Here is a 109,888-nt window from a genome sequence, read left to right as displayed (position 1 = left end):
AGGAGCGGTCCAGCCGCGAGGGCTGGTTCGGCCATATGGGCCGCATCGACGCGATCCGGCTGCCCTTGCTGGCGCCCGATTTCCGCGAGCGCGAAATCTTCTGCTGCGGCCCCGATCCCTTCATGCGCGCCGTGCGCGGCATGCTAGACGCCGCCGGCTTCGACATGACGAAATACCACCAGGAGAGCTTTGCCGCGCCTGTTGTGGAGGAGATCCCGGCACCGTTCACCTTGCCGGCGGAAGACGGCGCCGCGGTTGTCGTCGAAGCCGCGACGCCGATCCGGTTTTCGCTTTCGGATGTCGAGGCCGAATGCGTCGCCGGCCAGACCGTGCTGCAGACGGCCCGCGCCTCGGGCGTGCGGATTCCCGCCGCCTGCGAGTTCGGCCTCTGCGGAACCTGCAAAGTGAAGAAGGTCGCGGGCGATGTCGAGATGAGCCACAATGGTGGCATCCTCGATCACGAAATCGACGACGGCTTTATCCTCGCCTGCTGCTCGAAGCCGCTTTCGGCGCTCGAAATCGAGGCGTGACCGGCGGGCGATGCCAGGCCTCAGAACGACGGCTACACGAAACCTCTCGAAAGGCCGTGTCAGTTCAAACCCCGTAACGCTCGGTGCGGATGATTTCCGCTGCAACGCCCGCGTCGATCAGGGCTTGGGCGGCAGCCGAAACGAAGGCGTTGGAGCCGCAGACGAAGGCGATATCGGGCGGTCCGGGCAGGTGCGCCATGGATTGCACCATCATGGCAACGTCCACCCGCCGCGAATAATCGGCTGGACGGCGTGCAGCTTCGCGCGTCAGGGTCAGCACCAGGTCGAAGCCGTCCTTGCGGTCATCGAGGGCAACCAGTTCGTCACGAAAGATCACTTCGTCCCAGATCCTCGCTGAAAAGACCAGGGCGACGGGCACGCTCGAATTGCGCTTGGCGCGATGACGGACCATCGACATCAAAGGCACGACGCCCGAACCACCCCCGACCAGCAAGACCGGTCCGCCATCGTCATCGGGCCAGATGAAATGCCCGCCGAGCGGCCCGCGCAGTTCGACCTCGTCGCCAATTGCTGCGACGTCGTGGAAAAAGGGCGAGACCTCGCCATCGTCGAGTTTTTCGATCGCCAGTTCGATCACCCCGCCATCTCCGGGCGCCGAGGCAATGGAATAGGAGCGGCGCGCCTGATAGCCGTCCGGCGCCGTCAGCCTGACGTCTACATGCTGACCGGCAAGATAGGTGAAAGGCCGCGATAGCTGGAAAAAGAAGCTGGTGACACGCGGCGTGCACTTTTCGATACGGACGATCCTGACTGTCTGCCAGGGCGATTGCACTGCCGCTGCGTCGCTCATGGATCGTTCGTGTAGCGCTGCTCGCGCCAAGGGTCGCCATAGATGTGATAGCCGCGCAATTCCCAGAAACCCGGCTCATCGCGCTCGGTGAACTGCAGGCCGTTCAGCCATTTGGCCGATTTCCAGAAATAGAGATGCGGCACCAGCAGCCGCGCCGGGCCGCCATGGTCAGGCGTGATCGGCTTGCCTTCGTAAAGCAGAGCCACCATCGCCTTGCCGGCGGTGAGGTCCTTGGTCGGCACGTTGGTGGAATAGCCGTCGAAGGAATGCGCCAGCGTGAAGGCGGTCGGCGGCTCGATGCCGGCATCGGCGAGGATGTCGTCAACAAGCACGCCTTGCCATGGCGTGTCGAATTTTGTCCATGCGGTCACGCAATGGATGTCGCGCGTCATCTTGGTCAAGGGCAGCGCGTTGAACTCGGCCCAGTTCCATTTCTTGATCGGCCGCGGCCCGTGCTTCAGCGTGAACGACCAGTCCTCGATGCGCACCCGCGGCGTCGGGCCGGCTGACAAGACCGGAAATCCCTGCTCGAGATATTGCCCGGGCGGGATGCGCGCATCGCCGTCGATCGGCGGGCGCCGTCCTGAAGAAAAACCTCGGGTGACCATCGCGGCAATCCCCCCTGCATCAGGCCACTATCGACCTTATGCAATGTTCTCGAAGATGCCGTGGCGGGCAACCGAAATCTTGATGATGGACAACATCGGCGGGCCGGCGTCGCCGAGCCCACCGATCGCTGCCTTCACGTCAGCGCACGGCGTCAGCCATTGGCAAACGGCACCGCGACATAGATCTGGCTGCCGTCGCGCTCGACCAGCAGAAGCACCGACTTGCGGCCGGACTTGCCGGCCTGGGCGATCGCCTGCGTCACTTGCCTGGCCGTTTTCACCGGCGCCTGATTGACGGCAACGATGATGTCGCCGGGCTGGATGCCCGAGGCCGAGGCCGGCTTGTCGGGATTGACGCTTGCGACCAGGGCGCCATGCTGATTGGCCGCCAGGTTCAACTCCTGGCGGACATCAGGGGTGATGTCCATCAGGCCAAGCCCGATTGCCGGGACGCGCGAGCCCTGCTCGGTACTCGGCGCGCCGGATTCGTCGGGCACGGATGCGGTCTTCACATCGTCGCCGTTGCGCCCGACATCGACGGAAACATTCATGGCCTTGCCCTTGCGCCAGATATCCAGCGTCTCCCTGACGCCCGGCGCGACATCGGCGACGGCCCGCGACAGGTCCTTGGGATCCTTCACATCCTGTCCGGCAAAGCTGATGATGACGTCGCCGGTCTCGACGCCGGCCTTGGCAGCCGGCGAGCCTTCATTGACCTGCGAAACCAGCGCACCGCCAGGATGGTCGAGCCCGATGGCGCTGGCCACATCCGGCGTCACCGGCTGTATCTCGACACCGAGGTAGCCGTACTGGATGGAGCCATCCTTCATCAGCTTGGCGACCACCTTCTGGGCCTGGTCCGACGGGATGGCGAAGCCGACGCCGACACTGCCGCCATTGGGTGAATAGATCGCCGTGTTGATGCCGACGACATTGCCGCTGACATCGACCAGCGGACCGCCGGAATTGCCGTGATTGATCGGCGCGTCGATCTGGATGAAGTCGTCGAACGGCCCGCTGTGCAGATCGCGGCCGCGCGCCGAGACAATGCCTGCGGTGACCGTGGTGCCGATGCCGAACGGATTGCCGATCGCCAGCACCTGGTCGCCGGTCATCAGCCTGTCGGAATCGCCCCATTTGACGGTCGGCAAGGGCTTGTCGGATTTGATCTTGAGCACGGCGAGATCGTTCTTGGCATCGCGGCCGACGAGCTTGGCGGGAAGCTCGGTGCCGTCGTCAAGCGTCACCTTGATGGAAGAGGCGCCATCGACCACGTGATTGTTGGTGACGATGGTGCCATCGGCAGCGACGATGAAGCCCGAACCGAGCGCCTCGGCACGTGGAGCCTGCTGCGGCGGGGTTTGTGGGGCGGGCATGCCCTGGTCGCCAAAGAACTGACGGAAATATTCGTCGAACGGTGAGTTGCCGAGAGGCATGCCGTCGTCCGTGCTTTCCGGCTGCGCCTTCATGACGGTGGTAACTGTCACCACCGCGGGCTTGTCGGCTGCCACGATGGGGGCGAACGAGCCGTTGGGTGCCGTGATGCCGGCGACAGGGGTCTGGGTTGTCGGAACGGCGTTGCTCGCACTTTGAGCGAAAGAGATGACAAAGGGAGATATGATTAGCGCAGCGCCCAGCGAGGCCGCGACGCGATGTCTGCGAATGATATCTGACATGGTCGTTTGTCCGGGCGAGAGTTGATCCTGCGCTGTGGCCGCCTCTCTTGGAAACTGGCCATCACGCGTGTCGAGGGTCGCGATTGCCCGTCTCGCCTTGCATGGCAGCCGACCGGATCGACAGCCCTGCATCTAGGGTGCGGATTGGCCCGATTTAGGGTTTTCAGGCGACCTTACGAAGATTTAATTTCCAGACGGCGCCCGGTCACAATGTCGTGGGGTGAGCGGTCAAGTGGTCTTCCCAGCCCACCGGGGCATCAGTCCGTGCCGGTTCGCGCTAGATAGGCCGTTGCAATTTCGTGCATGCGCTTGCCGTCGAAGCTCGGCCCGTGGCCGCCATGGCCGATGCGGATCGGGATGTCGAGCAGCCGCTGCATCGTGCGGCGATAGGCTGTTCGATCGGAGTCCGGCAGGTCGTCGATCAACGTGTCGTCGTAGATGGCGTCGCCGCTGAAGAAAAGGCCATCGGCCTCGTCGAGCAGTGCGATCGAATCCGGCGAATGCCCGGGCAGATGCAGCACGCGAAACCGACGATCGCCGAGATCGACCACGTCGCCCTCGTCAAGGGTCCGCGTCAATGGCGCTGAGGGGATCCTGTAGTCGGCTGCCTTCCAGCCTGGTGCTGGCAGTTTCGAGACGGCACCTTCGAGGTCGTGGAACATGTAGGCATAGGTCGCGGCGTCATCCATGCTGTCGAACTGCGCCGCACTCATCCTTGGCCCGGCCCGCAACGGGAACTCGTGCAGCGAACCGACATGGTCGAGATGGATATGGGTGGCGACGACCAGCAACGGCTTGCTGTCGGACAACTCGATCTCCGGCGCCAGCGGACAGATGCCCATGCCGGTATCGACCAGCAGGTCGACATCGCGTCCGCGCAGATGCCAGATGTTGGCGCGCACGTAGTCATGCACGAACGGCTCGGTCAGCATCGTCGTCTTCTCGTCGACGATGCTCTTACTGAACCACCCCGGCATCAGGCGTGCGCCCGCATCACGTGTGAGCCTGTTCAGACGAACGGCTTCCCGACCTTGTATTTTTCCGGCACCAGCCGCTTGAGATAGGCCATGCCGGCCTCGGACAATTGATTGACATCGGGCTTCATGAAATCGTCGGGCATATGGCGGGTCTTGCCGGCGACGTTCTTCAGCGGCACCTTCTTCAGCACCGTTTTGGCGCCGTCATATTGCAGCGCCACCGAGCCGCCGCCCTGTTCGGCGACGCTGACGGCGAAGGCGCCGGCATCGAATGCCTCCTGCGCGTCGACCGCGCTGATGGCGCCGATATAGCCGCGAGGCATGTAGCCGAGCGCATCGACGCGGGCCCGCTTGCCGGGCAGGCCTTCGGCCAGCGCGCGCTCGAGTGCGGCCGGCAGGTCACTGCCGGACAGCTTGACGTTGCCATGCGCGTCGCGCTCGAGCTTCTCCGGCGGTACCAGACTTTCGACCAGCGCCTTGCCATCGGCGGTGCTGACACCTTCCGACACGGCGACGATACAGCGCTTGTGGCGGTCGAGCGTGGCGCGCACGTCGTCGATGAAGCCGGCCGCCGAGAACGGCCGTTCCGGCACGTAGACGAGGTGTGGCCCGCTGTCGGGGTCGAGTTGCCAGGCCGCGGCCGCAGCAGTGAGGAAGCCGGCGTGCCGGCCCATCACGATGCCGACATAGATGCCGGGCAGAGCGCGGAAATCGAGGTCGACGGACAGGAAGGCGCCAGCCACGAACTCGGCCGCCGAGATGAAGCCCGGCGTGTGATCGTTCTCCTCGAGATCATTGTCGATGGTTTTCGGCGCATGGACAAAAGCGATCGTGCCGCCGGCGGCGTCGGTCAGGATCTGCTGCGTGCCGGACGTGTCGTTACCGCCGATGTAGATGAAGGCGTCGGCGCCGGCCTTCTTCAGCCCGTTGAGGATGACCTCGCAATAGGCGGCGTCCGGCTTGTCGCGCGTCGAGCCAAGGGCCGCACTTGGCGTCCCGGCGATCAGCCGCAGCCGGTCTTCCGGGATGGCGGAGAGGTCGACATAGTTGCCGTCACGAATGCCGCGCACGCCGTGAATGGAGCCCAGCACCTTGGCACCGGGATGCCGCTTGCGGATCTCCAGCGTCGCCCCGACCACTGTCTGGTTGATGACGGCGGTCGGGCCGCCGCCCTGCGCGATAACGAAAGTTCCGGCCATTCCTGACGTCTCCCGAGCGATGAAATTCGCAGGCACATTCGCCTGTCTTTCGCCATCGCGCAACGGGAGAACCAGAGCATGATCCCGAAAAGCATGCCCCCGGCCCGAGGGTGGGAACCGGCTTTCGCCAGAGATCATGCTCGAACAAAAGGAGAAGCGGCCGCGCCGGCGGCCGGCAGGGTCACATGACGACGACCGGATTTTTCTTGGTGACGCGGCTGTAGAGGTCGATGATGTCTTGGTTGATCAGGCGCACGCAGCCCGACGACATCGCCTGGCCGATGCTCCACCATTCGGGCGAACCGTGGATGCGATAGCCGGTGTCCTTGCCGTCCTGATAGATATAGAGCGCCCGGGCGCCAAGCGGGTTGGTGAGGCCGCCGGGCTGGCCGGACTGCCATTTCACCAGCTCCGGCTTGCGGGCAATCATTTCGGGCGGCGGCGTCCAGGTCGGCCATTCCCTGCCGTACTGGATGTTGGCGCGGCCAGACCAGCGGAAGCCGTCCTTGCCGATGCCGACGCCGTAGCGGATGGCATCACCGCCCGGCTGGACGAGATAGAGCATGCGCTCCTGCAGATGGACGACGATGGTGCCGGGCGCCTCGCCGGTCGTGTCGACGACGATCTGGCGGCGGAATTCCGGCTTGACCTTCAGATAGGGCACTTCCGGCACGTTGAAGCCGCCATCGGTCAGCCCCGCATACATCAGGTCGGGGCTGGTGATGTGCTTGTCAACGCTGATGCTCGGCCGGATCGGCACTGAGTTGGTGACCGTGTCGTCGAGATCCAGCACCGGAAGACCGCCGCCCGAGGTCGAGCAGCCGGCAGCGCTGAGCAAAGCCAGCGCCCCTGCACCGGACAGGATGGCGCGACGGGAAAGATGATGATCGGTTTCGATTGCGTCGCCGTTTCGCGGCGGCGTCAGACCTTGCGGCAACTCACGCATATACCCAAACCCTACTCTGTCGGCGGGAAGCACGGTCCGGCCGGATAGAACGCATCTTCATCATTCATGGTTGATAAAGCGTGAAGGCCTTGCATTGCCTGCGTTTGCGCGTCGCCTGGCTGGCGTTCGAGCCGCCGCCCGACCGTCGACCGAAGGGCTGCTGCACAAAAAGGCCTCCATCGGGTCATATTCCCGGCGCCGGCGCTTCCTACCCCTGCAGGCGGCTATCGAGGGGTTCCACGTGCAAGACCTTAAAAACCGACATCAAGCTTTTTGCCGCGGCCATTGCCGCAGCAGCAATCGTTCTCGGTGCCAATGTCCGCCTGGCCGATATCGTGAGCACGCTGAGCGGCGCGAACTGACACCGACCTGCCGTTGGCAAAATTAGGGAAATCGCCCTTTACATTCTCCCGTCGCCAAGGATTTATCCTCTTCTTTACGCTCAAAGGAGACGAGCATGTCCTTCGAAAACTGGGCCGCCTTCGCTGCCGCCTCGACGATCCTTCTCATCATTCCAGGTCCGACCATCCTTCTGGTCGTGTCCTACGCGCTGGGCCAAGGCTGGCGTACCGCTCTGCCTATGGCAGTCGGCGTGGCGCTCGGCGACTTCACCGCGATGACGCTGTCGATGCTGGGCATCGGCGCATTGTTGGCCGCTTCGGCGACCGTCTTCACCGTCCTGAAGCTGATCGGCGCCGGCTATCTGATCTATCTCGGCGTGAAACTGTTTCGCGCCGGCGGCGCGCTGAAAGCCGAACCGCGCACCGACGTGGTGTCCTCCGCTAAGATGATGGCGCATGCCTGGCTGGTCACCGCGCTCAACCCGAAAAGCATCACCTTCTTCGTCGCCTTCCTGCCGCAGTTCCTCGACCGGCATGCCGATTTCTGGACGCAGATGTTGATTTTCGAGACGACCTTCCTGGCGCTCGCCTTCGCCAATGCCTTCGGCTATGCGCTGATCGCGGCGCGCGCACGCAACGTCGTGCGCAATCCCAAGGCGATCCGTATCTTCAACCGCACCGGCGGCACGCTGCTGGTCGGCGCCGGCATCGCCACGGTGGCGATGCGTTCGGGCAATTAGGACAATGGAGAAAATTCGGCTTCACCATTTAACGCTGAAGCCGAGATTGCCCTGGAAAATGCACCGGTTGGCGAGTCCGTGGCCCATGCTTTAGGATCGCTTTGGGCCGAAGGATCGAGGCCTCGTCATGAGCCGATCAAAGGACATTGCATGGCCATCAGGGATGCATTCGACCTGACACTTTCGGGCGCAACGGCGGCGGGGTTCACGCCCTACAGCCAGGCTGTGCGTGAATTGCAATGCTTCATCGGCGATCCCGTCGCCTCCGTCGATCGCGCCATCGCGGAAGATCCCGGCTTCGTCATGGCGCATGTCTTCAAGGGCTACCTCTTCGGCCTGGCCACCGAGCGAGAGGCGACCGCCGTGGCCAAGGCTTGCCATGAGGCGGCGCTGCCGCTTGCCGCGACGACGCGCGAGCGGGCGCATGTCTCGGCCCTTGGTCATCTCGCCAACGGGCGCTGGCACGATGCCGCCGGCGTTCTTGGGGATATCGCCATCGACTTCCCGCTCGACGCTGTGGCGCTGCAAACGGGGCATCAGATCGACTTCTTCACAGGCAATGCGCGCATGCTGCGCGACCGCATCGCCCGCGCCCTGCCATCCTGGCAAAGCGGCATGCCGGGCTACCACGCCATCCTCGGCATGCAGGCCTTCGGACTGGAGGAGATGGGTGACTATGCGCAGGCCGAGAGGCTTGGCCGCACCGCGGTCGACCTGGAGCCGCGCGACGGCTGGGCCCAGCATGCCGTTGCCCATGTCATGGAGATGCAAAGCCGGCAAATGGATGGCATTGCCTGGATGCGGGCCAATCCAGACGCATGGACAAAGGAGAGCTTCCTCAAGGTGCACAATTGGTGGCACCTGGCGCTGTTCCACTTTGACCTCGGCGAGACCGACGAGGTGCTGGCTCTCTATGACGGCCCGATCTACGGCGAGCGATCGACGCTGGCGCTCAACATGGTCGATGCCTCGGCGATCCTGTGGCGGCTCTATCTCGGCGGCGTCGATGCCGGCAACCGCTGGGCAGCGCTCGCCGCCAACTGGGCGCCCAAGGCCGGCGACGGCAATTATGCCTTCAACGATGCCCACGCGATGATGGCCTTTGTCGGCGCCGGGCTCGAAACGCCGGCTCAGACCTTGCTGGAGGCGCAGCGCGAGGCGATGCAGGGCGGCGACGACAATGCGGCCTTCACCCGGGATGTCGGCCATCCGCTGACGCTCGCCATCAAGGCATTCGGTGCCGGTAACTATGCCGAGACTGTTCGCCTGATCCGGCCGATCCGGGCGATCGCCCACCGTTTCGGCGGCAGCCACGCCCAGCGCGACATCATCGACCTGACGCTGATCGAGGCGGCCTTGCGGACCGGTGACGGTGCACTGGCCAGGGCGCTCACGGCGGAACGTTCGACGGCACGACCCGACAGTCCGCTGTCGGCGCTGCTTTCGCGGCGCGCCGCCAATTTGTCAGAGAATTGACCCGAAGCGGATCTTGTCTTAAAAACTGGCCAAGCCAGATTTTTTCGAGATCCGAAAAAATTAAATGGCATGGGAGGAAATCATGTATCTCGGCCTCGATCTCGGGACATCGGGCGTCAAGGCGCTTCTGATCGATGCCGAGCAGACAGTCATCGGCTCCGGTCATGCATCGCTCGACGTATCTCGGCCGCATCCGGGCTGGTCGGAACAGGATCCGTCTCACTGGATACGCGCTTGCGAAGAAGCAATTGCCGAACTGAAGGCTTCCCACCCAAGCCAGCTCGCCGCAGTGAAGGGCATCGGCCTGTCGGGACAGATGCATGGCGCGACCCTGCTCGATGCTGCAGACAAAGTGCTGCGGCCCTGCATCCTGTGGAACGACACGCGCAGCCATGCCGAGGCGGCGGCGCTGGACGCCGACCCGCGCTTCCGCAAGCTGACCGGCAACATCGTCTTTCCCGGCTTCACCGCGCCGAAGCTTGCCTGGGTGAAGAACAACGAGCCCGCAGTCTTCGCCAAGGTCGCAAAAGTGCTGCTTCCCAAGGATTTCTTGCGGCTCTGGCTTTCTGGCGAACACATTTCGGAAATGTCGGATTCGGCCGGTACCTCCTGGCTCGATGTCGGCAAGCGGCACTGGAGTGCTGACCTGCTCGCGGCGACATCGCTCGACGAGAAGCAGATGCCTTCGCTGGTCGAGGGCACTGAGAAGGCCGGAGCGTTGCGCAGCGAACTGGCCTCGAAATGGGGCATGCAGGTTGGCATCCCAATCGCTGGCGGCGCCGGCGACAATGCGGCTTCGGCATGTGGCATGGGCACGGTCGGTCCAGGCCACGCCTTTGTCTCGCTCGGCACATCGGGTGTGCTGTTTGCCGCCAATGCTTCCTATCTGCCCAACCCGGCAAGCGCCGTCCACACCTTCTGCCATGCGCTGCCGAACACCTGGCATCAGATGGGCGTCATCCTGTCGGCGACCGATTCGCTGAACTGGCTGGCGGAGATCACGGGCAAAGGCGCAGGCGAACTGACCGCCGAACTCGGCGATACGCTGAAGGCGCCGAGCGGCGTGTCCTTCCTGCCGTATCTGTCGGGCGAGCGCACGCCCTACAATGATGCTGCCATCCGCGGCGCGTTCACCGGATTGGCGCATGAATCGAGCCGCGTGGTGCTGACGCAGGCCGTGCTCGAAGGCGTCGCCTTTGCCTTCCGCGACAGTCTCGAAGCCTTGGCCACAGCCGGCACGACCTTGACGCGGGTGACGGCGATCGGGGGTGGTTCGCGTTCGCGCTACTGGCTGAAAGCGATCGCCACCGCGCTTGGCCTGCCCGTCGATATTCCCGCCGATGGCGATTTCGGCGCCGCCTTCGGCGCGGCGCGGCTTGGCTTGCTGGCGGCGACGGGTGCCGATCCACTCAGCATCTGCACAGCCCCAAGGACGGATGCCACCATCGAACCGGATGCGGCTCTCGGCGGCGCCTATGCCGATGCCTATCAGCGCTACCGGGCGCTGTATCCGGCGATCAAGGTGGCCACGGCGTGAGTGCGTTCTCGCCCACGCCGCGGCCCGTCAGGACGGCGTTATTGCGCCGGCACCTTGTCGAGAAAGCCGGTGACGCTCTTCAGGCGGCCGTTCTCGATGACGCCGATGTCGGTGCCTTCGATGACGGAAGGAGTGCCCTCCGGGCCGAGATTCCACGAAAAGCGGATCTTGTCGGCAAAACCGTCCGGCGTGCCCTTCAGCGAGAAACGGAAGCCGGCAAAGCGCTGCTGCACGCCGTCGATCAGCGTCGCGACACCCGAATGGCCGTCGCCCTGCATCAGCGGATCACGATAGCTGACGTCCTCGGTGAAGGTCGCCTTGAGCAAGGCTTTCCGGCGGTCAACGTCGCTTTCGTTCCAGGCGCTGATGTAGCCTTCGGCGATCTTGATGAGGTCGGTCATGGTCTGTCTCCTTTGTTTGACGGTTTTGACATGAGCCTTTTCGATCAGCGGAAGAACGAAACCAATTACGCCTGAGGTAATCAGGGGCGAACTATTCGAGAGAGGACAAAGATCATGAGCAGCGGATTTTTCGGCGACATCAAACAGATCAAGTATGAAGGGCCGGATTCGACCAATCCGCTCGCCTACAGGTTCTACAATCCCGACGAGGTGGTGGCCGGCAAGCGGCTGGAAGACCATCTGCGCTTCGCCGTCGCCTACTGGCATTCCTTCGCCTGGCCGGGCGGCGACCCGTTCGGTGGCCAGACCTTCGACCGTCCGTGGTTCCCGAAAGCGGGTGGCGTCGACACGATGGAACTGGCGAAGCTCAAGGCCGATGTCGCCTTCGAGATGTTCTCGCTGCTCGGCGCACCCTATTTCTGCTTCCACGACGCCGACGTGCGGCCGGAGGGCAAGGATTTCTCCGAAAGCGCTGCCCGCCTCGACGAGATCGCGGACTATTTCGCCACCAAGATGAAGCAGACCGGCGTCAAGCTTCTGTGGGGCACGGCGAACCTGTTCTCCAATCGCCGCTTCATGTCGGGCGCCGCCACCAATCCCGATCCGGATGTCTTTGCCTATGCGGCGGCGACGGTGAAAAGCTGCATCGACGTCACCAAGCGGCTGAAGGGCGAGAACTATGTTCTGTGGGGCGGGCGCGAGGGCTACGAGACGCTGCTCAACACCGACCTTGCGCGCGAGCAGGAACAGGCAGGCAGGTTCCTCAGCCTCGTCGTCGACTACAAGCACAAGATAGGTTTCAAGGGCACGATCCTGATCGAGCCAAAGCCGCAGGAGCCGACCAAGCACCAGTACGACTATGATGTCGCGACGGTCTATGGCTTCCTCAAGCGCTTCGGGCTGGAGAAGGAGGTCAAGGTCAACATCGAGCAGGGCCACGCCATCCTGGCCGGCCATTCCTTCGAGCACGAGCTGGCGCTGGCCAATGCGCTCGGTATTTTCGGTTCGATCGACATGAACCGCAACGACTACCAGTCGGGCTGGGATACCGACCAGTTCCCCAACAACGTGCCGGAAATGGCGCTGGCCTATTACCAGGTCCTGCAGGCCGGCGGCTTCAAGACCGGCGGCACCAATTTCGACGCCAAGCTGCGCCGCCAGTCGCTCGACCCCCAGGATCTGCTGATCGGCCACATCGGCGGCATGGATTCGTGCGCGCGCGGCCTGAAAGCCGCGGCTCGCATGGTCGAGGACAAGGCGCTGTCGGCGCCGCTGGCAGAGCGCTACGCCGGCTGGAACACGGCCGAGGGTAAGGCGATGCTGTCGGGCAAGCGCACGCTGGAAGAGATCGCCGAGCGCGTCGTCAAGAAGAAGATCGAGCCGCAGCCAAGGTCCGGCCGCCAGGAACTGCTGGAAAACATCGTCAACCGGTACGTGTGAAGCCTGATCTCTGGACCGACATCCACCACCTCTGGCTGAAAGCAGCCGTGGTCGCCTTCTGCTAGTCACGGATCTTTGTTGGCCTGTGCGAGTTCAAGGTGCCGCGCCGCGAAAAGGCGACGCGGCGGCTGGCAGGAGGAGGAAATGGCAGAGGATCGAATCATCGTGCGCCGGGCGCAGGCAAGCGATATCCCGGCGCTGAAGCAGGTGCTGCAGGAAACATTCGAAGGCACCTGGCTGCCGAACATCACCGAGGAATCGGCGCAGCGCTACGTCGAATCGGATATTGGCGGGCGCTATGTCGACCAGAGCTGGCCGGAATTTGCCGTTGCCGAGATCGATGGCAACGTCGCCGGCCTGATCCATTGGCGCGCGGACTTCATCGAGGCCCTGCACGTCATGGCGTCGCGCCAAGGGCAAGGCGTTGGCCGCAAGCTGCTTTCCCATGCCGAACTGGCGATCGCTGCCGCCGGATTTGCGCAGGCGCGGCTGGAAACCGACACGTTCAACCTGCGCAGCCAGACGCTCTACAAAGCGATCGGCTATGCCGAGAAAGATCGCTACCCCGACGACGAATGGGACAGTGGCTTCACCACCGTGCTGTTCGAGAAGCGGCTGTAGAAGTCTCCGACCTGGCCTAGCCAGACGCAGGAACGGCTTTGCGCAAGGCTGGCTCCGACGACACGGTTTGGCCCTTTCCCGCCCTTCAATGACCTCCCTCTTGCCTTCAAACTGCCGTCACGTATCTCGTATAAGACTGGCTCGTGGCGGGAAGGAAGAAGGAGGCGAACCGATATGCAGAACGAACGTGAAATCGACGCCCTGCTCTCACCTGGCGAGGCCGGATCGATCATCGACCGGCTGATGGCAATGCCGCATCCGAAAGACGGCACGCAGCGCACAAACGAATGGGATCGCGCGGTTGCAGCGCGGCTTGAAACGGTGCTGGCCAAGAGCATGCGCTCGCGCATTGTCCACGAAAACCGCGATGTCGCTTGAAGGTCCCTGTGGTTTGACGAACGAAGCCTGTTTCGTCATCCTTCACCGATGGTACGCGCGGTGCTTCTGGACCTTTTGGGTGTCGTCTACAATGGCGACACCCCGATAGCGGGCGCTGTCTCGGCAATCGATCGCCTGCGCAATGCGGGCTTGCCGCTCCGCTTTGTCAGCAACACTACTCGCTCACCACACAAGGCAATCATCGCGCAACTTACGGCCCTCGGCGTCGAGGTTGGAGAAGCGGAATTACTGACGCCGGCGCGTGCCGCCGTCGAATGGCTGCGCAGGCACGGCCTCACACCGCATCTGCTCGTCCATCCCAACCTGGAGCCTGAGTTTTCCGGACTGGACGGCGCAAATGGTCGGGCCGTCATCGTCGGAGATGCAGGCGAAGCCTTCGATCATGCCAGGCTCAACCGGGCGTTCCGCGAACTGGTGGCCGGCGCCGATTTTGTGGCGCTCGCCACCAATCGCACCTTCAAGGATGCAGACGGTCTGCTCAGCCTCGACACGGGCGCCTTCGTTGCCGCCCTCGAATTCGCCAGTGGCCGAAGCCCTGTCGTGCTCGGCAAGCCGTCACCGGACTTCTTTCTTTCGGCGCTTGCCAATATGAACTGCTCGGCCGCCGATGCGGTCATGGTCGGCGACGATGCCGAGAGCGATGTCGCCGGCGCGCTGCGCGCCGGGCTTGGTGCGGCGCTGCATGTGCGGACAGGCAAGTATCGCCCAAACGACGAAACACGTTTCAATCCGGCGCCCACGGCTGTTGTAGATGACCTCGCCGCCGCGACCGACTGGATACTCACCAACCGCGCCGTACTCTGACTGGCGCCTCGCCAAAAGCTCTCGAAAACGCTCTGGAAAACGCCGCGGCCGACGAAAATCCGGTCCGCCCGGCAATATCGGCCATCGCCACCCGGGTGTCGACCACCAGCCGGCGGGCCGCCCCCAGCCGAAGCCTGAGATAGTAGGCACCCGGCGTCTCGCCGATCGACTTGCGGAAAATGCTTTCCAGGGTTCGTGCCGTCACTCCGGCGCGTTTTGCCACCGCTTCTATGGTCAGCGGCTGGTCGACATGCGATTCCATCAATCGGATGGCTTGCGCCAGTCGTGGATCATAGCCATCGAGCCGGCCGAGCGAGACCAACGGCTGGGCATCGGTGGCCGCGCGTGCCTGGTCGTAGATGAAGACGCTGGCGACATCGAGCGCCACCGCCATGCCAAGGCGCGTGCGAATGAGATGTAGCATCAGGTCGAAGGTCGGCGACGCGCCGCCCGAGGTGAAGACCGGTCCGTCGATGACATAGCGGTCCGGGCGGACATCGACGCCGGGAAAGGCCGACGAAAAATCCTCCATGTCCTCCCAGTGGGTGGTGGCACTGCGCCCTTCCAGCAGGCCGGCGCGCGCCACCAGCCAGGTGCCGGCCTCGACGCCGCCGCAGGCCCGCGCTGCCCGTGCCGCCCGTCGCAAGCCTGAAAGCAGAGCCGACGTTGCGTAGTTCTGGGTGCCGAAGCCGGCGACGACGACAAGCACGTCCGTTGGATCGGCCGCGTCGAAGCGGCCACTGACTGCCACCGGCAGGCCGCACGTGGTGACTGGAGCCTCGCCAGTCACCGAGACCAGCTTGAAATCGAAGAGGGTCTCGCCGGAGATGCGGTTGGCGGCGCGCAAGGGATCGACGGCCGACGCGACGCACATGATGGACGAGCCGGAAAACACCAGCAGCGTGACCTTGAGCGGCAGGCGCTCGGCGCGAAAGATATCGGATTTTTCGCTTTTTATCATATGCCCTTCGTAAAAGGCAAAACAGTTTCCGGCAAGTCAGGCAATGTTGATTGGTTCTTATGCATGTCGGTGTCCCAAGACCGGTTGCCAACTTTGGGCGGCATGCATGGTTGTTTCGATTGGGAGGAGAATTCGATGCCGCTCGCGATGAACCGTGAGGTCTTCATTACCTGTGCCGTGACCGGGTCCGGTGGCTCGCAGGACCGCAGCCCGCATGTGCCGCGCTCGCCCAAGCAGATCGCCGATTCGGCCATCGACGCGGCTAAGGCGGGTGCCGCGATCGTGCATTGCCATGTGCGCGACCCCGAAACAGGCAAACCTCGTCGCGACGTGCATCTCTACCGCGAAGTGACCGAGCGCATCCGCGCCGCAAACGTCGACGTCATCCTGAACCTGACCGCCGGCATGGGCGGCGACATGGTGTTCGGTTCGCCCGAAGCACCGCTGCCTTTGAATGAAAAAGGCACCGACATGGGCGGCGCCACCAACCGCATGGAACATGTGCGCCAGTGCCTGCCGGAAATCTGCACGCTCGACTGCGGCACCATGAATTTCGCCGAGGCCGACTATGTCATGACCAACACGCCCGGCATGCTGCGCGCCATGGGCGGCATGATGACGGCGCTCGGCGTCAAGCCGGAGATTGAGGCCTTCGACACCGGCCATCTGTGGTTCGCGAAGCAGTTGGTCGAAGAGAAGGTTCTCAACCCGGATGCCCTGGTGCAGCTCTGCATGGGCGTTCCGTGGGGTGCGCCTGACGACCTCAACACCTTCATGGCCATGGTCAACAATGTGCCGTCGACCTGGAACTGGTCGGCCTTTGCCATCGGCCGCAACCAGATGGCCTATGTAGCCGCGGCGGTGCTGGCCGGCGGCAATGTCCGCGTCGGGCTCGAAGACAATCTGTGGCTCGACAAGGGCGTGCTGGCGACCAATGCGCAATTGGTCGAGCGCGCCGCCGGCATCATCACCAATCTGGGCGCCAGGATCCTCGGGCCCGAAGAAGTGCGCAAGAAGCTTAATCTGACCAAGCGGGCGCCGATAGCGGCATAGCTCAATCGCTGGGAGGTCGGCATGACTACCGTCAAGTTCACGGCGATGAAGGATGGCGACAGGCAGGACTACGAGTTCCTAAACGCGCATGAGATCGACTATGCGGCGAAGACCGGCGAGCGGCTGCTCGACGCGCTGGTCCAGCTCGATGAAGGCCTGTCGGGCTACAAGATCACCCGGCTCGGCCATTCGCTGCAGGCGGCGACGCGCGCTTGGCGCGACGGCGCCGACACCGACTGGATCGCTTGCGCGTTGCTGCACGACATCGGCGATATCTACGCGCCCTACAATCACGACGAATACGCTGCTTCGATCCTGAAACCCTTCGTGCGCGAGCAATGCACCTGGGTGGTGGAGAAGCACGGCGACTTCCAGCGGCTCTATTACGCCCATCATCTCGGCGGCAATCGCCACACCCGCGACCGCTTTGCTGGCCACGCCTATTTCGACGATTGCGATCAGTTTTGCGAACGCTGGGACCAGTCGAGTTTCGACCCCGACTATGAGACGCTGCCGATCGAATTCTTCCGACCGTTCGTGCTCGAAGTCTTTGCCCGCAAGGCCTATGACCCGTCCGTGATCCGCGCCGGCGAGCGCGTGCCTCTCCTCGATCCCGAAACTGCCACCAAGAGAACCGGAGCCTAAGCATGAGCATCATCAACAAGGCGGCCGCCATCGGCGGCGGTGTCATCGGCGCCGGCTGGGTGGCACGCCTGCTGCTCAACGGCATTGACGTTTCGATCTTCGATCCCGATCCGGAGGCGTCGCGCAAGGTCAGCGAAGTGATGAAGGGTGCGCATCGCGCCTACAAGCAGATGGTGCCCGGCGGCCTGCCGAAAGAGGGCCGGCTGACCTTTGCCAAGACCATCGCCGAGGCGGTGGCCGACGCCGATTTCATCCAGGAAAGCGTGCCGGAACGGCTCGACCTCAAGCACCGCGTGCTGGCCGAGATCGATGCCCACGCACCAGCCAATGCCATTGTCGGTTCTTCGACCTCCGGCATCAAGCCGACCGACATGCAGGTGGCGATGAAGAAGCACCCTGAGCGGTTGGTCGTCGGCCATCCGTTCAACCCGGTCTATCTGCTGCCGCTGGTCGAGATCGTCGGTGGCGAGCAGACCTTTCCCGAAGCAATCGAAGTCGCCAAGGAGATCTACGCCTCGATCGGCATGAAGCCTGTCGTCATCCGCAAGGAAATCGAAGCCTTCGTCGGCGACCGCCTGCTCGAAGCGGCATGGCGCGAGGCGCTGTGGCTGATCAAGGACGGCATCTGCACGGTCGAGGAGCTCGACGACATCATGCGCTATGGCTTCGGCCTGCGCTGGGCGCAGATGGGCATGTTCCAGGTCTATCGCGTCGCCGGCGGCGAGGCCGGCATGCGCCACTTCATGGCGCAGTTCGGTCCCTGCCTCAAGTGGCCGTGGACCAAGCTGATGGACGTGCCGGAGTTCAACGACGAATTGGTCGACCTGATCGCCACGCAATCGGACGACCAGGCGCATGGGCTGTCGATCCGCGAGCTGGAAAAGATCCGCGACGACAATCTGGTCGCGATCATGGACGCACTGTCGAAGCAGAACAAAGGCAAGGGCTGGGGCGCCGGCGCCTTGCACAAGGACTATACCAAGCAGTTGGCCAAACTGGCGGCGAAGAAGCCGACCGGTTCCAAGGCGGCAGAGAAAGCCAAGGCAAGCAAGCCGAAGAAGAAGACCGGCAAGAAGAAGGGTTGACCCCATGGATTTCGGGCTGTCGGAGGAACAGAGGCTCATTGTCGAGACGACGCGTGCCTTCGTCGAGAACGAGCTTTATCCGCATGAGCGCGAGGTCGAGCGCACCGGCGTGCTGCGCCGCGAACTGATCGAGGAGATCAAGGTCAAGGCGATAGAAGCCGGCCTGTACGCCGCCAACATGCCGGCGGATGTCGGTGGCGCCGGGCTCGATACGGTGACCTGGCTGCTTTATGAAAAGGAGCTCGGCCGCGCCAACTATGCCCTGCATTGGACCTGCGTGGCGCGCCCTTCCAACATCCTTTTGGCCGGCACGCCGGAGCAACGCGAAAAATATCTGTTTCCTTGCATCCGCGGCGAGAAATGGGACTGCCTGGCGATGACCGAGCCGGGCGCCGGCTCCGATCTGCGCGGCATGAAGGCGACCGCGGTGCAGGATGGCGACGACTGGGTGCTGAATGGCACCAAGCACTTCATCAGCCATGCCGATCTCGCCGATTTCGCCATCGTCTTCATGGCCTCGGGCGAAGAGGATTCGCCGCGCGGTAGGCGCAAGAAGATCACGGCCTTTTTCGTCGACAAGGGCACCAAGGGCTTTGCCGTGCGCGACGGCTATCGCAACGTCTCGCATCGCGGCTACACCAACGCCATCCTCGAATTCGACGATTGCCGGCTTCCGGCAAGCCAGGTGCTCGGCGAGATCCACAAGGGATTTGACGTCGCCAATTCCTGGCTAGGCGCCACCCGGCTGCAGGTCGGCGCCACCTGCCTCGGCCGCGCCGAGCGGGCGCTTGGCCATGCCGTCGAATATGCCGCGCAGCGCCAGCAGTTCGGCCAGCAGATCGGCAAGTTCCAGGGCGTGTCGTTCAAGCTTGCCGACATGGCGACGGAACTGAAGGCGGCTGACCTGATGGTGTTCGAAGCCGGCTGGAAGTACGATCAGGGCACCGTCACCGATCAGGACATGGCCATGGCCAAACTGAAGGCCACCGAAATGCTTGCTTTCGTCGCCGACGAAGCGATCCAGATCCATGGCGGCATGGGGCTGATGGACGACCTGCCGTTGGAGCGTATCTGGCGAGACGCGCGCGTCGAGCGTATCTGGGAAGGCACGTCCGAGATCCAGCGCCACATCATTTCACGGGCGCTGCTGCGCCCGTTTGGAGCCTGAGCATGATCGCGAAAAGTGGTATCCGGTTTTCTCGGACAAACGATCTCGTTTGTCCCGAGATCATGCTCCAACGAGAAAACCATCATGCATAAACTCGAACGTCTCCTGCGGCCGAAGTCGATCGCCGTCTTCGGCGGTGCGCAGGCTGCCGCCGTCGTCGCGCAATCGATCAAGATGGGCTTTGCCGGCGAGATCTGGCCGGTACACCCGACCAAGGACGAGGTGGCCGGCCGCAAGGCCTATCGTTCGGTGGCCGATCTGCCCGGCGCACCTGACGCCGCCTTTGTCGGTGTCAACCGCCACCTGACCATCGAGGTGGTCAAGGCGCTGGCCGAACGCGGCGCCGGCGGCGCCGTCTGCTTTGCCGCAGGCTTCCTCGAGACCGAGGCCTATGACGACAACGGCGAGCGGCTGCAGGCCGAGCTGGTCTCTGCGGCGGGCCAGATGCCGATCATCGGGCCTAATTGCTATGGCCTGATCAACTATGCCGACGGCGCACTGCTGTGGCCCGACCAGCATGGCGGCATCAGGCTGGCCGAGGGCGGCAAGGGCGTCGCCATCATCACCCAGTCGTCCAACATCGCCATCAACATGACGATGCAGAAGCGCGGCCTGCCGATTGCCTTCCTGATGACGGCCGGCAACCAGGCGCAGACCGGCCTTTCCGAAATGGCGCTTGGCCTGATCGAGGATGAGCGGGTCACGTCGCTCGGCCTGCACATCGAAGCCTTCGATTCGGTCGCCGGCTTTGAACGGCTGGCGGCCCGGGCCCGCGAACTGAAGAAGCCGATCATCGCCATGAAGGTCGGACGTTCCGAACAGGCGCGGCAGGCGACAGTCTCGCACACCGCCTCGCTGGCCGGCTCGGACGCGGCCTCGGGCGCCTTCCTGAGGCGGCTCGGCATTGCCCGCGTCGATTCCATCCCCGCCTTTATCGAGGCGCTGAAGCTGCTGCACGTCACCGGCCCGCTGCCCGGTTATCGTCTGTCGTCGATGAGCTGCTCGGGCGGCGAGGCATCCGTCATGGCCGACAGTGCCGAGGGCCGCTGGGTCAATTTCCCTGAGCTGACCGGTTCGCACCGCGCGCACGTCAAATCGACGCTCGGGCCGCTGGTGGCGGTGGCCAACCCACTCGACTACCACACCTTCATCTGGAACAACGAGCCGGCGATGACCGCCACCTTCACCGCCATGGTGTCGGGCGGCTTCGACCTCAACATGCTGGTGCTGGACTTCCCGCGCCCCGACCGCTGCTCGGACACCGACTGGTGGGCGACGCTGCGCGCCTTCGAATCGGCGCTGAAGACCAACAGGGCGCAAGGCGCCATCGTCTCCTCGCTGCCCGAGAACCTGCCGGAGGAGTACACGGCCGGACTGATGGCGCGTGGCATGGTGCCGTTGTTCGGCATTTCCGAGGCCATGGACGCCGCCCAGGCGGCAGCCTTCATCGGCTGGGCATGGCGCGAGCCACAGGCGCAGCCGATCGACACATCTGCCTCCGGCGCGCCCGGTGGCGACCACATCACGCCCGACGAGGCCGAGGCGAAATCCCGGCTGATCAAGGCCGGCCTGCCAGTGCCCAAGGGCGAACGCGCCGCCAATGCCGTCGAGGCGGTGATCTCGTCGATGGCGCTCGGCTTTCCGGTGGCGCTGAAGGCGCTGGGCGTTACACACAAATCCGAGGTCGGTGCTGTCAGGCTCAACCTCAAGGACGCCGAATCCGTCAGCACGGCAGCGCATGACCTGCTGCCGCTCGGCACCGGCCTCTATGTCGAGCGCATGGTGCGCGACGGCGTCGCCGAACTGATCGTCGGCTTCACCCGCGACCCGATGTTCGGCGCTGTGATGACGCTGGGCACCGGCGGCGTGCTGGTCGAGCTGCTGCGCGACAGCGTCACGCTGATGCTGCCGGCAACCCGCGACGACATCGAGGCCGCGTTGCGCGGCCTCAAACTGTTCCCGCTGCTCGCAGGCTATCGTGGCCGGCCGAAGGCCGACGTCGCCGCGGCCATCGAGGCCATCTCGGGCATTGCCGCCTTCGTGCAACAGAATGCCGGCGAGATCGAGGAACTCGACATCAACCCGCTGATCGTCTGCACGGAGGGCAAGGGCGCCTGGATCGCCGACGCGCTGCTGGTGCTGGGAGACAAGAAGAATGTCTGACGTCATTTCGACCCGCCGCGAAGGCACCATCCTCGAGGTCACGCTCGACCGCCCCAAGGCCAACGCCATCGACCTCAAGACCTCGCGGCTGATGGGCGAAACGTTCAAGGCATTCCGCGACGATCCGGAGTTGCGCGTCGCCATCGTCAAGACCGCCGGCGACAAGTTCTTCTGCGCCGGCTGGGACCTGAAGGCGGCTGCCGGCGGCGATGCGGTCGACGGCGACTATGGCGTCGGCGGATTTGCCGGACTGCAGGAACTGCGCGACCTCAACAAGCCGGTCATGGCCTGCGTCAACGGCATGGCGGTGGGCGGCGGCTTCGAGCTGGCGCTATCGTGCGACCTCATCTACGCCTCCGATCATTCATCTTTCGCACTGCCCGAGATCCGCGCCGGCACGTTGGCTGACGCGGCGACGATCAAACTGCCGAAGCGCATCCCCTATCATGTCGCCATGGACCTTTTGCTCACCGGCCGCTGGATGGATGTCGCGGAGGCGCATCGCTGGGGTCTGGTCAACGAGGTGCTGCCCAAGGAGAAGCTCGAGGACCGCGTCTGGGAGATCGCCCGGCTGCTCGCTGGCGGCCCGCCGCTGGTGTTTGCCGCGATCAAGGAGACGGCGCGGGTGGCGGAGGCGCTCACCTTCCAGGACGCGATGAACAAGGTGACGCGCCGCCAGTTGCCGACGGTCGATGCCCTCTATGGCTCCGAAGACAATATGGAGGGTTTTCGTGCTTTCGCCGAAAAGCGCGAGCCTGTGTGGAAGGGGAAGTAGTGGCGGCCCCATGGCCGACTACAAAGCCCCCATGACCGACTACAAAACCTTCATCGACGCCGAGACCTGGGCCTTCATCGAGCGGACCAATTCCTATTATCCGCCTGACACGATCGACTACACGATCGCGCAGCAGCGCGAGATCTATGACCGCATGTGCCGCGAGTTCTTTGCCGGCTATCCCGAGGGTGTTGCGGTCGAAACCTCTGCCATTGCAACGCCCACCCATGATATCCCGATCCGCATCTACCGGAGCGCGCCGCAGGCAGCGGCGACGGTGCTTTACTTCCATGGCGGCGGCTTCATCCTTGGTGGCCTCGACAGCCATGACGATGTCTGCGCCGAGCTCTGCGCCCGCACCGGCTATGAGGTGGTCTCGGTCGACTACCGGCTGGCGCCGGAGCACGTGCATCCGGCGGCCTTCGACGACGTGATGAGCGCCTTTGAATGGGCCACCGCCAATCGCGAGCATCCCATCGTGCTTTGCGGCGACAGCGCGGGCGGCAATCTTGCCGCTGCCGTCAGCCATGCGACACGCGGCCATCCGCGCAAGCCGGTCGGCCAGGTTCTGATCTATCCCGGACTCGGCGGCGACCGCTCGCGCGGCTCTTATGTGACGCATGCCGAGGCACCGATGCTGACCATGCGCGATCTCGAGTTCTACAAGAACATCCGCACCGGCGGCGTGGATGGGACCGGTGACATCACGCTGTCGCCGCTCGCCGATGGCGACTTCGCCAATCTGCCGCCGACGGTGCTGATCACTGCCGAGTGCGACCCGCTGTCATCAGACGGCGAAGCCTATCGCGACCGCGTCGCCGCCGCCGGCGGACGGGCATATTGGTTCGAGGAACCTGGGCTGGTGCATGGCTATCTGCGAGCCCGGCACACGGTCGGCCGCGCCCGCGCCAGCTTTACGCGGATCGTCGATGCGGTAGCCGCTTTGGGAAGGGACGAATGAGTCCGGTTAGCGCCGTCACACATGCGGCGTATATAATTCAGGTCAAAACCTGCTCTCGAATTCCTATGCGGCCAGCGATTAAGTACTTCCGGGCCGCCGCTCGACGCGGCCGGAACGACAGACTGGCTTCAAACATGAAATCACATTCAGTCTGGCTGACCTCCAGGGTCAGCCGCAGGGTGCCGACGCAACATTTTGTCCTGGCAAACCTCAGAGAACAGGGCGCGATCATCGGCCGGCTCGCCGGCCATCCGATCGCCGAAACGGTCGTCGATGCGAGCGGATCCAGATATCGCTATGCGGGCGTTGCAGCGCGTGACGCCGATGGACGTTTCGATGTCGAAGCGCTGCGGGCTGGCGAATGGATCGTCCAACCGGGCCTGGTCTATGCCGCTGACGGCAAGGCCGCTCCGTCAAAACCGCTGCTGAGCAGGCGCGGCCGCGATCCGTCCTGATTGCATTGCGCTGGATCCGCCCTCGTTCAAAGTCACCATCGCCTTTCGAATCGCCGTCGCGGTTTCGGGACGGACAGCGGTCATTGGCAAGCGGACGTCCGGGCTCAGCCCCAGCGCCAGGTGCAGGGCGTATTTGACCGGCACGGGATTGCTCTCCAGCTCGAGGGCCGCGATGAGTGGCCGCAACCTATGATGGATGGCCCGAGCGGCATGGTGGTCGTCTTGCCGGCAGGCATCATGCATCTCGACGCACAGTCGAGGGGCGACGTTGGAGACCACGGAGATCGTGCCACGCCCGCCCATAGTGTTGAAGCCGAACGACGTGGCGTCGTGACCGGACAGGCAGATGAAGCGGCGCCTCAGCACGGCGGGAAGCGAGGACAGGCGATTCACATCGCCAGTGGCGTCCTTGATGCCGACGATGGTCGGAATCTGCGCCAGGCGCTCGACCGTCTCCAGCGACAGGTCGACACCGGTCCGTGCCGGGACGTTGTAGACGATGATCGGTATCTTGACCTTGCTGGCGATCGCTTCGAAGTGGCGGAAAATCCCCTCCTGGCTCGGCCTGTTGTAGTAGGGCGTGACGATGAGGGCAGCGTCGGCGCCGAAAACCTCGGCGGCTGTCGAAAGAGCAATCGTCGTCTCGGTGCTGTTCGTCCCGGTGCCCGCGATGATCGGCACCTTGCCCGCGGCAATTTTCACGCAGAGCGCGATGATGTCGAGGCGCTCCTCCCACGATAAGGTCGGGGACTCACCGGTGGTGCCGCACGGCACCAGCCCGTTGATCCCTTGTTCGATCTGCCAGCGCAGCAGCGTGGTCAGTTGCTTCAGGTCGACCTCGCCGTCGGTGAATGGCGTTACCAGCGCGGTCATCGCTCCGGTCAGGCGCGTTCGTGCTTGTTCGGGTGTCATGGGAATCAAATTCTCCTTGGTGATTTTTAGGGGACGCCGCCTGTTCGCGGTGCGAAAGAAGCAAAGCCGAGAGCACCGCTGCTGCCAGATCGGTGTGGTCCGCTTCGACTTTGCCGGCGTTGCCCGGCGTCGCTACAGGCGGGGTTTGAATGGTGCAAAACCATCGCTCGCCGATACTGCTGAGCGACGAAACCGCGCGCTCCGGTTTCGACAGGGCGACGAGCAGGAGGACGGCGTCGAGCGTGGCGCCGGCCTCGACCAGGCCGGCAAACCGCCGGCCTTGCCGGGACGATCTGTCGAGCGACAGGCCGCGTGCGGCCTCCCACAGCTGGTGTTCGATCAGCCTGCCTACATGCGGGAGACGATCGAACAATCCGGCCAGATCGGCAGTGTTGGACGTGTCCATGGTCAGACCGTTCCGGAAAGGTGAAAGCAGCCGGAAACAGGATCAGTTGAACAGGGAAAGGCACACGCTTGCCGGGGCGAAGCGTATCGCGCCGGCCTGATGACCGCTTTCCATCGTGGCGAAACGAACAGCCGAGGTCCTGTCGGCGAAAACACCGCCGGTCATGCCTTCTTCGTCGCGCGCGATCCAGTGGCCTTCGCCATCGCGCCCAACCACGAAGCGGTGAAGGGCGTTTCCGTCAGAGGGGATATGAGAACGTTGCATGATAATCTTCTGCCTTGCGATCAGGAAACTTGAGCAGCGATGGTGGCCGCGACCAGCAAGCCGCCGGCGACCAGGAGCCACCATGTCGGAGTGAAGGGCGCGACCAGGCTGCCCGGCCGGCGATTGTTGTTGGCCGCCCGCCTGATTTGCTCGAGCTGCGACGCCGGCAGCGGACGATGGGTGGGCAGATAGAGCCCGTCCGAGAGGAACATCGAAGACTTCCTTCTTTCTTAACTGTCGCCACGAAGTGATGACTGCCTGCAGCGGCTCAAGACCGGCTGCACTCAGAAAGATAAAAGCATCCGCATTTGTATTCGAGGCGGCCGAAAACTGAAAAATATAAAAAAGTCATATGTTTATCGCCTGGGCGTATGTGGCCCCCAAGCAGGAAATCGGACCGCCGCGGCGCTGTTTCACGCCACCGCGGCGGCCGCGGCCCGGCCGGCGCTGCGGCCGGAAAAGATGCAGCCGCCGAGGAACGTGCCTTCAAGCGCGGCATAGCCATGCACACCGCCGCCACCGAAACCTGCGGCCTCGCCAACGGCATAGAGCCCCACCACCGGCTGGCCGTCGGCACCCAGCACGCGGCTGTCGAGATCGGTCTCCAGGCCGCCCAGCGTCTTGCGGGTCAGGATGTTGAGGCGGACCGCGATCAGCGGGCCGTTTGCCGGGTCAAGCATTTTGTGCGGCTTGGCCGTGCGGATCAGCTTGTCGCCAAGGTAAGCACGCGCACCGCGCAACGCGGTGATCTGCATGTCCTTGGAGAACGGATTATCGAGCTGCCGGTCGCGGGCGCGGATCTCGCGTTCGACCTTTGCGAGTTCGAGTAGCGGCTCGCCGCCGGCCAGCGCGTTCATGCGGGCGACCAGCGTCGACAGGTCGGCCTCGACGATGAAATCCTCGCCCTTTTCCATAAACGCCTTGACCGGGCCCGGAATGCCTGACGTGGCGCGGCCGAGGACCTGGCGCCAGCTCTTGCCGGTCAGGTCGGGATTCTGTTCGGAGCCCGACAGTGCGAACTCCTTCTGGATGATCTTCCTGGTCAGGATGAACCAGGAATAGTCGAAGCCGGTGCTCATGATGTGGCTGAGCGTGCCCAGCGTGTCGAAGCCGGGATAGAGCGGCACCGGCAGGCGCTTGCCCCTGGCATCGAGCCACAGGGATGACGGGCCGGGCAGGATGCGGATCGCATGATCGGTCCAGATCGGCGCCCAGTTCTTGATGCCCTCGACATAGTGCCACATGCGGTCGCGGTTGATGATGCTGCCGCCGGCCGTTTCGGTGATCGCCAGCATGCGGCCGTCGACATGGTCGGGCACGCCCGTGATCATGCGCTTGGGTGCCGCGCCCAACCGCTGTGGCCAGTTCTCCCGGACAAGCTGTTGGTTGGCGCCGATGCCGCCGGAGGCAACGATCACCGCTTGCGCATGAAGCTCGAAATCGCCTGATATGTCGCGCGAGCTCTTGTGGCCACGCTCGACGGTGCTTGGCTGCAGGATGTCGCCGCGCACGCCGTCGACGATGGCACCCGTGCGGGTCAATTCGTTGACCCTGTGGCGGAATTTGAAGCGGATCAGCCCACTTTTCTCGGCTTCGCGGACGCGCTGGACGAAGGGTTCGAGCACGCCGGGGCCGGTGCCCCAGGTGACGTGAAAGCGCGGCACCGAATTGCCATGGCCGATGGCATTGCCACCGCCACGCTCGGCCCAACCGACGACGGGAAAGAATTTCAGGCCGCGCTGCGTCAGCCATGAGCGCTTCTCGCCGGCGGCGAAGCCGACATAGGCTTCGGCCCATTTGCGCGGCCAGTAATCTTCCGGGCGGTCGAAAGCGGCGGTACCCAGCCAGTCCTCGAGCGCCAGATCATGCGAGTCGCGGATGCGCATGCGCCGCTGCTCGGGCGAATCGACGAGGAAAAGGCCGCCGAACGACCAGAACGCCTGGCCGCCGAGCGACTGTTCCGGTTCCTGGTCGACGATGACGGTTTTCTTGCCGGCCTCGGCAAGCTCGGCGGCGGCGACCAGCCCGGCGAGGCCGGCGCCGACAATGATCACGTCCGCATCGTCAGCCATCTTTCCCCCTCCCCATTAGCCGGCTAAAGCAATTCCAGGAAATCGTGAAACGGTTTCCTGGAATTGCGTCGAACAAAGGGCTTGGCTAGACGGCCTCCCAACCTTCCTTGCCGCCAGCGCGGAAGATGGCGTCGATGACCTTCTGGTTGAGCACGGATTCTTCCAGCGTGAAGACTCGCTCCTTGCCGCCCTGCGCGGCCCGCGCGAAGGTCTCGACCTCCAGCCGGTACTGTTGGGTGCCGGGAAAGCGGAATACCTGCGCCTCGGTGTGGTTCTGGTTGTGCAGTTCGACGCGGTGATGGTCGTAGAGCCCGGCGTTGAAGGGCGAAAACACCTCGATGAACCCCTCCTCGCCATGGAACACCATGACCTGGCGCGCTGCCATCTGCGTCGACAGGTAGAAGGACAGCTCGAAGTCGCCGAAATCGGCGCGGATCGAGGAATAGATGTCGGTGCCGAATGTCTTGTCGCGCTCTATCGTCGCCTGGACGCGCAACGGCTCCTTGCCAGTGGAAAAGCGCGTCGAGACCGTGGGGTAGACGCCGATGTCGGGCAGCGCGCCGCCGCCGAGATCGAGCTTGTTGCGCATGTTGTTGGGGTCGACATTGTAATAGGAGAAGGCGCCCTGGACGTGGCGCAGGCGGCCGATGGCGCCGCTGGCGATGAGATCGCGCACCTTGATCCATTGCGGGTGGTAGATGACCATGAAGGCCTCGCAGACCAGCACCTTCTTGACATCGCGCAGCTTGATCAGCGGCAGAATGTCCTTGGCGTCGAGCGCCAGCGGCTTTTCGACCAGCACGTGCTTGCCGGCCTCGATCGCCTTGGCCGCCCATTCGACGTGTTGGGAGGTCGGCAGCGGGATGTACACGCCGTCGACCTCGCTGGAGGCGAGCAGGTCCTCATAGGAGCCGAAGGCATGGCGCGCGCCGAAGCGCTCTGCCAGTGCCTTGGCTTTCGATAAATCGCGGCTGGCAATCGCCGACAGAACGCCGTTCTCCGCGTCGACCATTGCCGGCAACAACTGCTCGCGGCCGATCTTGGCCGTCGACAACACACCCCATCGGAACATCAGGCTTCTCCATAGCGATTGCAGGCGACGAGGTTTGCCCGAAATCTCAGGAAAAGCCAATGACCAGGACTGCCTGGATTCAGCCCCGTTTGCCCGTCAGCGTCATGTCGAAGTCGACGATGTTGGAATAGATCGGCGTGCCGACATCCATGCCGTAGCGTGACCTGAGCACCTGGCCGGTGACATGGAATTCTATCGTGCCGGCCTTCAGACCGCCAAGCTCGGCCGTGAACTTTTCCGGGAATGTCTTGCCGCGCGCCGTCAGCCGGCCGCTGACGAGCGCCGTGGTGTCGCTGGTGCGGGTCACGCTGGTCGAGCGGAACTGGATCTCAGGGCTGTCTGCGGCGTCGAACACCGCGTCGGAGCGCAGGAAGGCATCGATGCGGCCCTGGCCGGTGCCGACGCTTTCGGGAAATATGGTGAAATTGACCTGCGAGCGGGCGACGTCGCTGTTGTCGATGCGGATCGAGCCTTTGAAGCGGCCGAAGGCGCCATCGAGGCCGCCGCCACCGACCTTGCCGATGGAAAAGCGGATCGAGGAGTTGGCCGGGCTGATCGCGTAACTGCCGGCGGCATCACCAAGCGCGATTGCCGCTGAAGCCGGCATGGCAAGGCAAACGGCGACCGCCGCAAATCCGAGGATACGCGTGTACATTGAGGTGTTCCTTGTTGTAGGCAGCGCATTTCCTGCGCGCCCTCACAAAATGAACGAATGACCCGGCCGCTCTATTCCGCACCGTCCTCTGACGAAGGCGTGATCATGCGTGTGAGCACGCCATCCCTGAGCTGGAAATGATGACGCAGCGCCGCCGCGACATGCAGCACGACCAGGGCCATGCCGGCATAGGCGAGATACCAATGCGCTGACGCCCAGAAGCTTTCGGCCGCATCCGATTCGGCCAGCGGCAGGTTCGGCATGAGGAAAAGATTGAACGGCAGGCTGGGGATCTCCAGCATCGACACCGACACCAGCGCCCAGCCGGACAAGGGCAGGGCCAGTTGAAACGCGTAGAGCGCAATGTGAGCGAGCGGCGCGGCCCGCCTCTCCAAGGTTCCAACCGAGCGCGGCAGCGCCGGCGCCGCATTGCCGAAGCGCCAGGCGATGCGCAGGATCACCAGTCCGAGCAGCAGAAAGCCGAAGGATTTGTGCAGCTGGATCAGTTCGAAGGCAGTGCGCTGGCTGGTCAGCCGCACCATGATGAAGCCGAGCCCGAACTGGCCGATGAAGATCAGCGCAATCAGCCAGTGAAGAATGATCGCACCCCAGCCATAGCGGGTCGTGCTGTTGGTAATTGATGCCTGCATGGGACGTGAACGAATGCCGGGGCGACTATCTTCCTTCGCTCCACCCTTCCCTTGCTCGCAGCGGCGATTGCGAGACGGGGGTGCGCTCTACGAGACTGCCACCCCGCTTCGTAAAAGCCGCCTTGCGCGCGACCCTCCAGCAAGGGCGAGGGTGAAGTTATCCGCTCACCTTGAAAAAATCGACGAAGGCGCGCAGCGCCGGCCGCATCTGGCGGCGGCTGGGATAGTAGACGAAGAACCCCTCGAAAGGCGGGCACCAGTCCTCCAGCACGCGGATCAGTCGGCCGTCGGCGAGCGGCGTGGCGACATAATCCTCGAAGACGAAGGCGAGCCCGGCGCCATCGACGGCCGCCCGGGCGATCAGATGGTCCTCGTCGAGGACAAGCGGTCCCTGCACGGCCATCTCGATCGCCTCGCCGCCCTTCTCGAACTCCCACCGGTAGAGAATGCCACTGGAGAAGCGGAAGCGGATGCAGCGATGATCGGCAAGGTCGCGCGGATGATGCGGTTTCGGCATGGCCGCGAAATAGGCTGGCGCGCCGACCACCGCGCCGCGAATGTCCGGCCCTATGCGCACGGCGATCATGTCGCGCTGCAGGCTCTCGCCGAGCCGCACACCGGCATCGAAACCGCCCTCGACGACATCGGTGAAGCGGTCCTCGATGACGATCTCCAGCACGATATCGGGATAGGCCGCGGCAAAGGCGCCGAGCCGTGGCGTCAGCACCAGATGCGCTGCCGTGCGCGGCACGCTGAGCCGCAGATTCCCGGCCGGCCGGTCGCGCGACTCGACCGCCGTCTCCAGAGCCAGGTCGATCTCGGAAAGGGCCGGCCGCAGCCGCTCCAAGAGTTGCGCGCCTTCTTCCGTCGGCGCGACGCTGCGGGTGCTGCGCGCCAGCAGCCGCACGCCGAGCCGCGCTTCCAGACTGGAGACCGCATGGCTGACCGCCGATGGCGCGATGGCCAATTCCCTGGCCGCGCCGCGAAAGCTGCCGCATTGGGCAACGGTTGCCAGCACGGCCAGTTGGGAGAGATGCGCTCGGTTCATTGATCTATTTTTTGGAACAGCCCGTGCAAATGAGAGACGATTATCGAACAGAAAGCAAGGCGCTATCTCCTCATGCATGTCGCCCAAGAGTGCGCAGCGGTTTTGGGGCAACGACATGCACAAAACAAAGACTTAAAGCGCGTTGTCGACGCGCTTTAAGCATCACAACAAGGAGACGCGTGATGCAAACCCGCAAGCTTGGAACTGAATTGACCGTCTATCCCGTCGGCCTCGGCTGCATGGGGATGAGCTTTGTCTATGGCGGCCAGCCGGAAGCTGACGCGATCGCCACGTTGCACCGCGCCGTCGACATCGGCGTCAATTTCTTCGACACGGCGGAAGTCTACGGTCCGTACGAGAACGAGATCCTGCTCGGCAAGGCGCTGAAGTCGGTGCGGGACAAGGTGACCATCGCCACCAAATTCGGCTTCAAGATTTTGGAGGAAGGCACCGGCATCGAGCGCATGGCTGGCGTCGACAGCCGCCCCGAGCACGTCAAGGCGGTTGCCGAGGCGTCGCTGAAGCGGCTGGGCACCGAAGTGATCGACCTCTACTACCAGCACCGCGTCGACCCCAATGTGCCGATCGAGGATACGGTCGGCGCCATGGCCGAGTTGGTGCGCGAGGGCAAGGTGCGCGCGCTCGGCCTGTCGGAGGCGAGTGCCGCGACCATCCGCCGGGCGCATGCCGTGCATCCGATATCGGCCGTACAGAGCGAATACTCGCTGTGGAGCCGCGATCCGGAAGACGAGGTGTTCGCCGTCTGCCGCGAGCTTGGCGTCGGCTTTGTCCCCTACAGCCCGCTCGGCCGTGGCCTTTTGACCGGCACCATCGCCAAGCCCGAAGCCTTGGGTGACGACGACTGGCGGCGTGGCCTGCCGCGCTTCCAAGCCGACGCCATGGCGGCCAATGCCGCAGTCATCGCCACGCTGGAAAAGATGGCGGCTGAAAAGGGCGTGACCCCGGCGCAGCTGGCGCTGGCCTGGGTGCTGCACCAGGGCGATTTCATCGTGCCGATCCCCGGCGCGCGAAAAATCCGCCATCTGGAGCAGAACACGGCGGCGGCCGGGATCGAGCTGAGCACGGCCGAGGTGCAAGCCATCGGCGACGCGCTGTCTCCCGACAAGGTTGTCGGCAAACGCTACACCGAGGAGTTATTGGCGCTCGTGAATGGGTGAACGTTGATCTCGGAAACAAGAGGGGCGCTTCGGCGCCCCTTTTTTCGAACCTCGCGCGGTGCAGAAAGTTGCGAGACGGTGGCGCAAAACACCCCCTCTGCCCCGCCGACGTTAGACCTTCTGTACGCCTACCACGGCACGACTGATATTTCCGGCCAATTGGCCTTCGCACGCGCGCCCTTCGTCTCGTGCGTCTGCCGGTTGTCCAAGACCCGGTTCGGCGTGATCCGAAACGAGAAGATATCGTCGAGACCAAACGGCGCCACGAGGTCAAGCTGCCCGGCTGCATCAAAGCGGACCCCAACCGCATGGGTTTTGGAGGCGAAGTGGCGGACCGACTCGCTGGAACTTGTATAGCGCGGGCATGACTGTCCGAACTTCAGGGGATACCACAGGTGTACCCGCGCCTGATTGCGCACCTCGACTGGCAGCATCAGCCCCTCGAAATGCTTTGCCGCCCGCCGAATGACGGCATCCTCGGCTTCATAGGAGAGGTCGCTCTCATCGAAATAGAACAGGTCGACATCCTTGATGCCGTAACCCGACGGTTTGCCCGTCAGCTGGTTCCAGACGGTGTTGTAGAGCGCGCCCGAGACAAGCAGCCAGTTGGGCAGAGCAAGGCGCCGCGCCCGAATCAGCGCCTCACGGATCAGCGGTTCTTGCCACACGATGTCGAGAAACGCCGCGCGTTGTGCCTCGAAGGAAAGTCCGGAATAGCGCAGATGGTCCATCACCGTTTGGAGGGCGATTCGACATACCTCCGCAATCCCTCATTGTGCCGCCATTTGGCGCTTGTACATGACATCCGTCCGGATGACATATTTGCGGCCCGAGAGCACCTCGTCGCCGCGATGTTCGATCGGGTGATAGAAGGCCAGCGCCATGCCTTTCCTGGGTTTAACCACGAGGCTCGTGCCGTCATAGCCCGGCATCTCGCCGCGAAACGAGGTTCCGCCGCCTTCAAATCCATCCGACAGATAGATCATGAAGGTGAACTGGCTGCGCTCTGAGGCATTGCGCTCGAAATAGCCATCATTGTGCCAATCGAACTTCTGGCCCGGACCGTAACGGTAGAACCGGAAACGCTCGTTCAGTCCTGTCAGCCGCCAGTCACCAAGGCCGCGATAGAGCAGTGGGCGCGCCCGCGCGAAGAGCAGGTCCGCAAGGTCCTCGTCGTCGAAGACAACTCGGTCGTTGTTGCGAAGCTCCTTCATGACGCTTGCGCCGCCGGCGCTGTTCACTTTGGCTGCCTCGAAACCGCGCCGTTCGCTGTCAGCGATCAGGTCGGCGCATTCCTGGTCGTCAAGGAAGCCGTCGATCGTCCCGATATGCGTTGCCAGCCAGGAGATGGAGAGCTCGTGAGCCATCATCGCATCCGTTCTAGGTTCTCAGCACGCCACCCGTCTGCTTGCCGACATTCTCGACGATGCGCTTGGCCAAGGCCTCGAAATCCTCGTCGGTCAGCGTCTTTTCGACCGGCTGGATCGACACTTCGATGGCGATCGACTTCTTGCCTTCGCCAAGCGAGGCGCCCTCGAAAATATCGAAGACCGAGACAGCCGTGATCAGCTTCTTGTCGGCGGCGAGGGCTGCGCGGACCAAAGTGCCGGCCTCGATCGTCCTATCGACGACGAAAGCGAAATCGCGCTTGACCGCCTGGAACGCGGACAGCTCCAGCTTCGGCTTGGTTTTGGTCGGCTTGGCCTTCGGCTCGGGCACGGCGTCGACGAACACTTCGAAACCGCAGAGCGGCCCGGAGACATCGAGGCCCTCAAGCGTCTTCGGATGGAACTCGCCGAAGGTTCCGAGCACGGTTTTCGGCCCGAGCTTGATGGTGCCGGAACGACCGGGATGATACCAGTCCGGACCGCCGGCCTCGACCTGCAAGCGGTCGACCGGCGCGCCACAGGCTTCGAGTGCGGCGATCGCATCGGCCTTGGCATCGAACACGCCGACCGCGCCTGAATTGCCGGCCCAATTGCGGCCGGAACCGTCGAGCTTGGCGGTGCCGCGCCGCACGCCGGCGGCCACGCGCCGCTGCTGGTCGGCGCCATCGCCCTCATAGGTGCCCGACACTTCGAACAAAGCGACGTCGCCAATGCCCCTGTCGGCGTTGCGCTGGGCGGCAGCAATCAGCCCCGGCAGCAGCGACGGCCGCATGTCGGACATGTCGGCGGCGATCGGGTTCGCAAGCTTCAGCGCAGTCTGGCCGCCGCCGAACAGTTCGGCGTGCCTGGCCGGAATGAACGACCAGGTGACCGCCTCCATCATGCCGCGCACGGCAAGCGCGCGCTTGGCCGTGCGGGTGCGGACCTGCAGCGTGGTGAGGATCCTGGCATTGACCGCATCATGCGCACTGAGCGGCTGCGGCACGATGTTGTCGACGCCGTGGATGCGCATCACCTCTTCGACCAGGTCGGCCTTGCCATCGACATCCGGGCGCCAGGACGGCACGGCGACGTCGACAACATCGCCCGAGCCCTGCGGCTCGAAGCCGAGGCGCGACAGGATATCGAGGCTTTCCGCCCTTGGCACCTCGATGCCGGTCAGCCGCTTCACTTCCGATAGCGGGAAGGAAACGATCTTGGGTTGGTAGCCGGCATAGCCGGTCACTTCGATCTCGGTCGGCGTGCCGCCGCAGAAATCGAGCACCAGCCTGGTCGCCAGCTCGACGCCGAGCACCATGAATTCGGGATCGACGCCGCGCTCGAAGCGGTAGCGCGCGTCGGTGATGATGCCGAGCGTGCGGCCGGTGCGGGCGGTGGTGATCGGATCCCAAAGGGCCGATTCGATCAGCACGTCTGACGTGTTCTCGTCGCAACCCGAATGCTCGCCGCCCATGATGCCGGCGATCGACTCGACGCCGTCCTCGTCAGATATGACGCACATCTCCGGGGTCAGCGTGTATTCGCGGCCGTCGAGCGCCTGTACCTTTTCGCCATCGCGCGCTCGCCGCACGGTCAGATTGCCGGCAACCTTCTTGGCGTCGAACACATGCAGCGGCCGGCCGCGGTCGAAGGTGACATAGTTGGTGATGTCGACCAGCGCGCTGATCGGCCTCAACCCAATGGCGATCAACCGCTGCTGCAGCCATTTCGGCGATGGGCCATTCTTGACACCGCGCACCAGCCGCAGCGCAAAACCGGGGCAGAGCTCCGGCGCTTCGATCGTCACCTTGACCGGCGTCTCGCCCTTGCCCGGGATCACGTCGATCGCAGCGCTCTTCAACGTGCCAAGCCCGCTCGCCGCCAGGTCCCTGGCGATGCCATAGACGCTGGTCGCGTCCGGCCGGTTGGGCGTCAGGTTGATCTCGATGACCGGATCGTCGAGATGCGCATAGGCAGCAAAGCTGGTGCCGACAGGCGCATCCTCGGGCAGATCGATGATGCCGTTGTGCTCGTCGGAAAGCTGCAGCTCGCGCTCCGAACACATCATGCCATGGCTTTCCACGCCCCTGATCTTGCCGACCGTTAGCGTCACGTCGATGCCGGGCACATAGGCGCCGGGCGCAGCAAAGGCGCCGATCAGGCCCGCGCGGGCGTTCGGCGCGCCGCAGACGACCTGCACGGGCGGCTTGCCGTTGCCGGTATCGACGGTGAGCACGCGCAGCCGGTCGGCATCGGGATGCTGCACCGCCGTCAGCACCTTGGCGATAACGAACGGTTTCAGGCTCGACTTGTCGTCGACATGCTCGACTTCGAGGCCGATCGAGGTCAGCCGCCCGACGATCTCGTCGAGCTTGGCGTCGGTATCGAGGTGGTCCTTGAGCCAGGAGAGGGTGAATTTCATGGGACTGTTCCGTCTGGTCTTTTGACGCTTGTTTTCAGATGTCTCGGCAGATCGTCGGATATATGCAGGAAGGGAAGCTGCTCGCTGACATAGGCATGCAACGTCGGCGGGAAATCAGCCGGCATGTCCATGGCGCCGAGCGTGAAATAGATGACGTCCTCCAGCCGCTCGTCGACATAGGCGATCGGCGAGCCGCAGACGCCGCAGAACGAGCGCGTCACCGGCCCGTTCTCATACATCTTCAGCGCCTTGCCGGTGAACGCCACCTGACCGACCAGGAAGCCGACAAAGGCCGATACCGGCGCGCCGCTCGCCCGCCGGCAATCGCCGCAATGGCAATAGCTGACGTGGTGCGGTTCGGCCGAGGCCTCGAACCGCACGGCGCCGCAGCGGCAGCCGCCGGTGTGGGCGGCTGTCATGCGCTCAAGCCTCCGAACAGCGTCGGCATGTCGAGCGGCCTGAACCCGTAATGCGACAGCCAGCGCACGTCGGCATCGAAGAAGGCGCGCAGGTCCGGCATGCCGTATTTCAGCATGGCGATGCGATCGATGCCCATGCCCCAGGCAAAGCCCTGGTATTCGTCCGGGTCGAGCCCGCCATGGCGCAGCACATTGGGATGCACCATGCCGCAGCCGAGGATCTCCATCCAGTCGGCACCTTCGCCGAAGCGCACTTCGCCGGGCCGCGAACGGTCGCACTGGATGTCGACCTCGAGGCTCGGTTCGGTGAATGGGAAGAAGGACGGCCGGAACCGCATCTTGACCGAGGGCACTTCGAAGAAGGCCTTGCAGAACTCCTCCAGCACCCACTTCATGTTGGCGACATTGGCCGTCTTGTCGATCACCAGCCCCTCGACCTGATGGAACATCGGCGAGTGGGTGGCGTCCGAATCCTGCCGGTAGGTCTTGCCCGGAATGACGATACGGATCGGCGGCTTCTTCGTCTCCATGGTGCGGATCTGCACCGGCGAGGTGTGGGTGCGCAAAAGTTTGCGCTCGCCCTTCTCGTCCGGCTGGAAGAAGAAGGTGTCGTGCATCTCGCGCGCAGGATGGCCTTCGGGGAAATTCAGCGCGGTGAAATTGTAATAGTCGGTCTCGATGTCCGGGCCTTCGGCGATCGAGAAGCCGAGATCGCCGAAGATCGCCGCGATCTCGTCGATGACCTGGCTGATCGGGTGGATGCGGCCGCGCTCGGCCGGCGACTGCCGCACCGGCAGCGTCACGTCGACCTTTTCGGCGGCCAGGCGGGCGGTGATCGCCACATCCTTCAGCTCGGCCCGACGCAGCGAGAGCGCATCGGTGACGCGGTTCTTGAGGCCGTTGATGGCCGGACCCTTCAGTTGGCGCTCCTCGGCGCTCATCGCGCCAAGCGTCTTCAGCATCTCGGAAACCGAGCCCTTCTTGCCTAGCGCCGAAACGCGCACCGCCTCGATCGAGGCCTCGTCAGCGGCCGATGCGATGTCAGCCATCAGGGAATTTTCGAGAGTTTCCATGTCACTCATGTTCCAGACCCGATTAAAGGCATAAGAAAAACCCGCGCCAGCCGTGCCAGCGCGGGTTCCCCAAAATCAGAATTGCGAATGCTTGGGAAGCGCTGGCTTAGGCGACAGCGCTTTCAAAAGCGTTCGGCGTGGTGTTCTTCAGATATTCGAGCGCAACCTTGGCCTTGGCCACAAGTGCGGCGAAAGCCTGCGGCTCATGGATGGCCATGTCCGACAGGATCTTGCGATCGATCTCGATGCCGGCCTTGTTGAGGCCGTCGATGAAGCGGCCATAGGTCAGGCCGTGCTCGTGCGTCGCGGCGTTGATGCGCTGGATCCACAGGGCGCGGAACGAGCGCTTGCGGTTCTTGCGGTCGCGGTAAGCGTACTGCAGCGACTTTTCCACCGCCTGCTTGGCGATGCGGATGGTGTTCTTGCGGCGGCCGTAGAAGCCTTTGGCGGCTTTCAGGACCTTCTTGTGCTTGGCGTGCGAGGTGACGCCTCTCTTTACGCGTGCCATGTCATGATCTCCTTAAAACGTGTCCGGACCGAATGCCTTAGAGGCCGTTCGGCAGAAAATTCTTGATGACCTTCTTGCCATCCGGTTCAGCCAGAACCATCGTGCCGCGGGCATTTCGAATGAACTTGTTGGAACGCTTGATCATGCCGTGACGCTTGCCGGCCGCAGCCGACAGGACTTTACCCGTACCTGTGATCTTGAACCGCTTTTTGGCGGCGGACTTGGTCTTCATCTTGGGCATTTTGCTACTCCGTTTCTATGAGGTCGCTATTCGTGCCTCTGGCACGCAGCACCTCCTGTTTTGTTCGCTTCAGGCCGACCAAAGCCCGAAAAGCAAATGAAACCGCCACGGCATGCCCTGCCGGGCGGTTTTTTTGGAACGCGGTCCTATACGTCAAAGCAGGCGGCTGTGCAACACCCACTGCGCCGCTCGTTGCCGGAACGTTGGGACGCGACGCGCGGCCCTCGATCAGGGGAGCGTGAACCAGACTGGCAGCATGCCCGACTGCTGGGCGCCGTCGATCAGTTCGAAGGCCGGCAGCGCCATCAGGAACACCAGGCCGTCGAGCAGCGTGGTCAACAGCAGGCGCGGCTTGAAGCTGCCCGTGTCACCCTCCTGGTAGAGGGAAAGGTTCGGAAAGAAGCGTGGCACCCGCGCCAGATAGGCCTGATAGGGCGCGCCGAGCGCTTCCTTGAGGAATTTCTCCTCGCGGAGGATGACGATATGGAAGGCACCCGCGCACAGGACAGCAAAGAGAATGATGCCGGAGAACGAACCGATCTGCGCGCCGACGCCGGCCGCGGCCACGGTCGAGAACACATAGAGCGGATTGCGGGTCATCGAATAGGGTCCGCCCGTCACAACTTCGGAAGATTTGCGCCCGCCTATATAGAGCGTCGACCAAAGGCGACCGACGATGCCGAGAAAAATCAGCAGCACGCCGAACATCTCGATCGTCTCATGCATCGCCGTATCGGGCGGGAAGGTCGATTGGCCAAACAGCAGTGCGGCGAACAGCACGACCACGAGAACGGCCAGCACTATCCTGCGCGTTTGCTGGTAGTTACCCAGCCCGTATTTGAGTTCTTTGTCCAAGGGAGGAATCCGATCGTCGAGAAGCCTAATGCATTCGCCCAAAAGTGGCCCCGGTTTTGGGAGGACGACATGCATGAAAACAGAGCCGGCGATCGCAGCTGTGGCCAGGAAGCAGGCGTCCCGCCGATCGCCGGGACGCCCTGTACTACAATTCAGGCGGATTTAGAGCGCTATGACCAGGCCTGACGTCATCGTGATCTCGGTGTGTTGACGTTCAGGTGATGCCGGCCTGCAAACGGCAGCTTCCTGTGCATCCCACCATTTTCGGCTCGGCCTGACTTCAATCTCACTGCACCCTAGCGCGGCGCCAGCACCATCATCATCTGGCGGCCTTCGAGCTTCGGTTCCGCTTCGACCTTGGCAATGGTCGCCACTTCCTCGCGAACCTTGTTCAAAAGCTGCATGCCGAGTTCCATATGCGCCATCTCGCGGCCACGGAAACGCAAAGTTAGCTTGACCTTGTCGCCTTCCTCGAAGAAGCGGCGAACCGCCTTCATCTTGGTCTCGTAGTCATGGCTGTCGATGTTGGGGCGCATCTTGATCTCCTTGATCTCGATGACCTTCTGGTTCTTGCGCGCCTCGGCCGCCTTCTTCTGGTTGGCGTATTTCAACTTGCCGAGATCGAGGATTTTTACGACGGGGGGCACCGCATTGGGCGATATCTCGACGAGATCGAGCCCAGCCTCTTCGGCGAGCAGCAATGCGTCGTTGATTGAAACATCGCCGCGGTTCTGGCCTTCGGCGTCGATAAGCTGGACCCGGGGAACCCGGATGTCACGGTTGGAGCGCGGGCCATCCTTGGTCGGCGCCGCTGCTTTGAAAGGTCTGCGAATGGTCGTGGTCTCCTTGGCCGTTTCGTTCAGGGTTTGCGGATATTGATGCGTGGACGCGCCAATGTGGTAAGCGCGCGGGCGAAGTCAATAGCACAGCATTGACAGGAAATCACCCTGATCACTGCCCTGCACCAAACAAAGAACCATCGCGAGCACTTTTCGCCACGCCACTGGCTGTGCCACAAGACGCCGTGCGCCAAAAGACGGGCGTGAGGAAGAAACCATGACCGACACGCCTCCTGTCTTTCTGGATGTCGACGGATCGAGCATCGCGGTGCGCCATACGACAGGTGCCGCGCCCGGCATCGTCTGGCTCGGCGGCTACAAGTCCGACATGCTGGGCACGAAGGCGCAGACGCTGTCGGACTGGACGGCAAGAGAAGGCCGCGCCTTCCTGCGCCACGACTATTCCGGTCATGGCGAATCCGGTGGCGCCTTTGCGGACGGCACGATTTCGAAATGGCTTTCGCAGAGCCTCGCCGTGTTCCGGCATTTCACCCAGGGCAAGCAGATCCTGGTCGGCTCCTCGATGGGCGCCTGGATTGCGCTGCGCATGGTGCAGGAACTGCGCAAGGCGGGCGACAGCAATGTCGCCGGCCTGGTGCTGCTGGCGCCGGCGCCCGATTTTACCGCTGAGCTGGTCGAGCCGGCGCTGACCAAGGCGCAGAAACGCGCCCTTGCCGAAAAAGGCTTCTTCGAGGAGCCGTCCAATTATTCCGCCGAGCCTTACATCTACACAAGCGCGCTGATCGAGGATGGACGCAACAACCTGGTGATGACAGGCCCGATCGACACGCATTGCCCGGTGCACATATTGCAGGGGCTGGCCGATGCGGACGTGCCGGCAAGCCACGCGCTGAAGCTGGTCAGCCTCCTGCCGGCCGACGACGTGACCCTGTCACTGATCCCCGAGGGCGATCATCGGCTGTCGCGGCCGCAGGATCTCGACATGCTGGTGCGGGCCGTCGGCGCGATGGCGCAGAGGGGAAACTGATGCGCATTTCCATTCCGATATCCGCCTTTGTCGCGGCAATCGTCGGCTTTGGCGGCACACTGGCCATCGTCATCGCCGCTGCCAAGGCGGTCAGCGCGACACAGATCGAGACCGCGAGCTGGGTGACGGCGATCTGCCTGGCGATGGCAATCGAATGCCTGTGGCTGTCCTGGCGCACGAAGATGCCGGTCATCACGGCCTGGTCGACACCGGGCCTGGCGCTGATCGCCGCGTCGAGCAGCTTCTCGATGGGCGAAGCGGTCGGCGCCTTCATCGTCACCGGCATCCTCTTGATCGCCACCGGCCTGTTCGGACCGCTGACACGGCTGATCGCCAGGATCCCGCCGTCGGTGGCATCGGGCATGCTGGCCGGCATCCTCGTCAGCTTCGCCATCAACGCGATTAAGGCCATCCCCGCCGATCCCTGGCTAATCCTGCCGCTGATCGGGGCCTTCTTCGTCATTCGCCTGTTCAATCCGGCGGTGTCGGTGCTGGTGGTGCTGATCGGCGGCGGCCTCGCCGCTTTCTTGACCGGCCGCGTCGGCGGCTTGCCGACACCGGAACTGTCGACGCTGACGCTGATCGCGCCGCACTTCAGCGTCGCCGCGACCATCGGCCTGGCGCTGCCGCTCTACCTCGTCACCATGGCTTCCCAAAACCTGTCCGGCCTCGCCGTGCTGCGCGCCGCCGGCTATCACCCGGAGCCCGGCCCGCTGATCGGCGTCACCGGCCTGTTTTCGCTGCTGTCGGCGCCGTTTGGCGGCTCGACCACCAATCTGGCTGCGATCTCGGCGGCGATCTGCACCGGGCCGGACGTCCACCCCGACCCCGCCGAACGCTGGAAGACCGGCCCATTCTATGCGCTCGCCTATCTTGTCTTCGCCATCTTCGGTGCGTCGCTGGTGGCGATCTTCGCCGTCCTGCCGCAGAGCCTGATCGTGCTGGTGGCGGGTCTCGCGCTGATGGCGCCACTTGCCAACGCCTTGTCGATCGCGCTCAAGGACGAAGGTCACCGCATGGCCGCCACGGTCACCTTCGCCGTCACCGCTTCGGGGCTGACGCTGTTCGGCGTCGGCGCCGCATTCTGGGGCCTGGTCGCCGGCATGGTCGTGCTCTTCCTCGAAGAGTTCAAACTGCGACAATCATTTCAGCCGCTTGTCCGGATTTGGCGGACATTGTCCTGAATCGCCGCCTTTCCCCTTCCCATCCACCGCAACATGCTGCGCCAGGCGGGATAGTCGTCCGAGGTCACCTGCCACGCCCTACGGGCATTCAGCCATTACGGAATGCATAAGCATACCCATTGATGGCTGGAGCGCCGCCAAGATGGGCGTAAAGCACCTTCGACCCTTCGGGGAAATAGCCCTTCCTAACGAGGTCGATCATGCCCTGCATGGATTTTCCCTCGTAGACCGGATCGGTGATCATGCCTTCAAGGCGCGCGCAGAGGCGGATTGCGTCCTTCGTCTCCTGCGAGGGGACACCATAGGCTGGGTAGGCATAGTCCTCGATGAGCACGACGTCGTCCGCATTGAGTTCCTTGTCGAGTTCGACCAAAGCCGCGGTGTTCCTCACGATCTCAAGCACTTGCGCCTTGGTCTGCGTCGGGGTGCCCGATGCGTCGATGCCGATCACCTTGCGCTCGCGACCGTCCTTGGCGAAGCCGACCACCATGCCGGCATGGGTAGAGCCGGTGACGGTGCAGACGACGATGAAGTCGAAGGCAAGGCCGAGTTCCTTCTCCTGCGCGCGCACCTCTTCGGCGAAGCCGACGTAGCCCAGGCCGCCATATTTATGCACCGAAGCCCCGGCCGGAATTGGATAGGGTTTGCCGCCTTTGGCTTTCACATCGGCGATCGCCTGTTCCCAGCTTTCCCTGATTCCGATGTCGAAGCCCTCATCGACCATCTGGACATCGGCGCCCATGATCCGGCTCAAAAGGATGTTGCCGACGCGATCATAGACGGCGTCCTCGTGGGGCACCCAGCTTTCCTGCACGAGGCGGCATTTCATGCCGATCTTCGCCGCCACGGCTGCCACCATGCGCGTATGGTTGGATTGTACGCCGCCGATCGAAACCAGCGTGTCGGCGTTTGAGGCGATCGCGTCCGGGATGATGTATTCGAGCTTGCGCAGCTTGTTGCCGCCGAAGGCGAGGCCGGAATTGCAATCTTCCCGCTTGGCGTAGAGATCGACCTTGCCGCCGAGATGAGCGCTGAGCCGATCCAGTTTCTCGATATGGGTCGGTCCAAATGTGAGCGGATAGCGTTCGAACTTCTCCAACATGAGAGATCCTCCTCTGATTGTGATTTTGATGCTGGAAACGCTACCAGTTTTCGCTTGAAAGGTGTTCTCAAAGATCGAGCCGAAAATGCCAGAAATCGAAATTTCTGACGTCAAAATGCTATATTGCTTCGATGATTTGCCTCAATAACGGAAGAATCTTCCATGAAATCATCACTCGACCGGATCGACCTCAAAATGTTGCGCCTGCTCCAGGACAATGGGCGGCTGACCAATGCGGAGTTGGCGCAGTCGGTTGTTGTCAGCCCGGCGACGTGCCACCGCCGCACGCAACGCTTGTTCGATGAAGGCTACATCAGCCATGTCAGGGCAGTGGTGACACCGCAGAAGGTCGACAGAGGCGCGCTGGTGATGGTTGGCGTCGTCCTCGACCGCTCGACCCCGGAAAGTTTCGCGGAATTCGAGAAGGCAGTCGCGAAACTGAAGTTCATTCTTGATTGCCATCTGGTGGCAGGCGACTTCGACTATTTTCTGAAGATCAGGGTCGGCGACATGGCGGACTTCAACCGGATCCACGGGGATCAGTTGATCGCATTGCCCGGCGTTCGCCAGACGAGGACGTTCTTCGTCATGAAGGAAGTCGTCGACAACGCGCCACTGGATTTTTGAAAGGAACGGGTTCCCCGCCGATGCATCAAACCATAGCACCGCCGGCGGCATTGCCACTGTTCCTCATGCCTGGTCGTGCTTTTCTTCGATACGCTCGAAAAGCGATAATCATTTCATGAGCTTGTCCGGTTTTGGCCGATATTGTCTTGAATCGCCGTTTTCTCCTTCCCATTTCGATTCCACGCAGCCGGATTTTGGCTGTCTCCAACCGAAGGAATGGGAGAAAATGAACACATCTGCATTGATCCGTCCGGCCTGGACGCCGGCAACCATCGCGTTGATGGTGATCGGTTTCATGGTGTTCTGGCCACTCGGCTTCGCCATGCTTGCCTACATCATCTGGGGCGACCGCCTCGATGGTTTCAAGCGTGACGTCAACCGCGCTACCGACGGCATCTTCGCCGGCTGCCGCCGCGGTTCCGACAAGGCGGCGCGCTGGGGCCACGGCTCCGCCCGCACCGGCAACGTCGCTTTCGACGACTGGCGCGAAAAGGAACTGGAGCGCCTCGCCGAGGAACGCCGCAAGCTCGACGAGATGCTGACTGAGTTCGACGACTACGCCCGCGAATTGCGCCGTGCCAAGGACCAGGATGAGTTCGACCGCTTCATGGCCAACCGCAACAAGTCGACGGCGCCGACGAAGACCGACCCGAGCACCGGAACGACCACCACCAAGCGTGGCAAGGGTTCGAACCTGCTTGACGACTGAGGCCCGGCGACAGGCCAAGGTATGACGACGGCGTCGCGCGAGCGGCGCCGTTTCTTTTTTGTTCTATTCGTTTTTCTCGAATCGCGTATCGTCCCGCCATGACCCTCGGATTCTTCCGCAATCTGACAAAGCCCAAGGCCACGCCCGTCGTGGAGCGCGAATATTGCGTCGCCGGCCGTACCTTGCCACTCAAGATCGTCGAGAACGACCGCGCAAGGCGGCTGACGCTGCGCATCGATTCGGGCGGTAAGGGCCTGCGCATCACGGTGCCGCCAGGCCTGCGCCGCGGCGAGGTGGAAAAGTTCCTCGACCGTCACCAGGACTGGCTGGAGCAGCGGCTGGCCAAGGTACCGGCCCGGCCGCAGGTGCGGCCAGGCATCAAGATCCCCGTACGCGGCGTCCCGCACCGCATCGTCCATGAGCCTTCGAAGCGCGGCACGGTGACCATATCGAGCGACGAGCGCGGTCCGCTGCTGATCGTGCACGGCGACCGCGTGCACCTGCCGCGCCGCATTGCCGATTTCCTCAAGCGCGAGGCCAAGCGCGAGATCGAGAAGCTGGTGGGCAAACACACGCTGGCGCTGGGCAAGCGCGCCAAGGCAATCCGCTTCAAGGACACGTCAAGCCGCTGGGGCTCCTGCACCTCCGACGGCAATCTGTCGTTTTCCTGGCGTATCATGATGGCGCCGTCGCCTGTCATAAACTACCTCGTCGCGCATGAAGTGGCGCATCTCAAGGAGATGAACCACGGTCCGAAATTCTGGAAACTATGCGAGCAGCTTTGCCCGGATACCGAGCGCTGCAAGGCCTGGTTGAAGCGCAATGGCGGCGCGCTGCAAGCGATTGCGTTCGAGTAGGGCATGGCCGTCAAGATCGAATATCGGCTGGGTGACGCAGGCTGGGCAGATTGCAATTTTGCAATCGGCAGCAACACCACCACCGTCGAAGCATCCTATATTGGTGATGCTTTGCGTGAGCTGGTTGAAGCCACGCTAACTATTGTCGAAGGCTCAGCGCATTCTGTCGCGCATTTTTATGATGAGCCGGGAGAGTGCCGTCTCGTGCTCGAGCTGCAAGGCTACCAGATTAGAGTCAGGATACTGGAATTCCCAGAAACCTGGTCCGAGGAGCCAGACGAGGCAGGGGCTGCAAGACTTGATGCAATGTGCGCTTTTCGAGAGTTCGCGGAGGCAGTTCTGGTCGCAGCAAGAACGGTTCTCGATACCCACGGTCTACAGGGTTATGTTGAAAAATGGGGCCGCCATGAGTTCCCCGCGGACGCGGTTTACAAGCTGGAGCACGCTCTGCAGGGAGCTACCCCAAGTCTCGCAAAGGACTGAAAGCGCGCCTTTCAATCGTCATTCGCTGCGTTGAGCTCTTCCGGTCGCAGTCCCTCATCGCCATGATGCGGCCACGGCAGGAAGTTGCCGTCGAATTCATCGCCGCCGAAATACTCCAACGCGCGATGGGCTTCGGCGCCGTTGAAGGCTGCCTTGGCCATCAGATGAGCGATGACCTCGCGCGCCTGCGCGATCTTCTGCCTGAGTTCGGCAACGGTTCTGTCAGCCATGGTCTTGCTCCCGCCTTGTGTCCCTGTCCTTCAATAGGTAGCGCCTTTGGCCTTGCCGGCAAACAGCATGCTTTTTCTCGACTCTTGGCGCTTTTCATGCCAATCCCCGCGCCATGGCGCTCGACATCAAGATTTGCGGCTTGAAGACCGACGGGGCAATGGCCGCGGCGCTGGCCGGCGGCGCCAGCCATGTCGGGTTTATTTTCTTCGCCAAAAGCCCGCGCTATTTGGAACCGACCGAGGCTGGCCGTCTGCGCGAGGCAGCGCGCGGCAAGGCAAAAGCTGTGGCCGTCACCGTGGATGCCAGCGACGCCTTCCTGGACGAGATCGTGGCAACGATGCAGCCCGACATGCTGCAGCTGCACGGCTCGGAAACGCCGGAGCGTGTGGCCGAGGTGAAAGCCCGCTACGGCTTGCCGGTGATGAAGGCGCTGTCGGTCAGCCAGGCCGCCGACCTCGAACGGATAAAGCCGTTTATCGGCATTGCCGACCACTTCCTGTTCGACGCCAAGCCACCCAAGGGCTCCGAGCTGCCGGGCGGCAACGGCGTGGCCTACGACTGGCGCATCCTCACCGGCCTTGACGCCGGCGTCGATTACATGCTTTCCGGTGGGCTCAACGCCGCCAATGTCGGCGATGCCCTTCGGCTTGCCAACCCGCCCGGAATAGACATTTCCTCAGGCGTGGAAAGCGCGCCGGGCGTCAAGGATCCGGCGCTGATCGAACAGTTTTTCCGGGCCGTCAGGGCAGCGCGCGACAACCGCGCCGGCTGACCGGCTCAAACCAGAGCATGTCCCGGAAAAGTGGGAACCGGTTTTCCGGCAAGGACATGCCCCCACATCGAGACCAGGAGATCGGCGATGGACAAGCCGGCGACGCCCAATTCCTTCCGTACCGGACCCGACGAACAGGGTATGTTCGGCATTTTTGGCGGTCGTTTCGTTGCCGAAACGCTGATGCCGCTGATCCTCGACCTCGAGCGGCACTGGAACGAGGTCAAGAACGATCCGGATTTCAAGGCTGAACTCACCGACCTTTCGACCCACTATGCCGGGCGGCCGTCGAAGCTCTATTTCGCGGAAGGGCTGACCAGGCATCTCGGTGGTGCAAAAGTCTATTTCAAGCGCGAGGACCTGAACCACACCGGCTCGCACAAGATCAACAACTGCCTCGGCCAGATCCTGCTGGCCAAGCGCATGGGCAAGAAGCGCATCATCGCCGAGACGGGCGCCGGCCAGCATGGCGTGGCGTCTGCCACCGTCGCGGCCCGCTTCGGCTTTCCCTGCGTCGTCTATATGGGCGCGACCGACGTCGCCCGCCAAAGCCCGAACGTCTTCCGCATGAAGCTGCTCGGCGCCGAAGTGCGGCCGGTGACCGCCGGCCACGGCACGCTGAAGGACGCCATGAACGAGGCGTTGCGTGACTGGGTGACCAATGTCGAGGACACCTATTACCTGATCGGCACCGCCGCCGGGCCGCATCCCTATCCGGAGCTGGTGCGCGACTTCCAGTCGGTGATCGGCACCGAGGCGCGCGCACAGATCCTCGAACAGGAAGGCCGGCTGCCGGACACCATCATCGCCTGTGTCGGCGGCGGCTCCAATGCCATCGGCCTGTTCCATCCCTTCCTCGACGACAAGGATGTTCGCATCATCGGCATCGAGGCCGGCGGCCGTGGTCTCGACGGCATCGAGCACTGCGCCTCGATGAGCGCCGGCGCGCCTGGCGTGCTGCACGGCAACCGCACCTATCTCCTGCAAAATTCCGACGGCCAGATCATGGACGGCCATTCGATCTCTGCGGGTCTCGATTATCCCGGCGTCGGCCCGGAGCATTCCTGGCTGCGCGATTCCGGCCGCGTCGAATATGTGCCGATCCTCGACGACGAGGCGCTGGAGGCCTTCAAGCTGACGACACGTGTCGAGGGCATCATCCCGGCTCTGGAATCGGCGCACGCCATTGCGCACGCGGTGAAGATCGTGCCGGCCATGGACAAGGACCAGATCGTCATCGTCAACCTGTCCGGCCGTGGCGACAAGGACGTGCACACGGTTGCCAGCATGCTGGGCATGGAGATCTGATCATGACCACCCGCATCGACCGCCGCATGGCCAAGCTGAAGACCGAAGGCCGCCCGGCCCTCGTCACCTATTTCATGGGCGGCGACCCCGACTATGACACGTCGCTGTCAATCATGAAGGCACTGCCTGGAGCAGGCGCCGACATCATTGAACTCGGCATGCCATTCTCCGATCCGATGGCCGACGGCCCGGCGATCCAGGCGGCGGGCCTGAGGGCGCTGAAAGGCGGCCAGACGCTGGTCAAGACGCTAAAGATGGCCTCGGAATTCCGCACCGGCGACAATGAGACGCCGATCGTGCTGATGGGCTATTACAATCCGATCTACATCTATGGCGTCGACCGCTTCCTCAAGGACGCGATCGCCAGCGGCATCGATGGGCTGATCGTCGTCGACCTGCCGCCGGAAATGGACGAGGAATTGTGCATTCCGGCGCTCAAGGCCGGCATCAACTTCATCCGGCTGGCAACGCCGACCACCGATGATAAGCGCCTGCCCAAGGTACTGCAGAACACGTCGGGTTTTGTCTACTATGTGTCGATGACCGGCATCACCGGTTCGGCGCTGGCCGACACAGGCAAGGTGGCGGCGGCGGTGAAACGCATCAAGGGTCATACCGACCTGCCGGTCTGCGTCGGCTTCGGCGTCAAGACCGCCGAGCAGGCCCGCGTGATCGGCGCCAATGCAGATGGCGTTGTCGTCGGCACCGCGATCGTCAATGCGGTGGCCAATGTGCTGGGACCGAAGGGCGAAAAGACCGCCGACCCGGCCGAAGCCGTTGCCACGCTGGTCAGCGGCCTTGCGCAAGGCGTGCGCTCGGCCCGCCTTGCTGCCGCCGAATAGTTCTCCTACCTCTCTTCCCAAATCTTCGTCAGGACAGGAGCCGAAGCGATGAACTGGATCACCAATTACGTTCGCCCGAAGATCAATTCGATGCTCGGCCGGCGCACCGACATGCCCGAGAATCTCTGGATCAAGGATCCGGAGACCGGCGAGATGGTGTTCCACAAGGATCTGGAATCCAACCAGTTCGTCATTCCGTCCTCTGGCCACCACATGAAGATTTCAGCCAAGGAGCGGCTGAAGTTCTTCTTCGACAACGGCAAGTACGAGACCCTGGACAACCCCAAGGTCATGCAGGATCCGCTGAAGTTCCGCGACGAGAAGCGCTATGTCGACCGGCTGAAGGACGCCAAGGCCAAGACCGGCTTGGAAGACGCCATCATCAACGCGCTGGGGACCGTCGAAGGCCTGCCGGTGGTGGTGACCGTGCAGGACTTCGCCTTCATGGGCGGCTCGCTCGGCATGGCCGCGGGTGACGCCATCGTGCACGGTTTCGAAGTCGCCTTGCAGCGCAAGCGGCCACTGATCCTGTTCGCCGCGTCCGGCGGCGCCCGCATGCAGGAAGGCATCCTGTCGCTGATGCAGTTGCCGCGCACCACGGTTGGTGTCGACCGCCTGAAGGAAGCCGGCCTGCCCTATATCGTCGTTCTGACCAATCCGACCACCGGCGGCGTCACCGCCTCCTACGCCATGCTGGGCGACGTGCACATCGCCGAGCCGGGCGCGCTGATCGGCTTTGCCGGGCCGCGTGTCATCGAACAGACCATCCGGGAAAAGCTGCCCGACGGGTTCCAGCGCTCCGAATACCTGATGGAGCACGGCATGGTCGACATGGTGGTGTCGCGCCTGGAGATGCGTCAGACCATCGCACGGCTGCTGAAGATGCTGCTCAAGCTGCCGGAGGAGCAAAAGCCGCTGGAGCCGGAAATCCTGCCGCCTGCAACAATTCCGGCCGAGGCACGGCCACAGGTTTGACGCGACATTCTTCGCCGCGAACCGCGATTGCGCCATGTCCGTGGCGCGCTGTAGCTTTTTGATTGCCATGGCCATTGTGAAACCAATTCTGGTTCCCGGGCCATGGGCCAGGATTGCGCCATGAAAACGCTTGCCGCCGACCGCGAAATCGAAGCCCTGATGGCGCTTCACCCGAAAGGCTTCGACCTTTCGCTCGACCGCATTTCACGGTTGCTGGAGCGTCTCGACGACCCGCAGGAACGGCTGCCGCCGGTCATCCATATCGCCGGCACCAACGGCAAAGGCTCGTGCGCCGCGTTTTCACGCGCACTGCTTGAGGCGGCGGACTACCGCGTCCATGTCCACACATCGCCGCATCTGGTGAACTGGCACGAGCGTTACCGGCTGGCCGCCGATGGCGGCGGCAGGCTGGTTGACGACAGGGTGTTCGCCGATGCCATCGCCCGGGTCGCCAGGGCCAACGAAGGCGAGCATATCACCGTCTTCGAGATCCTCACCGCTGTCACCTTCCTGCTGTTTTCCGAACACCAGGCCGATGCCGCCATCATCGAGGTCGGGCTCGGCGGCCGTTTCGACGCCACCAATGTCATCAAGGAACCGGCGGTTTCAGTCGTCATGCCGGTGTCGCTCGACCACGAGGCCTATCTCGGAGACCGTGTCGAACTGATCGCCGCCGAAAAGGCAGGCATCATCAAGCGCGGCTGCCCGGTGGTCATCGGCGCGCAGGAAAGCGAGACGGCGCTGCAGGTGCTGATCGAGACCGCCGAGCGGCTCGAATGTCCGACCTTCGTCTACGGCCAGGATTTCCTCGCCTTCGAGGAGAACGGCCGCATGGTCTACCAGGACGAAGACGGTTTGATGGACCTGCCGCCGCCACGGCTGCCCGGGCGCCACCAGTTCGCCAATGCGGCGGCGGCGATCGCGGCGGTCAAGGCGGCCGGCTTCGAGATCAGCCATCGCGCCGCCGAGAAGGCAATGACCAGCGTCGCTTGGCCCGGCCGGATGCAGAAGCTGGCGCAGGGCCGGCTGGCCGAACTGGCACCGAAGGGCGCCGACATCTGGCTCGACGGCGGCCACAATCCGGGCGCCGGCGTGGTGGTCGCCGAGGCGCTGGCCGAGCAGGAAGAAAAGAACCCGCGGCCGCTCTTCCTCATCTCGGGCATGATCAACACCAAGGACCAGAGCGGCTATTTCCGCGCCTTCAAGGGCTTGGCGCGGCATGTCTACACGGTGCCGGTAAGCCTGAGCGACGCCGGCGTGCCGAACGACGAACTGGCGATCCGCGCGACGGAAGCCGGCCTGACGGCCGAACCGGTGAGTTCCGTCGCCAGCGCGCTGATGCTGCTGCGCGATACCTGGGACGGTCCGGCGCCGCGCATCCTGATCGGCGGTTCGCTTTATCTGGCCGGCGCGGTGCTCGCCGAAAACGGCACGCCCCCGACCTGAGGTCGGCATTCGGCGATCACCGCAAGGAGCAGTGATGATCAAGGTCAAGCAACTCGCTCACGTCTGCATCTTCGCCAATGATCTGGAGGCGACGCGAAGCTTCTATCGCGATGTCCTCGGTATGGACACCCAGTTCAATTTCCTGCGCGACGGCAAGATTTTCGGGTTCTACCTCGATTGCGGCGGTCGCAGCCACGTCGAGGTGTTCAGGAAAGATGAGGCCCGCTACAGTGACCTGAACCAGATCAACCACTTCTGCCTCGAAGTGGAAAGCATCGATGCAGCGATCGCCCATATCAGGTCTAAGGGCGTCGACGTCACGGCAAAGAAACTCGCCTGCGACGACACCTACCAGGCCTGGATTCGCGACCCCAACGGCGTGAAGATAGAACTGTTCGAGTATACCGAAAAAAGTGCGCAATTCGCCGGAGGCGATCGTATCGCCGACTGGTAATGGCGCCTGCCTCCCGATGGCCTTCGCGGTTACTTCAATTCGATCTCGATAAAGGCGTATTCGCCCTCATTGGCGTTGATGACGTCGTGTTCGACGCCCTCCTTGCGGAAATAGGGCGCGCCCTTCTTCATCTCGGCGAAGGATTCGCCGTCCTTGGTCAACAGCTTCACCTTGCCGTCCATCAGCGGCACGACGACATAGTCGTGGCCGTGGCGGTGCCAGCCGGTGTTGTCACCGGGCGCAAAGCGATACTCGGTGACGATGACACGCTCATTGTCGATGAAGACGGTGGCCTTGGCGGATCCGGTCATGGCGTTCTCCTTGCTTCTCGTGACAACAGAAGACATGGAGTGCGCAGGCGTGAGGGCCAGAACCACCCACCGATGACGCCAACAAAAAGCCCGGCGCGAGGCCGGGCTTGATGTCAGGAATTAGGGACGGATCAGGCGAGGCTGCCATTGATCCAGTGCGACAGCGCGGTCTTGGGTGCGGCGCCAACCTTCATGTCGGCCACTTCTCCGCCCTTGAAGATCATCAGCGTCGGGATCGAGCGCACGCCGAACTGCGCAGCGAGCTCGGGATTCTCGTCGATGTTCAGCTTGGCGATCTTCACCTTGGCGCCGAGTTCGGTGGCGATGTCTTCGAGCGCCGGAGCGATCATCTTGCACGGACCGCACCATTCCGCCCAGAAATCGACGACGACCGGTACGTTGGCGTTAAGTACATCGGCCTGGAAATTGCTCTTGTCGACCTTGACGGTGGTCATGCGGAAAAATCCTTTCGAAAGTTTTCGTCGCACCAAATGTGGTGGTGATCGCGCCCTTCTTCAAGCAGGTGTTGTGTCACGCTCCTGTGAGTCGAGCAAGGGCGTCATCCATGGCACTGGCCGGCAGTTCGATCAGCCGCGGCGCTTCGGTGAACAGCAAGGCCGCCTTCACCGCGCGTCCGGAATAAAGCGGCTGCAGCAGGGCGCGATAGAGCGCGAGTTGCAGGACGTAAGCCTGCGGGACCTCGGCCAGGGAGGCGGGTGCCGGCCGGTTGGTCTTGTAGTCGACGATAGAGACCGCGTCCGACGTCACCGCCAGCCGGTCGATCTTGCCCGAAATCGAGCGCTTTTTGCCCTTGACCTCCAGGCTGCCCATGATCGCGACCTCGGCGCGCGACGATGGCGCAAACAGCGGACCGAAGCCGGGATCGGCGAGAATGCTGGTGACTGAGGCCAGGGCGTTTTCGCGCTCGCCGGCAGACCATTGCCCTCCGATGCGGGAGAGGTAGCGTCGCGCCGCGCCCTCGCGTTCGCCCTCGGCAATGCCCGGCAACATCTGCAGCAATTTGTGCAAAGCGAGCCCGCGCAGCACGGCAAAGCCTGGCTCGGCATCGGCATCGAGTACCGGCGAAGCCTTGTCGACCACGGCTTCCTTGCCTTCGTCAATGAGCGCCGAGGCACCGGATGGCGACAGCGGACGCGGCAAATCCTCGAAAGGCGGCAAGGGCCGGAACAGGGTCGCCGGCAATGGCCCGAAACTGTGCGCCTGCAGCGCCTGCTCGCTGGAAACCAATGCGACGGGCGGCAGCTTGGTGACGTGAAACCGATGCACCGGATCGCCGCCGGCAGGATGCGGGCGCTCCACGCTCTCAGGTGCACCGATCAACGCGCGGCTGACGATCGAGTGCCAGGTGCCGGTGTTCGGCGCCCGCTTGCCGTGGTAGCCGCAGACGATCAGCCGATCCTCTGCGCGGGTCATGCCGACATAAAGCAGCCGGCGGTATTCGTCGTCGGCGAGTTCCCGTGCCCGCACCGCCGCAGCCTTGGAAAACCCATTGGCGACGTCGCTGGCCGAGCGCCAGAGATAGCCCTTGCCGTCCCAGCTCGAACCGTCGAAGGGCACCAGGCGCGGCAGATGCTGGTCGCTGAACGGCGCCGAACCGCCGTCGACCAGGAACACGACCGGCGCTTCCAGGCCCTTGGCCGCGTGCACGGTCATGACGCGAACCTCGTCGCGGGTCTGGTCCATCTCACGCTTGATCTCGGGACCGGCATTCTCCAGCGTCGACAGGAAGGCTTCCAGCCCGGGCAGGCCGGTTCGCTCCTCGGCAAGGCAGAAGCTCAGGAACTCGTCGAGAATATCGCCGGCCTCGGGACCGAGCCGCGCGATCATCTTCCTGCGCACGCCATCGCGCGCCAGCAGGCCTGCATAGAATTCGAACACCGGCTTGAAGGCGGCCTCGTTCGTCCAGATGTCGAGCTGGGAGACGACCGCCGCCAAGACCTCGCTTTCACTTGCACGCTGGCGCAGCGACGCGATCTGCGCCAGGCCAGGCGGCCTCTCCGCCGCCAGCGCAAAGAGCCCCTCCTCCGGCAGATCGAAGATCGGGCTGCGCAGGACGGCGGCGAGCGACAGATCGTCCTGCGGCTGGATGAGCAGATGGCCGAGCGCGATCAGGTCCTTGACCGCGATATGGCCGGGCAAGCTCAGCCGGTCGGCGCCGGCAACTGGAATGTCACGGCGCTTGAGCGCCCGGGTCAGCGCATGGACGAAGCGGTCGCGCTTGCGCACCAGCACCAGCACGTCGCCCGGCCGCAGCCGCTTGCCACGGCCTTCGATCATCTCGCCGGTGCCAATCCAGCCGGCAATGGTGGCCGCGACATGCTCGGCAACGCGCACCGCCGGCGCATGGGCATGGTCGATGGCTTGCGTCCAGTCGTCGGGCTCGTCGACGACGTCGGCACCGACCGACGGCCAGACTTCGACATAGCCAGGCGCATCGGTGCGGATCGCCTGGTGGCGCAGCGGATCGGGATCATGGCTGATGCCGCGCCGCACGATGGGATCGGCAAAGACGCGGTCGACCGCCGTCAGAACGTCGTCGGTCGAGCGGAACGACCAGGTCAGCTTGAGGTCGGCGAAGGACGCCTCGGCATCACGCACCCGTCCCGCGAATAACAGCCGGCTGTCGGCGAACGAATCCGGGGCGGCGCCCTGAAAGGAATAGATCGACTGCTTTTCGTCACCGACGGCAAAGATCGTGCGATGCACCCTGTCGCGGGCGCCGAAGCCGGCAAAGAACTCTTCCGCCAGCCGCTTCACCACCTCCCATTGATCCGGGCTGGTGTCCTGCGCCTCGTCGAGCAGGATGTGGTCGATGCCCTGGTCGAGCTTGTACTGCACCCACGGGCCGGCGTCGGGCCGCGCCAGCAGATTGACCGTGCGGGTGATCAGGTCGTTGAAGTCGAGAAAGCCGCGACTGCGCTTCAGCACTTCGTAACGGGCGATCAGCCAGTCGGCTATGGTCAGCGCAGCACGCGTGCCTTCCAGCATCCGGAACAGCGCCAGCCTGTCGACCGTTTCGACGATGGCATTTGCCGTCGAGAGATAGCGTTCCGCCAGATCCGGCAGCCGGTCGACCAGGGCCTTCTTGAACGCCTTGGCCGGATCATAGGCGTCGCCATCGGTCTTGAGAAAGGCCCTCGCCAGCAGTTGCAGCCGGCGAACCGGGTCACTTTCGGCGAAAGCCTGACGCGCATAGGGCAGGATGTTGTTCAGCATCGTCCTGGCATCGGTGGCATCTGCGGCCTGGGCGAAGCCGGCAAAATAGTCGGGCAGGAAACCCGGCAACGGCCAGACCGATGCCGCTATGCCTTCGGCGGTCTGGCCCGGGCGGAAATGGAATTCATCGAACAGCGCCTGGAAACGCGTCCCGTCGCGCCCGACGGCGTCGATGAAATTGCGCAGGCCGTCGCGCTTGCGCACGATCTCGCCCAGCAAGGCATCGAGCCCGGCTTCGCCGCCACGATCGAGAATGGTGGCAAACGCCTCGGCCAGGTCCATGTCGCCGGCGGTCGTCCCGGAAATCATGTCGCGGCGCGCGGTGGCGAACAGCGACGCCTCCATCGCCGGATCGAGCATCTCGAAATGCGCCGGGATATTGGCCTCCAGCGGGAACTGGTGAAGCACCGATTCGCAAAAGGCGTGGATGGTTTGAATCTTCAGCCCGCCCGGCGTTTCCAGCGCCTCGGCAAACAGGCGCCGCGCCCGGCGCATGGTCTCAAGATCGGGCCGACGGCCTTCCAGCGTTTCGATCCTTGCCGCCAGATTCGCGTCAGCGAGCGTCGTCCACTCCGACAGTGTCGAAAAGACCCGGTTCGACATGTTGGCGGCGGCGGCGCGTGTATAGGTCAGGCACAGGATCTTCGACGGATCGGTGCCGCCCAGCAGCAGCCGGATGACGCGCTGGGCCAGCACATGGGTCTTGCCGGAGCCGGCATTGGCCGACACCCAGGCGGAATTCTGGGGGTCGGCGGCACGGGCCTGGCTGGTCGCGGTGTCGCTGGGGATGGGATAGGCCTTCTTCATGCCTCCCCTCCCTCGTCGCCGGCATCGCCGCCGGCCGACCATTCGAGCACGCGGGCAAGATGGTCGTAGTCGCCATCGGTCTCGCCTTCGCGAAACGGCAGCGCGCGCGACAGATAGCCGGTCGCCGGGTCGGCATAGTGGACCAACAGCTTTTCCAGCCGTGCCCAGGCCTCTTCGGCGAGATCGGTCGCGGTGCGCGGCTGGCGGTTGTGTTCAAGGATCGATTCCTCGAACACCTCGCCATTCGGCTTCAGCCGCACGAAGGCCAGTTGCGAGGGTTCGCGCGCGCCCAGATCCTTGAAGGCGCCCCGCCTGAGCAGCGCGCCCTCCAGCGCCAGTTGCGGTGCGAGCAGCGTGTGCGCCTGTGCCTTGGAAGGCGACGAGCCTGTCTTGTAGTCCAATATGTCAGCCATGCCACCGGCCAGCAGGTCGACGCGGTCGGCATAGCCGGACAGCGTCACGCCGGACTGGCCGACGACGGTCTTTCCGGCGCGTTCCTCGGCATGCCGCCGTGTCACCGCGTCGGCGCGCGTGCGCTCCCACTCGATGATGTTGGCGGCGAGTTTTTCGAAACGCGGCCACCACACCGCCTCGACATCGGCCGGAAGTGCGGCTTCGGCAAAGCAGGCGCGGCCGGCAGCGATGAGGCCGGCGAGCGCGTCGGCTGCGCGCGGATCGGCAACGCGCGCCGAGAACACATGCAGGATGGCGTGAAACAGCGTGCCGCGCTCGGCCGCACCGGGGTCGCGGATGACCGGATCGAGCGGCATCAGGCCGAGGATTTTTCGTGCGTAGACGGCGTAGGGATCCCGGCGCAGGGTCTCGATCTCGGTGACCGAGAAATGGCTCGGACGCACCGACAAAGGCGGCTTCGGCTGCGGCCGCGTTGCGAAATCCTGCCTTGGGCCGGTATCGAGCGCGCGTGCCCAGGCGAGCAACTCGTCGCCGCGCCGGCGCAGTTCGGCCGCCTGGTCGTTGCCTATGAATGTGAGGAGGCGCTGCAGCCACCGCGACGGCACGGCAGGCGCGTCGCCGGCACGCGCCGAGCGGGCCAGCACCACTTTCTTCGCGCCAATGGCCATCTGGAAATCATGCGCGGCAAGGCCGATGCGCCGTTCGGGCGGTTCGAGATCGATGCCGGTCTTCATTAGCCGAGACATGAAGCGGTCGCTCTCGGGCTTGCGCGGCCACACGCCCTCGTTGAGCCCGCCGATGACCAGCGTGTCCACATCCTGCAAGCGCGCTTCCAGCGCGCCCCAGATGGCGATGTTCCTGTCGGTTCCCTGTGCCGGCTTGACCGTTTCAGGCGCGATCAGCGCCGCCATCACGTCGGGCCACTCGTCTGCGGCGAAGGACAGCGTTGCAGACGCGGCGACCAGCCCGCGCAGCAATTCGGCAAGCTTCTCGCCAGCGTCACCCGCATAGAGCACGCCAAGGCCGCCATCGGCGGTGCGTCCGAGACTTTCGAGCGCCACGACGCTGGCTCCGACCAGCGCTGCAAGGTCGGCGTCCGCCTGGCCGCGAAACGCCGCGAGCGGCGCCAGCGCCTGCGTGAGACGTTCGAGCAAATTCTTCGCGGCTTCGATGGAGCGTAGGGTGAGACGGGAAAACCAGAAGGGCTGCCGGCTGCCGCCGCCAAGGCCGGTGAGACGGGTTTCGAACAGTTCCGGTAGCAAAACGATGTCGGGGCGGCCGGTGCCGCCGCGCAGCGCCACCAGTTCGACCAGCTCCGCCGCGTGGCGCACATCAGCCCGTTCGAGGCCAAGGCCGAGCAGCGGATGCTTGAGCAGCGACAGCAGGCCAACGGGATCGCCTGGCCGGAAAATCGCCTCGAGCGCCAGCCCGAGCAGGCTGGCCGCCGGGGTGTTGGCGAGCGGCGTGCCACCGGAATCGTCGGCAACGACGCCGAACCGCAGGAGTTCGACCGAGACGCGCCGCGCCAGCGCGCGGTCACCGGTGACGAGAGCCGCCCTTTGGCTGGGTTGTTCGACCGCCCGCTTGAGGGCGACGGCGATGGCGACGGCTTCATCGCGTTCGCTGGCGGCTTCGAGCAGCGTCACGCCGGCAAAGGCCCCGGCAATGTCCGAGGTTGAAAAGCCGTCGCGCGTCTCGGCCCACAATTCGGTGGTTTCGGCCGGCCGCAGCGCTTCGCCGACCAGGGCGGCGCGGAGCGCGAGCCGCGGCTCGGCCGCACCGATCTCCTCGACATCGCCGCGCAGCACGCCGATCTTGCCGATCAGCCTGGCGAGACCGTATTGCGGGTGGCCGAGCACGGCCGGACGCGCGCCGGGCGCCGCTATAGCCTGGAAGGATGCTTCGTCCAGCGTGCGGTCGAGACCGGGCAGGACGATGGCGCCGCCGGGCAGGCCGGCGATCGCAGCAAGCAGTTCGGCCGTGGCCGGCATCGAGCCGGTCGAGCCCGCGGCGATGACCGGCCCGGCCGGCGGATTACGCTGCAGCCGTGCGGCTTCAGCACGGATCAGCGCACTGCGATGCGCGGCCGGGTTGGAGCGATCGCGCTCTTCGAGGAATTTCGGCCACGCATCGGTGACGATGCCGAGAAATTCGAGCGTCACTTGCCACCATCCGGCAAGGTTGCCGGTCACCAGGTCGGTGAGCTTGGCCCAATCCGTGCCTTCCGTCTCGATCTCGTCCATCAGCCGGGCGAGATCGCGCGCCAACCAGATCGCGTCGGCGGTAGAGGCCGGGATGACGATGTCCTCGGCGAAGAGCGCCGCGACATGCGCCGGCAGCCGGCGTTTCCAGGCGCGCACCAGCGGCGCCAGCAGCAACAGGCGTTCGGTTGCCGCGATCGGCGGCGCGAGGTCGATGGCGGCGGATGCCTCGGTTTCGAATGCGGCCTCATCCTCATCGAACTCACCGAGCGGACGGATGACCGGCAGGATCGCCGAACCGCCGCCGCCGCGTGCCGCCAGGCTATCGACGAAGACACCCCGCAAGGCGCGCGCGGCGCGCCGCGTCGGCACATAGATGGTGACGTCGGCCAAAGCGAGCGGGTCGCCGTCAAACCGGAACCCCGGAACAAGGCGCCCGGCAAGCAGCGCCTCGGCTAGCGTCGGCAGGAACGGCGCTCCCGAGGGAATTGAGAAAACGCGGCTTGAGCCGCTCATTTCAACTCGGCGAGCGCGCCAGACACGGCCGCTTCGGCGAGCGGAATGGCATCGGGCGTGCCGACGGTGATCCAATGACCCTGCATCGGCATGCCGAACAGCCGGCCGGCAGCAATGGCGGTGTCGAAATAGGCGTTGAGCGAGTGCGGCCCGGGCTGCGCATCCTCGAACAGGCGCGGATGGACGATCGCCGCTCCGGCATAGATCAGTCCGGCCGGATCACCTTTTGACCGCCGCAAGCCGCCATCCGGCGCCACCAGGAAATCGGTGCTGCCGCAGTGTCCGGTCGCCTGATGGAGATCCGCCAGCATCAGCAGAATATCCATTTTCGCCGCGTCCCATGCAAGGGCAAGACGGCCGAGATTGAGAGGACCCTGGTCGATCCAGAAGGTGTCAGCGTTGAGGATGTAGAAGGGTTTTCCGCCCAGCTCGGGCAGCGCCTTGACGATGCCGCCGGCGGAATCGAGCAGCTTTTCGCTCTCATCGGAGATGATGATTTTTGGCCTGCGGCGCGCCGCGACATGGGCAATGATCTGTTCGGGAAGATAGTGGACGTTGACGACGGCTTTGCCGACACCGGCGGCGGCCAGGCTGTCGAGCCCCCAGTCGAGCAAAGTCTTGCCGCCGACCTTGACCAGCGGCTTGGGAATGGTGTCGGTGATCGGGCGCATGCGCTTGCCAAGCCCGGCGGCGAGCACGATCGCAGTGTCCGGTCTTGCTGTCACAGTGCCCGCTCCTCCAGCAAACCGTTGGCGTTGTAGAACTCCCGCAGGCTGGCCAGCGCCGGATGAGACAGCGCCCGGCGCAGATAATCGCGAATGCGCGGCAGGTGCTTCAGATAATAGGGCTTGCCGTCGCGCTTTTCGAGGCGGACGAAGATGCCGAGGATCTTGGAGTTTCGCTGCGCCGCCATGATTGCGTACGATTCCAGGAAGCTTGCTTCATCAAAAGCGCCGGCTGCGTGGCGCGCCGCGACATAGGCGTCGAGCGTCTCCCTCTCGATCTCGGGCGACATCGTAACACGCGCGTCCATGGCGAGCGAGGCGACGTCATAGGCGGACGGGCCGATCAGCGCGTCCTGGAAATCCACGATGCCCAGCCGATCATGCCCGGAACGGTCGCCACGCCAGATGATGTTGGGCGAATGGAAATCACGCAGCATCAGCGTATATTCGCGGCCTTCCAGCCGGTCGAGGAGCGCGTTCCATTCCTTGTGGTAACCGGCGCGCAAGGCATCGCTAGCCGGCCTGCTTGATATCGCCGGCACGTACCAGTCGACCAGCAGATCGGCTTCGATCATCATGGCATCGCGGTCGAAAGGCGGCACGTCATGGAAGGCGCCTTGCCCCGTTGCCAGTCGCTGCGGCCAGGTCCTGCCATGCATCATGGCCAGCAGTTCGGCCGCCGCCGCATAGCGCGCGGCCACCGGTTGGCCATCGCCGTTGAGAAATCCTTCCGAACCAAGATGTTCGAGCAGCAGGAAGCCCTGATCCTGGTCCTCGGCATGGATTTCCGGAACGCTGACCCCACCCGCCTTCAAAGCCCGGTCGATGGCGACGAAGGCGGAGACCAACTGCGCGGTGTGAGCGATCTCGGCATAGGGCTTGCCGTCGCGGACCGGCGGCCCGAGCACCAGCCGCGGCGAGTTCATCAAGACCTGCGGCTTTCGGCCGGCAAGAAAGACAATCTCGTAGGAGCGGGCCGAGGCATCGCCGATGAAATGGCGGCGCCTTGCGTCGCCCCAGCCGGCAGTTTGGAGAAAGTCGCGCATGGCCAGCGATCGCGCTACGCGGTCGAAGGCGGCGCCCTCGCCCGACAGCCGGGCTAGCCGTCCCTCGCCATGCTGGACGAGTTCGATCAGAACCGAGGTTTTCGGCAGGTAGCCTTCGGCTCGTTCGGGCCATTCGACCAGAGCTGCGCCTTGCGCCAGGGCTTCGTCGAAACCAAGTTCGTCAATCTCAGCCGCCGAGGACAGGCGGTAGAGATCGAAATGATGGACAGGGATGCGGGTGTCGTAGCTCTGCACCAGCGTGAAGGTCGGGCTCGGAACATCGAGATCGGCATCGTCGGCCAAAGCCCTGATCAACGCCCGCGCCAGGGTGGATTTGCCGGCGCCGAGGTCGCCCTTGAGCGCCAGGACGTCCCCTGGTCGCAAAGACAACGCCAGATCCTCGCCCAGCAATGCTGTCTGTGTCTCGTCGGCGAGCAAACGCTCCAGGACCAGTCCCGTCATCGATCGCGCTACTCGGCCGCGGCGCGGATGCCCGGCATGTCGGGAAAGGTGCAGATGACGGTCGTGCCCTTGTCCTTGCCGGTTTCGATGCGAACGCTGCCGCCATGCAGCTCGACAAAACTCTTGACGATCGACAGGCCGAGACCGGCACCGCGCCGGCGGCCGCCATTGGCACGCGGCTCAAAACGGCGGAACACCGAATCGAGCAAATCCGGCGGCATGCCGGGGCCGTCGTCATGAACCGAGAATTCCACCCCGTCCGCCAGATGGCGGCAGGTGAGCCGGATGGTGCTGGCCTCCGGCGCATAGTTGGCGGCGTTGCTGAGCAGATTGTAGAGGATCTGGCGCACGCGGATCTCGTCGCCGTGGAACGTCTTTGGCGCCGCGGCGGCGTTGACCTCGAGCCTGATCGAATGCTCTTCCAGCCGGTCGGCCACCAGTTCGGCCGCGGCCGCGATGGTGCGATCGACATGCACCTCTGAAATGTCGAGCTGCATGATGCCGGCGTCGACCGTCGCCAGGTCGAGGATGTCGTTGACGATGGTGAGCAGGACCGAGGAGGACGAGCCGACATGCTCGACATATTCGCGCTGCTTCTGCGTCAGCGGACCGGTCGCCGGCAGCGACAGAAGTTCGGTGAAGCCGATGATGTTGGTCAGCGGCGAGCGCAATTCATAGGAGACGTGCTGGACGAATTCGTTCTTGAGCTGGTCGGATTTCTGCAGCGCCTCGTTCTTGTCCTTCAGCGCCCGCTCGACGTTGACGCTGTCGGTGACGTCGACGAAGGTCATCATCACTTGCCCGTTGGGCAGCGGGATCATGGCGTAGCTCAGCACATTGCCATTGTTGAGTTCGGTCTGGCCGTGGCGGTCGCGGCGCTCGTCATCGAAGCCGGTGATGGCGGCAACGAAGCCCGGCCAGGGACTGTCCGCCGCCTGCCGGTCGCAAAGGTCGCGGATCGTGGATACGTGCACATTGGGTTTTGCCGCGTCGCCGCTCAAGCCCCAGAGCTTGGCAAAGGCAGGGTTCGACAGTCGAAGCCTGCCATCGGGACCGAACACCGCCACGCCTTCGGCAAGATTGTCGAGCGTCTCGCCCTGCACCCGCACCGCTGTCTGGTAACGGCTTTCGAGATCCATCTTCTCGGTCAGGTTCTCGAACACCCAGGTCACGCCGCCCTTGGGCTGCGGGTTGGCGACGACGCGGATGGTCTTGCCGTCCGGCAGATGCCACCAATGTTCCTGCGATTCGACGGCGCGGTAAGCGCCGAGCAGGCCTTCCTTCCAGCGCCGCCATTCCGGCTGCTCGGCGATCTTGCCCGAGCTGCGCAGCCGGTCGAGCAGCAGGGCATTGTCGGGAGCGCTGTGCAGGAAGCCGCTGTCGAGACCCCACAGCTTCTGGAAAGCCTGGTTGAAGAACCGCAACTTCTCGTCGGTGTCGAAAATGGCGACCGCCGTGTTGAGCTGGTCGAGCGTGTCGGCGTGGCTCCTGACGGTCCGTTCGTACTCGCTGCGAACCGTCTCGATGGCGCTGGTGTCGCAGGCAAGGCCGGCCGACCCATCCGCACCGGCAAAGTCGGTGACCGCAAACACACGGCGGTCGCCTTCGATCACGGTGGAAAGCGACTGTTCGAAGACCGGATGCGTCTTGTGCTGGGCGGCAATCGCATCGCGCGCCTGGCCGCCGAGGAACTCTTTTGCCTCGCGAACCGCGGCTTCGGCACTTTCGGCTTCGACCGCATCGGCATAGGCCCGGTTGACCCACTTCAGCCGCCCATCCTCGCTGCGAAGCCATGCCGGCATGTTCAGCGCGTCGAGCAGGCCGATCATCGTGTCATGGTCGGCCGCCAGCCGCTGGTTCTCGATCTTCAGCCTGGCCTGGCTGCGCTGCGTCTCCGAGAGCGAGACGAAACGTACCAGCACGTGTGCTGCGCTCTTGCGGCCATGCACTTCGAGCGGTGCGCCGGCCTGCGATTCGATGACGAGGTCGAAGTGCTTCGCCTTTTCGCGCAATCCCGCGACGGCATGTTCGAGCGCCGCCGCCGAACGCGGCATCAGCCAGCGGCCGAAAGCAAGGAAAGCGGCCCGGTCCTCGGGGGCACCGCTTTCCACGGGCAATGTGCCGATGAGTTCGGGCTTCTTGTTTTCCGCGGCCCAGACGACCAGGCGCTGGTCGCGCAGATTGAGCAGCGCCTCCGAACGGCGCAGGGCCGCGTTGATGTCGGCGAGGCGGCTCCTGAGTTCGACATTGTCCGCCGAGGTGCGGGCTCTTTCGCGGATGAGAACGATGGCCGACAGAAGTGCCGCGCCGGTCACGCCGACAAACACGGCAAGCTGCATCACCTCGATCGCGCTGATCGACATCCCGGCCGTGGTCGCGCCAGCGGCTTCGGCATGCGCAACCGCATAGGCCAAGGGGCAGGCAAACGCGGATGTGGCAAGGAACAGTGCCGCGCGAGCACGCCATGACAGGCTTCCGCCTTGCAAGGCGGAGCCAGTAACCCCCGAATCGTCTTGGCCGCCGGAAACGGCCCGTCCCGCTCTATGCGGGTGTTGCCCCGGCATGTCTTGGTCCTCTCCGCCGCCTGAATGCAAGACCGCCCTGATGCGCGCCTCTCTCGATCCCCCTCTCGGGCCGGAAGCGTCGCGAATCACCTGACAATAAACCCTCGCCGAATCGCCGTGAAGGCTGGCGACGCGCAAAAATAAAGCCGGGCGAAAAGTCAATCGCCCGGCATCAATATCTGGTAGCAATTTTAGCTTTGGTTAATAGCGGTAGTGTTCCGGCTTGAACGGTCCCTGCTGAGTCACGCCGATATAGGCAGCTTGCTCGCCGGACAATTCGGTCAGACGGGCGCCAAGCTTGTCGAGATGCAGGCGCGCGACCTTTTCATCGAGATGCTTGGGCAGGACATAGACCTGGTTCGCGTACTGGCCGGGCTTGGTGTAGAGCTCGATCTGGGCCAGCACCTGGTTGGTGAAGGAGGCCGACATGACGAAGCTCGGGTGACCGGTGGCGTTGCCGAGATTGAGCAACCGGCCTTCCGAAAGCAGGATCATCCGCTTGCCGTCCGGGAAGGTGATCATGTCGACCTGCGGCTTGACGTTGGTCCATTTCAGGTTGCGCAACGCGGCGACCTGGATCTCGTTGTCGAAGTGACCGATGTTGCCGACGATCACCATGTCCTTCATCGAGCGCATGTGGTCGAGGGTGACGACGTCCTTGTTGCCGGTGGTGGTGATGACGATGTCAGCGGTGGGTGCCGCATCTTCCAGCGTGACGACTTCAAAACCGTCCATCGCCGCCTGCAGGGCGCAGATCGGGTCGACCTCGGTGACCTTGACGCGGGCGCCGGCGCCCTTGAGCGAAGCCGACGAGCCCTTGCCGACGTCGCCGTAGCCGCAGACGACCGCGACCTTGCCGGCCATCATGGTGTCGGTGCCGCGGCGGATGCCGTCGACCAGCGATTCCTTGCAGCCATATTTGTTGTCGAATTTCGACTTGGTGACCGAATCGTTGACGTTGATGGCGGGGAAGGGCAGCAGGCCCTTCTTCTGCAACTGGTAAAGCCGGTTGACGCCGGTGGTCGTCTCTTCCGTGACGCCGCGGATCGCTGCCTTCTGCTTGGTGAAGAAGCCGGGCGAAGCCTTCAGGCGCTTCTTGACCTGGGCGTAGAAGTATTCCTCTTCCTCGCTCTGCGGGTTGGACAGCACGTCCTCGCCGGCCTCGGCGCGGGCGCCGATCAGGATGTACATGGTGGCGTCGCCGCCATCATCGAGGATCATGTTGGAGGTGCCGCCGTCGGCCCACTGGAAGATCTTGTCGGTGTAGTCCCAATACTCCTCAAGCGACTCGCCCTTGACGGCGAACACCGGGATACCCGCCTCGGCGATGGCGGCGGCCGCATGATCCTGGGTCGAGAAAATGTTGCAGGAAGCCCAGCGAATATCGGCGCCGAGCGCCTTCAGCGTCTCGATCAGCACCGCCGTCTGGATGGTCATGTGCAGCGAACCGGTGATGCGCGCGCCCTTCAGCGGCTTCTTGTCGCCGAATTCGTCGCGGCTGGCCATCAGGCCCGGCATTTCGGTTTCGGCGATCTCGATTTCCTTGCGGCCCCAGCCGGCAAGCGAGATGTCGGCGACCACATAGTCCTTGCTACCCGTCATGGCAGTGCTCCGATGCGAATTGTTCTTGCTGCGAATTGGTTGCGGATGCGCCCACGCCGGTCGGCGCGTCGAAGGGCGCGAATTGCCGGTCTGACTAGCAGATCGGGGCTTGGACGACAATGGGATATAAAGAAATCTTTATCCCTGCATGTCCATCGGACATGCTTTGGCGATGTAGAGGATCAGCTTTCCTCGCCGAAACGGGACGCCACCAGTTGCTCCAGCGCGTCGATGACCTGCAGCGCTTCCCGCCCGCTGGCGGTGACACGGATCGAGTAGCCCGGGCTTGCCGCCAGCATCATCAGGCCCATGATCGAGGTGCCGCCGACCTTGACGCCGTCCTTCTCGACATGCACCGAGGCGTCGAAGCCGCTCGCTAGCTGGACGAATTTCGCCGAGGCGCGCGCGTGCAGGCCACGCTGGTTGATGATGGGAAAGTCCCGGACGATCTGATCTTCTTCCGGGGACAGCGCGTTCATTTGCTGCTCAAAAGCTGGCTGGCGACGTTGATGTATTTGCGGCCGGCGGCCTGCGCCTCGTCAAGTGCGGCCGCCATGTTGTCGCCCTTGCGGATCGAGGAGAGCTTGATCAGCATCGGCAGGTTCATGCCGGCGATCACCTCGGTGCGGCCGGACTCCATCACCGAAATGGCAAGGTTGGAGGGCGTGCCGCCGAACATGTCGGTCAGCACGATGACGCCCGTCCCGGTGTCGACACGGGCGACGGCGTCGACGATGTCGCGGCGACGCTGCTCCATATCGTCATCGGCGCCGATCGCCACGGTTTCGAAATTGTCTTGTGGCCCGACGACATGTTCCACGGCATGTCGGAACTCGGCGGCCAGTTGACCGTGCGTTACAAGCACGAGTCCGATCATTCTTTGGTGGCTCCCGTCATCGCCGCTTCACAGGCGCATATTATGCTCGCCAGCCATTCCAGGCGGCGGGAGCGCTATCTTGTCGACGCGCGGCCGGTTGACAAGCCCCAAATTGCGCCGGCCCATGCCATTTTGACGCATTGCAACAAAAAATCCGGAGCGGATCATAGAAAAGGCGCGATCGACAGCCGCGCCATCACGGCGGGCAAGGCTGTGGCGGCGTTGCGCTCGGCAAGGTCGATACGCGGCACCGGGCAGCCTGCTACCGGCTCACTGATTTCCTCCTGGAAACGGGCCATCTCTGCCTTTGGCACCAGCCTCACATGCAGGTCGATCACTCCGCCCGGCTCGAACGGCAGCGGGCGGGGCATGAATCCAGGCACCTCGGCGAGACCGGCAATGGTCGCCGGCACGCGACAGACCAGCCGCCCGGCGCGGGCCGCGGCAAGCAGCCTGTCGTCGCCGATCAGCCGCGAGAACAGCCCGCGCGCGCGGCAATGGTCCAGCAGTGTCAGCGCCAGCGTCGTCTTGCCGGCGCCAGACGGCCCGGTGATAAGGACACCGCGCTCACCGATCAGGATCGCGGTTCCGTGAATGTTTTCAGGCTGCGCAACTGGATCAGGCACGATCTTATCCGGGATCATGCTTCTGCCGGCAGTGTCACGACGAAGCGCGCACCTTTGATTTCGCCGGGCTTGGTGCCGGGGATGTTCTCGGCGGTCAAGGTGCCGCCATGGGCCTCGACGATCTGCCTGGATATCGACAGGCCAAGACCCGAATTCTGGCCGAACGCCTCGCCTGCGGGCCGGTCGGTGTAGAAGCGTTCGAAGATGCGGTCGATGTTGTCGGCGCGGATGCCGGGACCATTGTCGTCGACGGTGACGATGTTGAACTTGCCGGCGCGCGCCAGCGACAGGCTGATGTGGCCATGGTCCTCGGGAACGAAGGAGCGGGCGTTCTCGATCAGGTTGGTGATGACCTGGCCGATGCGCAGATCATGACCGACGACCACATAGCCTTTGACGCCCTGCGGCAGCTTGGCGACCTTGAACTCGATCTCGACGGCCTTCTTGTTGCGCGTGGCTTCACGCGAGACGGCAACGAGATCGGTGATGAACTTCTTCAGGTCGACCGTGCCTGCATCTTCACGTGCCAGTTCGGCATCGAGACGGGAGGCGTCGGAAATATCGGTGATCAGTCGGTCCAGCCGCCTGACATCGTGCTGGATAATGTCCATCAGCCGGCCGCGCGAATTGTCATTCTTGGCCAGCGGCAAGGTTTCCACCGCGCTGCGCAGCGAGGTCAGCGGGTTCTTCAATTCGTGCGACACATCAGCCGCAAAACTTTCGATTGCCTCGATGCGGGCGTAGAGCGCGTTGGTCATGTCGCGTATGGCGATCGACAGATTGCCGATCTCATCCTGGCGGTCGGAAAAGTCCGGAATTTCCTCGCGGCTCTTGACGCCGCGCCGCACCCGCACGGCCGCCGCCGACAGCCGGCGCAGTGGATTGGCGATGGTGGAGGCAAGCAGCATCGACAGGATGGCGGTGACAAGCGCCGCGATGCCGAAGACGCGCAGGATCGCCTTGCGCTCGGCAGCGACGATCTTGTCGATGTCACCGCCTTCCGTCGACAGCATCAGCACGCCGAGGACGGCGCGGAAGCGCTGGATCGGCACCGCCACCGAAACGATCTGCTCGCCTTGTTCCGAGACGCGCACGATGGTCGACGGGCTGCCGGTGAGCGCCTTGACCACTTCCGGGAAAGCCGCGCCATTGCCGCCCGGCTGCTCATGATAGACCGGCAGCTCGGTGTTGCGGAAGAAATCGAAGACGAATTTCTGGATGCGCTCGACCAGATCGGGCTCTTCCTCTTCGACCGGCGGCAGGTCGTAGCGCAGGATCTGGCCACGCGAATAGAGGTGGCGCGAATCGAGCAGCAGATTGGCATCGCGGTCATAGATGCGGGCGCGCGTGCGGGTCGGCGAGATCAGCCTTCTCAGCACCGGCGCGACACGCTCCGGATTGATCGGGAAGTCGAGATTGTCGAGCTGGTCCGAGCCCGGCCCAAGGCTTTCGCCGGCCTGCAGCTCGAGCAGCTTTTCCGGGTCGATGCTGATCGAATCCGTCTCGACCGTCGCCGACGCGGCGATGGCACCGGCGATGATCTCGCCCTGGGTCATCAGGCTTTCGACGCGGGCGTCGATCAGCCCGTCACGAAAGGTGTTGAGATAGAGGATGCCGGTGACCAGGACGGCCAGACCGGCGAGGTTGAGGAAGAGGATGCGGCGCGTCAGGCTGGAAAAGATATGATGGCCGAGGAAGCGGCGCATCGGCACCGTGATTTTCGAGAGGAATGACGGCATGATACGCGACGGCCGCCTGGAAGCGCCCGCCGGTCTTGCTCGCTGTGCTTCCACTGCCATCGAATAGCAGCTCCCGCCTAGTCTTTGCCTTGATGCATGTCGTTGTCCCAAAACCGGGCCCACCTTTGGGCCACATGCATTACCTTGCTTTGACGCATGTCGTTGTCCCAAAACCGGGCCCACTTTTGGGCGACATGCATTACCTTGCTTTGACGCATGTCGTTATCCCAAAACCGGGATCACTTTGGGCGACATGGATCGACTTACGCTTCGCGGAACCTGTATCCGACTCCGTAAAGGGTTTCGATCATCTCGAAGTCGTCGTCGACGGCCTTGAACTTCTTGCGCAGCCGCTTGATGTGGCTGTCGATGGTGCGGTCGTCGACATAGACCTGTTCATCATAGGCCGAATCCATCAGCGCATCACGGCTTTTTACGACACCGGGGCGCTGCGCCAGCGAGTGCAGGATCAGGAACTCGGTGACGGTCAACGTCACCGGCTCGCCCTTCCAGGTGCAGGTGTGGCGCTCCTGATCCATGACCAGCTGGCCGCGTTCGAGCGAGCGGGCCTGCTGGCTGGGCGTCTTTGCCGCAGCCTCGCGGGCACTGGCCCGGCGCAGCACGGCGCGCACCCGCTCGACCAGCAGACGCTGCGAGAACGGTTTGCGGATGAAATCGTCGGCGCCCATCTTGAGGCCGAACAATTCGTCGATCTCGTCGTCCTTCGAGGTCAGGAAAATCACCGGAAGGTCGGACTTCTGGCGCATCCGGCGCAGCAGTTCCATGCCATCCATGCGCGGCATCTTGATGTCGAGGATGGCAAGGTTCGGCGGGCGTGCCGCCAGCCCTTCCAGCGCAGACGCACCATCCGTGTAGGTCTCGACACGATACCCCTCGGATTCGAGGGCGATCGACACCGACGTCAGAATGTTGCGGTCGTCATCGACAAGCGCGATTGTTGCCATTTCAAGCGGCTCCCTCATGAGCTGTCCCTTCTTTCGTAGAGAAGGGGCTTTTGCAGGACAAATTAGGTACAAAATGTGGCATAGGCCTTGTCCGCTGTCACGCGCGGCATGCCGGCGGCCACAATCCTACCTCGATATGGATTGGACGAACGAACACCGCCAATCCTTTGGGCAACCACCAAACTTTTTGCACATATAAACGATTTAAACAACTTTCAAAATTTTTAAATCGATTAATGATTTGATATCATTTGGCTTTTCTGGTTCTGACGATCTCAGCCTGCTTGTGGGCATGCCGAATATACGCCGGCAAAGACGCGGAAAACGAAGAGGGACACTTGATGTCGGAAGTCGGAAAACGCAATTCTGCCTGTGCGATCGATCATATCGGCCTGAAGACCACCGGCGTGGTGCGCTATAATTTCGGCGCGGCGGCCCTTTACGAGGAATCGATCCGGCGCGGCGAAGCCCGGCTCACCGCACATGGCGCACTGGTTGCCGAGACCGGCCAGCACACCGGCCGCTCGCCCAAGGATAAATTCGTCGTACGCGACGGCGCCACCGAGCCGCATATCTGGTGGGACAACAACAAGGCGATCTCGCCGGCCCAGTTCGACCTTCTGCTTGCCGATTTCCGCGCGCATGCCGTCGACAAGGATCTCTATGTGCAGGATCTGGTCGGCGGCGCTGACGCAGGGCTGAAGCTGCCGGCCAGGGTGGTTACCGAACTTGCCTGGCACTCGCTGTTCATCCGCAATCTGCTCATCCGCCCGGATGCCGCCGAGCTCGAGCATTTCGTGCCCGAGATGACCATCATCGACCTGCCGTCGTTCCGTGCCGATCCCGCCCGCCACGGCAGCCGGACCGAAACGGTGATCGCTGTCGACCTGACGCGCAAGATCGTGCTGATCGGCGGCACCTCCTATGCCGGCGAGATGAAGAAGTCGGTGTTCACCATGCTCAACTATCTGTTGCCGGCGAAGGGCGTGATGCCGATGCATTGCTCGGCCAACGAGGGTGCGAGCGGCGACGCCGCCGTCTTCTTCGGCCTGTCGGGCACCGGCAAGACGACGCTGTCAGCCGATCCGTCGCGCGCGCTGATCGGCGACGACGAACATGGCTGGGGACCGCACGGCATCTTCAACTTCGAAGGCGGCTGCTACGCCAAGACGATCAAGCTGTCGGCGGAGGCCGAGCCGGAAATCTTTGCCACCACGCAGCGCTTCGGCACGGTGCTGGAAAATGTCGTGCTCGACGCCGACGGCGTGCCGGATTTCAACGATGGAAGGCTCACCGAAAACACACGCTGCGCCTATCCGCTGGATTTCATCCCCAATGCCAGCAAGACGGGACGCGCCAATCATCCGAAGAACATCATCATGCTGACCGCCGATGCCTTCGGCGTGATGCCGCCGATCGCCCGGCTGACCCCGGCGCAGGCGATGTACCATTTCCTGTCCGGTTACACCGCCAAGGTGGCCGGGACCGAAAAGGGCGTGACCGAACCCGAGGCGACGTTTTCGACCTGCTTCGGCGCGCCGTTCATGCCGCGCCATCCCTCGGAATACGGCAATTTGCTGCGCGAACTGATCGCCCGCCATGATGCCGACTGCTGGCTGGTCAACACCGGCTGGACCGGCGGCGCCTACGGCACCGGCAAGCGGATGCCGATCAAGGCAACGCGGGCATTGCTTGCGGCGGCACTCGACGGCTCATTGAAGACGGCCGAGTTCCGCACCGACCCTCATTTCGGTTTCGAGGTGCCGGTGGCGGTTCGCGGCGTCGACAGCGCCATTCTCGACCCGCGGTCGACCTGGGCCGACAAGGCCGGTTACGACCGGCAGGCGGCAAGGCTGGTCGGCATGTTCGCCGTCAACTTCGAGAAATTCGAAAGCCATGTCGACGCGGTGGTGCTGGGTGCCGCGCCGCGCATGCAGGAAGCGGCGGAGTAATCACGTCATTGGGCTGAAGTCAGCCTGTCGTTGAAGGGCCCGGTTTCGATCGGGCCTTTTCTTTTTCGGTCCGCCGCGCCATGAGTGCGGCATGGCGAGCGACGACGACATCATCATTGCCGACGATGCGGTGATCCATCCGGGCGACCTGCACGAGGACTTCATCCGCTCGTCCGGTCCGGGCGGCCAGAACGTCAACAAGGTGGCGACGGCGGTGCAGCTGCGCTTCGACGCAGCCAACGCAACGGGCCTTTCGGGGCGCGTACGCGAGCGGACGATCAAGCTTGCCGGCCAGCGTGCCACCAGGGACGGCGTCATCGTCATCGAGGCAAGCCGCTTCCGCACGCAGGAACAGAACCGGGCGGACGCACGCGCAAGGCTCACAGCGCTGGTCGCCAAGGCCGCTGAGCCGCCACCGCCGCCACGGAAGAAGACGCGGCCGTCGAAGGGCGCGGTGGAGCGGCGGCTGAAGAGCAAGGCTGGACGCGGCACGATCAAGAAACTGCGCGGCCGGGTCGGCGACGACTGAGTCATCGGAAGCGTCTGCAGATGCGGTTTTCGGGTCGCTGCCGGTGACCCGTCATGGCATCATGTTTTCGCACGACCAATGTGATTGAACAGCCATGCTCGTCCTGCCAAAAGGCGTCCGCCACATGCCGGCCTATCTGTCTCGCACCGTGCAGGAAGCGTTGGTCGAGGCGGTGAGAGGCATCGTGCAGCAGGCGCCGCTGTTCGTTCCGGCGATGCCGCGCACCGGCAAGGAGATGAGCGTGCGCATGACCAATTGCGGACCGCTCGGCTGGGTCACCGACAAGGAGCATGGCTATCGCTACCAGCCGACGCATCCGGTGACCGGATTGCCGTGGCCGCCAATCCCGGACGCGCTGCTCGAGCTGTGGCGGCAGGTGTCGGGCTATCCACATCCGCCGGAAGCCTGCCTGGTCAATTTCTACACGCCGGAGGCCAAAATGGGCCTGCATCAGGACCGCGACGAGGCCGATTTTTCGGCACCGGTGGTTTCCGTTTCGCTGGGCGACGATTGCTTGTTCAGGGTCGGCCAGACGACGCGGGAGGGCGGCACGAAGTCGTTCAGGCTGAAAAGCGGCGACGTCGTGGTGCTCGGCGGCGAAGGACGCCTCAGCTTTCACGGCGTCGACCGCATCTACCCCTCGACCTCGGCGCTGCTGAAAAATGGCGGGCGCATCAATCTGACGCTGCGGCGGGTCACGAAACCAATCCCCACAGCGACGAATGAAGTCTCGGAAGAAGGCTGATTGAGCTTTGTTCTGATGCAATCCCGGACGGAAACCGCTTCGCACTTTCCTGGAATTGCTCGAGACGCCCTTGGCGGCCCTCGTCACAGCTTCCTGAGCGCCACTTCCTCGATCAGGTGATCGGCGCCCTTGCGCAGGATGAGGTCGGCGCGAGCCCGCGTCGGCAGGATGTTCTCACGCAAATTCTTCAGATTGATGTTGGTCCAAAGGCCTTCGGCGATGGCGCGGGCCGAATCCTCCGAGAGCTGCGAATAGCGGTGAAAGAAGGAATCCGGATTGCGGAAGGCGGTCTCGCGCAGCCGCATGAAACGAGCGGTGTACCATTGATGGATCAGCTTCTCGTCGGCATCGATATAGATGGCGAAGTCGAAGAAGTCCGACAGGAAGGGCACGATCTTGCCGTCCTGCGGCAGCTTGCCGGGCTGCAGGACATTGATGCCTTCGAAGATCAGGATGTCGGGGCGGTCGATGGTGACGAACTCGCCTGGAATGACGTCATAGGTCAGGTGCGAATAGACCGGCGCCCGGACATTGCGCTGCGCCGACTTGATACCGGACAGGAAGCGCAGCAGCGCGCCGACATCGTAGCTGTCGGGAAAACCCTTGCGCTCCATCAGGTTTTCGCGGCGCAGCACCTCGTTGGGCAGCAGGAAGCCGTCGGTGGTGATGAGATCGACCTTAGGGCTCGACGGCCAGCGCGCCAGCAGCTCCTTCAACACGCGCGCGGTGGTCGATTTGCCGACCGCGACGGAGCCGGCAATGCCGATGATGAACGGCGTTTTTTCCACGTCGACCGCATTGAAGAAGGCCTGGCGTTGCCTGAACAGCAATTGGCTGGCCTCGACATGCGCCGACAGAAGCCGCGACAGCGAGAGGTAGATGCGTTTGACCTCTTCGAGGTCGACCGGGTCGTTGAGCGAGCGCAGGCGGCGGAATTCATCCTCGCTCAGCGTCAGCGGCGTGTCGGCGCGGAATTGCGACCATTGCTCGGCGGAGAAGAAACGAAAGGGGGAATATTTCTCGGTCGGCGCGAGCTGATCCATCGAAATACCTGCCCTCCTCGCGGTCAGCCCTTGGGCCGTGACGCCTTCTCGGCAATGCCCGAACGACCGGTGCGGCCTTCGAGTTCCCTGAGTACGTCGCTCAACGGAACCCCTGAGATGCCGAGAACGACGAGCCAATGATATATAAGATCCGCACTTTCCGAAACGAGAGCCTGTTTGTCGCCCTTGACGGCGGCAATCACTGTCTCGATCGCCTCTTCGCCGAGCTTCTGCGCCGCCTTGTCGATGCCGCGCGCAAACAGCTTTGCCGTCCAAGACTCCGGGTCACCGGAACGGGCACGTTCCCTGACGATTTTTTCCAGATCGGAGAGCGAAAACTCGGTCATTGGCATTATCTATCTGCTTGTTTTAGCATGATCTTTTCCGAAAACCGGTTCCCGCTTTTCGGGCTCATGCTTTAGGTCCAATTGTTCGTGGAGTCCAGCCGCATCGGCAGGCCGGCCTGAGCCATATGCGCCTTGGCCTGCGCTATGGTGTAGGTACCGAAATGGAAGATGGAAGCCGCCAGCACCGCGCCGGCATGGCCGTCTCGGATGCCTTCGACCATGTGATCGAGCGTGCCGACGCCGCCGGACGCGATGACCGGCGCGCGCACCGCGTCTGATATCGCGCGGGTGAGTGCGATGTCGTAGCCGGCCTTGGTGCCGTCTCGGTCCATCGAGGTCAAAAGGATCTCGCCGGCGCCGCGATCGACCATCAGTTGCGCGAATTCAACCGCGTCGATGCCGGTTTTCTCGCGTCCGCCATGGGTGAATATCTCCCAGCGGTCGGCTTCGCCGCCGCTTGACACTTTCTTGGCGTCGATGGCGACGACGATGCACTGATTGCCGAACTTGTCGGCGGCTTCAGCGACGAAATCCGGGTTCTTCACCGCTGCCGTGTTGATCGACACCTTGTCGGCGCCGGCCAGCAGCAGCTTCCTGATGTCGGCGACCTGGCGCACGCCGCCGCCGACGGTCAGCGGCATGAAGCACTGTTCGGCGGTGCGGGCAACGACGTCGAAGATGGTCTCGCGATTGTCCGATGACGCCGTGATGTCGAGGAAGCAGAGCTCGTCGGCGCCGGCCGCGTCATAGGCCTTGGCCGCCTCGACCGGATCGCCGGCGTCGATGAGATCGACGAAGTTGACGCCCTTGACGACACGGCCGTTCTTGACGTCGAGGCAAGGGATGACACGGGCTTTCAGCATCACCTTCCCTCTATCGTGGCGATGAGATCGTTAAGCAGCTGGCCGACCAGCGGTGGAACATCGCCCTGGGCGTCGAAGGCCGGATCGTAGGCGGAAACAGTGATGCCGACGACCGGCACCGCAAGCGCCATGGTGCAAGCCGCGCCGCGCAATTGTTCCGGGTTCGGCCCGCCCGAACTGACATAGCGGTTGGCCTGCAGTTCCTCCGGATCGTGCACGTCCAGATCGAGATGCATGTGAATGCGTTTGGCGCCGGCGGCCTTCAGTCTTTCGGTCGCCTGGGCCACTCCAGGACATTCCGTTCGAAGGATCGGCAATGTCTCGAGGAGCTGTTTTTCAGCCGGATCGAGATCGCGTGCGTTGACGAGCACGCAACGTGACGGATCGATCGGCTGGAAGCCGGGAATGGCCGCCGTCATCGGACGCCAGCACAGGCCGAGCACGGTCGCCAGCGCCATGCCGTCGAGAAAGCCATAGACGGATGTCTCGGGCGTGTTGAGATCGCCATGCTGGTCGGCCCAGACGATCGCATCGGCACCTTCGCCAGCGACCGCGCCGGCGCTGGTCAGGCAATTTCCTGAGAGAACGATGGGAAAGCGGCCGCTGTCGCGAGCAAGGCGAACCTCGGCCGCGACCGCGTTGCAGACGGCAAAGCCGGTGGCGATCTCGCGCTCCTGGACGTCGCCTACCCTGCCTATGTCTTCGACGACAACGTCATGACCGGCTATGGTCAGGGCTTCGACCAACCCGCCGGATATCAACGCGTCGGGACCCTGGCCCATGCCGCCATGATAGTGGCCGCTGTCATAGGACGCCAGGATGATGGAGATCTTCACCGCTGCGTCTCCACCGCCGGCCTGCCTTGCAGGATCGCCAGCGCCTCGGCCGGATCGATGCGGCCGTCATAGAGCGCCCGGCCGGAGATCGCGCCTTCGAGCTTTTGCGCATCGGGCATGGTCATGCGCACGATGTCGGCGATCGAGGCGAGGCCGCCGGACGCAATGACGGGGATGGACACGGCGTCGGCGAGGTCGATGGTGGCATCCCAGTTGATGCCGGTCAGCACGCCGTCGCGGTCGATGTCGGTGTAGATGATAGCGGCGACGCCGGCGCCTTCGAATTTCTTCGCCAGTTCGATGACACCGAGGCTCGACGCCTCGGCCCAGCCCTCGACGGCGACCTTGCCGCCCTTGGCGTCGATGCCGACGGCCACCTTGCCCGGGAACGCCTTGCAGGCCTGCTTGACCAGATCTGGGTCGCGCACCGCCACCGTGCCGAGGATGACACGGGCGAGCCCGCGGTCGAGCCAATCTTCGATCTGCTCCAGCGTGCGGATGCCGCCGCCGAGTTGGACCGGGTTCTTCGTCGCCTTGAGGATGGCGCCGACCGCCGCGCTGTTGACGCTCTGGCCCTTGAAGGCGCCATTGAGGTCGACGACATGCAGCCATTCGAAGCCCTGCTGCTCGAAGGCTTTTGCCTGGGCGGCCGGGTCATCGTTGTAGATGGTCGCGGTCGCCATGTCGCCGTGTTTCAGGCGCACGCACTGGCCGTCCTTGAGATCGATGGCTGGAAACAGGATCAATTTTCAGGCGCCTTCAACGATGACGAAATGGCCGGTCGAGGCGGCAAGCCGGAACTTCGAGGCGTGCTGATATTCCGGCGAATGATAGCATTCGACCGCCTTGTCGTAGGATTCGAACTCAACCAGCACATGGCGGTTGCCGGTCGGTCCTTCCGGGTTCTCGTAGCGACCGGCCCGCACCGGGAATTTCGCGCCGTATTTCGCAAAGGCGACCGCATTCGCCTCAATGTACTGCTTGTACATCTCGGGATCGCGGACATCGATCATCACCATCCAATAACCCTTCTTGCTCATGATCCTTCAGGGCCTCCAGCGCAGGAAATTGGTGATCAGCGCCAGGCCCAGCGCCTGGCTCTTTTCGGGATGGAACTGCGTGCCGACGAGATTGTCGCGGGCGACGGTGGCCGTCACCGGGCCGCCATAGTCGGTGACCGCCAGAACCTCGTCGGACTTCTGCGCGTCGAGGTGGTAGGAATGCACGAAATACGCATGCAGTCCGCTGCTTCCGGTCGGAATGCCCGCAAACAGTGGGTGTTGACGCTTGAGTTCAATCGTGTTCCAGCCGATCTGCGGGATCTTCAGCGCCGGATCGGCCGGCATAATCTCCTTGACGTCGCCGGCGATCCAACCAAAGCCGTGCGTCACGGTCTTTTCCAGGCCGCGCTCGGACATCAGCTGCATGCCGACGCAGATGCCAAGGAAAGGCCGGCCCTTGAGGATCGCGACTTCCTCGACCGCTTCCCACATGCCGGCGACGGCGCGCAAGCCGGCCGCGCAGTCGGCATAGGCACCGACGCCGGGCAGGACGATGCGGTCGGCGGCGCGGACCCGTTCGGCGTCGGCGGTCAGGTCGATTTCAGCCGATATGCCTGCCTCACGCGCGGCGCGCTCGAAGGCCTTGGTGGCCGAGCGTAGATTGCCCGACCCGTAATCGATGATCGCAACCCGCATGTCAGGGTCTTCCCGGAATGTGAGTCAGCCCCAGCGCCATTCCCGGCTGCGCCGGGCGCGCAAGGGCGGCATCCGGGACCATGCGCGGCGGCGGTACGGCTTGATCGGAAAATGCTTCCGCCTCCAACGCGTAGCGCCCGTCGGCATCGTCGAGCCGACCGGCCTCGACCACGCCCCATTCATGCCAGCCGCGGCGGCGAAGTGCTGCGATGCGCAGCCCCTGCCCCTCCAACCCGACATAGAGCGAAACCAGCAGCGACAGCAGTGAACCGGTCAGCCCAAGGCCGAGCTTTTGGCCAAGCAATGAAAGCAGGCCCGCGACGACGAAGGCGAGCGCGGCTTCGATCCACAGCCTATGCCACGCGAACCAGAGCGGGGGCACCAGGAAGCCGAGCCAAGTGAAGCCATCGCGGACAAAGGCCGTTGCGTCGACCTTCTCGCTACGGCCGGGCGGTTCCATCACGACATAGATGGCCATGACCTTATCCCTTCAACGATCCCTTGGTGGAGGGAACCGCGTCCGGCTGGCGCGGGTCGCGTTCGAGCGCAGTGCGCAGCGCACGCGCCACCGCCTTGAAGCAGGTCTCGGCGATGTGGTGGTTGTTGGCGCCATAGTGGTTGGTGACGTGCAGTGTGATGCCGGCATTCTGCGCTAGCGCCTGGAAGAATTCACGCACCAGTTCGGTGTCGAACGTGCCGATCTTCGGCGACGAGAAGGAAACGTTCCAGACCAGGAACGGCCGGCCGGACACGTCGATCGCCGCGCGCGTCAGCGTCTCGTCCATGGCAAGGTCGATCGAGGCATAGCGCATGATGCCGCGCCGTTCGCCGAGTGCCTTGGCCAGCGCCTGGCCGAGCGCGATGCCGGTGTCTTCTACGGTGTGGTGGTCGTCGATATGCAGATCGCCCTTGGCCCTGACCGTCATGTCGATCAGGGAATGGCGCGACAGCTGATCCAGCATATGGTCGAAGAAACCGACGCCCGTCGAAATGTCTGACTTGCCCGAGCCGTCGACATGGACCGATACAGCAATATCGGTTTCCTTGGTCTTGCGGCTTGCTTCGGCGGAACGGGGCGACATGACTTGTCCTTGTCCCAGGGTTTCACGCGTTCCAAGCCTTCACCGGCTTGAAAACGAAAGCCTTCTAGCAGCATGATCCGGCGATTGCCAGTTGCCATCCTGGTCGCTATCGAGCCGTTTGCAATAACCGGGCCTGTGCATACATATGGCCGATCAACTCACTCGTACCGCGCCAATCGCCTTTTGGGATGGCGCGAATCGGAGCCAGGAAATGTCTGATAATCTGACCATGCACGCCACGACCATCGTGACGGTGCGCAAGGGCAACAAGGTGGTGATCGCCGGCGACGGCCAGGTCAGCCTTGGCCAGACCATCATGAAGGGCAACGCCAAGAAAGTGCGCCGCATCGGCAAGGGCGGCAATGTGATTGCCGGTTTCGCCGGCGCCACCGCCGATGCCTTCACGCTGCTGGAGCGGCTGGAAGCCAAGCTCGAACAATATCCCGACCAGTTGACGCGCGCCTGTGTCGAGCTCGCCAAGGACTGGCGTACCGACCGCTACCTGCGCCGGCTGGAGGCAATGATGCTGGTTGCCGACAAGTCGACCTCACTGGCGCTGACCGGCACCGGCGACGTGCTCGAACCCGAACATGGCGTCATGGCCATCGGCTCCGGCGGAAATTACGCACTGGCCGCCGCACGCGCGCTGATGGACACCGACAAGGACGCCGAGGAGATCGCCCGCAAGGCGATGCAGATCGCGTCCGACATCTGCGTCTACACCAACAACAATTTTGTTGTCGAAACGCTGGATGCCGCTTGAGACGCGGATGCCGCCTGAGCAAGCCGGCCGTGATCCCGAAAAGTGGAAACCGGTTTTCGGAGAAGATCTTGGCCAAACAAGAAGATAGAGCCTCATCCCGATCTCATCAGGATGAATCGGGCTCGCTCTACGATTTTCGGCCGGTGACGGAAAGAGACCTGCCGATGATCGCCGGCTGGCTCGCCGAACCGCATGTCGCGCAGTGGTGGGACGATCCAGAGACGGAAATCGCCGAGATTCGCGACCATATCGACAGCATTTCCGTCGAGCCGCTGATCGTCGAGCTCGACGGCAAGCCGATCGCCTACCTGCAGAGCTACGACCCGCATCTGGAAGATGACCACCCCTATGCCGACCAGCCGTTCGGCACGCTCGGCATCGACCTGTCGATCGGCCGGCCGGAGCTGATCGGCCTCGGCCACGGCTCGGCGATCGTGCGCCAATTCGTCGAGCAGCTGTTCGAGGAGGGCGTGCCGCGCGTCATCATCGACCCGCATCCGAACAATGCACCAGCGATCCGCGCTTATGAGAAAGCCGGCTTTGCCGCCTTTGACACCCGGACAACGGAATACGGGCCAGCCCTGATGATGGCGCGCGAAGCACCACAGGAGGCCGGTTGATCAGCGCTGAAACACTCGACAAGGCGGTCGCAGCAGGTCTGATCTCGCAAATCACGCGGGATCAGCTGGAGGTCATGGAACGCGCGGTCGCTCTCACCCCCGAGGGCAGGCGCGCCGATGACGATGGTGACGAGGAAAACCTGCGGCTGGTCGGCGGCGGCAACGATCTGTTCGTCACCGTGGGAACCGTCCTGCTCAGCGCCGGCTTCTTCTTTGTCCTCACCACCTTGCTTCCAGGCCAGACATTCTGGATCGCTGGCATCCTCGCGGTTTTCGCCTGGGGGCTCGCCGAAATTGTCACGCGTCAGCACCGGATGAAATTATCGTCGTCCGTCCTTGCCCTGATTTTCATGGCCGCCACTCTGGTCGCTCTGGCGCTACAAGTGGAGGCCAGCTTCGGCATACGCAAGCCGGAGACTATCTGGCAGCTATTGGCGTTGCGCCAGACGGCGTCCCGGGCCGGATATCTGTTCCTGGGCGGAGGAATAATTGCGGCGGCGATCTATTTCTGGCGCTTTCGCGTCCCCATCATTGCCGGGGCTATCGCCATCGCCTTCACACTGCTTGCCTTCCTGCAAACGGCGATAATCCTGTATCACAGTGTGACAACGGGTGCGATTGCGCCGCCGCGCCTTGAGGATGTTCCCGAATTGCTCCGCGCGGCACTTTACATGCCGTTGATCTGCGGCCTGATCGTGTTCGCAACGGGTGTGGCTTTTGACATTTACGATAGGGATCGACGCAAGATCTGGTCCGATTGCGCTTTCTGGCTGCATGTCGTCTCAGCGCCCATGCTGGTGCATCCGCTCTTTATCATGGCAACCGGCCAGAACGTCGTATTCGGACATATCGCACCGGACGCCAATGCAACCATTATGCTGACGATCCTGATCCTTGGCTTCCTCTATGTCGCGCTCGCCATAGACCGCCGTTCGCTTCTGGTTCCTACGTTGGCTTACTTCGGCTCGCTGGGCATCTATTATCTGGTGAATTCCGCCTCCGATTCGACGGGCGTCCCGCCTTTTGCCTTGATCCTGGTCGTTGTCGGCGCGCTGATTATTCTGTTCGGGGCTGGCTGGCAGCGTATCCGGCGGATTGTCGTCAAACCCACCTTGCCTGCGGCCGTGATCCGCCGGCTACCGCCGCTGAAGGCGTGACGGGCTTTGTGATGGTCGAGACGGCGACGCGGAAGAGAGGCAATAGGGCATGAACGCATCGGGCGACGACAACAGCTACTCGGCCTATGAAGACAGCTGGCGAATGGGGCTGCTGCTAGTGCTGGCCCTGCTCATCTTCCAGGCCGGGGCCCTTTACGGCATGGGTCATCCGCCGATCTGCACCTGCGGTTACGTCAAGCTCTGGCACGGTGTGGTAAACAGTTCCGAGAACTCCCAGCACATTTCGGACTGGTACACGTTCTCGCACATCATCCACGGCTTCCTGTTCTATGCGCTGGCACGGTTCCTGTTTCCGCGTTCGCCGATCGGCTTGAGGCTGGCATTCGCGGTCCTCATCGAAGGCGGCTGGGAGCTGCTGGAAAACAGCCCGTTCATCATCGAGCGCTACCGCGCCGGCACGATCTCGCTCAACTATTACGGCGACAGCATCATCAATTCGGTGTCCGACACACTGGCCATGGTGCTGGGATTTGTGATGGCGCGAAGGCTACCTATATGGGTGATCGTCAGCCTCGCCATCATCTTCGAACTCGGTACCGGCTATCTCATCCGGGACAATCTGACACTCAACGTGATCATGCTGCTGCATCCGTTCGAGGCCATCAAGCAGTGGCAAAGTGGAATTTAGTGATATGAGCACATTCTCCCCCCGCGAAATCGTTTCGGAACTCGACCGCTTCATCATCGGCCAGAAGGACGCCAAGCGCGCCGTGGCCATCGCCCTGCGCAACCGCTGGCGCCGCCAGCAGCTGGAAGGCCAGATGCGCGAAGAGGTGATGCCGAAGAACATCCTGATGATCGGGCCGACGGGCGTCGGCAAGACCGAGATTTCACGCCGCCTTGCGCGCCTTGCCGGGGCGCCTTTCGTCAAGGTCGAGGCAACCAAGTTCACCGAAGTCGGCTATGTCGGCCGCGATGTCGAGCAGATCATCCGCGACCTGGTCGAGATCGCCATCGGCCTGGTGCGCGAGAAGATGCGCGAGGACGTCAAGGCACGCGCCCACATCAACGCCGAGGAACGCGTGCTGGAGGCGCTGGTCGGCAAGACGGCGAGCCCGGCGACCCGCGATAGCTTCCGCAAGAAGCTGCGCGACGGCGAACTCGACGACAAGGAGATCGAGATCGAAGTGGCCGACACCGGCAGTGGCGGCATGCCCGGCTTCGAGATTCCCGGCATGCCGGGCGCCAATATCGGCGTGTTGAACATCAACGACATGCTGTCGAAGGCGATGGGCGGCAAGAAGACCAAGACGCGCAAGACGACGGTCAAGGAGTCCTACGCGCTGCTGGTCGGCGACGAGTCCGACAAGTTGCTCGACCAGGAGGAGGTGGTGCGCCGGGCGCTGGATGCGACGGAGAATGACGGCATCGTCTTCCTCGACGAGATCGACAAGATCGCGTCGCGTGAAGGCGGCATGGGTGCCGGCGTTTCCCGTGAAGGGGTGCAGCGCGACCTGCTGCCGCTGATCGAAGGCACCACGGTGGCGACCAAATATGGACCGTTGAAGACCGACCACATCCTGTTCATCGCCTCCGGGGCATTCCATGTCTCGAAGCCGTCGGACCTGTTGCCGGAATTGCAGGGCCGTTTGCCGATCCGCGTCGAACTGCGGGCGCTGGAGAAGGACGATTTCGTCCGCATCCTGACCGAGACCGAAGCCAGCCTGATCAAGCAGTATATCGCGCTGATGAAGACCGAGGGCGTCGACCTGACCTTCACCGATGACGCCATCGATTCGCTGGCCGGCATCGCCGTCGACCTCAATGCCAGCGTCGAGAATATCGGCGCAAGGCGGCTGCAGACGGTGATGGAGCGGGTGCTGGACGAGATCTCCTATGACGCGCCCGACCGCAACGGCACTGCGGTCACCATCGACGCCGCCTATGTGGAAAAGCATGTCGGCGACCTCTCCAGAAACACAGATTTGTCGCGATTCATCCTTTAAAGGACGGCGCCGGGTCACTCCGGCGCCGGCTTCTTCAAAGTGACGCAACACAGTCCGGCAAACAGAATCATGTGTGACCAGATGGCACCATCTGGTCACCTTTCGTCTTGCCGGCGGATGGGGCGCTCTCGACTCGACCAAGAGCACTACCTAGTTTGCGCGGCAATATCTGCAGGCGGCGGCGCATGAAAAAACTGATCCTGGTCATTCTCGGCTTGACGCTGGCGGCGACGCTGTTCGCCGCCGATGCGGCGACATTGGTGCCGCCAGGAAACCGCAACGCCGAGCAGCCCGATATTCCCGGCGCTTCGAGCCGGCGCACGCAGGCCACCAACACCACCTTCCAGGCGAAGTACCGCAAGGTCTACGCCTTGCTGCAGAACGACGCCGACCTGCGCGGCAAGATCAAGAAGGCCGCCGCGGCCTACGGCATTGATCCCCTGCACGTCGTCGGCGCCATCGTCGGCGAGCACACCTACAATGTCGACGCCTACGACCGGCTGCAGACCTACTACGTCAAGGCGATTTCCTATCTCTCCAGCAAGCTGACCTTCGCCTATGACGGCGAGGACATCACCGATTTTGTGCAGCGGCCGGAATTCAAGAAGTGCGCCGGGGTTTCGGACAGCTATGATCTGTGGGAATGCCGCGAGCAGGTGTGGAACCATTCGTTTCGCGGCAAAAGCGTCGGTGGCGAGAGCTTCCCGGACGACCGTTTCGGCGCCACCTTCTTCCAGCCCTATTACGCCGGCCAGACCTTCGGCCTCGGCCAGCTCAACCCGCTGACGGCCTTGCAGATGAGCGATCTCGTGCACAAGGTTTCGGGCTTGCCGAAGCTCGACGTCGCCGATCCCAACTCGGTCTACAAGACCATAATGGATCCGGACCTGACGCTGCCTTACGTCGCGGCGACGATCCGGAAATCGATCGACGCCTACAAGAACATTGCCGGCTTCGACATTTCGGGAAATCCGGGGCTCACCGCCACGCTCTACAATGTCGGCAATCCGGAGCAGCGCGCCGAAGCGCTGAAGGCGGAGAACGACAGGCGCCGCGCCGCCGGCGAGCCTGAAAAGCTGCCCGAGGAGAATTATTACGGCTGGCTGGTCAACGACAAGCTGGCGGAGCTGAAGGCGCTTTTCTAAGGTGCGGTTTCAGGCTCTTGAGCCGGAACCGACGTCCTGCACCGAAGCTTTCTCTACGCCGCCAGCAACGACTTCAGCTTGATGGCCTGCGAGCCAAGTGCTTCCGGCGCCGGCTTCGCCCGTTTGCCGATCAGCATTTCGGCGAGCCTGATGTCGCGGGCGACCGCATTTCCGGGACCGATGCCGCTGGCCGCCACCAGCCTGCCGTCTTCGTCCAGATGGAAGAGGATAAAGGCGCCGTCGCCGAGATCGCGGCGCACGATGCTGCGGCCTTCGTCGGAAAGCCCGGCGATCTGCAGGGACAAGCCATACTGATCCGACCAGAACCACGGCACCGTGGCATGCGCCTCGCCGGCGCCCAACATGTTCCTGGCGGCCAGCGCACCCTGTTCCTGGGCGTTGCGCCAGGCTTCCAGCCGCACGCGGCGGCCGCCATAGACGGCGAGTGGAAACGAGCAGCAATCGCCGGCGGCGAAGATGTCGGGATCGCTGCTGCGCAGCTCGGCATCGACGGCGATGCCGTTGTCGATGGTCAGCCCCGCTTCGGCCGCCAGCCCGGTCACCGGCACGGCGCCGATGCCGATAACGGCGAGATCGGCTGATATCTCCCGTCCGCCGGCAAGCGTCACGCGAACCTCTTTTCCGTCGTCATCGACGGACGCGATGCCGTCTCCACACAAGATGCTCACACCCTCGGCAACATGCGCAGCATGGATGATTTCGGCGGTCTCGGCCGGCACCCCACGCATCAGGATGCGCGGCTGCGCCTCGATGACGGTGACCGAAGCGCCCAGCTTGCGGGCCGCGGCAGCGAGTTCGAGGCCGATGAAGCCGCCGCCGACAATGGCGATACGCTTGCCGGCGCTGAGATGGGCGCGAATGGCCAGCGCATCGGCGAAGGTGCGGAGATAGACGCAGCGCGAACCCAATCCCGGCATCGGCAGCTTGCGCGGGGTCGAACCAGTGGCCAGCATCAGCTTTTCGTAGGGCAGGGCCGAACCGTCCGACAGACGCACCATATGCGCCGCACGGTCGATCGCCACGGCCTGAACGGAATGCATATGGCGGATCGATTTTTCAGCCAGCAACTCATCACTGGCGATCGCCTTGATTTCGGGCGCCTCGCTGACCATCGCCTCCTTGGATAGAGGCGGGCGCTCGTAAGGCAGATGCGGCTCGTCGCCGACCAGTGTCACCGGCCCGTCATAGCCGAGATCGCGCAACGCCAGTGCCGCCCGGCCGCCGCATTCGCCGGCTCCGATGATGACCATCCCTCGCGCCATACCAGTTATCCGACCTGGATGAGGACTTTGCCGGCGTCGACCTTGACCGGATAGGTCCTGAGGTTGACGCAGACCGGCGCGCCACGGGCGTCCCCCGTCTTGTAGTTGAAGCGGCCATTGTGCTTGGGGCATTCGATGATGTCGTCCATCACCAGGCCATCGGCGAGATGCACCTTTTCGTGGGTGCACAGACCGTCGGTGGCGAAATAGTCATCGTCCGGGCTGCGATAGATGGCGAAGGTGCGGCCGCCATGATCGAAGCGCATCACATCCTCTTCATCGATATCACCCGCGGCGCAGGCCTCGACCCAGTCGCTCATTCAGTCCTCCCGTGGAAATCGGATAGCTGCACGATCACTCGGCCGCCGCGACGGCATCGTTGTGGAATTCCTCGCGATATGGCCTGGCGGTGGGCGGCAGCTCGCGCTTGAGGAAATAGTCTTCGTTGCGCAATTGGCGCAGGAAGGCCGGGATCATCTCGCGATAGCCGGCCAGGATCGACGGCGTCGGCGCCGGCAAATCGTGCTTGATCAGCTCATGCAGCTTGGGCAACGCGTGGTAGGGCACCATAGGAAACATGTGATGCTCGACATGGTAGTTCATGTTCCAATAGATGAATCGGCTGATCGGGTTCATGTAGACGGTGCGGCTGTTGAGACGGTGGTCGGTGACGTTGTCGGCCAGGCCGCCATGCTGCAGCAGCCCGACCATGACATGATGCCAGGCGCCGTAGAGCCTGGGCAGGCCGACCAGCATCAAGGGCAGGAACGAACCGGTATAGAGCGCCAGTGCGATGGTGGCTGCATAGATCGCAGTCCAGATGCGGGCGAAGCGGATTGCCCTTGGCTGCTCCTGCTCGGGGATGAAGGTCTTTTCGGCCGCGCTGATGTTGCCGGCCGCGTTGCGCAGCATGTCGCTCATCGCATGCCAGGCATCGAGCACACCGACAAAGGCCAGGACGACGCGAACCAGGTCCGGTGGCCGCATGACCGAGATTTCCGGGTCGCGGCCGACGATGATGGTGTCGGTGTGGTGGCGCGTGTGGCTCCAGCGCCAGGTCACCGGATTGCGCATGATCATGAAGCAGGCGATCTGATAGATCACATCATTCATCCACTGCGTGCGGAAGGCGGTGCCGTGGCCGCATTCATGCCAGCGTGAATCGGTGGATGAGCCGTAGAGCACGCCGTAGACGAAGAAGAACGGCACGCACCACCACGTGCCCCAGAACCAGGCGGCGCCGGCGCCGCTGAGGATCAGGGCGGCGAGCCAGATGATGGTATCGCGGATCGCCGGTCCGTCGGAGCGCTGCATCAGCTCCTTCATCTGCTTGCGCGGGATGTCGGTGTGATACCACTCGGCCGCCGACAGGCCGGTCTCGACGGCGAGCTTGGCGTCGCGGCCGATCAGGCTGTAGTCACGCCGGGACGGCGTTGTGGACATGATTGCCTCCCAGGGCAAGACACTCGCCAGGCGAATGCCCGATATCCATTGGCTTCGAGGCTGAAAATAACGCCAACGCATGATAGACTCAACATCACAAAGATAGTTTCTATCATTTCCTATCAGAATGATGTAAGACGGGCTGGGCAATCCGATGAGGCAAGCATGGCAAAACGGCCGACCATCACCGATCTGGCGCGCATCTCCGGTGTCAGCGTTGCCACGGTGGACCGTGTGCTCAACAGCCGCCTGCCGGTGCGCGAGGACACGGCACGCCGCGTCTACGAGGCGGCAACCGAGATCGGCTATCACGCGGCCGGCCTGATCAAGCAGCGAATGCGCCATGAATTGCCGGAGTACCGGCTGGGCTTCCTGCTGCTCAAGGGCAATTATGTCTTCTACAGCGACTTCGCACGCGAGCTTGAACTCGCCGTGTCGCGGTCGCCGCGTTTCCGCGGTGTCGCCATCATCGACTTCGCGGACTCGCTGGCTCCCGATGAAATCGTCGAGCGAGCGCGCAGGCTGGCGGCCAAATGCAGAGCCGTCGCCTTGGTCGGGCCGGATCACCCGACGCTGACGGTCGCCGTCGAGGAGATGAAGGCGAAAGGACTGCCGGTGTTTTCCCTGCTGTCCGACTTCGCCGCCGGCATTCGCGAGGGCTATGTCGGCCTCGACAACCGCAAGGTCGGCCGCACCGCCGCCTGGATGATTTCGAAGGCCGCCAAACGGCCCGGCAAGGTCGCGCTGTTCGTCGGCAGCCATCGTTTCCACGGCCATGAGCTGCGCGAGATCGGCTTTCGCTCCTTCTTTCGCGAGCAGGCGCCGGAATTCACCTTGCTTGAGACATTGGTCAACCTGGAAGCCAACCAGATCACGCAGGACACGCTGCTCGACCTCCTCGGCCAGCACCCCGATCTCGTCGGCTGCTATGTCGCCGGCGGCGGCATGGAAGGCGCGGTCGCGGCACTAAGGCAAGCAAAGCCCGCAGATATGCCCGCCGTCATCTGCAACGAGATCACAGCCATATCGCGCTCCGCCCTGGCGGACGGTGTCCTGACGATGGTGATCTCGACGCCGCTGGCAGCGCTTTGCCGCGAGCTGGTCGACCTGATGGCACATGCCATCGAAACGGGTGCGGCGAACGCGCCGGGCCAGACCTTCCTGCCGTTCGATATCTATCTGCCGGAAAATATCTAGCGCTGTCGACCTTCAAGATTGGCTGAGACACCTGAACTTCGTCATCCCAGGGCGGAGCAGGAGCGAAGCAGCGTCGCAGAGCCCCTGGGATGACGAAGTGATGGGCGCCCGTCATCCGAAAATCGCGCATCCGGTTTTGGAATCTCCCTTGACGCCTAGAGGCAAAATGGAATAAATATTTCACCAGCTATATATTTTGGTTCTTTCGTTCCGGAACATCTGTTTCAAACAGAGGGTTTGACGTTCCAGCAAACGGGAAACGTCACCCGGGACTGAAATGACATCGGGAGAGATTCCCCGGGGAGATCGGGGATTCCGGATAGATCGGTGCAACCGGACACCAATATGTGGAGGAGAAACACAATGAAGAAACTGATTTTGGGCGTCGCTTTCGCGGCGCTGATGAGTTCATCCGCCATGGCCGCCAAGGTCGGCGTATCGATGGCCAAGTTCGACGACAACTTCCTGACCGTGCTGCGCAACGGCATGATCGAGCAGGCCAAGGGCATGAGCGGTGTGGAGCTGCAGGTCGAGGACGCGCAGAACGACGTCGCCAAGCAGCTTGACCAGATCAAGAACTTCGCCGCCTCCGGCGTCGACGCGATCATCGTCAATCCGGTCGACACCTCGGCCACGCAGGCAATGTCGGACGCCGCAGCTGCCGCCAAGATCCCGCTGGTCTACGTCAACCGCGAACCGGTCAATGTCGACAAGCTGCCGGAAAACCAGGCCTTCGTCGCTTCGAACGAGGCCGATTCCGGCACGCTCGAGACCAAGGAAGTCTGCCGCCTGTTCAAGGAAGCCGGCAAGAAGGAAGCCAATGTCTATGTGATCATGGGCGAGCTGTCCAACCAGGCCGCCGTGCAGCGCACCAAGGATATTGAAGAGGTGATCGCCACGCCGGATTGCAGCTTCATCAAGATCATCGACAAGCAGACGTCGAACTGGAACCGCGACGAGGCCCAGAACCTGATGACCAACTGGCTGTCGACCGGCAAGCCGTTCGATGGCGTCATCGCCAACAATGACGAAAGCGCCATCGGCGCCATCCAGGCGATGAAGGCCGCCAACATCGACATGAAGGCGGTCGTGGTCGGCGGCGTCGACGCCACCCAGGACGCGCTTGCCGCGATGCAGGCCGGCGACCTTGACGCAACCGTGTTCCAGGACGCGGCCGGCCAGGGCGCGGGCGCGCTGGACGCGGCGTTGAAACTGTCCAAGGGCGAGAAGGTCGAACACAAGGTCTACGTCCCCTTCCAACTGGTGACGCCGGCGAACATCGACAAGTTCCTGAAGAAGAACTGAGCAACGGGCATACGGAGCGGCGCTTCAGCGCCGCTCCCCTTCCCTCAGCGCCAGCAAGGCAGCGAGGGGCGACCGCGGCTGACGGAGGATAGAAGATTTGGCACAGACATCTCATGGCGTCGGCGGGGTCGGCTACGACGCGAAGAAGCGCACGTGGCCTGCCGAAATCAACGTTTTCCTGGCGCTTGTCATCCTCGTCATCGTCTTCGAACTGATCGGCCGGATCTTTCTCGGCGACAGCTTCCTGTTCAACACCCGCAGCGACGTCAGCGGGATCTTCAACGAGGCGCGCCTGCAGATCATCATCCTGCAGGTGTCGATCGTCGGCATCATCGCCATCGGCGTGACGCAAGTGATCATCACCGGCGGCATCGACCTGTCCTCGGGTTCGATCGTCGGCGCGACAGCGATGATCGCCATGAGTTTTGCCCAGGTTGCGACCGTCAATGGCAATCCCAACCCCAAGGCGATGTTCCTCGCGCAAGGTTGGACCGACCTGCCTGTCATCGTGCCGCTGCTGGTCGCGATCAGCTGCGGGCTGTTCGCCGGCCTGGTCAACGGCGCCTTGATTGCCTATACGCGCATTCCGCCGTTCATCGCCACGCTCGGCATGATGGTGACGGCGCGCGGCATCGCCAAATGGTGGTCCAAGGGACAGCCGATCTCGTTTCCCACCGACAGTTTCGCTGCAATCGGCAAAGGCCTGATGCCGGTCATCATCTTCCTGTCGCTGGCGGTGCTGTTCCAGCTGATCATGACCTACACGCGATACGGCAAGCACTGTTACGCGATCGGCTCCAACGAGGACGCCGCGCGCATGTCCGGCATCAAGATCGCCAACCACAAGATCCTCGTCTACGTCATCGCCGGCGTGCTCGCCGCGCTCGCAGCCGTGGTGCTCAGTTCCAAGAACCTCACCGCGCAGTCGGGCATGGGCGTGATGTACGAACTCGACGCGATCGCCATGGCGGTCATCGGCGGCGTCTCCTTGTCGGGCGGCCGCGGCTCGATCGTCGGTACGGTGATCGGCTCGCTGATCTTCGGTGTCATCATCTCCGGCTTCACCTTCCTGCGCCTCGACGCCTACTACCAGGAGATGGTCAAGGGCGTGATCATCGTCGGCGCAGTCGTTCTCGACCAGTGGCGTCAACGCCTTAGGGCAATGAGGGCTTGATCATGGCAGACATCGTCCTGAAGACCGAAAACCTGACCAAGCGCTATGGCGGCGTGCATGCGCTGGAAGGCGCGAACTTCGAGCTGCGCAAGGGCGAGCATGTCGCCATCATGGGCGACAACGGCGCCGGCAAGTCGACCTTCGTGCGCCAGATCACCGCCGTCGAGCAACGCACCGACGGCAAGATCTGGTTCGACGGCAAGGAAGTGAACTTCACCGGACCGATCGCGGCGCGCGAGGCGGGCATCGAGACGGTGTTCCAGAACCTGGCGCTGGCCGACGACCTCGACGTGCCGTCGAACCTGTTCCTCGGGCGCGAAAAGGTGCTGTTCAATCTCGGGCCGTTCTCGATCCTGGATCGCAAATACATGCGCAAGGCGACCGAGGCCGCACTTGTCCGCACGGCGGTGAAAATCCCCAATCTGTCCAACACCATCCGCCACATGTCGGGCGGCCAGCGCCAGTGCGTGGCGATCGCCCGAACCGCGACCTTCGCCTCCAAGCTGATCATCATGGATGAGCCGACGGCAGCCCTTGGCGTGCAGGAGACCGCACAGGTCGAAAACATCATCCGCACGCTGAAGGACAATGGCGAGCCGCTGATCCTGATCAGCCACAACATGCGCCAGGTGTTCGACCTTTGCGACCGCATCGTCGTCTTCCGCCGCGGCCGCATCGTCGCCAACCTGCGCAAGCAGGACACCGACGGAAACGATATCGTCTCCTACATCACCGGCGCCAAGACCGGAGAGGCGGAACTCACGGCCTAGGGCCGGGCAAGGAGGCGGTGGTCACCGCCTTCCTGTCGATGTCGTCTTGACCGGAACATCACCCGCGCCCATGACCGGCGCCTTGCTTCGAACCATCCTCAAAGGACATTCCATGGTACTCCGCTTCGCCCTCCTCGGTGCCGGCCGCATCGGCAAGGTCCACGCCCGCGCCGTCGGCTCCAACCCGCAGGCCAAACTGGTTGCCGTTGCCGACGCCTTCGAGAAAGCGGCGACCGAGCTGGCGACCGCCTATGGCGCCGAGGTGCGCAGCATCGACGCCATCGAAAAATCCAAGGACATCGACGCCGTCGTCATCTGCACGCCGACCGACACCCATGCCGATCTGATCGAGCGTTTCGCCAAGGCCGGGAAGGCGATCTTCTGCGAGAAGCCGATCGACCTCGACGTCAAGCGCGTCGAGAAGTGCCTGGCCGTGGTCGAGAAGGCCAGGGCGACGCTGATGGTCGGCTTCAACCGGCGCTTCGATCCGCATTTCGCCGCCGTGCGCAAGGCGATCGACGACGGCGCCATCGGCGCCGTCGAGATGGTGACCATCACCTCGCGCGATCCAGGTGCGCCGCCGATCGACTACATCAAGCGCTCGGGCGGCATTTTCCGCGACATGACCATCCATGATTTCGACATGGCGCGCTTCCTGCTCGGCGAGGAGCCGGTGGCGGTCAGCGCGCACGCCTCGGTGCTGGTCGACAAGAAGATCGGCGCCGCCGGCGATTTCGACAGCGTCAGCGTCATCCTGGAGACCGCTTCCGGCAAGCAGGCCGTCATCTCCAATTCGCGCCGCGCCACCTATGGCTATGACCAGCGCATCGAGGTGCATGGCTCGAAAGGCATGATCGCGGCCGAGAACCAGCGTCCGGTGTCGATCGAACTGGCCAACGAGAAGGGCTATACGCGCCCGCCGCTGCACGACTTCTTCATGACCCGCTACCTCGACGCCTATGCCAATGAGATCGCTGCCTTCATCGCAGCGGCGACCTCAGGCAAGAAGGCGGCGCCAAGCGGCGCCGACGGGCTCGTGGCGCTGAAGCTCGCCGATGCGGCGCTGAAATCGGCCACATCGGGCAAGACCGTCCGTCTCGACACGGCAAAGTAAGATCACCAGGTACAGGAGCCCAGCGATGAGCACATCAGCCGCTCGCAATCGTGAAACGCGCGCCATCGTCACTGGCGGCGCGCAAGGTATCGGCTTTGCCGTCGCCGAGGCACTGGCCGACGAGGGCTGCCAGGCTTTGGCGCTGATCGGCCGCTCGCAGGAGAAGGGCGACAAGGCCGTCGCCCATTTCAAGAAATCGGGCGTCGACGCGATCTTCATCAGCGCCGACGTCTCGAAGGTCGCCGACTGCAAGCGCGCCGTCGCGACCGCAATCTCGCATTTCGGCACCATCAACGCCCTGGTCAATGCCGCAGCGACGTCGGCACGCGGTTCGCTGGTCGAGACGAGCGAAGAGCTTTTCGACCAGATCTTCGACACCAATGTGCGTGGACCCTTCTTCCTCATGCAGGGGCTGGTCGCCCACCTCTTGGAGCGCAAGGCGCCGGGTTCGATCGTCAACGTGCTGTCGATGTCGGCGCATGCCGGCCAGTCCTTCCTGACGCCCTATTCGACCAGCAAAGGCGCGCTGATGACGCTGACCAAGAATGTCGCCAGCTCCTATCGAAAGAACCGCATCCGCTGCAACGCCGTGCTGCCCGGCTGGATGGACACTGAGGGCGAGGCGATCGTGCAGAAGAAATGGCACGACGCTCCGGACGACTGGCTGGAGAAGGCCGAAGCCGCGCAGCCGATGGGGCAACTGGTCAAGCCGGCGCAGCTCGCCCGGCTGATCAGCTATATGATCAGCCCGCAAGCGGGCGTCATGACCGGGTCGCTGGTCGACTACGACCAGAACATTGCCGGGGTGATCGGTGAGTAGAACCTCGGTTCGATGCATCCATATTGGATCACGCTAAGCGGCCATCTTGGTGTCGGCATCACCGCCCGGTCGGAAGCCGATGCGCTGCAACTCTTCGTGCTTGCCTTCGGGTCCGCCGAGAAAATTGTCAGCATCGAGATCATCAAGGACATGAACGATCTCGAACAAAATCACGTCGTGCCCAATATGGGCGGAGCCAACTGGTTTCGACGCGGCATCTGGTTTCCGCAGGGCCACGAGCACATTTCAAATTGAGGGGGGACGTGACAAGCGCCTCCGATTCGACTATATGAGCCTCATGATCAACCTGACCGCCACGTATTGGTACTTTAGGAGCTCGCTGGCGGCGGGAGGATTGCGCTCGATCTGAAGATTGCAGCAACAAGATCCGAACAGCCGCCAGACCTGGCGGCTTTTTTGTTTCAGCCGGCAGGTCTCCCAATCAGGAGCAGAAAGCCGTGTTGACCACCACAGATGACCTTCGGGTCAAGGAAATCAGGGAACTGAGTACGCCGGACCAGGTGATGCGGGAGATCCCGCGCACGCTGACGGCGACGCGCACCGTGAGCGCCTCACGCAATGCCATCCATGCCATATTGAACGGCACCGACGACCGGCTGCTCGTCATCGTGGGCCCCTGTTCGATCCACGACCCGGTCGCTGCCGTGGACTATGCCAGCCGTCTGGCGGCGCTGCGCGAAAGTCTGGCGGACCGGCTCGAGATCGTGATGCGGGTCTATTTCGAGAAGCCGCGCACGACGGTCGGCTGGAAGGGGCTGATCAACGATCCCGACCTCGACGGCAGCTTCAACATCGACAAGGGGCTGCGGATGGCGCGCAACGTGCTGTCGGCCGTCAACAATCTCGGCCTGCCGGCGGCGACCGAATTCCTCGACATGACCACGCCGCAATACATTGCCGACCTCGTCGCCTGGGGCGCCATCGGCGCGCGCACGACCGAGAGCCAGATCCACCGCGAGCTGGCATCGGGCCTGTCCTGCCCGGTCGGCTTCAAGAACGGCACCGACGGCAATCTGCGGATCGCCGCGGAGGCGGTGAAATCGGCCGCCCAGCCGCACCATTTCATGGCGGTGACCAAGGGCGGACGCAGCGGCATCGCGACGACCACCGGCAATGAAGACTGCCACGTCATCCTGCGCGGCGGCGTTCAGCCCAACTATGACGCGGCGAGCGTCGAGGCGGCCTCGGTCGAACTCGCCCGCATCGGCGTCGCACCTCGGCTGATGATCGATGTCAGCCACGCCAACAGCTCAAAGAAGCCCGAGAACCAGCCCAAGGTGGCGGCCGATGTCGCGGGCCAGGTCACGGCGGGCGACGAGCGCATCATCGGCGTCATGATCGAGAGCAATCTCGTCGCCGGGCGGCAGGACGTGATGCCCGGCAAGCCGCTCGTCTACGGCCAGAGCATCACGGATGGCTGCATCGACTGGGCGACCACCGAGACCGTGCTGCACGGCCTTGCCGGCGCCGTCGAGTGGCGGCGCTCGGTGCGCCGCGCCATCATCGACAGCCGGCAGGGAGCCGCCTGACGCGACTGGCAACGCCGGCATGGAAGTGGGCGGCATGATCTGGATTCATGCCGCCTTCAAACCTTGCCAGGCGGTCAGCACCGACACCGCGACCAGAAGCAGTCCGGCCGCCCGGCCGGCAAATGCGGTCGCCCGTGGATTGGCGACCAGCAGATTGCGGCTGCGCCCGGCGGTGATGGCGAGCCCGCCATAGACGGCAAACTGCACGGCGACCGTCATCAATCCCATGATGGCCGCCTGTATCCAGATCGGACCGTAGGCCGGCTTCAGAAATTGCGGATAGACCGCAAAGACGAAGAGATAGGCTTTGGGATTGATCAGGCAGATCACCAGTCCCTGGCGAAACGCCTTCCATGCGGAGCGGCTGCCGGCAGGCCCGCCATCGCCGACCTTGATCGAGCTGCGCATCAGCGTCAGGCCGATAAAGGCCATGTAAGCAGCGCCGACAATCAGCAGCGGATCGTAGAGGATCGGCACGAAATGCATCAGCAGGCCGACGCCGACAGCGCCGTTCAGCGTATGCACCATGCCGCCCAGCATGATGCCGCCGGTGGCGGCAAGGCCTCTGTTGCCGCCACCGGTCAGTGCATTGGCAAGCACGAAAAGCATGTCCATGCCGGGCACGATGATGATGCCGAACAGGAGGAGGAAGAACAGCCAGAGATTTTCCGCATAATTCATGTCAGTTGCCTGTCGCCTCGCCCGGCCATGCCGTTGAGGAATATGTTGATTTTCAATTCGATAGGCAGTCGTATAAGTCAGCCCTACTGACGATGTAGTGTCAGTTGCGATCGGAGTGGGTGAGGAAATGCGCAAGGCATCGCGACTGTTCGAGATCATCCAGATCGTGCGGCTGGCGAGGCAGCCGGTGACGGCTGCCATGATGGCTGAAAAGCTGGAAGTGACGGTGCGCTCCGTCTATCGCGATATTGCAGCACTTCAGGCGATGCGCGTGCCGATCGAGGGCGGGCGCGGCATCGGCTACATCCTGCGCCCCGGTTTCGACCTGCCGCCGCTGATGTTTTCGATCGAGGAGATGGAGGCGATCGTTCTGTCGCTCGCGCTGCTGGAACGCACGGGTGACAGCGAGCTTAAGCAGGCGGCCAAGCGTGTCAGCGCCAAGATCGCCGGCGCGGTGCCGCCGCCCTTGCGCCAGACATTCGACGCCAATGCGTTGCATGCGTGGGGATTCGCCGCGCCCTCGGTCGGTGCGGTCGATCTGGCGCTGGTGCGCCGCGCCATCCGCGACGAGGAGAAGCTCGACCTGTCCTATCGCGACGAGCTTGGCCGCGCCTCCGAGCGCCTCATCCGCCCGATTGCGCTGATCTATTACGCCGAAACCGCCAACATCGTTGCCTGGTGCGAGCTGCGCCAGGCGATCCGCAATTTCCGCAGCGACCGGATCGAGGATTGCCAGGCGACGGGGCTACGGTTCAAGGGCGAAGGCGATCGTTTGCGGCAGGTGTGGGTGAACGGGTGGGAGACGAACGCCGCCCAGGTCGCAAGCGGCTGAGGCGATCCATCGCGAAGCAGACTACCTCACATCGACCCAGCGCTTTTCCTCGAACGAGCGCGCCATCGCGTGCACGGTGCGCTCGATCTCCAGCCCTTCGGCAAACTCGATGATCCGCGCCGGCTTGCCGGCCAGCCGCGTCAACAGTTCGTGGCACTCGATGATCTTGAGATCGTTGAAGCCGAGGCCATGGCCGGGCGCCGGCAGGAAGGCGTCATAGGGCTTGTGGTGCGGCGCCACCAAAATGGTGCGATAACCCTGTTCGGTCGGACGATCGGCGGTAAGATAGAGCTGGAATTCGTTCATCCGCTCCTGGTCGAACAGGATCGACCCCTTCGAGCCGAAGATCTGGATGGCGATGCGGCCCTTGCGGCCCCAGGCCGAGCGGTTGACCAGCAGCGTGCCGGCAATGCCGTTTTCCAGATGCATCAGCACGCTGGCGATGTCATAGGTCTCGACCGCGCGGCGGCCGCCGGCGGCGAGCTTGCGATCGGCATAGGGCTTGGCCATGTCGCAGATGACGCTGGCGACGCGGCCGAACAAGGCGGAGACCAGCGACAGCGGATGCACGGCGAAATCGTCGAGCGCGCCATAACCGGAAGCCGCTTCGTGCTTCCAGAAGAACAGCGCCTCCGGGTCGGCCATGAAGTCCTCGTCCATCTCGATGCGCAGATGGTTGACCTCGCCGATGACCTTCTCGTCGAGAAGCGCGCCGATGTGGCGGATGGCCGGGCTCTGGATGTAGTTGTAGCCGAGGGCGGCGACCTTGCCCGACTTCTTCGCCGCCGCCGCCATGGCTTCGGCCTCGGCGAAGCTCGGCGCCATAGGCTTTTCGCACCACAGATGCTTGCCGGCCTCGAGGATGGCGATGGCCATCTCCGGATGGAACTGGTTGGGCGTGGTCAGCGAGACGATATCGACATCCGGGTCGTTGACGACGGCGCGCCAGTCGCCGGACGCCTTGGCGAAGCCGAACTCGCCGGCCTTGCGCCTGGCGAGGTCCTCATTGACCTCGCCGAGATGGACGAGCCGGGGCTTGGGCACGTCGGGAAAGACGGCGCCGACGGCACTCCATGCGATGGCGTGACACTTGCCCATGAAACCCGTGCCGATGAGACCGACGCCGACCATTTTCCATTTCTCCACTGCCTGAAGCGTTGGATGGATGAATTAGTCCATTTTCTCCTGGAATGGAATGTCTGCCTCATTTTTTATGGCGTTCTTGCGCAGGCTCGCTATGATGGGGCAGAGAGGGTACCCATAGATGAGCCTGGACAGAGCGACGATGGACGAACGGGTACCTCGCGACTTCGAGACGCTGCGCGCCACCATCCTGGACCGGCGCGAAAGCCTGCCCAAGCGCATCGCCCAGATCGCCGCCTATGCGCTCGACAATCCCGACGACATCGCCTTCGGCACCGCCGCCAGCATCGCCGCTTCGGCCGGCGTGCAGCCGTCGACGTTGATCCGCTTTGCCCAGCAACTCGGCTTCGACGGTTTCACCAGCCTGCAGCAGGTGTTTCGCGAGCGGCTGCGCGAGCGCAATTCCTCCTATGATGAACGCCTGCAGGCGCTGCGGGCCAAGGCCGAGGGCGCCGCCGGTCACCGAGCGATCTTCGACGGCTTCGTCGCCGCCGCCAGCACCTCGCTCAACGACATTTCGCGCACGCTGGACGACGCGCATCTGGAAGACGCGATTTCCCTGCTGGCAAAGGCGGAGACCATCTACGTGCTGGCCAAGCGCCGCTCCTATCCGGTGGCGTCCTACATCGCCTATGCGCTGGCCAAGCTGAAGATCCGCAACCAGCTGATCGAATCGGCCGCCGGGCTGAACGCCGAGATGATCGCATTCGCCACGCCGGCGGATGCCGTCATCGCCATCAGCTTCTCGCCTTACGCGCCGGCCACCATCGACGAGGCGCGCAGCATTTCGGAACAGGGCGTGCCGATCGTCGCCATCACCGATAGCTCGTTTTCGCCGCTCGCCCAGTTCGCCAGCATCTGGTTCGAGGTGGCCGAGGCGGATTTCGCCGGCTTCCGCTCGCTGTCGGCGACGATGGCGCTGGCCATGGCGCTGACCGTCGGCGTCGGCGAAAAACGGCGCAGCACGGGCCGCAGGCGCAAGGCCTAGCAGGCACCTCAAAGACAATTTTAGACCAGGGAATGCTCATTCCATATTGACTATGGATTGGAATTATTATTTCATATTCCTGGCGCCACGCTGCCGCTCGCGCGTGTACCCCAAAACAACAAGGCCGATGGGAGGTTCCAATGAGCGAAGCCATGGACGCGAAACAGGCGCCGCTCGACGTCATCACCATCGGTCGCGCTTCCGTCGACCTTTATGGCCAGCAGATCGGCTCGCGGCTGGAGGACATCACCTCGTTCGCCAAGTCGGTCGGTGGCTGCCCGGCCAACATTTCGGTCGGTACGGCGCGGCTCGGCCTGCGCTCGGCGCTGCTCACCCGCGTCGGCGACGAGCAGATGGGCCGCTTCATCCGCGAACAGCTGGCGCGCGAAGGCGTCTGCGTCGACGGGCTGAAAACCGACAAAGAACGCCTGACCGCATTGGTGCTGCTGTCGGTCGAGGACGAAGGCGTGTCGCCGATGATCTTCTACCGCAGCGACTGCGCCGACATGGCGCTGGCGCCGGAAGACATCGACGAGGCCTTCATCGCCTCGGCGCGATCCATCGTCGTCACCGGCACGCATTTTTCCCGCCCCAACAGCGATGCCGCGCAGCGCAAGGCAATCCGCATCATCAAGGCCAAGGGCGGCAAGGTGGTGTTCGACATCGACTATCGGCCGAACCTCTGGGGTCTGGCCGGCCATGCCGAAGGGTTCGAACGTTACGTGAAATCAGACCGGGTCTCGGCCCAGCTGAAGACAGTGCTGCCCGATTGCGACCTGATCGTCGGCACAGAAGAAGAGATCATGATCGCGTCGGGTGCCGATGATTGCCTGAGCGCCTTGAAGACGATCCGCTCGCTGTCCTCGGCGACCATCGTTCTGAAGCGAGGCGCCATGGGCTGCATCGTCTATGACGGGCCGATCAGCGACGATCTCGAGGACGGTGTCGTCGGCAAGGGCTTTCCGATCGAGATCTATAATGTGCTCGGCGCCGGCGACGCTTTCATGTCCGGCTTCCTGCGCGGCTGGCTGGGCGGAGAAGACCATGCGACGGCGGCGACCTGGGCTAATGCCTGCGGCGCCTTCGCCGTGTCGCGGCTGCTCTGTGCGCCGGAATATCCGACCTTCGAGGAGCTGCAGTTCTTCCTCAAGAACGGCAGCAAGCATCTTGCCTTGCGCAAGGACGAGGCGATCAATCACATCCATTGGGCGACCACCCGCCGCCGCGACGTTCCCTCGCTGATGGCGCTCGCCTGCGACCATCGCATCCAGCTCGAGGATGTGGCGGCAAAGGCCGGTGCCGATCCCGCACGCATCCGCGATTTCAAGGTGCTGGCGGTCAAGGCGGCAGCGAAGGTCGCTGCCGGCCGTGACGGCTATGGCATGCTGATCGACGAGAAGCATGGCCGCGAGGCGATGTTCGAATTCGCCCGCCATCCCTTCGCCTGGCTCGGGCGGCCAGTCGAATTGCCGGGATCGCGACCGCTGCGTTTCGAGTTCTCGCAGGACATCGGCTCGCAGCTCGTCGAATGGCCGGTCGACCACTGCATCAAGTGCCTGTGCTTCTATCACCCCGACGATCCGGCGGCCTTGAAGGAAGAGCAGCAGCAGAAGCTGCGCGCGCTGTTCGAGGCCGCGCGTAAGGTCGGCAGGGAATTGCTGGTCGAGATCATCGCCGGCAAGCACGGCAAGCTCGACGACAAGACGATCCCGCGCGCGCTGGAGGAACTCTATGCGCTCGGTATCAAACCCGACTGGTGGAAGCTCGAACCGCAGGCTTCGGCGGCGGCGTGGGCAAAGATCGAAGCGGTGATCCTCAAGCACGATCCGTGGTGCCGGGGCGTCGTGCTGCTTGGCCTGGAAGCGCCGCAGGACGAGCTGGAAGCGGCTTTCGCCGCCACCGCCAAGGCGCCCATCGTCAAGGGATTTGCCGTCGGCCGCACCATCTTCGTCCACGCGGCCGAACAATGGCTGGCCGGCAAGATGTCGGATGACGAGGCGATCGCCGACATGGCCTCGCGCTTCGAACAGTTGACCGAAGCGTGGCTTGCCGCGCGCGGCCGCAAAGCAGCATAAGAAGGCGCGGCATAGGACAAGCGGACCCAAGGACTGGGGAGGAAACCACCATGAGCAAGACAATCCGCCTGACAATGGCGCAGGCGCTGACCCGCTTTCTCAGCAGACAGATGACCGAGATCGACGGCAACAAAGTCCCGATCTTCGGCGGTGTCTGGGCGATCTTCGGCCATGGCAACGTCGCCGGCATCGGCGAAGCGCTCTATCAGGTGCGCGACGAACTGCCGACCTTCCGCGCCCACAATGAACAGGCGATGGCGCATGCGGCGATCGCCTTTGCCAAGGCCAATTTCCGCCGCCGCTTCATGGCGGCGACCTCGTCGATCGGCCCCGGCGCGCTCAACATGGTGACGGCTGCTGCACTCGCCCACGTCAACCGGCTGCCGGTGCTGTTTCTGCCCGGCGATGTCTTCGCCAACCGCATTCCCGATCCGGTGCTGCAGCAGGCCGAGGATTTCTCCGACGGCACGGCGACGGTCAATGACTGCTTCCGTCCGGTGTCGCGGTATTTCGACCGCATCACGCGGCCGGAACAGATCATCCCGGCGCTCAGCCGTGCCATGCAGGTGCTGACCGATCCGGCCGATTGCGGCCCGGTGACCCTGTCGCTGTGCCAGGATGTGCAGGCCGAGGCCTATGACTATCCCGAGAGCTTCTTTGCCGAGCGGGTCTGGCACCAGCGCCGCCCGCGGCCGGACCGCCATGAGCTGGCCGCAGCGGTGGCAGCACTCAAGGGGGCGAAGAAGCCGCTGGTGATCGCCGGTGGCGGCGTGCTTTATTCGCAGGCCTCGGATGAGCTGGCGAAATTCGTGCAGGGCGCCGGCATCCCGGTCTGCGAGACGCAAGGCGGCAAATCCTCGCTGCCGGACGATCATCCGCTCAACATGGCGGCTGTCGGCGTCACCGGCACGTCGGCCGCCAACCGGCTGGCGGAGGAGGCCGATGTCGTGCTGGCCATCGGCACGCGGTTGCAGGATTTCACCACCGGCTCGTGGGCGCTGTTCAAGAATTCCGGCAAGACCATCATCGGCTTGAACGTACAGCCTTTCGATGCCGGCAAGCACCGGGCGCTGCCGCTGGTCGCTGATGCGGCCGAGGGGCTGGCCGAACTCGGCGCGGCGCTGAAGGGCTGGAAAGCGCCGGCAAGCTGGACCGACAATGCCGCCGCCGGCAAGAAGGCCTGGCAGGCCGAGGCGGCCAAGGTGACCGCGTCGACCAACGCCGCCTATCCTTCCGACGCGCAAGTGATCGGCGCCGTGCAGCGCGCGATGGGCTCTGGCGTAACCCTGCTGCATGCCGCCGGCGGCCTGCCCGGCGAACTGCACAAGCTGTGGCAAGCTGGCGCGCCCGGCTCCTATCATGCCGAATACGGCTTCTCGACCATGGGCTACGAGATTGCCGGCGGCCTTGGCACCAAGATGGCGAAGCCGGACGAGGAGATCGTCGTCATGATCGGCGACGGCTCCTATCTGATGCTGAATTCCGAGATCGCCACCTCGGTGATGCTCGGCCTCAAGCTGACCATCGTGCTGCTCGACAACCGCGGTTATGGCTGCATCAACCGGCTGCAGATGGCGACCGGCGGCGCCAACTTCAACAATCTCCTGAAGGACTCGCGCCACGAAATCCTGCCCGATATCGACTTCGCCGCGCATGCGGCCAGCATGGGGGCGATCGCCGAGAAAGTCCCGTCGATCGCCGGGCTGGAAAACGCCCTGGAAAAGGCAAGGAAGAACAACCGCACCACCGTGCTGGTCATCGACACCGATCCGCTGGTTTCGACCGATGCCGGCGGCCATTGGTGGGATGTTGCGGTGCCGGAGGTGTCGGCGCGTGCCCAGGTAAACGCGGCGCGCAAGGCCTATGACGAAAAACGGCAGATGCAGACCATTGGCGATTGATGCCAACGCCGGCAAATCCCACCTTTCCCCTCGCGGGGAGGGTGGGCACGAACTGAAAACTGGAGTGACGACTTGAAAGCCAAACTGGGCATGTCCCCCATTGCGTGGTGGAACGACGATCTTGCGGAACTCAGCGATGATGTGTCGCTGGAAGAGTGTTTGCGCCAGTCGCGCTCGGCCGGTTTCACCGGCATGGAGATGGGCCGGCGGTTTCCAAATGATCCCGATGTCATGCTGCCGATCCTGAAGGCGGCCGACGTGACGCTGTGCGGCGGCTGGTTCTCGGGCACACTGGTCGATGAGGACATCGGCAAGAACAAGGATCGCATCCAGCCGATGATCGATCTGTTCAAGGCGGTGAACGCGCCTTGCATCGTCTATGGCGAGGTCGGCCGTTCGATCCAGGGCGACCGCTCGAAGCCGCTCGCCACCAAGCCGAAGCTCTCGAACGACGAGATAAAGGCCTATGCGAAACGCCTCACCGAGTTCGGTGAATGGTGCGCCGAAGAAGGCATGCCGCTGTCCTACCACCACCACATGGCGGCGGTGGTCGAGACCGAGCCGGAACTCGATGCCTTCATGAACTATTCCGGAGCCGGCATTCCGCTGCTGCTCGATGCGGGGCACCTGGCCTTTGCCGGCGGCGATGTCCTGCGCGCCATCGACAATCATCACAAGCGGATCAGCCATGTGCATGTGAAGGACGTGCGCATGGGCGTGATCGACAAGCTCGACCGCACCAAGCAATCCTTCCTCGACGCCGTCGCGCTGGGGGCCTTCACGGTGCCGGGTGACGGCTCGCTGGATTTCGGCGCCATCGTGCAGCGGTTTGCCGACCATGGTTACGAGGGCTGGTTCGTGGTCGAGGCCGAGCAGGATCCGAAGAAGAACCCGCCGCTCAAGATGGCTGAGGTCGGCCACAAGGAATTAATGCGGGTGATGACGGCGGCCGGCTATACGGTCGAGACACAGGGCTTTCCAAATGCCTAGGGCTTCCCCAATGCCTACGGCTTTGCCAATACCTGACGCGCTGGTTCTCGGCGAAGCCGGGTTGCTGTAGGTTGGCCGGATGAAAGATTCCGAGCATCCGTTTTTCCGGCCTTTGTGGCGGCGCGTTGCCGTCGTCGCGGTCTGCGTCATCTGGTCGATCATCGAATTCGCCACCGGCACGCCGTTCTGGGGCGTGCTCGCGCTCGGCTTCGCCGGCTACGGCGTGTGGCAGTTCTTCTATCTCTACAAGCCGGCCGACGAGAGGCCTACCGACGAGAGCAAGGCAACGGCCGAGCCAGAACCGAAGGAGTGAACCGGATGTCGAAGCTGCTGGTGAAGGCCAACAAGGGCCATGGCCGCGTCGCCCATGTGACGCCGCAGATCGCAGGCTGGACCTATGTCGGTTTCGACCTGCATCGGCTGAATCCCGGCGAGAGCGCGTCGGGAAAAACGGACGATCGCGAGGTCTGCCTGGTGTTCGTCACCGGCAAGGGCAAAGCGACGGCCGGCGGCAGGGACCTTGGACTGCTCGGCGAGCGCATGTCGCCCTTCGAGGGCAAACCGTGGTCGGTCTATGTACCCGAGGGTTCCGACTGGTCGGTTACGGCAGACACCGAACTGGAACTCGCGGTCTGTTCGGCACCGGGCCTCGGCGGCGGCCTGCCGGTGCGCGTGATCAGACCGGAGGATCTCGGCCAGGAGGTGCGCGGCAAGGGCACCAACACGCGCTACGTCACCAACGTCCTGCCGGAGGGCAAGCCGGCCGATTCATTGCTGGTGGTCGAGGTCATCACGCCCGGCGGCCACACGTCGAGCTACCCGCCGCACAAGCATGACCAGGACAATCTGCCGGCGGAATCCTATCTCGAGGAGACCTATTATCATCGGCTCAACCCGCCGCAGGGCTTTGCCTTCCAGCGCGTCTACACCGACGCCGACAAGAACGGGCATCGCGCGCTGGATGAATCCATGGCTATCGAGGATGGCGATGTCGTTCTGGTCCCCGAGGGCTATCATCCCTGCGCCGCCTGCCATGGCTATGACCTCTACTATCTCAACGTGATGGCCGGGCCGAAGCGGACGTGGAAATTCCACAACGCGCCCGAGCACGAATGGTTGATGAAAGCCTGACCGGTCATACGTTTCGGGTGAAGCTGTTGGTCCAGCTTGGGAAAATCGTCGGCTAAGGACCCACCGGGTCGATTTGCCTTCGAAAACCCTTCAAAGCTTCGTCAATCCGTCATGGAAATCGCCTATGGCAGCGGGGTCAGTGCATGTCGCCCAAAAGTGAGCAGCGGTTTGGGATTACGACATGCGAAAAACCAAGACTTAAAGCGCGTCGCAGCATTTCTTCAAACGCGGCGCGCTTTGACGAGGACTTCTTCTCATGCGCTACGCCATCTATTTCACTCCCCGGCAGGACGAGCCGCTGGCGCGGATCGCCGCCAATTGGCTGGGGCGCGACCCGTTCGGTGGCGCGACAAGGCCGGTGGAGACGGTGGCCGATCTGTCGGCGGCGGAAGTTGCCTTCCACACCGCTTCGGCGCGGCGCTACGGTTTTCACGCGACGCTGAAAGCCCCCTTCCGGCTGGCTGCCAACGAGACGGAGACCTCGCTGCGCGCGGCACTCGACCATTTTGCCGAGGCAACGCCGGTGGTGACGATCCCGCGCCTTGTCGTCAGCCAAATCGACAGCTTCTTTGCGCTGGTGCCGGAAGGACCACTGCCTCCGCTCAACCGCTTTGCCGATGACGTGGTGCTCGGTTTCGACCGGTTTCGCGCACCGTTGACCGAGGCGGAGATCGAACGGCGTAGCCCGGATTCACTGAAGCCAGCCGAATTCCGCAATCTGTGCCATTGGGGCTATCCCTATGTCTTCGAGACCTTCCGCTTCCACATGACGCTGTCCGGCCGGGCGGGGCCACAGGAAAGCCCTCGTCTTCGCGCAGCAATCGACAGCCTGTTCGCGGAGGTGTTGCAACAGCCCCTGCTGGTCGAGGCGTTGACGCTGTTTGTCGAAACCGAACCGGGCGCCCCGTTCATGGTGCTCTCCCATCACGCGCTCGGGCGCCGCCCTGCCAGAAAAACCGCCTGAATACCCCAGCCGGAATAAACAAGGACTGCCTGAAATGACCGCCGAAACTGTTCTTACCAACGCGCGCATCGTGCTTGCCGACGAGATCGTCGAGGGTTCGCTGGTGCTGCGCGACGGCTTTATCGCCGGCATGGATGCCGGCACTGGCCACACCGGCGGGAACATGGCCGGCGAGGACATGGGCGGCGACTACATCATTCCCGGGCTGGTCGAACTCCACACCGACCATCTCGAAGGCCACTACGCGCCGCGGCCGAAGGTGCGCTGGAATCCGATCGCCGCCGTGCTCGCCCATGACGCGCAAGTGGCGACCGCCGGCATCACCACCGTGCTCGATGCCTTGCGCGTCGGCATGGACGAGGACGCCGACCTGACATCGGACGACATCCGCAAGCTGGCGGACGCGATCGAGGACAGTGTCCAGCAGGATCGTCTGCGGGCCGACCACTTCATCCATTTGCGCTGTGAGGTTTCGGCGCCGGACTGCCTCAAGGCCTTCGCCAATTTCGACGGTGACGAGCGGGTCAAGCTGGCATCGCTGATGGATCATGCGCCCGGCCAGCGCCAGTTCGTCAACCTCGAAACCTATGCCTACTACTATCAGCGCAAGCTGAAACTGACCGACCGCGACTTCAAGCTGTTCTGCGAAAAGCGGATGGCGGAATCGGCCAGGAATTCCGGACCGAACCGTGTCCATATCGCCGCCGCCTGCCACGAACGCGGCATCGTTCTGGCAAGCCACGACGACGCCACGACAGGCCATGTCGACGAGGCGATCGAACAGGGCGTGCGCGTCGCCGAGTTTCCGACCACGGAGGAAGCCGCCAGGGCCTCGAAACAGGCCGGGCTCGGCGTCTTGATGGGTGCGCCCAACGTCATGCGCGGCGCTTCGCATTCGGGCAATGTCTCGGCCCGCACGCTGGCCGGCGACGGGCTGCTCGACATCCTGTCGTCCGACTATATTCCTTTCAGCCTGATCCAGTCGGCATTCTTCCTCGGCGACGTCGTCGAAGGCATTTCGCTGCCGCAGGCGGTCGCCATGGTCTCGAAGAACCCGGCCGAAGCGGTTGGCCTGACCGACCGCGGCATCATCGAGCAGGGCCGCCGCGCCGATCTGGTGCGCGTGCGTGTCGACGACCATGTTCCGGTCGTGCGCACCGTCTGGCGGCAGGGACGCCGGGTCGCATGATGGTGTCGGCCTTGATCGAGCGCGAATTGTCCGCGGAGACGTTTCCGATCCGCGACGGCGTCTTCGTCGCCGTCGTCGGCCCGAGCGGCGCCGGCAAGGATACGGTGATCGGCTACGCCCGCGCCCGCTTTGCCGACGAGACCCGGCTGGAGTTCGTACGCCGCGTCATTACCAGGCCGAGCGATGCCGCGAGCGAGGATCACGACACGCTGGCCGACGCCGCCTTCATCGAAGCCGAAGCGGATGGCGCCTTCGCCATCTCCTGGGAGGCGCATGGCTTGCACTACGGCATCCCGGTCGATGTCGACTGGTCGGTCGCCAACGGCCGTGTCGCCGTCGCCAATGTGTCGCGTGCGATTATACCGGTCCTGCGCGAGCGCTATGCGAATCTGGCCATCGTCGAGATCACCGCCTCGCCGGAGGTGCTGGCCGAGCGGCTGGCTATGCGCGGGCGCGAGTCGCGCGGCGAGGTGCTGGCCCGGCTGGCGCGCAGCGCCAATGTGACCTTGTCCGGACCTGATGTCACCTCGATCGACAACAGCGGCCCGCGCGAGGCGGCCGGCGAACGTTTCGCCGAGGTGCTGCGCAAGGCGATGGCCTTCTCTGACATGTCGGGCTTGATCTAGAGCCATAGCGCTCCACTTGCTTTTTCGCTGCCACTGGAGCGCTGTATGGTGCTGACCGCATCATGATGCTGGATCGCGATCCCGAGGCAACGACCTTCCAAGAAGAATCTCCATGCAGACTCTGACACCCATCCTTTCGACCATCACGGCGGCATTCCTGGCGTCCTTCGTCGAGGTCGTCGAGGCCTTCACCATCGTGCTCGCTGTCGGGGTGACGCGCAGCTGGCGCCCGGCACTGACCGGCGCCGCACTGGCGCTGGCGCTGCTGGCGGCCCTGGTGCTGGCGTTCGGCCCGCTGCTGGCGCTTGTTCCCATCACCACGCTGCAGTTCGTCGTCGGGGTGCTGCTGATCCTGTTCGGCATGCGCTGGCTGCGAAAGGCCATCCTGCGCAGCGTCGGCGTCATCGCCCTGCATGACGAGGAGGCGGCCTTCTCCAAGGAAACCGCCGCCTTGCACCGGCAGGCCAACGACCGCCGCGCCGACTACCTCGCCGGGCTGGCGTCGTTCAAGGCGGTGCTGCTCGAGGGCGTCGAGGTGGTGTTCATCGTCATTGCCGTCGGCGCCGCACATGGACAGACGCTTTACGCCAGCCTCGGCGCGCTGGCGGCGTTCGTTCTGGTGATGCTTATCGGCCTGGCGGTCCACCGGCCGCTGGCGCGCGTGCCGGAAAATGCGCTGAAATTCGTCGTCGGGCTGATGCTGACCAGCTTCGGCATCTTCTGGACCGGCGAAGGCATCGGCGCCGACTGGCCAGGCGCCGATCTCGCCCTGGTCGCCATCTTCGCCATCGTCGCGCTGGCGTCGTTTGCCATGGTGCGCTGGCTGCGCGCTGCCTATCCCACACTCAGCGGCGGAGGGCTCGCCCGATGAACGTCATTCGGCTCGCGGCCAAGGAATTCTTCGGCATGTTCGTCGATGACGGCAGTCTGGCGCTGCTGGCGCTGGTCCTGGTGGCCATCATCACGGCGGCGGTGAAGCTGCTGGCGCTTCCGCCGCTGCTCGGCGGGGCCCTTTTGTTGATAGGCTGCCTCGCCATCCTGTTGCAAAGCGTTCGCCGTGCCGCACGCGGGACCAATCGGTAGGGCTGGCGCGGTTGCTTCAGGCCACAATCGCAAAGGGCATCAGGGACACGCTGCCAGCCGCACTTTCGCCTGGGGCGAGAACGATGATGCCCTCGTCCGGATCGTTCCATCCGCCCCGGTTGAAAGCGCCAGAGGCGTTGGTCTGCGGCTCGACGCAGAAATACGGTTTCGTCGGGTCGGCGTACAACATCAGGTGCTTGAAGACGGGATCGGCCTTGATGCGCAAGCCGGCGCCGCGCGCTGGAAACCGAAGCGTCGCTTCACCCGTCCAACCGCCATAGTCATTGTTGCGCCAGCCGGCGGGTAAAGGCCGGCCGCCGGCGAAGTCGAGTTCGGGTGCAAGCGTGATCGGATCGCCAGCGATGCCCAGCGGTTCCTCGAGATAGAACCGCGTCGCCTCGAACTGCAATGTGACGTCCGGGTCGCGATCGAACCAGGGATGCAGGCCAAAACCGAACGGCATGGAAACCGGCCCGGTGTTGGTCAGCGTCATGGTCACGCCGAGACCTTCCTCTGACACCACGAAAACCTGCGTCGCGCGGTAGGAGTAGGGTTCGACGCCGGCTGCGATATCCAGCGACAGCGTTGCCTGGGCGTCGCTCGCCTCAGCGACAGTCCAGGCGTGTTTCCAGCCACTGCCATGCACGTTGACTGTTTCGGGTGGATTGTTCGGCTGGACCTGCCAGCGCTTTGCCGCAAAGTCGAAGGCATTTCCAGCGATGCGGTTGGCGTAGGGCATCATAGGGAACATGGCGACGCCAAGCACGTTGCCCGCTTGCCGATCGTCATCGGAAAGCCGGCGCATGAGATCGATGCCGCGCCAGCGCAGCCCGCCCATACTGCCGCCAATTCGCGGCACGAGGTCGACCTCAAGCGCCCCGGCCCTGAGCGTCAACGGTTCAGGAACTGCATCCATCGTCTGCCATCCGTCCGCCATCGATATCAGGCAATGGCCCGATGTGCGTGTTCAGTGGATCGCAGAAGAACAGCACGGCTGCAATCATTTCATCGATACAGCTGTGCCGCGGCTGGCGGTTATTCCGCAGCCGCACCGGCCACG

At 63.5% G+C, this 109,888-nt stretch carries 116 protein-coding genes (2 of these 116 only partly in view); 60 read left to right on the top strand and 56 right to left on the bottom strand.

Annotated features, from left to right (window positions below; translation table 11 throughout):
- Positions 1–530: the 3' end of an FAD-binding oxidoreductase gene (locus AC1DZU_RS02730; protein WP_477281490.1), read on the top strand. The gene continues 571 nt to the left of window position 1, outside the view; only the last 530 of its 1,101 coding nucleotides appear in the window; its start codon lies beyond the left edge, outside the window; it ends in the stop codon at positions 528–530.
- A gap of 64 nt (positions 531–594) precedes the next feature.
- Here the strand turns inward: AC1DZU_RS02730 and AC1DZU_RS02725 are convergent, their stop codons facing one another.
- The 6 genes from AC1DZU_RS02725 to AC1DZU_RS02700 all read right to left on the bottom strand — a co-directional run bounded on the left by AC1DZU_RS02725 (position 595) and on the right by AC1DZU_RS02700 (position 6,747).
- Positions 595–1,341: a ferredoxin reductase gene (locus AC1DZU_RS02725; protein ID WP_477281488.1), complete on the bottom strand. Its 747-nt coding sequence runs from the start codon at positions 1,339–1,341 to the stop codon at positions 595–597.
- Complete coding sequence (locus AC1DZU_RS02720; protein WP_477281486.1) at positions 1,338–1,949, bottom strand: molybdopterin-dependent oxidoreductase; 612 nt, start codon at positions 1,947–1,949, stop codon at positions 1,338–1,340. The genes AC1DZU_RS02725 and AC1DZU_RS02720 overlap by 4 nt, the downstream gene beginning before the upstream one ends.
- A gap of 152 nt (positions 1,950–2,101) precedes the next feature.
- Complete coding sequence (locus tag AC1DZU_RS02715; protein WP_477281484.1) at positions 2,102–3,625, bottom strand: DegQ family serine endoprotease; 1,524 nt, start codon at positions 3,623–3,625, stop codon at positions 2,102–2,104.
- A gap of 257 nt (positions 3,626–3,882) precedes the next feature.
- Positions 3,883–4,602 (bottom strand): MBL fold metallo-hydrolase, encoded by a 720-nt coding sequence (locus tag AC1DZU_RS02710; RefSeq protein WP_477281482.1) that lies wholly within the window; start codon positions 4,600–4,602, stop codon positions 3,883–3,885.
- A gap of 32 nt (positions 4,603–4,634) precedes the next feature.
- On the bottom strand, positions 4,635–5,801 hold the full coding sequence (locus tag AC1DZU_RS02705; protein WP_477225130.1) for a diphosphate--fructose-6-phosphate 1-phosphotransferase: 1,167 nt from the start codon (positions 5,799–5,801) through the stop codon (positions 4,635–4,637).
- A gap of 181 nt (positions 5,802–5,982) precedes the next feature.
- Entirely contained in the window at positions 5,983–6,747 is a 765-nt protein-coding gene (locus tag AC1DZU_RS02700) for a L,D-transpeptidase (RefSeq protein ID WP_477281480.1), read from the bottom strand.
- Positions 6,748–6,827: 80 nt separating this feature from the next.
- Between AC1DZU_RS02700 and AC1DZU_RS02695 the strand changes: the two genes are divergently transcribed.
- From AC1DZU_RS02695 to xylB, 4 genes are all read left to right on the top strand, one after another.
- Positions 6,828–7,109: a hypothetical protein gene (locus AC1DZU_RS02695; protein WP_477281478.1), complete on the top strand. Its 282-nt coding sequence runs from the start codon at positions 6,828–6,830 to the stop codon at positions 7,107–7,109.
- Between the two features lie 95 nt (positions 7,110–7,204).
- Positions 7,205–7,828 carry a LysE family translocator gene (locus AC1DZU_RS02690; RefSeq protein ID WP_184873129.1) on the top strand — a complete coding sequence of 208 codons (624 nt, stop codon included), beginning with the start codon at positions 7,205–7,207 and terminating at the stop codon, positions 7,826–7,828.
- A 150-nt stretch (positions 7,829–7,978) separates the two neighbouring features.
- Positions 7,979–9,304 (top strand): tetratricopeptide repeat protein, encoded by a 1,326-nt coding sequence (locus tag AC1DZU_RS02685; protein WP_477281476.1) that lies wholly within the window; start codon positions 7,979–7,981, stop codon positions 9,302–9,304.
- 82 nt (positions 9,305–9,386) lie between these two features.
- On the top strand, positions 9,387–10,841 hold the full coding sequence (gene xylB / locus AC1DZU_RS02680; RefSeq protein WP_477282206.1) for a xylulokinase: 1,455 nt from the start codon (positions 9,387–9,389) through the stop codon (positions 10,839–10,841).
- 38 nt (positions 10,842–10,879) lie between these two features.
- Here the strand turns inward: xylB and AC1DZU_RS02675 are convergent, their stop codons facing one another.
- Entirely contained in the window at positions 10,880–11,242 is a 363-nt protein-coding gene (locus AC1DZU_RS02675) for a nuclear transport factor 2 family protein (protein WP_477281474.1), read from the bottom strand.
- Between the two features lie 114 nt (positions 11,243–11,356).
- Here AC1DZU_RS02675 and xylA point away from each other — a divergent pair, with 114 nt between their 5' ends.
- The 4 genes from xylA (at position 11,357) to AC1DZU_RS02655 (ending at position 14,506) form a co-directional block, all read left to right on the top strand.
- Positions 11,357–12,682 carry a xylose isomerase gene (xylA, locus tag AC1DZU_RS02670; protein ID WP_477281472.1) on the top strand — a complete coding sequence of 442 codons (1,326 nt, stop codon included), beginning with the start codon at positions 11,357–11,359 and terminating at the stop codon, positions 12,680–12,682.
- Positions 12,683–12,826: 144 nt separating this feature from the next.
- The gene (locus AC1DZU_RS02665; protein WP_477281470.1) at positions 12,827–13,303 is read left to right on the top strand and encodes an N-acetyltransferase family protein; all 477 of its coding nucleotides are present in this window, start codon (positions 12,827–12,829) and stop codon (positions 13,301–13,303) included.
- A 174-nt stretch (positions 13,304–13,477) separates the two neighbouring features.
- Complete coding sequence (locus AC1DZU_RS02660; RefSeq protein WP_457151085.1) at positions 13,478–13,681, top strand: hypothetical protein; 204 nt, start codon at positions 13,478–13,480, stop codon at positions 13,679–13,681.
- 60 nt (positions 13,682–13,741) lie between these two features.
- Complete coding sequence (locus AC1DZU_RS02655) at positions 13,742–14,506, top strand: TIGR01458 family HAD-type hydrolase (RefSeq protein WP_477281468.1); 765 nt, start codon at positions 13,742–13,744, stop codon at positions 14,504–14,506.
- On the opposite strand, the gene AC1DZU_RS02650 is transcribed toward AC1DZU_RS02655, so the two are convergent.
- Positions 14,484–15,467 carry a GlxA family transcriptional regulator gene (locus AC1DZU_RS02650; protein WP_477281466.1) on the bottom strand — a complete coding sequence of 328 codons (984 nt, stop codon included), beginning with the start codon at positions 15,465–15,467 and terminating at the stop codon, positions 14,484–14,486. The genes AC1DZU_RS02655 and AC1DZU_RS02650 overlap by 23 nt on opposite strands.
- 135 nt (positions 15,468–15,602) lie before the next feature.
- On the opposite strand from AC1DZU_RS02650, the gene bcoG reads away from it, so the two are divergent.
- The 8 genes from bcoG to AC1DZU_RS02610 all read left to right on the top strand — a co-directional run bounded on the left by bcoG (position 15,603) and on the right by AC1DZU_RS02610 (position 23,772).
- Positions 15,603–16,520, top strand: coding sequence for a 3-dehydrocarnitine:acetyl-CoA trimethylamine transferase BcoG (gene bcoG, locus AC1DZU_RS02645; protein ID WP_477281464.1), 918 nt, complete (start codon positions 15,603–15,605; stop codon positions 16,518–16,520).
- 21 nt (positions 16,521–16,541) lie between these two features.
- Positions 16,542–17,165, top strand: a complete 624-nt coding sequence (locus AC1DZU_RS02640) for an HD domain-containing protein (protein ID WP_477281462.1) — start codon at positions 16,542–16,544, stop codon at positions 17,163–17,165.
- A 2-nt stretch (positions 17,166–17,167) separates the two neighbouring features.
- Entirely contained in the window at positions 17,168–18,250 is a 1,083-nt protein-coding gene (locus AC1DZU_RS02635) for a carnitine 3-dehydrogenase (RefSeq protein ID WP_477281460.1), read from the top strand.
- Positions 18,251–18,254: 4 nt separating this feature from the next.
- Positions 18,255–19,418, top strand: coding sequence for an acyl-CoA dehydrogenase family protein (locus tag AC1DZU_RS02630; RefSeq protein WP_477281458.1), 1,164 nt, complete (start codon positions 18,255–18,257; stop codon positions 19,416–19,418).
- Between the two features lie 84 nt (positions 19,419–19,502).
- Positions 19,503–21,581, top strand: a complete 2,079-nt coding sequence (locus tag AC1DZU_RS02625; protein ID WP_477281456.1) for an acetate--CoA ligase family protein — start codon at positions 19,503–19,505, stop codon at positions 21,579–21,581.
- The gene (locus AC1DZU_RS02620; RefSeq protein ID WP_477281454.1) at positions 21,574–22,356 is read left to right on the top strand and encodes a carnitinyl-CoA dehydratase; all 783 of its coding nucleotides are present in this window, start codon (positions 21,574–21,576) and stop codon (positions 22,354–22,356) included. The genes AC1DZU_RS02625 and AC1DZU_RS02620 overlap by 8 nt, the downstream gene beginning before the upstream one ends.
- A 31-nt stretch (positions 22,357–22,387) precedes the next feature.
- Positions 22,388–23,317 (top strand): alpha/beta hydrolase, encoded by a 930-nt coding sequence (locus AC1DZU_RS02615; RefSeq protein WP_477281452.1) that lies wholly within the window; start codon positions 22,388–22,390, stop codon positions 23,315–23,317.
- Between the two features lie 134 nt (positions 23,318–23,451).
- The gene (locus tag AC1DZU_RS02610; RefSeq protein ID WP_477281450.1) at positions 23,452–23,772 is read left to right on the top strand and encodes a hypothetical protein; all 321 of its coding nucleotides are present in this window, start codon (positions 23,452–23,454) and stop codon (positions 23,770–23,772) included.
- Here AC1DZU_RS02610 and dapA read toward each other — a convergent pair.
- Entirely contained in the window at positions 23,731–24,684 is a 954-nt protein-coding gene (gene dapA / locus AC1DZU_RS02605) for a 4-hydroxy-tetrahydrodipicolinate synthase (RefSeq protein WP_477281448.1), read from the bottom strand. The two genes, AC1DZU_RS02610 and dapA, sit on opposite strands and share 42 nt — an antisense overlap.
- A 49-nt stretch (positions 24,685–24,733) precedes the next feature.
- On the opposite strand from dapA, the gene AC1DZU_RS02600 reads away from it, so the two are divergent.
- Positions 24,734–25,114, top strand: a complete 381-nt coding sequence (locus AC1DZU_RS02600; protein ID WP_477281446.1) for a hypothetical protein — start codon at positions 24,734–24,736, stop codon at positions 25,112–25,114.
- An 18-nt stretch (positions 25,115–25,132) separates the two neighbouring features.
- Here the strand turns inward: AC1DZU_RS02600 and AC1DZU_RS02595 are convergent, their stop codons facing one another.
- The 7 genes from AC1DZU_RS02595 to AC1DZU_RS02565 form a co-directional block, all read right to left on the bottom strand.
- Positions 25,133–25,354, bottom strand: coding sequence for a hypothetical protein (locus AC1DZU_RS02595; protein WP_477281444.1), 222 nt, complete (start codon positions 25,352–25,354; stop codon positions 25,133–25,135).
- A gap of 20 nt (positions 25,355–25,374) precedes the next feature.
- A complete protein-coding gene (locus AC1DZU_RS02590; protein WP_095083129.1) occupies positions 25,375–25,566 on the bottom strand; it encodes a hypothetical protein in 192 nt (63 codons plus the stop codon).
- Positions 25,567–25,767: 201 nt separating this feature from the next.
- On the bottom strand, positions 25,768–27,426 hold the full coding sequence (locus AC1DZU_RS02585) for an FAD-binding dehydrogenase (RefSeq protein WP_477281441.1): 1,659 nt from the start codon (positions 27,424–27,426) through the stop codon (positions 25,768–25,770).
- A gap of 85 nt (positions 27,427–27,511) precedes the next feature.
- Positions 27,512–28,498 carry a Gfo/Idh/MocA family protein gene (locus AC1DZU_RS02580; protein WP_477281439.1) on the bottom strand — a complete coding sequence of 329 codons (987 nt, stop codon included), beginning with the start codon at positions 28,496–28,498 and terminating at the stop codon, positions 27,512–27,514.
- Between the two features lie 79 nt (positions 28,499–28,577).
- Complete coding sequence (locus AC1DZU_RS02575; protein ID WP_477281437.1) at positions 28,578–29,153, bottom strand: YceI family protein; 576 nt, start codon at positions 29,151–29,153, stop codon at positions 28,578–28,580.
- A 71-nt stretch (positions 29,154–29,224) separates the two neighbouring features.
- The gene (locus AC1DZU_RS02570) at positions 29,225–29,803 is read right to left on the bottom strand and encodes a cytochrome b (RefSeq protein WP_477281435.1); all 579 of its coding nucleotides are present in this window, start codon (positions 29,801–29,803) and stop codon (positions 29,225–29,227) included.
- 157 nt (positions 29,804–29,960) lie between these two features.
- Positions 29,961–30,851, bottom strand: a complete 891-nt coding sequence (locus AC1DZU_RS02565) for a LysR family transcriptional regulator (RefSeq protein ID WP_477281433.1) — start codon at positions 30,849–30,851, stop codon at positions 29,961–29,963.
- Between the two features lie 182 nt (positions 30,852–31,033).
- On the opposite strand from AC1DZU_RS02565, the gene AC1DZU_RS02560 reads away from it, so the two are divergent.
- Complete coding sequence (locus AC1DZU_RS02560) at positions 31,034–32,029, top strand: aldo/keto reductase (RefSeq protein WP_477281431.1); 996 nt, start codon at positions 31,034–31,036, stop codon at positions 32,027–32,029.
- A gap of 128 nt (positions 32,030–32,157) precedes the next feature.
- Here AC1DZU_RS02560 and AC1DZU_RS02555 read toward each other — a convergent pair whose 3' ends face one another.
- The 9 genes from AC1DZU_RS02555 to infC form a co-directional block, all read right to left on the bottom strand.
- Positions 32,158–32,760: a nucleotidyltransferase family protein gene (locus AC1DZU_RS02555; protein ID WP_477281429.1), complete on the bottom strand. Its 603-nt coding sequence runs from the start codon at positions 32,758–32,760 to the stop codon at positions 32,158–32,160.
- A 39-nt stretch (positions 32,761–32,799) separates the two neighbouring features.
- Positions 32,800–33,396, bottom strand: coding sequence for a prolyl hydroxylase family protein (locus tag AC1DZU_RS02550; RefSeq protein WP_477281427.1), 597 nt, complete (start codon positions 33,394–33,396; stop codon positions 32,800–32,802).
- Positions 33,397–33,409: 13 nt separating this feature from the next.
- Positions 33,410–35,818: a phenylalanine--tRNA ligase subunit beta gene (pheT, locus tag AC1DZU_RS02545; RefSeq protein ID WP_477281425.1), complete on the bottom strand. Its 2,409-nt coding sequence runs from the start codon at positions 35,816–35,818 to the stop codon at positions 33,410–33,412.
- Positions 35,815–36,237: a GFA family protein gene (locus AC1DZU_RS02540; protein WP_477281423.1), complete on the bottom strand. Its 423-nt coding sequence runs from the start codon at positions 36,235–36,237 to the stop codon at positions 35,815–35,817. The genes pheT and AC1DZU_RS02540 overlap by 4 nt, the downstream gene beginning before the upstream one ends.
- Positions 36,234–37,319, bottom strand: a complete 1,086-nt coding sequence (gene pheS / locus AC1DZU_RS02535; protein WP_477281421.1) for a phenylalanine--tRNA ligase subunit alpha — start codon at positions 37,317–37,319, stop codon at positions 36,234–36,236. Before pheS ends, AC1DZU_RS02540 begins: the two co-directional genes overlap by 4 nt.
- Positions 37,320–37,416: 97 nt before the next feature.
- Positions 37,417–37,818: a 50S ribosomal protein L20 gene (gene rplT / locus AC1DZU_RS02530; RefSeq protein WP_006201247.1), complete on the bottom strand. Its 402-nt coding sequence runs from the start codon at positions 37,816–37,818 to the stop codon at positions 37,417–37,419.
- 37 nt (positions 37,819–37,855) lie between these two features.
- Positions 37,856–38,059, bottom strand: a complete 204-nt coding sequence (rpmI, locus tag AC1DZU_RS02525; protein WP_006201248.1) for a 50S ribosomal protein L35 — start codon at positions 38,057–38,059, stop codon at positions 37,856–37,858.
- A gap of 228 nt (positions 38,060–38,287) precedes the next feature.
- A complete protein-coding gene (locus AC1DZU_RS02520) occupies positions 38,288–38,914 on the bottom strand; it encodes a methyltransferase family protein (protein ID WP_477281419.1) in 627 nt (208 codons plus the stop codon).
- A 296-nt stretch (positions 38,915–39,210) separates the two neighbouring features.
- On the bottom strand, positions 39,211–39,747 hold the full coding sequence (gene infC / locus AC1DZU_RS02515) for a translation initiation factor IF-3 (RefSeq protein WP_010912915.1): 537 nt from the start codon (positions 39,745–39,747) through the stop codon (positions 39,211–39,213).
- Between the two features lie 223 nt (positions 39,748–39,970).
- Between infC and AC1DZU_RS02510 the strand changes: the two genes are divergently transcribed.
- Positions 39,971–40,741 carry an alpha/beta hydrolase gene (locus AC1DZU_RS02510; protein ID WP_477281417.1) on the top strand — a complete coding sequence of 257 codons (771 nt, stop codon included), beginning with the start codon at positions 39,971–39,973 and terminating at the stop codon, positions 40,739–40,741.
- Positions 40,741–41,925, top strand: a complete 1,185-nt coding sequence (locus tag AC1DZU_RS02505; protein ID WP_477281415.1) for a benzoate/H(+) symporter BenE family transporter — start codon at positions 40,741–40,743, stop codon at positions 41,923–41,925. Before AC1DZU_RS02510 ends, AC1DZU_RS02505 begins: the two co-directional genes overlap by 1 nt.
- A gap of 88 nt (positions 41,926–42,013) precedes the next feature.
- Here the strand turns inward: AC1DZU_RS02505 and AC1DZU_RS02500 are convergent, their stop codons facing one another.
- Entirely contained in the window at positions 42,014–43,027 is a 1,014-nt protein-coding gene (locus AC1DZU_RS02500) for a 1-aminocyclopropane-1-carboxylate deaminase (RefSeq protein ID WP_477281413.1), read from the bottom strand.
- A 162-nt stretch (positions 43,028–43,189) separates the two neighbouring features.
- Between AC1DZU_RS02500 and AC1DZU_RS02495 the strand changes: the two genes are divergently transcribed.
- From AC1DZU_RS02495 to AC1DZU_RS02480, 4 genes are all read left to right on the top strand, one after another.
- On the top strand, positions 43,190–43,654 hold the full coding sequence (locus AC1DZU_RS02495) for an Lrp/AsnC family transcriptional regulator (protein ID WP_477281411.1): 465 nt from the start codon (positions 43,190–43,192) through the stop codon (positions 43,652–43,654).
- A gap of 226 nt (positions 43,655–43,880) precedes the next feature.
- On the top strand, positions 43,881–44,363 hold the full coding sequence (locus AC1DZU_RS02490; protein ID WP_095083163.1) for a DUF2852 domain-containing protein: 483 nt from the start codon (positions 43,881–43,883) through the stop codon (positions 44,361–44,363).
- 98 nt (positions 44,364–44,461) lie between these two features.
- The gene (locus AC1DZU_RS02485) at positions 44,462–45,220 is read left to right on the top strand and encodes a M48 family metallopeptidase (RefSeq protein WP_095083165.1); all 759 of its coding nucleotides are present in this window, start codon (positions 44,462–44,464) and stop codon (positions 45,218–45,220) included.
- A 3-nt stretch (positions 45,221–45,223) separates the two neighbouring features.
- Entirely contained in the window at positions 45,224–45,703 is a 480-nt protein-coding gene (locus AC1DZU_RS02480; protein WP_477281408.1) for a hypothetical protein, read from the top strand.
- Positions 45,704–45,714: 11 nt separating this feature from the next.
- Here AC1DZU_RS02480 and AC1DZU_RS02475 read toward each other — a convergent pair whose 3' ends face one another.
- Positions 45,715–45,933: a hypothetical protein gene (locus AC1DZU_RS02475; RefSeq protein ID WP_184873095.1), complete on the bottom strand. Its 219-nt coding sequence runs from the start codon at positions 45,931–45,933 to the stop codon at positions 45,715–45,717.
- 113 nt (positions 45,934–46,046) lie between these two features.
- Here AC1DZU_RS02475 and AC1DZU_RS02470 point away from each other — a divergent pair, with 113 nt between their 5' ends.
- From AC1DZU_RS02470 to AC1DZU_RS02445, 6 genes are all read left to right on the top strand, one after another.
- Positions 46,047–46,706 (top strand): phosphoribosylanthranilate isomerase, encoded by a 660-nt coding sequence (locus AC1DZU_RS02470; RefSeq protein ID WP_477281406.1) that lies wholly within the window; start codon positions 46,047–46,049, stop codon positions 46,704–46,706.
- An 87-nt stretch (positions 46,707–46,793) separates the two neighbouring features.
- Positions 46,794–48,014, top strand: coding sequence for a tryptophan synthase subunit beta (gene trpB / locus AC1DZU_RS02465; RefSeq protein ID WP_095083173.1), 1,221 nt, complete (start codon positions 46,794–46,796; stop codon positions 48,012–48,014).
- Between the two features lie 2 nt (positions 48,015–48,016).
- Positions 48,017–48,856, top strand: coding sequence for a tryptophan synthase subunit alpha (gene trpA / locus AC1DZU_RS02460; protein ID WP_136616474.1), 840 nt, complete (start codon positions 48,017–48,019; stop codon positions 48,854–48,856).
- A gap of 48 nt (positions 48,857–48,904) precedes the next feature.
- Positions 48,905–49,831: an acetyl-CoA carboxylase, carboxyltransferase subunit beta gene (accD, locus tag AC1DZU_RS02455; RefSeq protein ID WP_477281403.1), complete on the top strand. Its 927-nt coding sequence runs from the start codon at positions 48,905–48,907 to the stop codon at positions 49,829–49,831.
- 120 nt (positions 49,832–49,951) lie between these two features.
- Positions 49,952–51,277, top strand: a complete 1,326-nt coding sequence (locus AC1DZU_RS02450; RefSeq protein WP_477281401.1) for a bifunctional folylpolyglutamate synthase/dihydrofolate synthase — start codon at positions 49,952–49,954, stop codon at positions 51,275–51,277.
- Between the two features lie 34 nt (positions 51,278–51,311).
- Positions 51,312–51,731 (top strand): VOC family protein, encoded by a 420-nt coding sequence (locus AC1DZU_RS02445; protein WP_477281399.1) that lies wholly within the window; start codon positions 51,312–51,314, stop codon positions 51,729–51,731.
- Between the two features lie 29 nt (positions 51,732–51,760).
- Here the strand turns inward: AC1DZU_RS02445 and AC1DZU_RS02440 are convergent, their stop codons facing one another.
- The 13 genes from AC1DZU_RS02440 to AC1DZU_RS02380 form a co-directional block, all read right to left on the bottom strand.
- A complete protein-coding gene (locus AC1DZU_RS02440; protein ID WP_095083181.1) occupies positions 51,761–52,042 on the bottom strand; it encodes a cupin domain-containing protein in 282 nt (93 codons plus the stop codon).
- A gap of 131 nt (positions 52,043–52,173) precedes the next feature.
- On the bottom strand, positions 52,174–52,497 hold the full coding sequence (trxA, locus tag AC1DZU_RS02435; protein ID WP_013891648.1) for a thioredoxin: 324 nt from the start codon (positions 52,495–52,497) through the stop codon (positions 52,174–52,176).
- 76 nt (positions 52,498–52,573) lie between these two features.
- Positions 52,574–56,086, bottom strand: a complete 3,513-nt coding sequence (gene addA / locus AC1DZU_RS02430; protein ID WP_477281396.1) for a double-strand break repair helicase AddA — start codon at positions 56,084–56,086, stop codon at positions 52,574–52,576.
- Positions 56,083–59,217 carry a double-strand break repair protein AddB gene (gene addB, locus AC1DZU_RS02425; RefSeq protein ID WP_477281394.1) on the bottom strand — a complete coding sequence of 1,045 codons (3,135 nt, stop codon included), beginning with the start codon at positions 59,215–59,217 and terminating at the stop codon, positions 56,083–56,085. The genes addA and addB overlap by 4 nt, the downstream gene beginning before the upstream one ends.
- The gene (locus AC1DZU_RS02420) at positions 59,214–59,942 is read right to left on the bottom strand and encodes a nucleotidyltransferase family protein (protein WP_477281392.1); all 729 of its coding nucleotides are present in this window, start codon (positions 59,940–59,942) and stop codon (positions 59,214–59,216) included. The genes addB and AC1DZU_RS02420 overlap by 4 nt, the downstream gene beginning before the upstream one ends.
- Positions 59,939–61,450, bottom strand: a complete 1,512-nt coding sequence (gene tsaE / locus AC1DZU_RS02415; RefSeq protein ID WP_477281390.1) for a tRNA (adenosine(37)-N6)-threonylcarbamoyltransferase complex ATPase subunit type 1 TsaE — start codon at positions 61,448–61,450, stop codon at positions 59,939–59,941. Before tsaE ends, AC1DZU_RS02420 begins: the two co-directional genes overlap by 4 nt.
- 8 nt (positions 61,451–61,458) lie before the next feature.
- Positions 61,459–64,014, bottom strand: a complete 2,556-nt coding sequence (locus tag AC1DZU_RS02410; RefSeq protein WP_477281388.1) for a sensor histidine kinase — start codon at positions 64,012–64,014, stop codon at positions 61,459–61,461.
- 201 nt (positions 64,015–64,215) lie between these two features.
- Entirely contained in the window at positions 64,216–65,616 is a 1,401-nt protein-coding gene (gene ahcY / locus AC1DZU_RS02405) for an adenosylhomocysteinase (RefSeq protein ID WP_477281386.1), read from the bottom strand.
- A gap of 182 nt (positions 65,617–65,798) precedes the next feature.
- Positions 65,799–66,095, bottom strand: a complete 297-nt coding sequence (locus AC1DZU_RS02400) for an HPr family phosphocarrier protein (protein ID WP_477281384.1) — start codon at positions 66,093–66,095, stop codon at positions 65,799–65,801.
- Positions 66,092–66,493 (bottom strand): PTS sugar transporter subunit IIA, encoded by a 402-nt coding sequence (locus tag AC1DZU_RS02395; protein WP_056589309.1) that lies wholly within the window; start codon positions 66,491–66,493, stop codon positions 66,092–66,094. The genes AC1DZU_RS02400 and AC1DZU_RS02395 overlap by 4 nt, the downstream gene beginning before the upstream one ends.
- A 164-nt stretch (positions 66,494–66,657) precedes the next feature.
- Complete coding sequence (locus AC1DZU_RS02390; RefSeq protein ID WP_111545059.1) at positions 66,658–67,119, bottom strand: HPr kinase/phosphorylase; 462 nt, start codon at positions 67,117–67,119, stop codon at positions 66,658–66,660.
- A gap of 14 nt (positions 67,120–67,133) precedes the next feature.
- Entirely contained in the window at positions 67,134–68,918 is a 1,785-nt protein-coding gene (locus AC1DZU_RS02385; protein ID WP_477281382.1) for a stimulus-sensing domain-containing protein, read from the bottom strand.
- 203 nt (positions 68,919–69,121) lie between these two features.
- The gene (locus AC1DZU_RS02380) at positions 69,122–69,823 is read right to left on the bottom strand and encodes a response regulator transcription factor (RefSeq protein ID WP_013528337.1); all 702 of its coding nucleotides are present in this window, start codon (positions 69,821–69,823) and stop codon (positions 69,122–69,124) included.
- A gap of 341 nt (positions 69,824–70,164) precedes the next feature.
- Here AC1DZU_RS02380 and AC1DZU_RS02375 point away from each other — a divergent pair, with 341 nt between their 5' ends.
- The 3 genes from AC1DZU_RS02375 (at position 70,165) to AC1DZU_RS02365 (ending at position 73,049) form a co-directional block, all read left to right on the top strand.
- Positions 70,165–71,775 (top strand): phosphoenolpyruvate carboxykinase, encoded by a 1,611-nt coding sequence (locus AC1DZU_RS02375; protein ID WP_477281380.1) that lies wholly within the window; start codon positions 70,165–70,167, stop codon positions 71,773–71,775.
- A gap of 91 nt (positions 71,776–71,866) precedes the next feature.
- Positions 71,867–72,304: an alternative ribosome rescue aminoacyl-tRNA hydrolase ArfB gene (gene arfB, locus AC1DZU_RS02370; RefSeq protein WP_477281378.1), complete on the top strand. Its 438-nt coding sequence runs from the start codon at positions 71,867–71,869 to the stop codon at positions 72,302–72,304.
- Between the two features lie 94 nt (positions 72,305–72,398).
- Positions 72,399–73,049, top strand: a complete 651-nt coding sequence (locus AC1DZU_RS02365; RefSeq protein ID WP_477281376.1) for an alpha-ketoglutarate-dependent dioxygenase AlkB family protein — start codon at positions 72,399–72,401, stop codon at positions 73,047–73,049.
- 83 nt (positions 73,050–73,132) lie between these two features.
- Here AC1DZU_RS02365 and coaA read toward each other — a convergent pair whose 3' ends face one another.
- The 9 genes from coaA to hisB form a co-directional block, all read right to left on the bottom strand.
- Entirely contained in the window at positions 73,133–74,092 is a 960-nt protein-coding gene (gene coaA / locus AC1DZU_RS02360) for a type I pantothenate kinase (protein ID WP_095083214.1), read from the bottom strand.
- Between the two features lie 23 nt (positions 74,093–74,115).
- Positions 74,116–74,439: a phosphoribosyl-ATP diphosphatase gene (locus tag AC1DZU_RS02355; RefSeq protein WP_477281373.1), complete on the bottom strand. Its 324-nt coding sequence runs from the start codon at positions 74,437–74,439 to the stop codon at positions 74,116–74,118.
- 71 nt (positions 74,440–74,510) lie between these two features.
- Complete coding sequence (gene hisF, locus AC1DZU_RS02350) at positions 74,511–75,305, bottom strand: imidazole glycerol phosphate synthase subunit HisF (RefSeq protein WP_477281371.1); 795 nt, start codon at positions 75,303–75,305, stop codon at positions 74,511–74,513.
- Positions 75,302–76,138: an arginase family protein gene (locus AC1DZU_RS02345; protein WP_477281369.1), complete on the bottom strand. Its 837-nt coding sequence runs from the start codon at positions 76,136–76,138 to the stop codon at positions 75,302–75,304. The genes hisF and AC1DZU_RS02345 overlap by 4 nt, the downstream gene beginning before the upstream one ends.
- Entirely contained in the window at positions 76,135–76,884 is a 750-nt protein-coding gene (hisA, locus tag AC1DZU_RS02340; RefSeq protein ID WP_095083228.1) for a 1-(5-phosphoribosyl)-5-[(5-phosphoribosylamino)methylideneamino]imidazole-4-carboxamide isomerase, read from the bottom strand. The genes AC1DZU_RS02345 and hisA overlap by 4 nt, the downstream gene beginning before the upstream one ends.
- A 3-nt stretch (positions 76,885–76,887) precedes the next feature.
- On the bottom strand, positions 76,888–77,178 hold the full coding sequence (locus AC1DZU_RS02335; RefSeq protein WP_477281367.1) for a DUF1330 domain-containing protein: 291 nt from the start codon (positions 77,176–77,178) through the stop codon (positions 76,888–76,890).
- Between the two features lie 6 nt (positions 77,179–77,184).
- The gene (hisH, locus tag AC1DZU_RS02330; protein ID WP_477281365.1) at positions 77,185–77,835 is read right to left on the bottom strand and encodes an imidazole glycerol phosphate synthase subunit HisH; all 651 of its coding nucleotides are present in this window, start codon (positions 77,833–77,835) and stop codon (positions 77,185–77,187) included.
- Position 77,836: 1 nt separating this feature from the next.
- Positions 77,837–78,313 (bottom strand): DUF2628 domain-containing protein, encoded by a 477-nt coding sequence (locus AC1DZU_RS02325; protein ID WP_477281363.1) that lies wholly within the window; start codon positions 78,311–78,313, stop codon positions 77,837–77,839.
- Positions 78,314–78,317: 4 nt separating this feature from the next.
- Entirely contained in the window at positions 78,318–78,917 is a 600-nt protein-coding gene (gene hisB, locus AC1DZU_RS02320) for an imidazoleglycerol-phosphate dehydratase HisB (protein WP_352879363.1), read from the bottom strand.
- 211 nt (positions 78,918–79,128) lie between these two features.
- On the opposite strand from hisB, the gene hslV reads away from it, so the two are divergent.
- The 6 genes from hslV (at position 79,129) to AC1DZU_RS02290 (ending at position 84,569) form a co-directional block, all read left to right on the top strand.
- Positions 79,129–79,680, top strand: a complete 552-nt coding sequence (hslV, locus tag AC1DZU_RS02315) for an ATP-dependent protease subunit HslV (RefSeq protein WP_477281361.1) — start codon at positions 79,129–79,131, stop codon at positions 79,678–79,680.
- A 68-nt stretch (positions 79,681–79,748) separates the two neighbouring features.
- Complete coding sequence (locus AC1DZU_RS02310; RefSeq protein ID WP_477281359.1) at positions 79,749–80,300, top strand: GNAT family N-acetyltransferase; 552 nt, start codon at positions 79,749–79,751, stop codon at positions 80,298–80,300.
- Complete coding sequence (locus tag AC1DZU_RS02305) at positions 80,297–81,457, top strand: hypothetical protein (RefSeq protein ID WP_477281357.1); 1,161 nt, start codon at positions 80,297–80,299, stop codon at positions 81,455–81,457. Before AC1DZU_RS02310 ends, AC1DZU_RS02305 begins: the two co-directional genes overlap by 4 nt.
- Before the next feature lie 49 nt (positions 81,458–81,506).
- On the top strand, positions 81,507–82,106 hold the full coding sequence (locus AC1DZU_RS02300) for a DUF2585 domain-containing protein (protein ID WP_095083238.1): 600 nt from the start codon (positions 81,507–81,509) through the stop codon (positions 82,104–82,106).
- Positions 82,107–82,110: 4 nt separating this feature from the next.
- Complete coding sequence (gene hslU, locus AC1DZU_RS02295) at positions 82,111–83,424, top strand: ATP-dependent protease ATPase subunit HslU (RefSeq protein ID WP_477281355.1); 1,314 nt, start codon at positions 82,111–82,113, stop codon at positions 83,422–83,424.
- A gap of 185 nt (positions 83,425–83,609) precedes the next feature.
- A complete protein-coding gene (locus tag AC1DZU_RS02290; protein WP_477281353.1) occupies positions 83,610–84,569 on the top strand; it encodes a DUF1402 family protein in 960 nt (319 codons plus the stop codon).
- 53 nt (positions 84,570–84,622) lie between these two features.
- Here the strand turns inward: AC1DZU_RS02290 and AC1DZU_RS02285 are convergent, their stop codons facing one another.
- Genes AC1DZU_RS02285 through AC1DZU_RS02275 form a run of 3 tightly spaced genes read right to left on the bottom strand, consistent with a single transcriptional unit; the run spans position 84,623 to position 87,295 of the window.
- Entirely contained in the window at positions 84,623–85,852 is a 1,230-nt protein-coding gene (locus tag AC1DZU_RS02285) for an NAD(P)/FAD-dependent oxidoreductase (protein ID WP_477281351.1), read from the bottom strand.
- A 5-nt stretch (positions 85,853–85,857) separates the two neighbouring features.
- Positions 85,858–86,172 (bottom strand): MocE family 2Fe-2S type ferredoxin, encoded by a 315-nt coding sequence (locus AC1DZU_RS02280; protein ID WP_477281349.1) that lies wholly within the window; start codon positions 86,170–86,172, stop codon positions 85,858–85,860.
- Positions 86,173–86,206: 34 nt separating this feature from the next.
- Positions 86,207–87,295, bottom strand: a complete 1,089-nt coding sequence (locus tag AC1DZU_RS02275) for a fatty acid desaturase family protein (RefSeq protein ID WP_477281347.1) — start codon at positions 87,293–87,295, stop codon at positions 86,207–86,209.
- 165 nt (positions 87,296–87,460) lie between these two features.
- Here AC1DZU_RS02275 and AC1DZU_RS02270 point away from each other — a divergent pair, with 165 nt between their 5' ends.
- The 8 genes from AC1DZU_RS02270 (at position 87,461) to AC1DZU_RS02235 (ending at position 95,225) form a co-directional block, all read left to right on the top strand.
- A complete protein-coding gene (locus AC1DZU_RS02270; protein ID WP_477281345.1) occupies positions 87,461–88,492 on the top strand; it encodes a LacI family DNA-binding transcriptional regulator in 1,032 nt (343 codons plus the stop codon).
- Between the two features lie 363 nt (positions 88,493–88,855).
- The gene (locus AC1DZU_RS02265) at positions 88,856–89,797 is read left to right on the top strand and encodes a sugar ABC transporter substrate-binding protein (protein ID WP_184873061.1); all 942 of its coding nucleotides are present in this window, start codon (positions 88,856–88,858) and stop codon (positions 89,795–89,797) included.
- 97 nt (positions 89,798–89,894) lie between these two features.
- The gene (locus tag AC1DZU_RS02260) at positions 89,895–90,971 is read left to right on the top strand and encodes an ABC transporter permease (RefSeq protein ID WP_477281343.1); all 1,077 of its coding nucleotides are present in this window, start codon (positions 89,895–89,897) and stop codon (positions 90,969–90,971) included.
- Between the two features lie 2 nt (positions 90,972–90,973).
- Positions 90,974–91,741 carry an ATP-binding cassette domain-containing protein gene (locus AC1DZU_RS02255; protein ID WP_477281340.1) on the top strand — a complete coding sequence of 256 codons (768 nt, stop codon included), beginning with the start codon at positions 90,974–90,976 and terminating at the stop codon, positions 91,739–91,741.
- Positions 91,742–91,853: 112 nt separating this feature from the next.
- Positions 91,854–92,855 (top strand): inositol 2-dehydrogenase, encoded by a 1,002-nt coding sequence (gene iolG / locus AC1DZU_RS02250; protein ID WP_477281336.1) that lies wholly within the window; start codon positions 91,854–91,856, stop codon positions 92,853–92,855.
- Positions 92,856–92,880: 25 nt separating this feature from the next.
- A complete protein-coding gene (locus AC1DZU_RS02245; RefSeq protein ID WP_477281334.1) occupies positions 92,881–93,675 on the top strand; it encodes an SDR family oxidoreductase in 795 nt (264 codons plus the stop codon).
- Positions 93,676–93,687: 12 nt separating this feature from the next.
- On the top strand, positions 93,688–93,930 hold the full coding sequence (locus AC1DZU_RS02240; protein WP_477281332.1) for a hypothetical protein: 243 nt from the start codon (positions 93,688–93,690) through the stop codon (positions 93,928–93,930).
- 203 nt (positions 93,931–94,133) lie between these two features.
- Positions 94,134–95,225 (top strand): 3-deoxy-7-phosphoheptulonate synthase, encoded by a 1,092-nt coding sequence (locus tag AC1DZU_RS02235; protein WP_477281330.1) that lies wholly within the window; start codon positions 94,134–94,136, stop codon positions 95,223–95,225.
- 45 nt (positions 95,226–95,270) lie between these two features.
- Here AC1DZU_RS02235 and AC1DZU_RS02230 read toward each other — a convergent pair whose 3' ends face one another.
- Positions 95,271–95,906, bottom strand: a complete 636-nt coding sequence (locus AC1DZU_RS02230; protein WP_477281327.1) for a LysE family translocator — start codon at positions 95,904–95,906, stop codon at positions 95,271–95,273.
- Positions 95,907–96,033: 127 nt separating this feature from the next.
- Here AC1DZU_RS02230 and AC1DZU_RS02225 point away from each other — a divergent pair, with 127 nt between their 5' ends.
- Positions 96,034–96,738 (top strand): helix-turn-helix transcriptional regulator, encoded by a 705-nt coding sequence (locus tag AC1DZU_RS02225; protein ID WP_477281325.1) that lies wholly within the window; start codon positions 96,034–96,036, stop codon positions 96,736–96,738.
- A gap of 21 nt (positions 96,739–96,759) precedes the next feature.
- On the opposite strand, the gene AC1DZU_RS02220 is transcribed toward AC1DZU_RS02225, so the two are convergent.
- Positions 96,760–97,869 (bottom strand): Gfo/Idh/MocA family protein, encoded by a 1,110-nt coding sequence (locus tag AC1DZU_RS02220; protein WP_477281323.1) that lies wholly within the window; start codon positions 97,867–97,869, stop codon positions 96,760–96,762.
- A gap of 154 nt (positions 97,870–98,023) precedes the next feature.
- Between AC1DZU_RS02220 and AC1DZU_RS02215 the strand changes: the two genes are divergently transcribed.
- From AC1DZU_RS02215 to AC1DZU_RS02165, 11 genes are all read left to right on the top strand, one after another.
- Positions 98,024–98,869 carry a MurR/RpiR family transcriptional regulator gene (locus AC1DZU_RS02215; RefSeq protein WP_477282204.1) on the top strand — a complete coding sequence of 282 codons (846 nt, stop codon included), beginning with the start codon at positions 98,024–98,026 and terminating at the stop codon, positions 98,867–98,869.
- A gap of 140 nt (positions 98,870–99,009) precedes the next feature.
- Positions 99,010–100,944 carry a bifunctional 5-dehydro-2-deoxygluconokinase/5-dehydro-2-deoxyphosphogluconate aldolase gene (locus AC1DZU_RS02210; protein ID WP_477281321.1) on the top strand — a complete coding sequence of 645 codons (1,935 nt, stop codon included), beginning with the start codon at positions 99,010–99,012 and terminating at the stop codon, positions 100,942–100,944.
- Positions 100,945–100,994: 50 nt separating this feature from the next.
- Complete coding sequence (gene iolD / locus AC1DZU_RS02205; RefSeq protein ID WP_477281319.1) at positions 100,995–102,845, top strand: 3D-(3,5/4)-trihydroxycyclohexane-1,2-dione acylhydrolase (decyclizing); 1,851 nt, start codon at positions 100,995–100,997, stop codon at positions 102,843–102,845.
- Positions 102,846–102,917: 72 nt separating this feature from the next.
- Complete coding sequence (gene iolE, locus AC1DZU_RS02200; protein ID WP_477281317.1) at positions 102,918–103,835, top strand: myo-inosose-2 dehydratase; 918 nt, start codon at positions 102,918–102,920, stop codon at positions 103,833–103,835.
- A 79-nt stretch (positions 103,836–103,914) separates the two neighbouring features.
- The gene (locus AC1DZU_RS02195; RefSeq protein WP_477281316.1) at positions 103,915–104,148 is read left to right on the top strand and encodes a DUF3329 domain-containing protein; all 234 of its coding nucleotides are present in this window, start codon (positions 103,915–103,917) and stop codon (positions 104,146–104,148) included.
- A gap of 5 nt (positions 104,149–104,153) precedes the next feature.
- Positions 104,154–104,966 (top strand): 5-deoxy-glucuronate isomerase, encoded by an 813-nt coding sequence (iolB, locus tag AC1DZU_RS02190; protein WP_477281314.1) that lies wholly within the window; start codon positions 104,154–104,156, stop codon positions 104,964–104,966.
- Positions 104,967–105,222: 256 nt separating this feature from the next.
- Positions 105,223–105,930 carry a DUF1045 domain-containing protein gene (locus AC1DZU_RS02185; protein WP_477281312.1) on the top strand — a complete coding sequence of 236 codons (708 nt, stop codon included), beginning with the start codon at positions 105,223–105,225 and terminating at the stop codon, positions 105,928–105,930.
- Between the two features lie 34 nt (positions 105,931–105,964).
- The gene (locus AC1DZU_RS02180; protein WP_477281310.1) at positions 105,965–107,119 is read left to right on the top strand and encodes an alpha-D-ribose 1-methylphosphonate 5-triphosphate diphosphatase; all 1,155 of its coding nucleotides are present in this window, start codon (positions 105,965–105,967) and stop codon (positions 107,117–107,119) included.
- Positions 107,116–107,745: a phosphonate metabolism protein/1,5-bisphosphokinase (PRPP-forming) PhnN gene (phnN, locus tag AC1DZU_RS02175; protein ID WP_477281308.1), complete on the top strand. Its 630-nt coding sequence runs from the start codon at positions 107,116–107,118 to the stop codon at positions 107,743–107,745. Before AC1DZU_RS02180 ends, phnN begins: the two co-directional genes overlap by 4 nt.
- Before the next feature lie 112 nt (positions 107,746–107,857).
- A complete protein-coding gene (locus tag AC1DZU_RS02170) occupies positions 107,858–108,616 on the top strand; it encodes a COG4280 domain-containing protein (protein WP_477281306.1) in 759 nt (252 codons plus the stop codon).
- Positions 108,613–108,828, top strand: a complete 216-nt coding sequence (locus AC1DZU_RS02165) for a hypothetical protein (RefSeq protein WP_477281304.1) — start codon at positions 108,613–108,615, stop codon at positions 108,826–108,828. The genes AC1DZU_RS02170 and AC1DZU_RS02165 overlap by 4 nt, the downstream gene beginning before the upstream one ends.
- Positions 108,829–108,844: 16 nt before the next feature.
- Here AC1DZU_RS02165 and AC1DZU_RS02160 read toward each other — a convergent pair whose 3' ends face one another.
- Together AC1DZU_RS02160 and AC1DZU_RS02155 are read right to left on the bottom strand one after the other, a co-directional pair.
- A complete protein-coding gene (locus AC1DZU_RS02160) occupies positions 108,845–109,744 on the bottom strand; it encodes an aldose 1-epimerase (RefSeq protein ID WP_477281302.1) in 900 nt (299 codons plus the stop codon).
- Positions 109,745–109,863: 119 nt separating this feature from the next.
- A protein-coding gene (locus AC1DZU_RS02155; RefSeq protein WP_095083296.1) for an ABC transporter permease crosses the window boundary here: on the bottom strand, positions 109,864–109,888 show its end. The gene runs 971 nt beyond the window's last position; the window shows 25 of its 996 coding nt (coding positions 972–996); the start codon falls outside the window, past its right edge; the stop codon is at positions 109,864–109,866.

Source organism: Mesorhizobium sp. P2_A12 (assembly GCF_056405075.1).
Note: the sequence above shows the minus strand (reverse complement) of the source record. Positions and strands in the feature narration are given on the sequence as shown.

Excerpts from the sequence above, each read along its gene's own strand:
- AC1DZU_RS02660 (WP_457151085.1), top strand. The coding sequence starts at position 13,478 with ATGCAGAACGAACGTGAAATCGACGCCCTGCTCTCACCTGGCGAGGCC.
- AC1DZU_RS02180 (WP_477281310.1), top strand. The coding sequence starts at position 105,965 with ATGACCGCCGAAACTGTTCTTACCAACGCGCGCATCGTGCTTGCCGAC.
- AC1DZU_RS02245 (WP_477281334.1), top strand. The coding sequence starts at position 92,881 with ATGAGCACATCAGCCGCTCGCAATCGTGAAACGCGCGCCATCGTCACT.
- ahcY (WP_477281386.1), bottom strand. The coding sequence starts at position 65,616 with ATGACGGGTAGCAAGGACTATGTGGTCGCCGACATCTCGCTTGCCGGC.
- AC1DZU_RS02270 (WP_477281345.1), top strand. The coding sequence starts at position 87,461 with ATGGCAAAACGGCCGACCATCACCGATCTGGCGCGCATCTCCGGTGTC.
- hisB (WP_352879363.1), bottom strand. The coding sequence starts at position 78,917 with ATGTCGCCCCGTTCCGCCGAAGCAAGCCGCAAGACCAAGGAAACCGAT.
- AC1DZU_RS02285 (WP_477281351.1), bottom strand. The coding sequence starts at position 85,852 with ATGGCGCGAGGGATGGTCATCATCGGAGCCGGCGAATGCGGCGGCCGG.
- AC1DZU_RS02225 (WP_477281325.1), top strand. The coding sequence starts at position 96,034 with ATGCGCAAGGCATCGCGACTGTTCGAGATCATCCAGATCGTGCGGCTG.
- AC1DZU_RS02475 (WP_184873095.1), bottom strand. The coding sequence starts at position 45,933 with ATGGCTGACAGAACCGTTGCCGAACTCAGGCAGAAGATCGCGCAGGCG.
- AC1DZU_RS02565 (WP_477281433.1), bottom strand. The coding sequence starts at position 30,851 with ATGAACCGAGCGCATCTCTCCCAACTGGCCGTGCTGGCAACCGTTGCC.
- coaA (WP_095083214.1), bottom strand. The coding sequence starts at position 74,092 with ATGGATCAGCTCGCGCCGACCGAGAAATATTCCCCCTTTCGTTTCTTC.
- AC1DZU_RS02550 (WP_477281427.1), bottom strand. The coding sequence starts at position 33,396 with ATGGCTCACGAGCTCTCCATCTCCTGGCTGGCAACGCATATCGGGACG.
- rplT (WP_006201247.1), bottom strand. The coding sequence starts at position 37,818 with ATGGCACGCGTAAAGAGAGGCGTCACCTCGCACGCCAAGCACAAGAAG.
- trpB (WP_095083173.1), top strand. The coding sequence starts at position 46,794 with ATGGACAAGCCGGCGACGCCCAATTCCTTCCGTACCGGACCCGACGAA.
- AC1DZU_RS02325 (WP_477281363.1), bottom strand. The coding sequence starts at position 78,313 with ATGGCCATCTATGTCGTGATGGAACCGCCCGGCCGTAGCGAGAAGGTC.
- AC1DZU_RS02715 (WP_477281484.1), bottom strand. The coding sequence starts at position 3,625 with ATGTCAGATATCATTCGCAGACATCGCGTCGCGGCCTCGCTGGGCGCT.
- AC1DZU_RS02380 (WP_013528337.1), bottom strand. The coding sequence starts at position 69,823 with ATGGCAACAATCGCGCTTGTCGATGACGACCGCAACATTCTGACGTCG.
- tsaE (WP_477281390.1), bottom strand. The coding sequence starts at position 61,450 with ATGACGGGACTGGTCCTGGAGCGTTTGCTCGCCGACGAGACACAGACA.
- AC1DZU_RS02480 (WP_477281408.1), top strand. The coding sequence starts at position 45,224 with ATGGCCGTCAAGATCGAATATCGGCTGGGTGACGCAGGCTGGGCAGAT.
- AC1DZU_RS02400 (WP_477281384.1), bottom strand. The coding sequence starts at position 66,095 with ATGAACGCGCTGTCCCCGGAAGAAGATCAGATCGTCCGGGACTTTCCC.
- AC1DZU_RS02580 (WP_477281439.1), bottom strand. The coding sequence starts at position 28,498 with ATGTTCCGATGGGGTGTGTTGTCGACGGCCAAGATCGGCCGCGAGCAG.
- accD (WP_477281403.1), top strand. The coding sequence starts at position 48,905 with ATGAACTGGATCACCAATTACGTTCGCCCGAAGATCAATTCGATGCTC.
- AC1DZU_RS02470 (WP_477281406.1), top strand. The coding sequence starts at position 46,047 with ATGGCGCTCGACATCAAGATTTGCGGCTTGAAGACCGACGGGGCAATG.
- arfB (WP_477281378.1), top strand. The coding sequence starts at position 71,867 with ATGGCGAGCGACGACGACATCATCATTGCCGACGATGCGGTGATCCAT.
- AC1DZU_RS02410 (WP_477281388.1), bottom strand. The coding sequence starts at position 64,014 with ATGCCGGGGCAACACCCGCATAGAGCGGGACGGGCCGTTTCCGGCGGC.
- AC1DZU_RS02490 (WP_095083163.1), top strand. The coding sequence starts at position 43,881 with ATGAACACATCTGCATTGATCCGTCCGGCCTGGACGCCGGCAACCATC.
- AC1DZU_RS02385 (WP_477281382.1), bottom strand. The coding sequence starts at position 68,918 with ATGGCAGTGGAAGCACAGCGAGCAAGACCGGCGGGCGCTTCCAGGCGG.
- AC1DZU_RS02170 (WP_477281306.1), top strand. The coding sequence starts at position 107,858 with ATGCAGACTCTGACACCCATCCTTTCGACCATCACGGCGGCATTCCTG.
- AC1DZU_RS02555 (WP_477281429.1), bottom strand. The coding sequence starts at position 32,760 with ATGGACCATCTGCGCTATTCCGGACTTTCCTTCGAGGCACAACGCGCG.
- AC1DZU_RS02300 (WP_095083238.1), top strand. The coding sequence starts at position 81,507 with ATGAACGCATCGGGCGACGACAACAGCTACTCGGCCTATGAAGACAGC.
- AC1DZU_RS02355 (WP_477281373.1), bottom strand. The coding sequence starts at position 74,439 with ATGACCGAGTTTTCGCTCTCCGATCTGGAAAAAATCGTCAGGGAACGT.
- hslU (WP_477281355.1), top strand. The coding sequence starts at position 82,111 with ATGAGCACATTCTCCCCCCGCGAAATCGTTTCGGAACTCGACCGCTTC.
- AC1DZU_RS02675 (WP_477281474.1), bottom strand. The coding sequence starts at position 11,242 with ATGACCGACCTCATCAAGATCGCCGAAGGCTACATCAGCGCCTGGAAC.
- AC1DZU_RS02665 (WP_477281470.1), top strand. The coding sequence starts at position 12,827 with ATGGCAGAGGATCGAATCATCGTGCGCCGGGCGCAGGCAAGCGATATC.
- phnN (WP_477281308.1), top strand. The coding sequence starts at position 107,116 with ATGATGGTGTCGGCCTTGATCGAGCGCGAATTGTCCGCGGAGACGTTT.
- AC1DZU_RS02610 (WP_477281450.1), top strand. The coding sequence starts at position 23,452 with ATGAAATCACATTCAGTCTGGCTGACCTCCAGGGTCAGCCGCAGGGTG.
- AC1DZU_RS02590 (WP_095083129.1), bottom strand. The coding sequence starts at position 25,566 with ATGTTCCTCTCGGACGGGCTCTATCTGCCCACCCATCGTCCGCTGCCG.
- AC1DZU_RS02705 (WP_477225130.1), bottom strand. The coding sequence starts at position 5,801 with ATGGCCGGAACTTTCGTTATCGCGCAGGGCGGCGGCCCGACCGCCGTC.
- AC1DZU_RS02280 (WP_477281349.1), bottom strand. The coding sequence starts at position 86,172 with ATGAGCGACTGGGTCGAGGCCTGCGCCGCGGGTGATATCGATGAAGAG.
- AC1DZU_RS02165 (WP_477281304.1), top strand. The coding sequence starts at position 108,613 with ATGAACGTCATTCGGCTCGCGGCCAAGGAATTCTTCGGCATGTTCGTC.
- AC1DZU_RS02210 (WP_477281321.1), top strand. The coding sequence starts at position 99,010 with ATGAGCGAAGCCATGGACGCGAAACAGGCGCCGCTCGACGTCATCACC.
- AC1DZU_RS02450 (WP_477281401.1), top strand. The coding sequence starts at position 49,952 with ATGAAAACGCTTGCCGCCGACCGCGAAATCGAAGCCCTGATGGCGCTT.
- hslV (WP_477281361.1), top strand. The coding sequence starts at position 79,129 with ATGTCTGATAATCTGACCATGCACGCCACGACCATCGTGACGGTGCGC.
- AC1DZU_RS02560 (WP_477281431.1), top strand. The coding sequence starts at position 31,034 with ATGCAAACCCGCAAGCTTGGAACTGAATTGACCGTCTATCCCGTCGGC.
- AC1DZU_RS02690 (WP_184873129.1), top strand. The coding sequence starts at position 7,205 with ATGTCCTTCGAAAACTGGGCCGCCTTCGCTGCCGCCTCGACGATCCTT.
- AC1DZU_RS02275 (WP_477281347.1), bottom strand. The coding sequence starts at position 87,295 with ATGTCCACAACGCCGTCCCGGCGTGACTACAGCCTGATCGGCCGCGAC.
- AC1DZU_RS02625 (WP_477281456.1), top strand. The coding sequence starts at position 19,503 with ATGCATAAACTCGAACGTCTCCTGCGGCCGAAGTCGATCGCCGTCTTC.
- AC1DZU_RS02630 (WP_477281458.1), top strand. The coding sequence starts at position 18,255 with ATGGATTTCGGGCTGTCGGAGGAACAGAGGCTCATTGTCGAGACGACG.
- AC1DZU_RS02635 (WP_477281460.1), top strand. The coding sequence starts at position 17,168 with ATGAGCATCATCAACAAGGCGGCCGCCATCGGCGGCGGTGTCATCGGC.
- iolD (WP_477281319.1), top strand. The coding sequence starts at position 100,995 with ATGAGCAAGACAATCCGCCTGACAATGGCGCAGGCGCTGACCCGCTTT.
- AC1DZU_RS02215 (WP_477282204.1), top strand. The coding sequence starts at position 98,024 with ATGGACGAACGGGTACCTCGCGACTTCGAGACGCTGCGCGCCACCATC.
- AC1DZU_RS02240 (WP_477281332.1), top strand. The coding sequence starts at position 93,688 with ATGCATCCATATTGGATCACGCTAAGCGGCCATCTTGGTGTCGGCATC.
- trxA (WP_013891648.1), bottom strand. The coding sequence starts at position 52,497 with ATGACCACCGTCAAGGTCGACAAGAGCAATTTCCAGGCCGATGTACTT.
- AC1DZU_RS02255 (WP_477281340.1), top strand. The coding sequence starts at position 90,974 with ATGGCAGACATCGTCCTGAAGACCGAAAACCTGACCAAGCGCTATGGC.
- AC1DZU_RS02290 (WP_477281353.1), top strand. The coding sequence starts at position 83,610 with ATGAAAAAACTGATCCTGGTCATTCTCGGCTTGACGCTGGCGGCGACG.
- xylB (WP_477282206.1), top strand. The coding sequence starts at position 9,387 with ATGTATCTCGGCCTCGATCTCGGGACATCGGGCGTCAAGGCGCTTCTG.
- AC1DZU_RS02395 (WP_056589309.1), bottom strand. The coding sequence starts at position 66,493 with ATGATCGGACTCGTGCTTGTAACGCACGGTCAACTGGCCGCCGAGTTC.
- AC1DZU_RS02445 (WP_477281399.1), top strand. The coding sequence starts at position 51,312 with ATGATCAAGGTCAAGCAACTCGCTCACGTCTGCATCTTCGCCAATGAT.
- AC1DZU_RS02510 (WP_477281417.1), top strand. The coding sequence starts at position 39,971 with ATGACCGACACGCCTCCTGTCTTTCTGGATGTCGACGGATCGAGCATC.
- iolB (WP_477281314.1), top strand. The coding sequence starts at position 104,154 with ATGTCGAAGCTGCTGGTGAAGGCCAACAAGGGCCATGGCCGCGTCGCC.
- AC1DZU_RS02710 (WP_477281482.1), bottom strand. The coding sequence starts at position 4,602 with ATGCCGGGGTGGTTCAGTAAGAGCATCGTCGACGAGAAGACGACGATG.
- trpA (WP_136616474.1), top strand. The coding sequence starts at position 48,017 with ATGACCACCCGCATCGACCGCCGCATGGCCAAGCTGAAGACCGAAGGC.
- AC1DZU_RS02375 (WP_477281380.1), top strand. The coding sequence starts at position 70,165 with ATGTCGGAAGTCGGAAAACGCAATTCTGCCTGTGCGATCGATCATATC.
- AC1DZU_RS02500 (WP_477281413.1), bottom strand. The coding sequence starts at position 43,027 with ATGTTGGAGAAGTTCGAACGCTATCCGCTCACATTTGGACCGACCCAT.
- AC1DZU_RS02595 (WP_477281444.1), bottom strand. The coding sequence starts at position 25,354 with ATGCAACGTTCTCATATCCCCTCTGACGGAAACGCCCTTCACCGCTTC.
- AC1DZU_RS02365 (WP_477281376.1), top strand. The coding sequence starts at position 72,399 with ATGCTCGTCCTGCCAAAAGGCGTCCGCCACATGCCGGCCTATCTGTCT.
- AC1DZU_RS02335 (WP_477281367.1), bottom strand. The coding sequence starts at position 77,178 with ATGAGCAAGAAGGGTTATTGGATGGTGATGATCGATGTCCGCGATCCC.
- AC1DZU_RS02230 (WP_477281327.1), bottom strand. The coding sequence starts at position 95,906 with ATGAATTATGCGGAAAATCTCTGGCTGTTCTTCCTCCTCCTGTTCGGC.
- AC1DZU_RS02495 (WP_477281411.1), top strand. The coding sequence starts at position 43,190 with ATGAAATCATCACTCGACCGGATCGACCTCAAAATGTTGCGCCTGCTC.
- xylA (WP_477281472.1), top strand. The coding sequence starts at position 11,357 with ATGAGCAGCGGATTTTTCGGCGACATCAAACAGATCAAGTATGAAGGG.
- AC1DZU_RS02540 (WP_477281423.1), bottom strand. The coding sequence starts at position 36,237 with ATGACAGCCGCCCACACCGGCGGCTGCCGCTGCGGCGCCGTGCGGTTC.
- AC1DZU_RS02585 (WP_477281441.1), bottom strand. The coding sequence starts at position 27,426 with ATGGCTGACGATGCGGACGTGATCATTGTCGGCGCCGGCCTCGCCGGG.
- addA (WP_477281396.1), bottom strand. The coding sequence starts at position 56,086 with ATGAAGAAGGCCTATCCCATCCCCAGCGACACCGCGACCAGCCAGGCC.
- pheS (WP_477281421.1), bottom strand. The coding sequence starts at position 37,319 with ATGAGTGACATGGAAACTCTCGAAAATTCCCTGATGGCTGACATCGCA.
- AC1DZU_RS02220 (WP_477281323.1), bottom strand. The coding sequence starts at position 97,869 with ATGGTCGGCGTCGGTCTCATCGGCACGGGTTTCATGGGCAAGTGTCAC.
- AC1DZU_RS02440 (WP_095083181.1), bottom strand. The coding sequence starts at position 52,042 with ATGACCGGATCCGCCAAGGCCACCGTCTTCATCGACAATGAGCGTGTC.
- AC1DZU_RS02620 (WP_477281454.1), top strand. The coding sequence starts at position 21,574 with ATGTCTGACGTCATTTCGACCCGCCGCGAAGGCACCATCCTCGAGGTC.
- AC1DZU_RS02485 (WP_095083165.1), top strand. The coding sequence starts at position 44,462 with ATGACCCTCGGATTCTTCCGCAATCTGACAAAGCCCAAGGCCACGCCC.
- pheT (WP_477281425.1), bottom strand. The coding sequence starts at position 35,818 with ATGAAATTCACCCTCTCCTGGCTCAAGGACCACCTCGATACCGACGCC.
- AC1DZU_RS02720 (WP_477281486.1), bottom strand. The coding sequence starts at position 1,949 with ATGGTCACCCGAGGTTTTTCTTCAGGACGGCGCCCGCCGATCGACGGC.
- rpmI (WP_006201248.1), bottom strand. The coding sequence starts at position 38,059 with ATGCCCAAGATGAAGACCAAGTCCGCCGCCAAAAAGCGGTTCAAGATC.
- addB (WP_477281394.1), bottom strand. The coding sequence starts at position 59,217 with ATGAGCGGCTCAAGCCGCGTTTTCTCAATTCCCTCGGGAGCGCCGTTC.
- AC1DZU_RS02195 (WP_477281316.1), top strand. The coding sequence starts at position 103,915 with ATGAAAGATTCCGAGCATCCGTTTTTCCGGCCTTTGTGGCGGCGCGTT.
- AC1DZU_RS02615 (WP_477281452.1), top strand. The coding sequence starts at position 22,388 with ATGACCGACTACAAAACCTTCATCGACGCCGAGACCTGGGCCTTCATC.
- hisH (WP_477281365.1), bottom strand. The coding sequence starts at position 77,835 with ATGCGGGTTGCGATCATCGATTACGGGTCGGGCAATCTACGCTCGGCC.
- bcoG (WP_477281464.1), top strand. The coding sequence starts at position 15,603 with ATGCCGCTCGCGATGAACCGTGAGGTCTTCATTACCTGTGCCGTGACC.
- AC1DZU_RS02725 (WP_477281488.1), bottom strand. The coding sequence starts at position 1,341 with ATGAGCGACGCAGCGGCAGTGCAATCGCCCTGGCAGACAGTCAGGATC.
- AC1DZU_RS02640 (WP_477281462.1), top strand. The coding sequence starts at position 16,542 with ATGACTACCGTCAAGTTCACGGCGATGAAGGATGGCGACAGGCAGGAC.
- AC1DZU_RS02570 (WP_477281435.1), bottom strand. The coding sequence starts at position 29,803 with ATGCAGGCATCAATTACCAACAGCACGACCCGCTATGGCTGGGGTGCG.
- AC1DZU_RS02265 (WP_184873061.1), top strand. The coding sequence starts at position 88,856 with ATGAAGAAACTGATTTTGGGCGTCGCTTTCGCGGCGCTGATGAGTTCA.
- AC1DZU_RS02575 (WP_477281437.1), bottom strand. The coding sequence starts at position 29,153 with ATGTACACGCGTATCCTCGGATTTGCGGCGGTCGCCGTTTGCCTTGCC.
- AC1DZU_RS02700 (WP_477281480.1), bottom strand. The coding sequence starts at position 6,747 with ATGCGTGAGTTGCCGCAAGGTCTGACGCCGCCGCGAAACGGCGACGCA.
- dapA (WP_477281448.1), bottom strand. The coding sequence starts at position 24,684 with ATGACACCCGAACAAGCACGAACGCGCCTGACCGGAGCGATGACCGCG.
- AC1DZU_RS02505 (WP_477281415.1), top strand. The coding sequence starts at position 40,741 with ATGCGCATTTCCATTCCGATATCCGCCTTTGTCGCGGCAATCGTCGGC.
- AC1DZU_RS02185 (WP_477281312.1), top strand. The coding sequence starts at position 105,223 with ATGCGCTACGCCATCTATTTCACTCCCCGGCAGGACGAGCCGCTGGCG.
- iolG (WP_477281336.1), top strand. The coding sequence starts at position 91,854 with ATGGTACTCCGCTTCGCCCTCCTCGGTGCCGGCCGCATCGGCAAGGTC.
- AC1DZU_RS02160 (WP_477281302.1), bottom strand. The coding sequence starts at position 109,744 with ATGGATGCAGTTCCTGAACCGTTGACGCTCAGGGCCGGGGCGCTTGAG.
- AC1DZU_RS02685 (WP_477281476.1), top strand. The coding sequence starts at position 7,979 with ATGGCCATCAGGGATGCATTCGACCTGACACTTTCGGGCGCAACGGCG.
- AC1DZU_RS02650 (WP_477281466.1), bottom strand. The coding sequence starts at position 15,467 with ATGATAAAAAGCGAAAAATCCGATATCTTTCGCGCCGAGCGCCTGCCG.